101 protein-coding genes, 3 tRNA genes and 1 other RNA gene (2 of these 105 running past the window's edge) are annotated in these 115343 nt (G+C 65.1%); 50 read left to right on the top strand and 55 right to left on the bottom strand.

Translation table 11 applies throughout. The annotated features are described in order from the left end of the window. The 6 genes from ASC68_RS11060 to ASC68_RS11035 form a co-directional block, all read left to right on the top strand. Positions 1 to 607, top strand: partial view of a sugar ABC transporter permease gene (locus ASC68_RS11060; RefSeq protein ID WP_082528073.1) — the 3' portion only. 350 nt of this gene lie to the left of the window's left edge; 607 of the gene's 957 nt are visible here — the last part of the coding sequence; the start codon falls outside the window, past its left edge; the stop codon is at positions 605 to 607. Then, positions 607 to 1527 carry a carbohydrate ABC transporter permease gene (locus ASC68_RS11055; protein ID WP_055878726.1) on the top strand — a complete coding sequence of 307 codons (921 nt, stop codon included), beginning with the start codon at positions 607 to 609 and terminating at the stop codon, positions 1525 to 1527. The genes ASC68_RS11060 and ASC68_RS11055 overlap by 1 nt, the downstream gene beginning before the upstream one ends. A gap of 6 nt (positions 1528 to 1533) precedes the next feature. Further along, a complete protein-coding gene (locus ASC68_RS11050) occupies positions 1534 to 2610 on the top strand; it encodes an ABC transporter ATP-binding protein (RefSeq protein ID WP_055878724.1) in 1077 nt (358 codons plus the stop codon). A 232-nt stretch (positions 2611 to 2842) separates the two neighbouring features. Continuing rightward, positions 2843 to 3595 carry a sugar phosphate isomerase/epimerase gene (locus ASC68_RS11045; protein ID WP_055878721.1) on the top strand — a complete coding sequence of 251 codons (753 nt, stop codon included), beginning with the start codon at positions 2843 to 2845 and terminating at the stop codon, positions 3593 to 3595. Positions 3596 to 3605: 10 nt separating this feature from the next. Next, positions 3606 to 4352: a sugar phosphate isomerase/epimerase gene (locus tag ASC68_RS11040; protein ID WP_055878718.1), complete on the top strand. Its 747-nt coding sequence runs from the start codon at positions 3606 to 3608 to the stop codon at positions 4350 to 4352. Between the two features lie 4 nt (positions 4353 to 4356). Then, positions 4357 to 5499 (top strand): Gfo/Idh/MocA family oxidoreductase, encoded by a 1143-nt coding sequence (locus ASC68_RS11035; protein WP_055878715.1) that lies wholly within the window; start codon positions 4357 to 4359, stop codon positions 5497 to 5499. Between the two features lie 235 nt (positions 5500 to 5734). On the opposite strand, the gene ASC68_RS11030 is transcribed toward ASC68_RS11035, so the two are convergent. From ASC68_RS11030 to ASC68_RS28635, 3 genes are read right to left on the bottom strand one after another with little or no spacing between them, the layout of a single operon-like run. Beyond that, positions 5735 to 6004 (bottom strand): hypothetical protein, encoded by a 270-nt coding sequence (locus ASC68_RS11030; protein WP_055878713.1) that lies wholly within the window; start codon positions 6002 to 6004, stop codon positions 5735 to 5737. Positions 6005 to 6015: 11 nt separating this feature from the next. After that, complete coding sequence (locus tag ASC68_RS11025) at positions 6016 to 6582, bottom strand: DUF924 family protein (RefSeq protein WP_244488402.1); 567 nt, start codon at positions 6580 to 6582, stop codon at positions 6016 to 6018. Then, on the bottom strand, positions 6579 to 6719 hold the full coding sequence (locus tag ASC68_RS28635; RefSeq protein ID WP_156384515.1) for a hypothetical protein: 141 nt from the start codon (positions 6717 to 6719) through the stop codon (positions 6579 to 6581). Before ASC68_RS28635 ends, ASC68_RS11025 begins: the two co-directional genes overlap by 4 nt. Positions 6720 to 6803: 84 nt before the next feature. Here ASC68_RS28635 and ASC68_RS11020 point away from each other — a divergent pair, with 84 nt between their 5' ends. The 3 genes from ASC68_RS11020 to ASC68_RS11010 all read left to right on the top strand — a co-directional run bounded on the left by ASC68_RS11020 (position 6804) and on the right by ASC68_RS11010 (position 10333). Then, entirely contained in the window at positions 6804 to 7754 is a 951-nt protein-coding gene (locus tag ASC68_RS11020) for a LysR family transcriptional regulator (RefSeq protein ID WP_055878710.1), read from the top strand. A 200-nt stretch (positions 7755 to 7954) separates the two neighbouring features. Then, positions 7955 to 9010, top strand: coding sequence for a sugar phosphate isomerase/epimerase (locus tag ASC68_RS11015; protein ID WP_055878707.1), 1056 nt, complete (start codon positions 7955 to 7957; stop codon positions 9008 to 9010). Positions 9011 to 9181: 171 nt separating this feature from the next. Then, positions 9182 to 10333 (top strand): Gfo/Idh/MocA family oxidoreductase, encoded by a 1152-nt coding sequence (locus tag ASC68_RS11010; protein ID WP_055878706.1) that lies wholly within the window; start codon positions 9182 to 9184, stop codon positions 10331 to 10333. A gap of 175 nt (positions 10334 to 10508) precedes the next feature. On the opposite strand, the gene ASC68_RS11005 is transcribed toward ASC68_RS11010, so the two are convergent. Genes ASC68_RS11005 through hutI form a run of 8 tightly spaced genes read right to left on the bottom strand, consistent with a single transcriptional unit; the run spans position 10509 to position 18410 of the window. After that, positions 10509 to 11252, bottom strand: a complete 744-nt coding sequence (locus tag ASC68_RS11005; RefSeq protein ID WP_055878703.1) for a sulfite exporter TauE/SafE family protein — start codon at positions 11250 to 11252, stop codon at positions 10509 to 10511. 4 nt (positions 11253 to 11256) lie between these two features. Further along, positions 11257 to 12195, bottom strand: a complete 939-nt coding sequence (locus ASC68_RS11000) for a TraB/GumN family protein (protein WP_055878701.1) — start codon at positions 12193 to 12195, stop codon at positions 11257 to 11259. A 12-nt stretch (positions 12196 to 12207) separates the two neighbouring features. Next, positions 12208 to 12513 carry an ETC complex I subunit gene (locus tag ASC68_RS10995; protein ID WP_055878698.1) on the bottom strand — a complete coding sequence of 102 codons (306 nt, stop codon included), beginning with the start codon at positions 12511 to 12513 and terminating at the stop codon, positions 12208 to 12210. A 31-nt stretch (positions 12514 to 12544) separates the two neighbouring features. Then, positions 12545 to 13165 carry a HutD family protein gene (locus tag ASC68_RS10990; RefSeq protein WP_055878696.1) on the bottom strand — a complete coding sequence of 207 codons (621 nt, stop codon included), beginning with the start codon at positions 13163 to 13165 and terminating at the stop codon, positions 12545 to 12547. A 7-nt stretch (positions 13166 to 13172) separates the two neighbouring features. Continuing rightward, on the bottom strand, positions 13173 to 14843 hold the full coding sequence (gene hutU / locus ASC68_RS10985; protein WP_055878693.1) for a urocanate hydratase: 1671 nt from the start codon (positions 14841 to 14843) through the stop codon (positions 13173 to 13175). Beyond that, positions 14840 to 15649 carry an N-formylglutamate deformylase gene (gene hutG, locus ASC68_RS10980; protein WP_055878690.1) on the bottom strand — a complete coding sequence of 270 codons (810 nt, stop codon included), beginning with the start codon at positions 15647 to 15649 and terminating at the stop codon, positions 14840 to 14842. The genes hutU and hutG overlap by 4 nt, the downstream gene beginning before the upstream one ends. Beyond that, positions 15649 to 17184: a histidine ammonia-lyase gene (hutH, locus tag ASC68_RS10975; RefSeq protein WP_055878687.1), complete on the bottom strand. Its 1536-nt coding sequence runs from the start codon at positions 17182 to 17184 to the stop codon at positions 15649 to 15651. The genes hutG and hutH overlap by 1 nt, the downstream gene beginning before the upstream one ends. Further along, a complete protein-coding gene (gene hutI, locus ASC68_RS10970; protein ID WP_055878684.1) occupies positions 17181 to 18410 on the bottom strand; it encodes an imidazolonepropionase in 1230 nt (409 codons plus the stop codon). Before hutI ends, hutH begins: the two co-directional genes overlap by 4 nt. Positions 18411 to 18503: 93 nt before the next feature. Between hutI and ASC68_RS10965 the strand changes: the two genes are divergently transcribed. The 10 genes from ASC68_RS10965 to ASC68_RS10920 all read left to right on the top strand — a co-directional run bounded on the left by ASC68_RS10965 (position 18504) and on the right by ASC68_RS10920 (position 29394). Then, positions 18504 to 19850: a formimidoylglutamate deiminase gene (locus tag ASC68_RS10965; protein WP_055878681.1), complete on the top strand. Its 1347-nt coding sequence runs from the start codon at positions 18504 to 18506 to the stop codon at positions 19848 to 19850. Between the two features lie 54 nt (positions 19851 to 19904). Continuing rightward, positions 19905 to 20645 carry a histidine utilization repressor gene (gene hutC, locus ASC68_RS10960; RefSeq protein WP_248310524.1) on the top strand — a complete coding sequence of 247 codons (741 nt, stop codon included), beginning with the start codon at positions 19905 to 19907 and terminating at the stop codon, positions 20643 to 20645. 95 nt (positions 20646 to 20740) lie between these two features. After that, positions 20741 to 21511, top strand: a complete 771-nt coding sequence (locus ASC68_RS10955) for a glucose 1-dehydrogenase (protein ID WP_055878674.1) — start codon at positions 20741 to 20743, stop codon at positions 21509 to 21511. 123 nt (positions 21512 to 21634) lie between these two features. Beyond that, positions 21635 to 22768 carry an ABC transporter ATP-binding protein gene (locus tag ASC68_RS10950; RefSeq protein WP_055878671.1) on the top strand — a complete coding sequence of 378 codons (1134 nt, stop codon included), beginning with the start codon at positions 21635 to 21637 and terminating at the stop codon, positions 22766 to 22768. Positions 22769 to 22801: 33 nt separating this feature from the next. Beyond that, positions 22802 to 23908, top strand: a complete 1107-nt coding sequence (locus tag ASC68_RS10945) for a PotD/PotF family extracellular solute-binding protein (RefSeq protein ID WP_055878668.1) — start codon at positions 22802 to 22804, stop codon at positions 23906 to 23908. Between the two features lie 59 nt (positions 23909 to 23967). Further along, positions 23968 to 24912, top strand: coding sequence for an ABC transporter permease (locus tag ASC68_RS10940; protein WP_055878665.1), 945 nt, complete (start codon positions 23968 to 23970; stop codon positions 24910 to 24912). Further along, positions 24909 to 25712 carry an ABC transporter permease gene (locus tag ASC68_RS10935; RefSeq protein WP_055878662.1) on the top strand — a complete coding sequence of 268 codons (804 nt, stop codon included), beginning with the start codon at positions 24909 to 24911 and terminating at the stop codon, positions 25710 to 25712. The genes ASC68_RS10940 and ASC68_RS10935 overlap by 4 nt, the downstream gene beginning before the upstream one ends. A 34-nt stretch (positions 25713 to 25746) precedes the next feature. Then, positions 25747 to 27072, top strand: coding sequence for a histidinol dehydrogenase (hisD, locus tag ASC68_RS10930; protein WP_055878660.1), 1326 nt, complete (start codon positions 25747 to 25749; stop codon positions 27070 to 27072). 8 nt (positions 27073 to 27080) lie between these two features. Further along, positions 27081 to 28091, top strand: a complete 1011-nt coding sequence (locus ASC68_RS10925) for an alcohol dehydrogenase catalytic domain-containing protein (RefSeq protein WP_055878658.1) — start codon at positions 27081 to 27083, stop codon at positions 28089 to 28091. A 16-nt stretch (positions 28092 to 28107) separates the two neighbouring features. Then, positions 28108 to 29394: a hypothetical protein gene (locus ASC68_RS10920; protein WP_055878655.1), complete on the top strand. Its 1287-nt coding sequence runs from the start codon at positions 28108 to 28110 to the stop codon at positions 29392 to 29394. 166 nt (positions 29395 to 29560) lie between these two features. Here ASC68_RS10920 and ASC68_RS10915 read toward each other — a convergent pair whose 3' ends face one another. From ASC68_RS10915 to ASC68_RS10890, 6 genes are all read right to left on the bottom strand, one after another. Then, positions 29561 to 31702, bottom strand: a complete 2142-nt coding sequence (locus ASC68_RS10915; RefSeq protein ID WP_055878653.1) for a beta-galactosidase — start codon at positions 31700 to 31702, stop codon at positions 29561 to 29563. 24 nt (positions 31703 to 31726) lie between these two features. Beyond that, the gene (locus ASC68_RS10910) at positions 31727 to 32629 is read right to left on the bottom strand and encodes a carbohydrate ABC transporter permease (RefSeq protein WP_055878650.1); all 903 of its coding nucleotides are present in this window, start codon (positions 32627 to 32629) and stop codon (positions 31727 to 31729) included. Beyond that, a complete protein-coding gene (locus tag ASC68_RS10905; protein WP_055878647.1) occupies positions 32629 to 33549 on the bottom strand; it encodes a sugar ABC transporter permease in 921 nt (306 codons plus the stop codon). The genes ASC68_RS10910 and ASC68_RS10905 overlap by 1 nt, the downstream gene beginning before the upstream one ends. A 77-nt stretch (positions 33550 to 33626) precedes the next feature. Further along, positions 33627 to 34934 carry a substrate-binding domain-containing protein gene (locus ASC68_RS10900; protein ID WP_055878644.1) on the bottom strand — a complete coding sequence of 436 codons (1308 nt, stop codon included), beginning with the start codon at positions 34932 to 34934 and terminating at the stop codon, positions 33627 to 33629. A gap of 110 nt (positions 34935 to 35044) precedes the next feature. Beyond that, the gene (locus ASC68_RS10895) at positions 35045 to 36229 is read right to left on the bottom strand and encodes an ROK family transcriptional regulator (protein WP_082528070.1); all 1185 of its coding nucleotides are present in this window, start codon (positions 36227 to 36229) and stop codon (positions 35045 to 35047) included. A 195-nt stretch (positions 36230 to 36424) separates the two neighbouring features. Next, entirely contained in the window at positions 36425 to 37144 is a 720-nt protein-coding gene (locus tag ASC68_RS10890) for an SDR family NAD(P)-dependent oxidoreductase (protein ID WP_055878639.1), read from the bottom strand. A 155-nt stretch (positions 37145 to 37299) separates the two neighbouring features. Between ASC68_RS10890 and ASC68_RS10885 the strand changes: the two genes are divergently transcribed. Further along, positions 37300 to 37638, top strand: coding sequence for a helix-turn-helix domain-containing protein (locus tag ASC68_RS10885; RefSeq protein WP_349236239.1), 339 nt, complete (start codon positions 37300 to 37302; stop codon positions 37636 to 37638). A gap of 205 nt (positions 37639 to 37843) precedes the next feature. On the opposite strand, the gene ASC68_RS10880 is transcribed toward ASC68_RS10885, so the two are convergent. Further along, positions 37844 to 37920 (bottom strand) — tRNA-Pro (locus tag ASC68_RS10880). Positions 37921 to 38023: 103 nt separating this feature from the next. Between ASC68_RS10880 and ASC68_RS10875 the strand changes: the two genes are divergently transcribed. Continuing rightward, positions 38024 to 38755, top strand: coding sequence for a phosphatase PAP2 family protein (locus ASC68_RS10875; RefSeq protein WP_055878635.1), 732 nt, complete (start codon positions 38024 to 38026; stop codon positions 38753 to 38755). Here ASC68_RS10875 and metC read toward each other — a convergent pair. Beyond that, a complete protein-coding gene (metC, locus tag ASC68_RS10870; RefSeq protein ID WP_055878632.1) occupies positions 38745 to 39932 on the bottom strand; it encodes a cystathionine beta-lyase in 1188 nt (395 codons plus the stop codon). The genes ASC68_RS10875 and metC overlap by 11 nt on opposite strands. Before the next feature lie 214 nt (positions 39933 to 40146). Between metC and ASC68_RS10865 the strand changes: the two genes are divergently transcribed. The 5 genes from ASC68_RS10865 to ASC68_RS10845 all read left to right on the top strand — a co-directional run bounded on the left by ASC68_RS10865 (position 40147) and on the right by ASC68_RS10845 (position 45701). Continuing rightward, positions 40147 to 41178: an amino acid ABC transporter substrate-binding protein gene (locus ASC68_RS10865; RefSeq protein WP_055878630.1), complete on the top strand. Its 1032-nt coding sequence runs from the start codon at positions 40147 to 40149 to the stop codon at positions 41176 to 41178. A gap of 116 nt (positions 41179 to 41294) precedes the next feature. Next, the gene (locus ASC68_RS10860; protein ID WP_055878627.1) at positions 41295 to 42482 is read left to right on the top strand and encodes an amino acid ABC transporter permease; all 1188 of its coding nucleotides are present in this window, start codon (positions 41295 to 41297) and stop codon (positions 42480 to 42482) included. A gap of 9 nt (positions 42483 to 42491) precedes the next feature. After that, on the top strand, positions 42492 to 43616 hold the full coding sequence (locus ASC68_RS10855) for an amino acid ABC transporter permease (RefSeq protein WP_055878624.1): 1125 nt from the start codon (positions 42492 to 42494) through the stop codon (positions 43614 to 43616). Positions 43617 to 43619: 3 nt separating this feature from the next. Further along, on the top strand, positions 43620 to 44420 hold the full coding sequence (locus ASC68_RS10850; RefSeq protein WP_055878623.1) for an amino acid ABC transporter ATP-binding protein: 801 nt from the start codon (positions 43620 to 43622) through the stop codon (positions 44418 to 44420). 225 nt (positions 44421 to 44645) lie between these two features. Beyond that, positions 44646 to 45701 carry an amino acid ABC transporter substrate-binding protein gene (locus ASC68_RS10845; RefSeq protein WP_055878620.1) on the top strand — a complete coding sequence of 352 codons (1056 nt, stop codon included), beginning with the start codon at positions 44646 to 44648 and terminating at the stop codon, positions 45699 to 45701. 52 nt (positions 45702 to 45753) lie between these two features. Here ASC68_RS10845 and ASC68_RS10840 read toward each other — a convergent pair whose 3' ends face one another. The 3 genes from ASC68_RS10840 to ASC68_RS10830 form a co-directional block, all read right to left on the bottom strand. Beyond that, complete coding sequence (locus ASC68_RS10840; protein WP_055878619.1) at positions 45754 to 46464, bottom strand: alanyl-tRNA editing protein; 711 nt, start codon at positions 46462 to 46464, stop codon at positions 45754 to 45756. Continuing rightward, entirely contained in the window at positions 46461 to 47513 is a 1053-nt protein-coding gene (locus ASC68_RS10835; protein WP_055878616.1) for a cysteine synthase A, read from the bottom strand. Before ASC68_RS10835 ends, ASC68_RS10840 begins: the two co-directional genes overlap by 4 nt. Positions 47514 to 47735: 222 nt before the next feature. Further along, positions 47736 to 49115: a deoxyribodipyrimidine photo-lyase gene (locus ASC68_RS10830; RefSeq protein ID WP_055878612.1), complete on the bottom strand. Its 1380-nt coding sequence runs from the start codon at positions 49113 to 49115 to the stop codon at positions 47736 to 47738. A gap of 197 nt (positions 49116 to 49312) precedes the next feature. On the opposite strand from ASC68_RS10830, the gene cysD reads away from it, so the two are divergent. From cysD to ASC68_RS10815, 3 genes are all read left to right on the top strand, one after another. After that, on the top strand, positions 49313 to 50230 hold the full coding sequence (cysD, locus tag ASC68_RS10825; protein WP_055878611.1) for a sulfate adenylyltransferase subunit CysD: 918 nt from the start codon (positions 49313 to 49315) through the stop codon (positions 50228 to 50230). After that, the gene (gene cysN / locus ASC68_RS10820; RefSeq protein WP_055878608.1) at positions 50230 to 52146 is read left to right on the top strand and encodes a sulfate adenylyltransferase subunit CysN; all 1917 of its coding nucleotides are present in this window, start codon (positions 50230 to 50232) and stop codon (positions 52144 to 52146) included. Before cysD ends, cysN begins: the two co-directional genes overlap by 1 nt. Positions 52147 to 52452: 306 nt before the next feature. Continuing rightward, the gene (locus ASC68_RS10815; protein WP_055878606.1) at positions 52453 to 53982 is read left to right on the top strand and encodes a peptidoglycan-binding protein; all 1530 of its coding nucleotides are present in this window, start codon (positions 52453 to 52455) and stop codon (positions 53980 to 53982) included. A 70-nt stretch (positions 53983 to 54052) separates the two neighbouring features. On the opposite strand, the gene ASC68_RS29345 is transcribed toward ASC68_RS10815, so the two are convergent. Both ASC68_RS29345 and ASC68_RS29340 read right to left on the bottom strand, forming a co-directional pair. Continuing rightward, the gene (locus ASC68_RS29345) at positions 54053 to 54526 is read right to left on the bottom strand and encodes an MFS transporter (protein WP_197421202.1); all 474 of its coding nucleotides are present in this window, start codon (positions 54524 to 54526) and stop codon (positions 54053 to 54055) included. A gap of 16 nt (positions 54527 to 54542) precedes the next feature. Beyond that, a complete protein-coding gene (locus ASC68_RS29340; protein ID WP_197421164.1) occupies positions 54543 to 55472 on the bottom strand; it encodes an MFS transporter in 930 nt (309 codons plus the stop codon). Between the two features lie 81 nt (positions 55473 to 55553). Here ASC68_RS29340 and ASC68_RS10805 point away from each other — a divergent pair, with 81 nt between their 5' ends. Further along, positions 55554 to 56138, top strand: coding sequence for a TetR/AcrR family transcriptional regulator (locus ASC68_RS10805; protein ID WP_055878604.1), 585 nt, complete (start codon positions 55554 to 55556; stop codon positions 56136 to 56138). A 117-nt stretch (positions 56139 to 56255) separates the two neighbouring features. Here ASC68_RS10805 and ASC68_RS10800 read toward each other — a convergent pair whose 3' ends face one another. Then, positions 56256 to 56738, bottom strand: coding sequence for an invasion associated locus B family protein (locus tag ASC68_RS10800; RefSeq protein ID WP_197421162.1), 483 nt, complete (start codon positions 56736 to 56738; stop codon positions 56256 to 56258). A 261-nt stretch (positions 56739 to 56999) separates the two neighbouring features. Then, complete coding sequence (locus tag ASC68_RS10795) at positions 57000 to 57524, bottom strand: invasion associated locus B family protein (protein ID WP_055878600.1); 525 nt, start codon at positions 57522 to 57524, stop codon at positions 57000 to 57002. Positions 57525 to 57698: 174 nt separating this feature from the next. Here ASC68_RS10795 and ASC68_RS10790 point away from each other — a divergent pair, with 174 nt between their 5' ends. Further along, a complete protein-coding gene (locus ASC68_RS10790) occupies positions 57699 to 58727 on the top strand; it encodes a hypothetical protein (RefSeq protein ID WP_156387309.1) in 1029 nt (342 codons plus the stop codon). 209 nt (positions 58728 to 58936) lie between these two features. Here ASC68_RS10790 and ASC68_RS10785 read toward each other — a convergent pair whose 3' ends face one another. Continuing rightward, positions 58937 to 62716 carry an autotransporter outer membrane beta-barrel domain-containing protein gene (locus ASC68_RS10785; protein WP_055878594.1) on the bottom strand — a complete coding sequence of 1260 codons (3780 nt, stop codon included), beginning with the start codon at positions 62714 to 62716 and terminating at the stop codon, positions 58937 to 58939. Between the two features lie 175 nt (positions 62717 to 62891). Between ASC68_RS10785 and ASC68_RS10780 the strand changes: the two genes are divergently transcribed. Together ASC68_RS10780 and ASC68_RS10775 are read left to right on the top strand one after the other, a co-directional pair. Continuing rightward, a complete protein-coding gene (locus ASC68_RS10780; protein WP_156387308.1) occupies positions 62892 to 63167 on the top strand; it encodes a hypothetical protein in 276 nt (91 codons plus the stop codon). A 260-nt stretch (positions 63168 to 63427) separates the two neighbouring features. After that, positions 63428 to 64168, top strand: coding sequence for an alpha/beta fold hydrolase (locus tag ASC68_RS10775; protein WP_197421160.1), 741 nt, complete (start codon positions 63428 to 63430; stop codon positions 64166 to 64168). A 73-nt stretch (positions 64169 to 64241) separates the two neighbouring features. On the opposite strand, the gene ASC68_RS29430 is transcribed toward ASC68_RS10775, so the two are convergent. The 14 genes from ASC68_RS29430 to ASC68_RS10705 all read right to left on the bottom strand — a co-directional run bounded on the left by ASC68_RS29430 (position 64242) and on the right by ASC68_RS10705 (position 82010). Next, on the bottom strand, positions 64242 to 64832 hold the full coding sequence (locus ASC68_RS29430) for an outer membrane protein (protein WP_055878587.1): 591 nt from the start codon (positions 64830 to 64832) through the stop codon (positions 64242 to 64244). A 554-nt stretch (positions 64833 to 65386) separates the two neighbouring features. Continuing rightward, positions 65387 to 65695: a hypothetical protein gene (locus ASC68_RS10765; RefSeq protein WP_156387307.1), complete on the bottom strand. Its 309-nt coding sequence runs from the start codon at positions 65693 to 65695 to the stop codon at positions 65387 to 65389. Between the two features lie 160 nt (positions 65696 to 65855). Beyond that, entirely contained in the window at positions 65856 to 66905 is a 1050-nt protein-coding gene (locus ASC68_RS10760; RefSeq protein ID WP_055878582.1) for an alginate lyase family protein, read from the bottom strand. Between the two features lies 1 nt (position 66906). After that, positions 66907 to 69636 (bottom strand): SEL1-like repeat protein, encoded by a 2730-nt coding sequence (locus ASC68_RS10755; protein WP_055878579.1) that lies wholly within the window; start codon positions 69634 to 69636, stop codon positions 66907 to 66909. Positions 69637 to 69781: 145 nt separating this feature from the next. Then, on the bottom strand, positions 69782 to 70423 hold the full coding sequence (locus ASC68_RS10750) for an alginate O-acetyltransferase AlgF (protein ID WP_055878576.1): 642 nt from the start codon (positions 70421 to 70423) through the stop codon (positions 69782 to 69784). A gap of 11 nt (positions 70424 to 70434) precedes the next feature. After that, a complete protein-coding gene (locus ASC68_RS10745; protein WP_055878574.1) occupies positions 70435 to 71760 on the bottom strand; it encodes a hypothetical protein in 1326 nt (441 codons plus the stop codon). Continuing rightward, positions 71757 to 72557 carry a hypothetical protein gene (locus ASC68_RS10740; RefSeq protein ID WP_156387306.1) on the bottom strand — a complete coding sequence of 267 codons (801 nt, stop codon included), beginning with the start codon at positions 72555 to 72557 and terminating at the stop codon, positions 71757 to 71759. The genes ASC68_RS10745 and ASC68_RS10740 overlap by 4 nt, the downstream gene beginning before the upstream one ends. Then, on the bottom strand, positions 72554 to 73672 hold the full coding sequence (locus tag ASC68_RS10735) for a hypothetical protein (RefSeq protein WP_055878569.1): 1119 nt from the start codon (positions 73670 to 73672) through the stop codon (positions 72554 to 72556). Before ASC68_RS10735 ends, ASC68_RS10740 begins: the two co-directional genes overlap by 4 nt. Before the next feature lie 8 nt (positions 73673 to 73680). Beyond that, positions 73681 to 75111 carry an MBOAT family protein gene (locus tag ASC68_RS10730; RefSeq protein WP_055878566.1) on the bottom strand — a complete coding sequence of 477 codons (1431 nt, stop codon included), beginning with the start codon at positions 75109 to 75111 and terminating at the stop codon, positions 73681 to 73683. Beyond that, a complete protein-coding gene (locus ASC68_RS10725) occupies positions 75111 to 76631 on the bottom strand; it encodes a right-handed parallel beta-helix repeat-containing protein (protein WP_082528064.1) in 1521 nt (506 codons plus the stop codon). The genes ASC68_RS10730 and ASC68_RS10725 overlap by 1 nt, the downstream gene beginning before the upstream one ends. After that, positions 76624 to 78060 carry a mannose-1-phosphate guanylyltransferase/mannose-6-phosphate isomerase gene (locus tag ASC68_RS10720; RefSeq protein WP_082528063.1) on the bottom strand — a complete coding sequence of 479 codons (1437 nt, stop codon included), beginning with the start codon at positions 78058 to 78060 and terminating at the stop codon, positions 76624 to 76626. The genes ASC68_RS10725 and ASC68_RS10720 overlap by 8 nt, the downstream gene beginning before the upstream one ends. A gap of 1 nt (position 78061) precedes the next feature. Then, positions 78062 to 79186: a hypothetical protein gene (locus tag ASC68_RS10715; RefSeq protein WP_055878560.1), complete on the bottom strand. Its 1125-nt coding sequence runs from the start codon at positions 79184 to 79186 to the stop codon at positions 78062 to 78064. 13 nt (positions 79187 to 79199) lie between these two features. After that, entirely contained in the window at positions 79200 to 80687 is a 1488-nt protein-coding gene (locus tag ASC68_RS10710) for a glycosyltransferase (protein ID WP_055878557.1), read from the bottom strand. Between the two features lie 3 nt (positions 80688 to 80690). Next, on the bottom strand, positions 80691 to 82010 hold the full coding sequence (locus ASC68_RS10705; RefSeq protein WP_055878554.1) for a nucleotide sugar dehydrogenase: 1320 nt from the start codon (positions 82008 to 82010) through the stop codon (positions 80691 to 80693). Between the two features lie 831 nt (positions 82011 to 82841). Between ASC68_RS10705 and ASC68_RS10700 the strand changes: the two genes are divergently transcribed. From ASC68_RS10700 to ASC68_RS10690, 3 genes are all read left to right on the top strand, one after another. Beyond that, positions 82842 to 83264, top strand: a complete 423-nt coding sequence (locus ASC68_RS10700) for a response regulator (protein ID WP_274532684.1) — start codon at positions 82842 to 82844, stop codon at positions 83262 to 83264. Between the two features lie 120 nt (positions 83265 to 83384). Next, positions 83385 to 84380, top strand: coding sequence for an amino acid ABC transporter substrate-binding protein (locus tag ASC68_RS10695; protein WP_055878549.1), 996 nt, complete (start codon positions 83385 to 83387; stop codon positions 84378 to 84380). Beyond that, a complete protein-coding gene (locus ASC68_RS10690; protein WP_055878546.1) occupies positions 84361 to 86007 on the top strand; it encodes a L,D-transpeptidase family protein in 1647 nt (548 codons plus the stop codon). The genes ASC68_RS10695 and ASC68_RS10690 overlap by 20 nt, the downstream gene beginning before the upstream one ends. A 62-nt stretch (positions 86008 to 86069) precedes the next feature. Here ASC68_RS10690 and ASC68_RS10685 read toward each other — a convergent pair. Beyond that, a tRNA-Asn gene (locus ASC68_RS10685) sits at positions 86070 to 86145 on the bottom strand. Between the two features lie 79 nt (positions 86146 to 86224). Next, positions 86225 to 86866, bottom strand: coding sequence for an NTP transferase domain-containing protein (locus ASC68_RS10680; protein ID WP_055878544.1), 642 nt, complete (start codon positions 86864 to 86866; stop codon positions 86225 to 86227). A 91-nt stretch (positions 86867 to 86957) separates the two neighbouring features. On the opposite strand from ASC68_RS10680, the gene ASC68_RS10675 reads away from it, so the two are divergent. Then, a complete protein-coding gene (locus tag ASC68_RS10675) occupies positions 86958 to 87590 on the top strand; it encodes an outer membrane protein (RefSeq protein ID WP_055878541.1) in 633 nt (210 codons plus the stop codon). Between the two features lie 55 nt (positions 87591 to 87645). Here ASC68_RS10675 and ASC68_RS10670 read toward each other — a convergent pair whose 3' ends face one another. From ASC68_RS10670 to ASC68_RS10630, 9 genes are all read right to left on the bottom strand, one after another. After that, positions 87646 to 88728 (bottom strand): DUF917 domain-containing protein, encoded by a 1083-nt coding sequence (locus ASC68_RS10670; protein ID WP_055878538.1) that lies wholly within the window; start codon positions 88726 to 88728, stop codon positions 87646 to 87648. Between the two features lie 18 nt (positions 88729 to 88746). Further along, positions 88747 to 89850 (bottom strand): DUF917 domain-containing protein, encoded by a 1104-nt coding sequence (locus tag ASC68_RS10665; protein ID WP_055878536.1) that lies wholly within the window; start codon positions 89848 to 89850, stop codon positions 88747 to 88749. Continuing rightward, positions 89840 to 91387, bottom strand: coding sequence for a hydantoinase/oxoprolinase family protein (locus tag ASC68_RS10660; RefSeq protein ID WP_055878535.1), 1548 nt, complete (start codon positions 91385 to 91387; stop codon positions 89840 to 89842). Before ASC68_RS10660 ends, ASC68_RS10665 begins: the two co-directional genes overlap by 11 nt. Further along, the gene (locus ASC68_RS29140; protein ID WP_055878533.1) at positions 91384 to 92268 is read right to left on the bottom strand and encodes an ATP-binding cassette domain-containing protein; all 885 of its coding nucleotides are present in this window, start codon (positions 92266 to 92268) and stop codon (positions 91384 to 91386) included. Before ASC68_RS29140 ends, ASC68_RS10660 begins: the two co-directional genes overlap by 4 nt. Further along, entirely contained in the window at positions 92265 to 93110 is an 846-nt protein-coding gene (locus ASC68_RS29135) for an ABC transporter ATP-binding protein (RefSeq protein WP_055878530.1), read from the bottom strand. The genes ASC68_RS29140 and ASC68_RS29135 overlap by 4 nt, the downstream gene beginning before the upstream one ends. Beyond that, entirely contained in the window at positions 93110 to 94009 is a 900-nt protein-coding gene (locus tag ASC68_RS10645; protein ID WP_055878529.1) for an ABC transporter permease, read from the bottom strand. Before ASC68_RS10645 ends, ASC68_RS29135 begins: the two co-directional genes overlap by 1 nt. Beyond that, positions 94009 to 95031 (bottom strand): ABC transporter permease, encoded by a 1023-nt coding sequence (locus tag ASC68_RS10640; protein WP_055878527.1) that lies wholly within the window; start codon positions 95029 to 95031, stop codon positions 94009 to 94011. The genes ASC68_RS10645 and ASC68_RS10640 overlap by 1 nt, the downstream gene beginning before the upstream one ends. Positions 95032 to 95107: 76 nt before the next feature. Next, a complete protein-coding gene (locus ASC68_RS10635; RefSeq protein ID WP_055878526.1) occupies positions 95108 to 96658 on the bottom strand; it encodes an ABC transporter substrate-binding protein in 1551 nt (516 codons plus the stop codon). A gap of 201 nt (positions 96659 to 96859) precedes the next feature. Continuing rightward, positions 96860 to 99214 carry a LuxR C-terminal-related transcriptional regulator gene (locus ASC68_RS10630; protein ID WP_248310523.1) on the bottom strand — a complete coding sequence of 785 codons (2355 nt, stop codon included), beginning with the start codon at positions 99212 to 99214 and terminating at the stop codon, positions 96860 to 96862. 142 nt (positions 99215 to 99356) lie between these two features. Between ASC68_RS10630 and ASC68_RS10625 the strand changes: the two genes are divergently transcribed. From ASC68_RS10625 to ASC68_RS10590, 8 genes are all read left to right on the top strand, one after another. Further along, positions 99357 to 99430: transfer RNA gene (locus ASC68_RS10625), tRNA-Cys, on the top strand. A 166-nt stretch (positions 99431 to 99596) separates the two neighbouring features. Beyond that, positions 99597 to 100250, top strand: a complete 654-nt coding sequence (locus ASC68_RS10620) for a protein-L-isoaspartate O-methyltransferase (protein WP_055878522.1) — start codon at positions 99597 to 99599, stop codon at positions 100248 to 100250. A 156-nt stretch (positions 100251 to 100406) separates the two neighbouring features. Beyond that, the gene (locus ASC68_RS10615; protein ID WP_082528061.1) at positions 100407 to 101780 is read left to right on the top strand and encodes a TolC family outer membrane protein; all 1374 of its coding nucleotides are present in this window, start codon (positions 100407 to 100409) and stop codon (positions 101778 to 101780) included. 134 nt (positions 101781 to 101914) lie between these two features. Then, positions 101915 to 102289: a hypothetical protein gene (locus tag ASC68_RS10610; protein ID WP_055878519.1), complete on the top strand. Its 375-nt coding sequence runs from the start codon at positions 101915 to 101917 to the stop codon at positions 102287 to 102289. Between the two features lie 215 nt (positions 102290 to 102504). Continuing rightward, on the top strand, positions 102505 to 103167 hold the full coding sequence (locus ASC68_RS10605; protein ID WP_197421155.1) for a DUF2497 domain-containing protein: 663 nt from the start codon (positions 102505 to 102507) through the stop codon (positions 103165 to 103167). 287 nt (positions 103168 to 103454) lie between these two features. Next, a complete protein-coding gene (locus tag ASC68_RS10600; protein WP_055878515.1) occupies positions 103455 to 106301 on the top strand; it encodes a valine--tRNA ligase in 2847 nt (948 codons plus the stop codon). A 10-nt stretch (positions 106302 to 106311) separates the two neighbouring features. Further along, positions 106312 to 107313: a CorA family divalent cation transporter gene (locus ASC68_RS10595; protein ID WP_055878514.1), complete on the top strand. Its 1002-nt coding sequence runs from the start codon at positions 106312 to 106314 to the stop codon at positions 107311 to 107313. Between the two features lie 146 nt (positions 107314 to 107459). Beyond that, positions 107460 to 111083 (top strand): AsmA family protein, encoded by a 3624-nt coding sequence (locus tag ASC68_RS10590; protein WP_055878511.1) that lies wholly within the window; start codon positions 107460 to 107462, stop codon positions 111081 to 111083. Here the strand turns inward: ASC68_RS10590 and ASC68_RS10585 are convergent. From ASC68_RS10585 to ssrA, 3 genes are all read right to left on the bottom strand, one after another. Further along, positions 111080 to 111286, bottom strand: a complete 207-nt coding sequence (locus ASC68_RS10585; protein ID WP_055878509.1) for a ribbon-helix-helix domain-containing protein — start codon at positions 111284 to 111286, stop codon at positions 111080 to 111082. The two genes, ASC68_RS10590 and ASC68_RS10585, sit on opposite strands and share 4 nt — an antisense overlap. Positions 111287 to 111293: 7 nt before the next feature. Beyond that, complete coding sequence (locus tag ASC68_RS10580) at positions 111294 to 111785, bottom strand: SspB family protein (protein ID WP_055878507.1); 492 nt, start codon at positions 111783 to 111785, stop codon at positions 111294 to 111296. Positions 111786 to 111915: 130 nt separating this feature from the next. Further along, positions 111916 to 112269: a transfer-messenger RNA gene (gene ssrA, locus ASC68_RS28300) on the bottom strand. Between the two features lie 49 nt (positions 112270 to 112318). Here ssrA and ASC68_RS10575 point away from each other — a divergent pair. The 5 genes in view from ASC68_RS10575 to ASC68_RS10555 are tightly spaced (at most 14 nt apart) and all read left to right on the top strand, a layout consistent with a single transcriptional unit that may run on beyond the window. After that, positions 112319 to 113113, top strand: coding sequence for a thymidylate synthase (locus ASC68_RS10575; protein WP_055878506.1), 795 nt, complete (start codon positions 112319 to 112321; stop codon positions 113111 to 113113). Then, positions 113110 to 114138, top strand: coding sequence for a DUF4424 domain-containing protein (locus tag ASC68_RS10570; protein ID WP_055878504.1), 1029 nt, complete (start codon positions 113110 to 113112; stop codon positions 114136 to 114138). The genes ASC68_RS10575 and ASC68_RS10570 overlap by 4 nt, the downstream gene beginning before the upstream one ends. Continuing rightward, positions 114138 to 114464, top strand: a complete 327-nt coding sequence (locus ASC68_RS10565; RefSeq protein WP_055878502.1) for a MazG nucleotide pyrophosphohydrolase domain-containing protein — start codon at positions 114138 to 114140, stop codon at positions 114462 to 114464. Before ASC68_RS10570 ends, ASC68_RS10565 begins: the two co-directional genes overlap by 1 nt. Then, positions 114461 to 114940, top strand: coding sequence for a GNAT family N-acetyltransferase (locus ASC68_RS10560; protein ID WP_055878501.1), 480 nt, complete (start codon positions 114461 to 114463; stop codon positions 114938 to 114940). Before ASC68_RS10565 ends, ASC68_RS10560 begins: the two co-directional genes overlap by 4 nt. Positions 114941 to 114954: 14 nt before the next feature. Next, positions 114955 to 115343 carry the 5' portion of a dihydrofolate reductase gene (locus ASC68_RS10555; RefSeq protein WP_248310539.1) on the top strand. The gene runs 118 nt beyond the window's last position, so the window shows 389 of its 507 coding nt (coding positions 1-389); its start codon is at positions 114955 to 114957; the stop codon falls past the right edge of the window.

The following is a 115343-nucleotide window of genomic DNA, read 5'->3' as shown; positions in this document are numbered from 1 at the left end:
TCAGCGCATCAAGCAGGAAGATCTGTTCCGCTCGATTTTCCTCTATCCGTTCGCCATGTCGCTGGTCGTTACCGGCCTCGTCTGGCAGTGGATGTTCGACCCCAATCTCGGCATCCAGTCCGCCGTACGCCAGCTTGGCTGGACGAACTTCGAGTTCGCGCCGCTGGTAAAGCAGGAGACTGCGCTCTACGGCCTCGTGCTCGGCGGGTTGTGGAACGGCGTCGGGGTGACCATGGCCATTCTGCTGGCGGGCCTCCGCGGTGTCGACTCCGAGATCTGGAAGGCCGCCAAGGTTGATGGCATCCCGACCTGGAAGACCTACCTGTTCATCGTGTTGCCGATGATGAAAGGCGCCGTAGCGACCGCCTTCATCCTGCAGATGACCGGCATCGTGCGCGTCTTCGACATTGTCATCGCCATGACCCAGGGCGGACCGGGCGTTTCGACCCAGATGCCGGCCGTCTACGTCATCCAGCACATCACCGACCGCGTGAACGTCGGCCAGGGTATGGCCGCCGCGACGATGATGTTGTTGCCGGTCATGCTTCTCATCGCCGTGCAGTACCTGCTGCGCTGGAACGCAAATCGCAAGGCGGGCAGGGCATAATGACCACTGAAGCCATCTCACCGGGCCTTTCTGCCGGCACGCTCTCCGGACCGCGCGGCCCCAAGCCCAAGACCGTCACCATCGGACGGATCGGCGTCTACGCCTTCCTCATCATCTCGGCCGTCTTCTTCCTGATGCCGCTTTGGGTGATGATCGTGACGTCGCTGAAGACGATGCCGGAAATCCGCGAAGGGCACCTGTTCAACTGGCCGGCGCTCCTCACCTTCGACCCGTGGCTCAAAGCCTGGGACACCGCCTGTACCGGCCGCGACTGCAACGGCCTGAAGCCTGGCTTCTGGAACTCGGTGAAGATCACTGCGCTCTCGGTGCCGGTCTCTATCGTCATCGCCATGATCAACGGCTACGCCCTGAGCTTCTGGAAGTACAAGGGTTCCGAGCTGCTGTTCGGCATCCTGATCTTCGGCGCCTTCGTGCCGTTTCAGGTGGTGATCTATCCGCTGATCATCGGGCTCTCGAAGGTGGGGCTGTTCGCGACGCTCCCGGGCATCGTGGTCGTCCATACCATCTTCGGCATGCCGATCCTGACGCTGCTCTACCGCAACTTCTTCGCCTCGCTGCCGATCGAGCTGTTCAAGGCAGGCCGCGTTGACGGGGCAGGGTTCTGGGGCATCTTCTTCCGCATCATGCTGCCGATGTCGGTGCCGATCACCATCGTCGCCATCATCCTGCAGGTTACCGGCATCTGGAACGACTTCCTGTTCGGCACGGTCTTCGCCGGCCGCGAGAACATGCCGATGACGGTGCAGCTCAACAACATCGTCACCACCACGACCGGTACCCGCGAATACAACGTGAACATGGCTGCAACCATCCTCACGGCAGCGGTTCCGCTGGTGGTCTATTTCATCTCGGGTAAATGGTTCGTCCGCGGCATCGCCGCCGGTGCGGTGAAGGGGTAATCCTCAATGACGACTAGCGTTTCCATCAAGGATCTCAGCCTCAACTTCGGTAATGTGAAGGTCCTCGAGTCTCTCGATCTCGAGGTCGCACAGGGCGAGTTCATCGTGCTGCTCGGGCCTTCGGGCTGCGGCAAGTCCACGCTGCTGAACTGCATTGCTGGCCTGCTCGATGTTTCCGACGGGCAGATCTTCATTTCCGGCAAGAACGTCACCTGGGACGAGCCCAAGGACCGTGGCATCGGCATGGTGTTCCAGTCCTACGCGCTCTACCCGCAGATGACGGTCGAAAAGAACCTGTCGTTCGGCCTGCGCGTTGCCCGCATGCCGAAGGCCGAGGTCGATGCCCGCGTCAAGCGCGCCTCGGAAATCCTGCAGATCGAGCCGCTCTTGCAGCGCAAGCCCGTCGAACTCTCCGGCGGCCAGCGCCAGCGTGTCGCCATCGGCCGCGCCCTGGTGCGCGATGTCGATGTGTTCCTGTTCGACGAGCCGCTTTCCAACCTCGATGCCAAGCTCCGCAACGACCTGCGCATCGAGATCAAGCGGCTGCACGCCCGGCTCAAGAACACCATGATCTACGTCACGCACGACCAGATCGAGGCGATGACCCTGGCCGACCGCATCGCCATCATGAAGAATGGCGTGATCCAGCAGCTGGCCGACCCGCACACCATCTACAACAAGCCGGTCAACCTGTTCGTCGCCGGCTTCATCGGCTCSCCCTCGATGAATTTCATCAAGGGCGATCTCAGTGGCACTACGCTCAGCGTCGATGGCCAGGCCAACATCCCGCTTGGCAACTACCAGTTCGCCAACCAGACCAATGGCGCATCGATCCTCGGCATTCGGCCCGAGCACATCGCTGTCGGCGAGGAAGCGCGGAAAATGCCGGTGCAGATGGAATCGGAGATCGAGATCGTCGAGCCGATGGGTGCCGATACCGTCGCCTGGACCAAGATCGCCGGGCAGTCGCTCACCTTCCGCGCTGCCGCCGAAGTACATCTCGAGCCGGGCCAGAAGGTCCTGATCGGTTTCGATCCGGGTCGTGGTTCCGTCTTCAACGCAGCGAGCGGCAACCGCATCTGACCTTTCGGCTCATTGAGCTTACCGGACGCGTAGCGGCCCGCCGAACGGGCTGCTACGAACCGCGATAAATCAGCACTGCGCCGCCCCGGCAACGACCGGGGCGGTGGCTTTACGGAGCGCTTTCAGGAAGAGTTGCAGACTTTTCCGGGGTCGAAAGCGCGACAAACCGAGGATCGAGTGCATCTCACCGTTTCAGCGAAACGGAGAAGTGCACGAGTGGAGGAGACATCTGTTGGACTTTTCTTTTCAGCTCTACAGCGCGCGGAATTTCCCGCCGCTGGACAGCGTGCTCGGGCGTCTCGCCAAACTCGGCTACAAGCAGGTCGAGGGTTTTGGCGGGCTCTATGCCGAGCCCGATAGCCTCGCCGCATCGTTGAAGCAGCACGGCCTCACCATGCCGACCGGCCATTTCGGCCTCGCCCAGCTCAAGGATACCGAGGCCGCGCTGAAGATCGCAGAAACGCTCGGCATGAGGTTCCTCTATTGCCCGGCGGTCCCCAAGGAGGAGCGCGAGGCAGGGCAGGGCGACAGCAAGTGGATCGAGCTCGGCGAGACCCTCGCCAAGCTCGGCGAAGCCTTCCGCCGACGCGGTTTCGGTTTCGGCTGGCACAACCATGATTTCGAGTTCCGCCCCACCGCCACCGGCAAGCTGCCGATGGACCTCATCCTCGACACCGCGCCCAACAATGATTGGGAAATGGATGTCGCCTGGGTGGTGAAGGGCGGCCAGGATCCGATCGAGTGGATCAAGAAGCATGGCCGCCGCATCAACGCCGTGCACGTCAAGGACATCGCTCCCGCCGGGGAGAATGCCAACGAAGACGGCTGGGCCGATGTCGGCCATGGCACGCTCGACTGGCCGGCGCTCTCGGACGCCGTCAAAGCCCACACCAACGCCCGCTATTGGGTGATGGAACACGACAACCCCGCCGACGTCGACCGCTTCGCATCCCGTTCGATCGCCGCCGTCACCGCCTGGAAGTGAAAGAGGCCACATAATGGATATCGGTTTTCAGCTGTTCAGCGCCCGCAATTACCCGCTCGCGGACGTGCTCAAGAAGGTCGCCGCGCTCGGCTACACCCACGTTGAGGGTTACGGTTCGCTCTACACCGACCCGCAGGCGCTGAAGGCGCAGCTCGATGCCAACGGCCTCACCATGCCGACCGCGCATGTGAGCCTCGGCGACCTCGAGGATACTTCGAAGACCCTGAAGCTCGCTGAGACGCTCGGCATCAAGGTCGTCGTCTGCCCTTGGCTCGCCCCCACCGATCGGCCCACCTCGGCTGATGGCTGGAAGAAGTTCGGCGACCGGCTGCAGAAGATCGGCAAGCCCTTCCAGGATGCCGGCCTCACCTTCGGCTACCACAACCACGAGTTCGAGTTCATCTCGTATGACGGCAAATACGCCATGGACTGGCTGCTCGAGGCCGCCCCGGCCGTGAACGTCGAGGCCGACGTCGCCTGGATCGTCCGCGGCAAGGCCGACCCTGCGACCTGGCTGCCCAAGTTCGGCGATCGCATCGTCGCCGTACACGTCAAGGATATCGCGCCAGCCGGCCAGAACGCCGATGAAGATGGCTGGGCCGATGCCGGCCAGGGCGTCGTGCCGTGGAAGACGCTGTGGCCGATCATCCGCACTGAGACCAAGGCGCAGTACTTCGTCGCCGAGCACGATAACCCCAATGACATCGACCGCTTTGCTTCGCGCTCGATCACCTTCATCAAGACTCTCGGAGCCTAAGATCATGGCAAAGACCTATGGCGTCGGCATCATGGGTGCCGGCAACATCTCGTCCGCCTACCTGCGCCTCGCGCCGCTGTTCAGGAACCTCGAAGTCCGCGCCATCGCCGACATCATTCCCGAGGCCGCACAGAAGCGGGCAGGGGAGTACAATGTCGCGGCGCAGACCCCCGATGAGCTGCTGAAGAACTCCGAGATCGACGTGATCGTGAACCTCACGATCCCCTCGACCCACTTCTCGATTTCGAAGGACATCCTCTCGGCCGGCAAGCACGCCTATTCCGAGAAGCCGTTCGTCCTCAGCGTCGAAGAGGGCATTCAGCTCAAGGCACTGGCCGAGGAGCACAAGCTCAAGGTCGGCTCCGCGCCCGATACCTTCCTCGGCGGCGCGCATCAGCAGGCCCGCTCGATCATCGACTCGGGCAAGCTCGGCAAGATCGCCTCGGGCACCATGCACGTACTGAGCCGCGGCATGGAGCACTGGCATCCCAACCCGGATTTCTTCTTCCAGCCCGGCGGGGGGCCGATCCTCGATCTCGGCCCTTACTACATCACCGACCTGATCAGCCTCGTCGGTCCGATCAAGCGCGTCACCGCGTTCACCGGCTCGGCCCGGGCCGAGCGTGAGGTGACCACCGAGGGCTCGCCGTTCAAGGGCACGTTCATCAAGGTCGGCACCCCGACCACGATCCACGCCATCCTCGAATTCCACTCGGGCGCCATCATCACCCTGGGCGCCAGCTGGGACGTTTCCAGCCATGGCCACCATAATATCGAGCTCTACGGCACCGAAGGTTCGGTCTATGTGCCCGATCCGAACTTCTTCAACGGCGACGTGACCATCACCGATCGCGCCGGCACCAAGGAGAAGGTGACCCCTTGGGATCACCCGTTCGGCAAGGCCAACCAGGATCTCGACAAGCCCAACCCGCGCGCCAACTACCGCAATGCCGGCCTGAGCGACATGATGGACTCGATCGAGACCGGCAAGAAGGCGCGCTGCGATCTCGATGTGGCGCTGCATGCCGTCGACGTCATGACCTCGATCCTCCGTGCCGGCGAAACCGGCCAGGTGATCACGCTGCAGACCACCTGCGAGCGCCCTGCCGCCCTCGGCATCGAAGAAGCCCGCGCCCTGCTGCGCTGAGCCCTTGTCGCCATCCAGTGTTGAAGAGGCCCGGGTGTCACCCGGGCCTCTTTCGTTCGGCGATCACCAGTCACCACCGACCCCGGTCCCAACCACCAAGTCATTCCCGCGAAAGCGGGAACCTCCGTTTTCGCGCCCACGGCACGATCGCAGACGGAGATCCCTGGCCGTCGAGGCGGAGTAGGGCGGGGGAGGGCTCGGTGCGACCCGAACCGTCACCTCGCGGCTTGCCGCCTCAGCGCCGCACCAGCGTGTGCAACGACTCGAACCGTGCCTTGGGTTGGATACCCTTGGGCAGGTTGGGTGCGACGTGCTGGGCAAAGAAGCGCCCTGCATCTTCGCGGCTCTCCCACACCTCCACGATCCGCCAGCCGCCCTCGGTGGCGTGGGCCGAGTGCATCAGGAAGCCCTGGGCGTCCGCATAGTGCGGCTGCACGGTTTCGAGCACCCGCTCATAGCCTTCGACGCTCTGGCCTGCGACGTCCGAAATCATCATGATTGCCATGTTTGTCTCCTTCAGCCTGAGAACCCGCCATTGCGCAGGAATTCTTCCTCGGCGCCGGTGGCCTCGCGGCCAAGGATCGGGTTGCGGTGGGGGAAGCGCCCGAACTGCTCGATCACTGCCCGGTACTTTCTCGCGTGATCGGTATAGGGCGAGCCCATGTGTTCCAGCAGCTCGCCGCCGCGCACGTGGTCGGCCAGGCTCTCGGAATGGCCGAACGGGATGTACATGAACAACCTGAGCTCGAGATCGATCATCAGGTCTTGACCCCAACTGGTCGCCAGCATCGCGATGCGCCGCGCATGGGTGTCGGTGGCGTAAGCCTTGGGCGTGCCGCGGAAGGCATTGCGGGGGAACTGGTCGAGCAGGATGAGCAGTGCCAGTGAACCGCGCGCCGTACCGGTCCAATGGTCGAGTTGCCCCTTGGCGGCGAGCTCATAGAGCGCGATGTAGCTCTCGGTGAACAGCGCATCGAAGGCGGCGTCCTTGGCGAACCACAGCTCGCGCCCCGCCTTGCGCCAGAATGCGATCAGCTGCAGCGCCTCGTCGGGTGTCTCGTTGGAGAACTGAGCCAGCATCATTTCCCACTCTCCTCGCGCGCCGCCGACGGTGTGGTGGGTGCCGGCAAGCGAAGCGTCGTGGGCGGTGTGCGCTTCGGCTTCGAGATATTGTGGCGCGCGGCCCAGCGGTCGCCGATCATCATGAAGGTCAGGTACATCAGAGAAAGTCCTCAGGTTGCCCACCCGCGGCGTCGGGATGCCCGATTGCCGGGTCGTGAATCCAGTGATATGAATGCATCGATATGCTGCACCAGATTGATCTATCTCGTACCGACCTGAATCTGCTCGTGCTTTTCGAAGTCGTGCTGCAGGAGCTGCATGTCGGCAGGGCTGCGCAGCGTCTCAACCTATCGCCCTCGGCGGTCAGCCACGGCCTCGGCCGGCTACGCGCACAGCTCAATGATCCGTTGTTTCTCAAGACCCCGCGCGGCGTTGTGCCCACCGAGCGAGCCCTCGGTCTGGCCGAGCCGATCGCCGAAATTCTGGCGCGGGTCCGGCAGGTGGTTTCGTCGGCCGAACCTTTCGATCCGCGGACGTCGCGCCGCCGCTTCATGATCGGCTCGCCCGACGGAAGCGCCATTGCGCCGCTGCCGGCTCTGCTCGCTGAGCTCTCGGCAAAGGCGCCGGGCATCGATATCGGCACACGGCAGATCATGCCGGACGTCAGCCGCGCCCGACCATGGGAGGCCGTGTTCGAGGAACTGGACTCCCGCAGTGTCGATCTCGCCGCGGTAACCTTCGGCGAGGTGCCGTCCCGGTTCGTGTCGCGCCCGCTCTACCACGGCGACTTCGCCGTCGTTGCCCGCCAGGGCCACCCGTTCCTCGACGATCCCTCACTCGATGCCTATTGCGCAGCCAACCACGTCATGGTCTCGGCGCGGGGCGATGTCGGCAGCTACACCAGCGACGTACTAGCCGGGCTCGGCCGCAGCCGCCGGGTGCAACTCACCGTGACGCACTTCATCGTGGCGCTTGCCGCCATCGCTGAAACCGACCTCATCGGCACCATCCCGGTGCCTGTGGTCAGTGCCTATGCCCGCCGCTTCGGCCTCGGCACCGCGCCGGTGCCGTTCGACCAGGGCGATCCCAGCTTCGTCCATCTGGTCGCGCCGCGCGCCGGCCTGATGGATGCGGGTCTGGTCTGGTTGATGGATACCATCGAGCGTTTGGTGCTCGAGAGCCTCGGGCCCTGAGCAGAGGCCGCAAAACCCTGCTGGTTTCCGTTCGCCGTCACCTTGACAGTTCCGAGCCGAGCATGAAGGTAGCTGCCGACATGTCAGCGGCGGCCCGGCTCAACCCATCTCTCGAACCATTGGCGGGCAGGGCGTCCCACTGACTTGAGGTACGTGCACAAGCGACGGCGGAACCGCGCCGTTCCAAGGGAGGTATTCTGATGCGCACCATCAAAGGGCCGGCGATTTTCCTCGCCCAGTTCGCGGGCGACAAGGCCCCGTTCGACACGCTCGACCACATCTGTGCCTGGGCGGCCGACCTCGGCTACAAGGGCGTGCAGATCCCGACCTGGCTGACCCATTTCGTCGACGTCGAGAAGGCAGCGACCTCCAAGACCTATGCCGACGAGGTGAAGGGCACCGTTCAGAGCCACGGCCTCGAGATCGCCGAGCTCGCCAGCCACATCATCGGCCAGCTCGTCGCCGTGCACCCGGCCTATGACACGCTCTCCGACGGCTTCGCCATCCCGGAAGTGCGCGGCAATCCGAAGGCGCGGCAGGAATGGGCGGTAAAGCACCTCAAGGCTTGCGCCGCGGCATCGAAGAACCTCGGCCTCAAGGCGCACGCTACCTTCTCCGGTGCGCTGGCCTGGCCCTACCTCTATCCGTTCCCGCAGCGTCCGGCCGGTCTGGTCGAAGAGGCCTTCGATGAGCTGGCCCGGCGCTGGACCCCGATCCTCGACGAGTTCGACAGGCACGGCGTCGACGTCTGCTACGAGATCCACCCGAGCGAGGACCTGTTCGACGGCGCGACCTATGAGATGTTCCTCGAGCGGGTGAACAACCACCCGCGCGCCAACCTGCTCTATGATCCCAGCCACTTCGTGCTGCAGCAGCTCGACTACCTGCAGTACATCGATTTCTATCACGAGCGGATCCGGATGTTCCACGTCAAGGACGCCGAGTTCAACCCGACCGGCCGGCAGGGTGTCTATGGCGGCTTCCAGTCCTGGGTGAACCGGGCAGGGCGCTTCCGCTCGCTCGGCGATGGCCAGGTGGATTTCGCCGGTATTTTCTCGAAGCTCAGCGCCTACGGTTTCGACGGCTGGGCGGTGCTCGAGTGGGAATGCGCCATCAAGTCGGCGGAGCAGGGCGCGGCCGAGGGCGCGCCGTTCATCCAGAGCCACATCATCAATGTCACCGAGAAGGCGTTTGACGACTTCGCCGCGTCGGGCACCGACAAGGCGGCCAACCGCAAGATTCTCGGTCTGAGCTAAGCACTGGGGCAACCCCACACGCGGTGTCATCCCGGCGCAGACCGGGATCCATCCTGAGATATCTCTCACCCACACGGTGAGCTGAAGCAGCTCAGGATGGGCCCCAGCCTTCGCCGGGGTGACGCGGTGGGTGGGGTGACATCCCGTCAATGGAACTGAGGGAGTAAGAAAATGGCAGAGAACGGCGCTCCGCGCATTCGCCTGGGCATGGTCGGTGGCGGCACCGGTGCTTTCATCGGCTACGTCCACCGTGTCGCCGCTCGCATCGACGGCGATTATGAACTGGTCGCTGGCGCCCTGTCGTCCAACGCGGCAACGGCGCTCGAGAGCGGCAAGAACCTCGGCCTCGCCGAGGACCGCATCTACACTTCGTACGAGGAAATGGCCGCCAGGGAATCCGCCCGCAAGGACGGTATCCAGGCGGTCTCCATCGTTACGCCCAACCACGTGCATTTCGGCCCAGCCAAGGCCTTCCTCGAGGCCGGCATCCACGTCATCTGCGACAAGCCGCTGACCTCGACGCTGGACGATGCGCGAGCGCTGGCGGCAATCAAGCCCAAGAAGGGTGCAAAATTCCTCCTCACCCACAACTACACCGGCTATCCGCTGGTGCGGCAGGCGCGTGAGCTGGTGAAATCCGGGGCCCTGGGCAAGATCCGCGTCGTGCAGGTGGAATACCCGCAGGACTGGCTGACCAATGCCGCCGACCCCGGCAACAAGCAGGCGTCCTGGCGTACCGACCCCAAGCGCTCCGGCGCCGGCGGCGCCATCGGCGATATCGGCACCCACGCCTATAACCTCGCGCGCTTCGTCACCGGGCTGAAGACCGAGGCGGTCAGCGCCGAGCTCACCAGCTTCGTCAAGGGGCGTAAGCTCGATGACGACGTGCAGATCAAGCTCAGGTTCCAGGGCGGCGCCAAGGGCATGCTGTGGGCCAGCCAGGTCGCCGTGGGCTCGGAGAACGGCCTGCAGCTGCGCGTCTATGGCGAAAAGGCCGGCCTCGAGTGGCGGCAGGATAACCCGAACTACATGTGGTTCACCGAGTTCGGCAAACCCAAGCAGTTGCTGACCCGCGGCGGCGCCATCTCCGCTCCGCCCGCTGCCGCGATGAACGTCCGCATCCCGGGCGGGCACCCGGAGGGCTATCTCGAGGCTTTCGCCACGCTCTACAGCCAGTTCGCCCAGGTGATCCGCGGCGAAGGTAAGGATGTCGCCGGGCTGCTCCCCAGCCTTGCCGACGGCGTCGAAGGCATGGAGTTCATCATGGCCTCCGTCGCCTCGTCGAAGGCCGACGGCAAGTGGACCAAGCTCAGCGAGGTTTGAGCCGGGCGTTATCGAGATCGCGGCCCCACCCCACCCTTAATCCCTCCCCATCAAGGGGAGGGAAGGGCGATAGAACCGAAATGCCGGTAATGGCGTCTCCCTCCCCTCAGGGCGCTACCGCGTCCCCTTGTGGGGAGGGATCAAGGGTGGGGGGCCACAGCCGCGATGCTGGCCGTTACACCCAAGCCACCACCGCCCCCCAGATCAGCACCAGCCCTGACGCGGTCAGCCCGACCAGCACAACGCGTCGAAACCCCACTGTCGTCAGCCGCTTGAACACCAGCACGCCGAGGATGGCGAACGGCACCAGCACCACGCCGGTCAGTGCCAGGGCGCCGAGCATCTCGGCTTCGAGCGTCCCGGCGATCAGGTAGACGGTCAGCGTTGCCGTGTGCATGGCGATATTGAAGCCCTGCAGCACGCCGCGCTGCTCGTCCTTGCTCCAGCCGCGCAGTGTCGTCCACAGCGTCGGTACCGGACCCGAGATTGCCGCCATGCCGCCGAGCACTCCGCCGATCCAGCCGATTGCCGTGTCGGCCACCCCTCCGCCCCAACTGAACCGGAGGTCGGGCCGCAGCAGCAGCATCAGTGGGCAATAGGCGACAAGGAACAGCCCTAGTCCGAACTTGAACAGATTTGGGTCGGCCGCACCTACCAACTGCGCACCGATCGGCACGCCGATCAGTCCGCCGATGATGAACGGCAGCGCCGCCTTCGCGCTGAAGCCGCGCCACACGAAGGGCAGCGTCACCAGTTGCCCGACCAGCGAACCGAACACCGACAGCACCACCGCCAGCCGGGGATCGACGCCCCATGCCCACACCGACAGCGCCACCAGCGCGAAGGCAAAGCCGGAAACGCCCTGCGCAAACCCGGCCAAAGCCGCGCCGACGGCGATCAACACCAGCATCTGGTCCATCGTGCTACCGGCGCCTGTTCGGCCGGCCGGTCGCGCTGGCGGGCGCCACCGAACGATCCATCCGCTCGACCTTGAATCCTGCTTCGCCGAGCAGTGTTGGCACGCCGACCGGGCCGGCGAGGTGTCCCGCGCCGACCACGATCATGGCGTCCTCGTTGTTCGCCAGCATCTCAGCGATCTCGGTGGTCCAGCGGCGGTTACGATCGCCCAGCATGCGCCGATAGGTCGGCGAGTCGACCGGCCCGAGCGCCGCATTCATCGTGCGCGCCAGCGCTTCGACGTCGCCGGCGTGCCACAGGTCGGCCAAGGCGCCCAGGCCCTGGTCGGGGCTGTCGCTCGCCGCAATGGTGCGCATCAGCGAGGTGACCTGTTCGGCATCGGGCAGTCCTGCGAACAGCCGGAACTGCGTTTCCGCTGTTTCCAGCTCGCGCCGCCGGTCCTCGGCAATTTCGTCGAGCAGCACCAGCTCGACGCCGGCCTGCTGCGTCATCGCGCTTTCGCCACCACCGCCTGCCGAAAGGCTCATGCTCATCAGCGTCAGGTCCGCCATCCATGGCCGCATCGGCTCGATCAGGTCGCGCAGCAAGCCGTGCTCATCGAGGAAGGCCTGCAGCGTGTCCTGCTGTTCGCCGGTCAGGTAGTCGCTGAGCTGCCGCCCGTCCCGGTTCATGCCATAGAGCATCGATAGTCGGGTGAACGTGGCGTAGGCGTCCACGTCCAGCACCATCTCGAAATAGACGTGCTCGGCCTCGGCGAGCGCTGCGTCGAAGCGTGGCGTCCGCCAGTCCCGGTCCTTGTCGAGAATGTGGATGGAGCCGAACAGCCAGACGGAGCTGTCGGCATCGCTGACCCGCCACAGGGCAGGGGCCGCCGGCGTTGCGGCGGGAGCGAGCCCGGCCAGCAACGACAGCAGCAACAGGGTGCGGCGGAGGAATGCCCTCATCGCCGCGGGCCCTTAATGGGTCCAGGGCGTTTTGCGATCGGAGCGGAAATTGTCCGAGTAGGTGGTGCGCTTCACCGTCGGCTTGTGGTCGGGCAGCACCTGGTAGGCAATGCCGTTCTTGTGCGCATAGGCCTCAGCTTCTTCGAGGGTGTCGAAGGTGAGGCGAATCTGCGCCCGCGTATCGGTGCTCGAGGTGTAGCCCATCAGGGGCTCGATTTCGCGCGGGGCGGCCGGCTCATGCACCAGGATCCATTCCTTGGACTTGCCCCGGCCGGACTGCATGGCATTGGGCGCAGGCCGGTAGATTCGTGCCGTCATCGTTACTTCGAGTCCTGTTGTCCGAATTGGACTAACTCATAGGGGTTTCTGGGCGCTCTTTCGAGTCCTTCTGTTCCCCTCGAGATCGGAAGAACTCGATCAGGTAAGTCGGGGCTCCGGGCTCCGGGCGGACGGTGATGCGCTGTCCAGGCGCGATGCCCACGAGTGCGTCGAACGGGTCGGCTGCAAGCGGCCCGCCCAGCCCTTCGACAACCGTCCTGCCGCCAAACACCAGCACCGTTTCGGCGGCCACCCCTGCGATGGAGAAGGTCCCATCCTGATGCAACCGACGCATCCTATGCGTGAACCACCCGCGCCGTGTCATCGCATTGAGGTCGGTCGTTTCGCCTTCGAGGACACTAGCGTGCACGGGCACTTCGCCGGCGAAGGAGAACGGTTCGCTGTGGTCGGTTACAGAGACCGTACGATCGGGCAGTCGCAGCGCGATGCCGCGTCCGCTCAGGACGGCGATCGTCCGGTCGATCCCGACGAATGTCGAGAACGGGCCGTCGGCATTGACCGTGGCGATGCTGAGGCGCCACAGGAAGTCGGACCCGGCGCCGGCGTCGTGGCGCGCGGCAACCTCGCGGGTAACGCCACCGCCGTTTCGCCAGGGCGTGACGGGCAGGTCCTCGAACCGGGTGAGCCGCATGGCGTCCTCAGCCAAGGATACCGGGGAGGTCGAGCCCCTTCTTGCGTGCGACATCGAGGGCGATTTCGTAGCCGGCATCGGCGTGCCGCATCACGCCGGTCGCCGGATCGTTCCACAGTACGCGTTCCAGCCGGCGGGCCGCATCGTCGGTGCCGTCGGCACAGATCACCATGCCGGCATGCTGTGAAAAACCCATGCCGACGCCGCCGCCATGGTGGAGCGAGACCCAGGTTGCGCCCGACGCGGTGTTGAGCAGCGCGTTCAGCAGCGGCCAGTCCGAAACCGCGTCGGAGCCATCCTGCATCGCCTCGGTCTCGCGGTTCGGCGAGGCCACGGAACCCGAATCGAGGTGGTCGCGGCCGATGACCACGGGCGCCTTCAGTTCGCCGCTGCGGACCATCTCGTTGAAGGCGAGGCCCAGGCGGTGACGGTCGCCGAGGCCGACCCAGCAGATGCGCGCCGGCAGGCCCTGGAACGCGATGCGCTCCCGCGCCATGTCCAGCCAGTTGTGGAGGTGCGTATTGCCCGGCGTCAGCTCGCGCACCTTGGCGTCGGTCTTGTAGATGTCTTCGGGGTCGCCCGAGAGCGCCGCCCAGCGGAACGGGCCGATGCCGCGGCAGAACAGCGGGCGGATATAGGCCGGCACGAAGCCCGGGAAGGCAAAGGCGTTCTCAAGTCCTTCGTCCTTGGCGACCTGGCGGATATTGTTGCCGTAGTCGAGCGTCGGAATGCCCCGGTCCCAGAAGGCCAGCATCGCCTCGACATGTTCGCGCATCGAGGCGCGCGCTGCCTTCTCGACCACCTTGGGGGCGCTCTCGCGCTTCTCGCGCCATTCGGCCATGCTCCAGCCCTTGGGCAGGTAGCCGTTGATCGGGTCATGCGCCGACGTCTGGTCGGTGACGAGGTCGGGGCGAATGCCGCGGCGCACCATCTCCGGCAGGATTTCGGCGGCGTTCCCGAGCAGGCCCACCGATTTCGCCTCGCCGGCTTTGGTCCAGCGCGCGATCATCTCGAGCGCCTCGTCCAGCGTTGTCGCCTTCTCGTCCAGGTAGCGGGTGCGGAGGCGGAAATCGATCGAGTCCGGGTTGCACTCGACGGCGAGGCAGGAGGCGCCGGCCATGACGGCGGCGAGCGGCTGGGCTCCGCCCATCCCGCCAAGGCCCGCGGTGAGGATCCACTTGCCCCTGAGGTTGCCGTCATAGTGCTGGCGGCCGGCTTCGACGAACGTCTCGTAGGTGCCCTGCACGATGCCCTGGGTGCCGATATAGATCCACGAGCCGGCGGTCATCTGGCCGTACATGGCCAGGCCCTTCTTATCGAGCTCGTTGAAGTGATCCCAGGTCGCCCAGTGCGGCACGAGGTTAGAGTTGGCGATCAGCACGCGCGGCGCATCCGCGTGGGTGCGGAACACCCCAACGGGCTTCCCCGACTGGACCAGCAGGGTCTGGTCGGCCTCGAGCTTTTCGAGAGCTGCGACGATGCGATCGAAATCCTGCCAGGTGCGAGCCGCCCGGCCGATGCCGCCATAGACCACCAGTTCGTTGGGGTTCTCGGCGACATCGGGGTCGAGGTTGTTCATCAGCATGCGGAGCGGCGCCTCGGTGAGCCAGCTCCTGGCCCGCAACTGGGTGCCGCGAGGGGCACGGACTTCTCGAATGTTGTGGCGGGGATCGGTCATGGCTTTGCTTCCGCGAGAGAGGGGGCAAGCGCCTCAAGGCGCTGCAGCATTTCGCCCAGCTGGGCGCGCAGGCGTTCCGACTTGCTGGGGTCGAGTTCGAAGGGCGGCGCTTCTGCAACGAGGTGCGTGGCCTGCGCCAGTTCGAGTTGGATCGTCTGCACGCCGCCGGCCGGGTTGCTGTAGTGGCGTGTCGTCCAGCCGCCCTTGAAGCGGCCGTTGAGCACCGAGCTGTAGCCCTCGGCCGCCCGCGCGACGTCGTAGACGGCGGCTTCGACGGCGGGTGCACAGGACTTTCCGTCAGCCGTGCCGACGTTGAAATCCGGCAGCGTGCCCTGAAACAGGAACGGGATGTTGGAGCGGATCGAGTGGCAATCGAACAGGATGGCGACGCCGTGCGCCGCGCGGACCCGCTCGACTTCGGCCGTCAGCGCCGCGTGGTAAGGGGCGTGGAACACCGCCAGCCGCCGCTCAATCTCGGCAGCGTCGGCGAAGCCGCCTTCGGCCCAGATCGGTACCCCGTCGAAGTCGGTTTCGGGGACGAGGCCAGTGGTGTTCTGGCCCGGATAAAGGCTGACGCCGGTGGGATCGCGACCCACATCGATGACATAACGGTGGTGGGTGGCGCGGATGGTCGAGGCGCCCGGCAGCAGGCCGCGATAGAGTTGGTGGATGTGCCAATCCGTGTCCGCGAGGATTTTGCCGTTGTCGTTCAGCCGATCCTGGATCTCGGGCGGCACGCAGGTCCCGGTATGCGGGAATGCCAGGATGACGGGCGAGGTGCCCCGGTGGAGCTCGAAGATCTCCATCAGTGCGCCAGCCCCGGCAGGATGCCAGGTCCGATGGCGCTGGCGAGGCCACCATTGGCGACCAGCGTCACGGCGGCGGCGATGTCGGGCGCCATGTAGCGGTCTTCCTCGAGTTCGGGGACGACAGCGCGAAGCGCCGAGCGAGCCTTGATCAGTTCGGTGCCCGTCTGCAGCGGCGCCCGGCAATCGACACCCTGCGTCGCCGTCAGCGCCTCGATGCCGATAATGCCGAACAGGTTCTCGGTCATCTGCAGCAACCGGCGCGCCCCGTGGCAGGCCATCGAGACATGGTCTTCCTGGTTGGCCGAGGTGGGGGTGGAGTCGACCGAGGCCGGATGGGCCATCTGTTTGTTCTCGCTCATCAGCGCCGCCGAGGTGACCTCGGCAATCATCAGGCCGGAATTGAGCCCTGGCTTCTTGGCGAGGAACGCCGGCAGCCCGTAGGAGAGGGCCGGATCGACCAGCAAGGCGATGCGCCGCTGCGCAATGGCGCCGATCTCGCACACCGCGATGGCGATCTGATCGGCCGCGAAGGCCACCGGCTCGGCGTGGAAATTGCCGCCCGACACCACGCTGCCATCGGACAACACCAGGGGGTTGTCGGTGACGGCGTTGGCCTCGATCTCAAGAGTCTGCCCGGCGTTGCGAAGCAGGTCGAGGCAGGCGCCATCGACCTGCGGCTGGCAGCGAATGCAGTAGGGATCCTGGACCCGTTCGTCACCTTCGACATGGCTCTCGCGAATGGCTGAGCCGGCGAGCAGCGTGCGGAGCGCCGCTGCCGCATCGATCTGGCCCTGGTGCCCCCTGAGGGTATGGATATCGGGATGGAAGGGCGCGGAAGAGCCCATCGCGGCGTCGGTCGACATGGCGCCGGTGATCAACGCCGCCTGGGCGGCGCGATGCGCGCGGAACAACCCGGCAAGTGCCAGCGCCGTCGAGGTCTGCGTGCCGTTGATCAGCGCCAGGCCCTCCTTGGCGGCGAGCACCACCGGGGTAAGCCCGGCCCGCTCAAGCGCCTCGCGGCCACCAACGCGTTCGCCGCGATAGAACGCCTCGCCCTCGCCGATCATCACCGCCGTCATATGCGCCAGCGGCGCCAGGTCGCCAGAGGCGCCGACCGACCCCTTTTCCGGGATCAGCGGGATGACGCCGCGCGCCAGCATGGCTTCGATCAGCCGGATGAGCTCGATCCGCACGCCGGATGCACCGCGCCCCAGCGACACCAGCTTCAGCGACATGACCAGCCGCACGATGTTCTCCGCCAGCGGCGCACCGACGCCACAACAGTGCGACAGGATCAGGTTGCGTTGCAGCGTGGCGAGATCGGCTGCCTCGATCTTGATCGAGGCCAGTTTGCCGAAGCCGGTATTGACGCCATAAACCGGGGCGTTGCCGGCAGCGATCTGGGCAATGCGGGCCGCGGCGCGGTCGACCGCGGCGTCGAATCCCGGATCGAGCACCGCAGGAGTGCCGTTCCAGAAGATCTCGGACAGCGTCTCGAGCGAGACGCTCCCCGGTGTGAGCGTGATAGTCATGTTGCCTTGCCCTTGAAGATGCGGCGATGCAGCGGGTTGAAGCCGATGCGGTAGGTGAGTTCGGCCACCGAGGCGCAGTTCCAGACCGCGAAGTCTGCGGACTTGCCGGCCTCGAGCGTGCCGGTCTGCTCGAGCAGCCCCAGCGCCTGCGCCGCTATGCGCGTCGTTCCGGCCATGCATTCGGTGACCGTCAGCCCGAACAGGGTGGCGGCCATGTTCATGCCCAGCAGCAGCGAGGTGAGGGGCGAGGTGCCGGGATTGCAGTCGGTCGCGACAGCGGTGGCGACGCCATGCCGGCGCAGCGCGGCGATATCGGGCTTGTGCGTCTCCCGGATGGCGTAGAAGGCCCCCGGCAACAGCACGGCCACGGTGCCTGCGGCGGCCATTGCCGCGGCGTCCGTATCGTCGATGTATTCGAGATGATCGGCCGAGAGCGCACCGTAACGGATGGCGAGCAGCGTGCCGCCGAGATGGCTCAGCTGCTCAGCATGGAGCTTCACCGGCAGCCCGAGCTCCCGCGCCAGGTCGAAAACCCGGGCGATCTCCTCGGGCGAAAAGGCGATGCCCTCGCAAAAGCCGTCGACGGCGTCGACCAGCCCGTCGGCATGCGCCGCTTTGAGGCCGGGCAGCACCACCTCGTCGAGATAGGCTCCGTTGCGTCCCCGGTACTCCTCGGGCGTCGCGTGGGCGCCCAGATACGAGGTGACGACGCGCACCGCGCGCCGGTTGCCGAGCTCGCGGGCGGCGCGCAGCATGTTCAGCTCCGCCTCGATGCTGAGGCCGTAGCCCGACTTGATCTCGATGGTCGCGAGGCCTTCGGCCATCAGCGTGTCGAGGCGCGGCAGGGCCTGCTCGACAAGTTCCTCGACCGACAGCGCTCGGGTGGCCCGAACGGTCGAGACGATGCCGCCCCCCGCTTTGGCAATCTCGACATAGCTGGCGCCTTCGAGCCGCATTTCGAACTCACGGGCGCGGTTGCCGCCATGCACGATGTGGGTGTGGCAATCAATCAGCGCCGGGGTGACCAGCCGGCCGCCGAGGTCGATCTGCTGCGCGCCGTCGATATCAGGCGCCTCCGACGCGGCGCCGGCGAAAACGATGCGTTCGCCGGAGGTGACGACGACACCGTTTTCAATCGGCTCGACCGAGGGGGTGGCCATCGTCACGAGGCGGGCGTTCCGCCATAGTTTCACGTCGGCGTCGAGGCTGGGGATTGGTGTCGGCATTGCATGTCCGCTTTCAATCGTCCTAAAAGATGTATAGACATAATAGGGTCGATGACAAGAGAGTTTTTCCGTTTGTCCCGTCAGGATCGCTCGATGACCAAGCTGTTCGCCGCCGCCGCCTTGCTTCCCACCGGTCTCGCCCGCGATGTCAGCATCGGGATCGAGAACGGGCTGATCACCTCGGTGGCAGAGGGGAGTGCGCCGGCTGTCGCAGACGAGCGCCATGCGCTGCTGGCGCCGGCGGTCCCCAACCTCCACAGCCACGCTTTCCAGCGCGCCATGGCGGGGCTGACCGAGAGGCGTGGGCCTGGTGAGGACAGCTTCTGGAGCTGGCGGACCCAGATGTATCGCTTCGCCCTGACGATGACGCCCGACGACGTCGAGGCGGTGGCGGCCCAGCTCTATGTCGAAATGCTCGAGGCGGGCTTCTCGCGGGTCGGCGAGTTTCACTACCTGCATCACGACGTCGATGGCCGCCCCTATGGCAACATCGCGGAGATCGCGGAACGCATCGCGGCCGCCAGTGCCGAGGCGGGCATCGGCCTGACCCTACTACCGGTGTTCTACGCGCACTCAGGCTTCGGGCCGAAACCGCCGATCGAGGGGCAGCGGCGCTTCATCAACGACACGGCTCGCTTTGCCGAACTGGTGACCGCTTCGCGGCGCGCGGTCCGCGCGCTGGAGGGCGCGGTGGTGGGCATCGCCCCGCACAGCCTGAGGGCCGCGACCATCGACGAGATCCGGGAGATCCTGCCGCTCGCCGAAGGGCGGCCCGTGCACATCCACATCGCGGAGCAGCTGCTGGAGGTCGAAAACTGCGTTGCCGCCACCGGCGCCCGCCCCGTTGAGCTGCTGCTTGCCGGCGCGCCGGTCGATCAGCGCTGGTGCCTGATCCATGCCACCCATCTCACTGCCGATGAGGTAGCGGGCATCGCCGCGAAAAAGGCAGTGGCGGGTCTCTGCCCGATTACCGAAGCCAACCTTGGCGACGGCATATTTGCCGGCGCCGCATTCGTCGCGCAGGGCGGCCGCCTGGGCGTGGGCTCGGATTCCAACGTCCAGATCTCGCTCGCCGGTGAGCTGCGGCAGCTGGAATACAGCCAGCGCCTGGCGCAGCAGAGCCGCAACGTCATCGCGAGGGCCGGACAGTCGACCGCCGCTGAGCTCCTCAATCTGGCGGCAGAGGGTGGAGCGCAGGCGCTCGGGGTGCAGTCGGGGATTGCAGTCGGCAACCCCGCCGACCTGGTGTCATTCTCGGCCGCCGGTGCGCCTTACCTGCCGCCGGCTGATCAGCTCGACGCGTTTGTGTTCGCCTCCGGGGTCTCGGTGGCGGATGTCTGGGTCGGCGGCAAGAAGCAAGTGGTCGATGGCAAACATGTTAAGTCGGACGCCATTCGGCGGCGGTTCGAGTCGACCATGCGCCGCCTGCTTGGGGCTTGACCCCATCGGCGGAACATCGGTTAGCTTTGGTTTGAAGCACGGGATTGGATGAGCGTGAGCACACTAGTGACTGCCGAGCGTGACACCGAAGCCGGCACGCTCCACCAGCGCATCCTCAATGACATTGAAGGCAAGATCGTTTCGGGGGAATGGCCCATCGGCCACCGCATCCCGTTCGAGGTGGATCTCGCTCGCGAGTATGGCTGCTCGCGGATGACCGTGAACAAGGTCCTGACCCAGCTGGCGCGGGCCGGGCTGATCGAGCGGGTGAAAAAGAGCGGCAGCTTCGTCAGCCAGCCGCACACCCAATCCGCGGTGCTCGAGATCAGCGACATCCGCAAGGAAGTGGAATCGCTCAAGCTTCCCTATGCCTTCAATGTTCCGCGGGTGACGAAGCGGAAAGCCCAAGGCGCCGATCGGCTGCTGCTCGATGTGCCCATCGGTACGGCGATCCTCGATATCACCTGCGTCCACCTGGCAGGCGGTAAGCCGTTCTGCCTCGAACAGCGGCTGATCAATCTGAGCAGTGTCGAGGGCGCCGACCAGGCGGATTTCACCAAGGTCCCGCCGGGACAGTGGCTGCTGAGCCAGGTGCCGTGGAGCTCGGCAGAACACCGCATTCATGCGGCAGCAGCGGACGCCACGACCGCCGAGCAACTGGGGATCGAGCAGGGGACGGCATGCCTCGTGATCGAGCGGCGGACCTGGAGCGGCGGCGCTGCCGTCACTCAGGTGCGGCTGACCTATCCGGGGGATCGCCACGCCCTCGTCGCCACCTTCACCCCATCGTCGTGACCGCGCATCGGGTCGCGATCCTACCGACATTATGTATAGACATGAGTGACTGAAAGTGCTGATACTCGTCAACTGCATCTCTGGGAGGAGGCTGCATGTCTAGCAAATCTGCCTTCGACCTCACGGGAAGGCGCGCCCTGGTGACCGGCGGCAGTCGCGGCCTGGGGCAGGGGATTGCCATTGCCCTCGCGGCGGCCGGCGCCGAGGTCTGCGTCACGGCGCGTGCCCGTGCCAGCCTCGACGCGACGCTGAGCCAGGTGGCTGCAGCCGGTGAGCCTGGCCGGGCGCTCGAGCTCGACGTCACCGATGTCGCCGGCATTGCTGCGGCGATCGGTGAATTGGACGCGAGCTGGCCGATCGACATCCTCGTCAACAATGCCGGGTTCGAAAGCGTCGCGCCGTCGCTCGATGTCGATGAAGCCCTGTGGGACAGCATCGTCGACACCAACCTCAAGGGCAGCTTCTTCTGCGCCCAGGCGGCGGCGCGCGGTATGGCCTCCCGCGATCGCGGTGGCTCGATCATCAACCTCTGTTCGCTGACCTCCTATGTGGGGGTGCCCACCGCCGTCCCCTACGGCTCGTCGAAATCCGGGTTGCTCGGCATGACCCGCGCCCTGTCGGCGGAATGGGCTCGGCACGGCATCCGCGTCAACGCGGTCGCGCCGGGCTATTTCCGCACCGAGATGACGGAAGGTTTCTATGCCGATGAGGCCTGGGCCACCGGCATGCTGGGAAAGATCCCGCAGGGCCGCTTCGGGCTGGCCGAGGATGTCGGCGGCCCTGTCGTCTTCCTCGCCAGCACCGCATCGGCCTATGTGACGGGGCAGTGCCTGGCGATCGACGGAGGCTACCTTGCCTCCATCTGACGCGCCATTTGCACAATCTTTGTGCAGAAAGGAAAACTGCACAAGTCGTGTTGACACACAGGTCGATATGTATAGACATTATTGGCATGAGGTGGCTGCGACTGGCCTGTTCGAGGGGAAGTTATGACGATTGAAGCCGGCATTGAAGGTCGTGCCGCCCAGGCGACCCGCGTCGCGGTATCGGTGCGCAATGTCGACATGAGCTTTGCCGATTTCCATGCCGTCAAGGACGCCTCCTTCGATCTCGAGGACGGGCGCTTCCTGACCATTCTCGGGCCTTCGGGGTCCGGCAAGACCACGCTGTTGCGGATGATCGCCGGCTTTCAGAAGCCCAGCGCGGGCGAGATCTTCATCAACGGCAAGCCGGTCAGCGCCACGCCGCCGCACAAGCGGTCGATCGGCATGGTGTTCCAGAAGCTGGCGCTGTTTCCCCACATGACCGCGGCTGAGAACGTCGCGTTCCCGCTCAAGATGCGGCGCTTCGATGCGACCACCATCCCGGAGCGGGTGCAGCGCTATCTCGATCTCGTCCACCTCGGCGGCTATGCCGATCGGCGCATCCACCAGCTTTCGGGCGGGCAGCAGCAGCGCGTGGCCATTGCCCGCGCCCTGGTGTTCGAGCCCGACCTGCTGCTACTCGACGAACCGCTGGCGGCGCTCGATCGCAAGCTCCGCGAGGAGATGCAGCTCGAGTTCCGCCGCATCCAGCGCGAGCTCGGCGTCACTACCATCAATGTCACCCATGACCAGCGCGAGGCCCTCGTCGTTTCGGACGAGGTGATCGTGATGGACAAGGGCGTTATCCAGCAGAAGGCGCCACCGTCAGCGACCTACCGCACGCCGGCCAATGCCTTTGTCGCCGGCTTTATCGGCGTTACGAATTTCATCTCGGGCAAGGTCACGGCGACCTCAGGTGATGCCGTCAGCTTCGATGTCGGTGGCAGCGAGGTCACCGGCACCTGGGCGGCACAAGGCCCTGCACCCTCGGTTGGCGCTTCGGTCACCGGTGCGCTGCGCGCCGAACAGGTCCGGCTGGCATCGTCCGAAGCCGAGCTTTCCGGCTGCCAGACCACCAGCCGCGGTGTCGTCCGCGACGCCATCTTCGAGGGTGAACGCCTCGTCTACGAGATAGACCTAGCCCCGGGCACGCTACTGCGCGTGTTCGATCATGATCCAGCGGCTCACAAACAATTCGCCATCGGGGACAACGTGGCGATGGGCTGGAACGCACGCGATGTGCTGACCTTCCCCAACTGAGCCGGCTGGTAGAGACAATAGGAGAGAGAAACCATGACTGATCACAAATCCATCCTTGCCCTGTCCCGCCGCAAATTCCTCGGCGGCGCCGCCGCGCTGAGCGGCATCGCAGCCTCCGGCTTCGCGACACGGGTATTTGCCCAGGAACCGGCCAAGCCCGCCGAAATCATCGTGCGGGCCTGGGGTGGCTCGTGGGTCGATAGCCTCAAGGCGGGCGTTTCCGACCCCTTCACCGCTGCCACCGGCATCGCCGTCCGGCACGACCTGACCGAAGACAACGAGATCCAGCCCAAGGTGTGGGCGGCGGTGGCGCAGAACCGGGTGCCCCCGATCCACATCAACTGGGACACCACCACCAATGCCACCAAGTCTGCACTGCGTGGCGTGACCGAGGATCTGTCCGATCTTTCGAACCTCGCCGGCACCACGGACCTCGCCAAGCCTGTCGGGCTCGAGGGCTATCCGATCGTCAACACCTACGGCTATGTCTACGTGCTGGCCTACCGTCCCGAGGCCTTCCCGGATGGCGCCCCGACCTCGCTGCAGGTGCTGCTCGATCCCAAGTTCAAGGGCCGCATCGCGCTCTACAACGACGGTATCGGCTTCCACTTCCCGGCCCAGGTCGCCGGCGGCGGCAAGCTCGAGGATATCCCCGCCAACATGCAGCCGGCCTGGGATTTCATCGCCAAGGTCAAGCAGCAGGCGCCGCTGCTCGGCGAGGATCCGGATTTCACCACCTGGTTCCAGAACGGCGAGATCGACCTCGCGGTCACCATCTCGACCAATGCCCGCGAAGCCAAAAAGAACGGCGTCAACATCGCCTGGACGGTCCCCGAGGAGGGCGCCAAGTTCGACACGGATGGTCTCTGGATCCCCAAGGGCCTGCCCGAGAACGAGCTCTACTGGGCCAAGCAGTACATCAACTTCGCCATCACCAAGGACGCCCAGCAGGTGTGGCTCGATGGCCTCGGGCTGCCGGGCGTCGTCCCCGGTCTCACCCCGCCGGCCGATCTCGTCGGCGATCCGTCCTATCCGACCAAGCCGGAGGATTTCGAGCACCTGATCCGCATCTCCTCGCAGGTCCAGGTCGAGAACGAGAGCACCTGGTTCGGCGAATTCAAGAAGATCATGCAGGGCTGATCTCGCTTCGAACTCGGGACGGCGCTCTGTGCCGTCCCGCACTACCCCAAGGGAGCACTATGCGAACGTATCGAAAGGCCTATCCGCTACAGTGGCGGATCATGGACGGTATCGAGGCCGCCGTGGCCGCCGTCTGGCCGAGACGACTGGCTGGTGCGCTGCCCTACGTAATGGTGCTGCCGGCGGTGCTGCTGGTGCTGCTCCTGGTGATCGGCATGGTGCAGATCGCCGACCAGAGCGCTCGTGTCCTCGATACCAGTACCTTCATGCCTTCGGCCGACTACCGCTCGGCCAACTACGAGCAGATCTTTAATAGCGGCCTCTACTGGTCGATCCTGTGGCGGAGCCTGCTCGGCTCGGTGATCGTCACCGTGCTCTGCCTCGTCTTCGCGTTTCCCTACAGCTACCTGATGGTGCGCACGCCCTCGGCCTTGCTGCGCAAGTTCCTGCTGATCGCGCTGTTCCTGCCCTTTTTCATCGGCCAGGTGGTGCGCGCTTATGGCTGGCTCATCATCCTCGGCAACCAGGGGGTGGTGAACGAGGTGCTGGGGCTGGTCGGCGTTCCCCCCATGCGGCTGCTCTACAACTACCCAGCCGTCCTCTTCGGGCTGGTACAGTACATGATCCCGTTCGCCGTGCTGATGCTGGCGCCGGCCCTCACCGCCATCCCCGAGGAGATCGAGTCCGCTGCCAGCAGCCTCGGCGCCAACTGGTGGCGGAGCTTCGTCCACGTCGTGCTGCCGATGGCCAAGCCCGGCCTGATCGGCGCCGGCCTCGTGGTCCTGACGCTGTCGTTGACCGATTTCGCCATGCCGGCCATCCTTGGCGGCGGCTCGCAGGATTTCATCGCCAATGCCATCTACGACCAGTTCTTCCGCACCTCCGACCAGGGGATGGGCGCCGCGCTCACCATCATCCTCGTCGGCATCGGTTCGCTGGTCGTTGGCATCGTCTTTTCGATCTTCGGGGCCGGCACCCTCGCCATGGGGAGGGATCGCAAATGACCCAGCAACCCCTGGGCAAGTCCATCGTCATCTGGACGATGGTGGCCCTGGTCCTCATCGTCCTCTCGGCCCCGACGATCGTGGTCCTCGGCGCCTCCTTCACCTCGGGCAACATCATCCAGTTCCCGCCCCAGGGGTTCTCGCTGCAGTGGTACGCCAAGATCGCGCTGGCCGATGACCTGCGCAGCGCTTTCGTCCGGTCGCTGGCCGTGGCGCTGATCTGCACCCTGATTTCCATCCCGGTCGGCACCCTCGCGGGCATCGCGCTCAGCAAGTATGCGATCAAGTTCGAGCGGACGCTGCAGATCTACTTGCTGCTGCCCTTCACCATCCCGCTGATCGGTTCCGGCATCGGGCTGATGCTGCTGTTCGGCGAGATGCGGATTCTCGGGCAGATCTGGCCGGTTGGCCTCGCCTGCTGCGTCATCAACCTGCCGTTCATGATCTGGGCGGTGATGGCGAGCTCGGCGAGCCTCGACCCCGACCTCGAACTGGCGGCGGCCAATTGCGGGGCAGGGCCGATCTCCACCTTCTTCAATGTGACCATCCCGGGCGTCATGCCCGGCATCATCAGCGGCTCGCTGCTAATGTTCATCCTGGCGCTCAACGAGTTCCTGGTCAGCCTGCTCCTGACCGACGCCCGGACGGTGACGCTGCCGGTGCAGATCTACAATTCGATCCGCTCGATCATCACCCCGGACCTCGCGGCCATCTCGGTGGTCTTCATCGTCTGCGCGACCCTGGTGATCGCGCTGCTCGACCGCCTGGTCGGCCTCGACATCTTCCTCAAATCGAAATGACGGTCCGCCGTCCGTACGCAAAGTGAGACGAACTATGTCTGACGTGTCCTTCTACGACTACGCGAAGCTCTCGACCGAGCAGCGGGCAGCGCTGCTGAAGCGTTCCGAGGCCGATCTCTCCGGCGTCATCGAGAAGGTGAAGCCGATCATCGAGGCGGTGCGGACCGAAGGCGATGCCGCGCTTGCCCGGTTTGCGCGGGATCTCGACAAGGCTGAGAACGTCACCGAAGCGACGCTGCAGGTCACGCCGGCTGAGTTCGACGCCGCCTTCAAGGCGGTCGACAGCAAGGTTATCGACGCCATCCAGTTCGGCATCGAGAACATCCGCAGCTTCCACGAGGAGCAGAAGCCCGAGACCATGTGGATGAAGGAGATCCGGCCGGGCGCCTATGCCGGCGATCGCTTCACCCCCATTCAGTCGGTCGCCCTCTATGTGCCGCGCGGCAAGGGCTCGTTCCCGTCGGTGACCATGATGACCTCCGTGCCGGCCGTCGTCGCCGGTGTGCCCAATCTTGCCATCGTCACCCCGCCGGCGCCCGATGGCAGCGTCGACGCAGCAACCCTGGTGGCGGCGCGCCTCGCCGGCGTCGAGACGGTCTACAAGGCCGGCGGCGCCCAGGCGGTTGCCGCGATTGCTTATGGAACGAAGACGGTCAAGCCGGCCCTCAAGATCGTCGGTCCGGGCAGCCCCTGGGTGGTGGCCGCCAAGCGCCTGCTCTCCGGCGTCATCGATACGGGCCTCCCTGCCGGTCCCTCCGAGGCGGTGATCTTTGCCGACGACACCATCAATGGCGGCCTCGCTGCGCTCGACCTGCTCATCGAAGCCGAGCACGGCCCGGACTCGTCGGCCTACCTCGTCACCCACAGCCGGCGCGTCGCCGAGGAGGCCATGGCCGCGCTGCCGGGTATCTGGGCGAAAATGACCGAGCAGCGCGTCGCCTTCTCACGCACCGTGCTGACCGGCGGCAAGACCGGCGGCATCATCCTCACTTCGTCGGTGGAGGAGAGCTACGACTTCATCAACGCCTATGCTCCCGAGCACCTCGAGATCCTCTCGACCGAGCCCTACGATCACCTCGGCAAGATCACCGAGGCGTCGGAAATCCTGCTCGGCCAGCACACCCCCTGCAGCATCGGCAATTTCGGCCTCGGGCCCAATGCCGTGCTGCCGACCAGCCGCTGGGCCCGCACCTACGGTCCGCTCTCGGTTACCGATTTCGTCAAGCGCAGCTCGATCGGTTACGTCACGGCCGCAGGTTTCCCGCTGCTCGCCAGGCACGCCCACGAGCTCGCCATCTACGAGGGTTTTTCGTCACACGCGCTCGCCGTCTCCGAGCTTCGCCAGCAGTTTGTGCGGTAGCCGATCCTATGCATGCGGTGCGCCTCCATGACGTCAAGGACCTGAGGTTCGAACAGGTCGCTGCCCCCGGGGCGCCTGGCCCCGGTTCGGTGCTCATCGCCGTCGAGGCCGCCGGCATCTGCGGCTCGGACCTCCACAACTTCTCGACCGGGCAGTGGATCTCGCGCCGGCCAAGCGTCGCCGGTCACGAGTTCTGCGGCCGGGTCGTCGCGGTCGGGCAGGGGGTGGCCGGCCTGTCGGTTGGGCAAGCCGTGGTGGCCGATTCCCGCTTCTGGTGCGGCGAGTGCCCGCAGTGCCGCGACGGCCATCGCAACGCCTGTGAACGCCTCGGCTTCGTCGGCGAGGTCTGCGATGGCGGCTTCGCCGAACAGGTCATCCTGCCGGCGCGGCTGGTGCAGCCGCGACCAGAGACCATGGACCCACGCGTTGCGGCAATGAGCGAGCCACTCGCGGTGGCCCTGCACGCCATCAACAAGGTCGCACCGGCCGACGGTGCTGCCGTGCTGGTGGTCGGCTGCGGCACCATTGGCGGCCTCTGCGCGCTCGCCCTCTCGCATAGCCATAGCGGCCCGCTCTTCCTGGCGGATCGCAATGCCGATCGGGCCCGGATGGTCGCAAAGGTCACCGGCGGTCAGGTTGTCGATCTCACGCCGGACGCCATCGCCGCCGCCAACCAGGGCCGACCGCTGCGTTTTGCCATCGATGCCACTGGCAGCATCGCCGCCTTGCGGCAACTGCTCGATGTCATCGGGCCGAACTCCGTGCTTGGCCTTGTCGGCATCAGCCACGGCAAGCTCGATCTCGACCCCAATCACCTGGTCGAGCGCGAGATCCAGCTCGTCGGCTGTCACGCCTTCAAGGACGAACTGCCCGAGGCCATCGCCCTGGCTGACGTGCTGGGCGAGCAACTGCTCTCCCTGATCGACGAGGAGATCGGGCTCGACCAGGTGCCGGCCGCCTTCGAGCGTTTGCTGGCGGGCAATGCCAAAGGCCTCAAGACCATCATTTCCATCCGCTAGCCCGGCAGACCCGACCATGACCCAGTTTTCCAGCCGGACGGCGGATATCCGCGCCGCCGCCAAGCACCGTGATGGCCGGGCGGAACCGCTGCTCGCGGCGCTGCTCGCCGATCTGTTCAAGATCGAAGCGCAGAACGTCGCCATCAATCGCGACCAGTACAGCCTCAACTCGCTCAACGGTTTCTTCGACACCGCCGACGGCGCCTTCTTCTTCAAGTTCCACCAGGAAGAGGGCGAAGAGCAGATGAGTGGCGAGTACTATCGCGCCGATATCCTGGCGCGCGCCGGGCTACCAGTGGATCAGGCGGTCTACACCTCGACGCTCCCGGGCGAGCAGATCCTCGTCTATCGCCGGCGCACCGATCCGCGCTTCTCCGATGTCCTGCGGGCCCTCGACCTCGACGACCTTGCCGAGCATCGTGCCGCGGCGGTTGCAGCCGAAGCGACGCTGAGCGATCGCGTCACCGACATCTACCGGCAGACGCTGCACCCGATCACGCCGGCGCAGTCGCAAAGCGAACCGGTGCACCGTCTGTTCTTCGAGCGCCTCATCGATCCGGTCACCGGCGCCTATCCCGGCGGTCGCCTCAAGAGCTTCTATGTCGGCCAGAGCTTCGCATTTCCGGGCGCCACGCTGAGCTGGGCCGAATTTGCCGGCGCCAGGGTCATCGTCAACGGCGTTGCCTATCGCCACTCGATCGGCGAACTGTTCGAGCTGGCGCGCCACCGCCTGAACCCTCTTCGCCTGGCGGATGCCGGCGGCGTCGTGGCGCATGGCGACGCGCACAATGCCAATGTCTGGTACTCGGAGGGGCAGGGCGGGCCCAGCCTGTCATTCTTCGATCCGGCGTTTGCCGGCGAACACGTGCCGACCCTCCTCGCCGAGGTGAAGACGACCTTCCACAACATCATCGCCCATCCGCTCTGGCTCTATGACCCCGAGCAAGCCGCCGAACGGTACACGGCAACCGCGACCTATCGCGACGGCACCCTCACCATCGACACCGACTGGGCCCTGACCCCGGTCCGCGAGGACCTGCTCCAGGTCAAGGCCAAACGCGCCTGGCGCCCGCTATTGCAGGATTTGCGGGATCAGAACCTGCTGCCGGCAGACTGGCGTGAGGTTATCCGTCTGGGCCTGTTCCTCTGCCCCACACTGGTGATGAACCTCCGCGCCGGCAGCGGCCGCCACAACCCGGTCTCGTCGGCCATCGGCTTCGCTAACGCGGTGCGTGTCGGCAGCGAACCGAGTGCGGGCGCGGACTTCATCACCGCGTTCCTCGATTCGATCGAACCGCGTTAGGCGTTGCTGGTTGGGCAACGCAGCGCCGCTGACGGTGACACAACGTCTCGACGACTGCTTATGGCCCAAAGCGGCCGTCGAGAACTCAGCAACTCTGTCCCGTACGAGGCCACTCCGATCCAACACCGTCGTGTCGCCCTGCTTCGGTCAGTGTCGCCCAAGCATCCTAGTCGAGTTCGATGATGCTGCATCCATAGGCCGGTAGTGACAGCTTACCGCCGCGTACTTTGCCGTCGCCGAGCAAGTTCTTGCCCGCAGGCACATTGCCGATGCTTACCAGTTCACCCATCGTATTGAGGATGAAAAGCAGGCGGCGGTCCTTGCTCTCGCGGATGGTCGCTTCGACGCCGTCCGGCATGTCGGCGATGAGCGGCACGATACCGGCAGGCGCCAGCACTTGATCGGCCAGCACCTCGACCAGAGCATCGCTGAGGTACGTGCCTAGGTAGATCACTTGGCCCTTGCCGACCGTACGGGAGGTCATTGCGGCCACGCCCTCGATGAAGCGGTTCGCCCAGCGGCCGATTACCCTGGTGCCGGGGGCGACGTTAAGCAGCTCGTAAAGATGCGCCGCCGTCACCTGTGCATTCCCGATCTTGAGCTCATGTTGGCGGCTCGCCGAAGTCGCCGGCAGCTTCTCGCGGACCGAGTTGGCGCCGAAGCGACCGCCATGCGCGAAAAGGCCATCGCCGCCGACCGGCGTCAAACGTCCGAACTCTTCGACCGTGATACCGGCCAGCGATGAGAGCGTCTTGCCCGGCGAGGTCTCGCGGATGACGTGGTTGTTGACGTCGCGCGATCCGGTGCGAGCGCTGAGGATCACCGTTCCACCGGCCTTGGCGAAGGCCTCGATGCGCGCCGTCCACGCATCGGTCCATTTCAGCCAATGCGGCACATAGAGAGCCTTTAGCTTCGATAGGTCGTCCTCTGGATGGATGAAGCCGCAGGCGATGTTGTGCCGGTAGCAATAGCGATGCAGAAGCGTCGCATCGTCCTGCGGGCTCGGCAGGCCGATGGGGTAGGAGCGGTGCATCTCCTGATTGTCGAAATCTGATCCGGCGATGCCCAAATCCATGCGCACGTGGGTGCCAAGGATCTTGTCCTTGAGCGCCGCAACCTCACCCGCAAACTGCTTGGCCTCGTCATAGCGGCGGCGCGGGATGTCGTCGTGATCGATGATCCCCATCCAGTAGATCTCGGCGCCGAAATGTGCCGGCCGCCAGCGGAAGAACATCACGCCGTCGGCGCCGCGCGCCACCGAGGTGTAGGCCATGCGGCGCATCTCGCCGGGTTCGGGCGTCAACGTCGAAAAGTTCGGCTGTGCGCCGAAGCCAGACTGCTGCTCGGGCACAATGAAATTGCCGGTGAAGCCGCGGCAAATATCGAGTTGAAGCGCCTGCGCTTCCCCGACGCCGCCGACACGCTGCTTCTCGTCATCAAGATAAGGGTAGATGTCGAAGCCGAGGAAATCGAGATCGGTCGAGAACTCGCCACGGAAGTCGATGTCGTCGATGCGGCCCAGATTGTGGAAAACGAACCAGTCCGGATTAGTGGAGCGCAGGATCAGCACCTGATCGTGCTGGAACCGTGCCGTGACGAAGGCGAGGAAGCGGTGATAGTCGACCACATGGGTCGGCCCGACCGGCGCAGGTGCGTAGTCGAGGGGCAGCACCACCTGATCGAAATCGTCGTAGGCGGTAGCCCAGAAATGCCCGCCCCACGCATCGTTGAGCGCGGCGATGGTCTTGTACTTGTCCTTGAGGAAGGCCTGGAACTCGGCCAGCGTCACCGGACCGTAGGACAGCGATCCAGAGGTATTAAGTTCATTGTCCGTCTGCCAGCCGATGATCTGCGAATTGCCGCGATAATGCTCGGCCATCGCTTTCGTGATGCGCTTCGAATGCTCGCGGAACACTCCGCTCGCAAGATTGGCGTGCTGACGCGAGCCATGGCTCATGGCGCGGCCATTGACATCGACGCGCAACACTTCGGGATAACGCGCCGTCAGCCAGCGCGGAGGCGTCGCCGTCGGCGTGCACATGATGGTCTTGATGCCGGCCTTGCCTAGCACATCGATGGCCCGGTCGAACAAATCGAAGTCGAACGTCCCCTCATGCGGCTCTAGAATGTGCCAGGCGAATTCCGCAAGTCGCACCGCGTTGAAGCCCGCGGCTGCCATGCGGTCGGCGTCGCGCTGCCAATAGCTCTCATCGACGTGCTCCGGGTAATGTGGGGCACCGACGAGGAAAGTGTCGGTCGCGATCGGCCGCCAGACAGAGAGCGGCGCGGATTTCGAGGCAGTCGTCATAGTCGGAAAACTCCAGGCGATCGTCTATTTGATAGCGCCGGCCGTCAGGCCGCCCTGCCAGAACCGCTGCAGCAGCAGGAACACCACGATGACAGGGATGATGCTGACCAGCGCGCCGGTGATGACGATCGAGAACAGCACCTGTCCGCCACCACCGCCCTGCTGCGCGAGTTGATACCAGGTCGCAAGGCCCACCGTGATCGGCTGATACTCCTGCGAGCGCAGCACGATGAGCGGCAGGAAGTAGTTGTTCCACGTCCCGACGAATGACAGCAGCGCCACGGTCACCATGCCCGGCGCCACCAGCCGCAGCACAATGGCGCGGAAGATCAGGAACTCGCCGGCACCATCGACACGCGCTGCGTCGAGCAGCTCGTCGTCGACGCCCTGCTCAATATAGACTCGCATCAGGTAGACGCCGATCGGCGAGATCATCGAGGGCAGGATCACGCCCAGCGGATTGTTGCTGAGACCCGAAAGCGCCAGCAGCAGGAAGATCGGGACCACAAGGGCGGTCTGCGGAACAAACACCGCGCCCAGCACGAGCCCAAAGGTCAGATCTCGCCCCCGAAACTTGAACTTGGCGAACGCATAGCCTGCGGCGGCGGAAAGGATCGCGGCACCGAACCCGGCGGCGGTCGAATAGAGCAGGCTGTTAAACATCCAACGCATGAAGAGGCCGTTGTCGCGCGCCAGCAGATCGCTCAGATTTTGCCAGAGACTGAACTCGGTGCCGAACCCGAAGCCGAACGTGGAGAACAGGTCGCCATTCGTCTTTGTTGCCGATAGGACCAGATAGACCAGCGGCGCGAAGCTGTAGACGAGGAATAGTGACAACAGCAGTGTGAGGATGATCCGCGAGCGCCGCCGTTCGCCCGGCCGGCGCCTTGCAGCTTCGAAAGTGGCAATGTCGGTGATCGCAGTCATCATTGCTCCCGCCGACGGCGGTTGGTGATCAGGGTAAAAATGTAGGAGGCACCGGCGATCACAATGCCCAGCACGAACGAGACGGCTGCCGCGTAGCCATATTGCTGGTTCTGAGTCGCCAGCGAATAGGCATAGAGGTTCGGCGTGTAGCTCGAATTGATGGTGTCTCTGGCGAGTGCGCGCATCAAGAACGGCTCATTGAACAGCTGTAGCGTGCCGTTGATCGAAAAGATGATGGTGAGCAGGATCGCCGGCCACAGCAGCGGCAGCTGGATCAGCCGCGCAAATTGCCAGGGCGAGGCACCATCGATCCGGGAGGCCTCGGCGAGGTCCGATGGGATCGCCTTCAGCGCGGCGTAGTAGATCACCATATTGTAGCCGACATATTCCCACGTCACGATATTGGCCAATGAGAAGATCATCGCGCCCGGCGACAGGAAGTCCGGGGGCGGCAGGCTGAGCGCCTTGGCCAACTGCGTGAACGGTCCGAAGGAGGGACCGTAGAGATAACCCCAGATGATCGTCGCGATCACGCTAGGCACGGCATATGGGAGGAAGAAGCCTAGCCGGAAGATTCCTTTGGCATAGACTTGTCCGCGATCGAGCACGATGGCGAACAGCAGCGCCAGGCCCAGCATGATCGGCACTTGTACGATGCCGAACAGAACGAGGTTCCACACACCGCCCCAGAATTTGGCGTCGCCCGCGACCTTGATGTAGCTGGCTGCGCCCGAAAATTGCCGTCCGCCCACCAGCGTGTCGCGGAACAGGCTCATGTAGAACGCATAAACCAGCGGGGCGACGATGAAGGCGAGAAACAGCAGCACGAAGGGCGCCAGGAACAGATAGGGCGCGAGCTTTCGTGACGTTAAGCCGCCCGATCGCGCTGGGCGCGTCGTAGCGGCTGGCGTATTCGACATTGCCATGGTCCCCCGTCCGGCAAGATGAAGAGATCGGGCGCGCCGATTAGGCGCGCCCGGCCGTTGCCCGGGAGAACTTAGGCTACGGTAAAGCCTTGTTCCTTCGCATAGGCGACCACGGCGTCCTGGATGCGATCGAACGCATCGGCCAGCGTGCCATTACCGCTGATCGAGGCGCCGAACTCATCGGACATCGACTGGTACAAGAAGCTCTGGAACGGGCTCCACTCAAACGGTGTCACGGCAGCCGACGATTTGGCGAACACCTCGTTCACGGCCTGGCCGCCGTAGAAATCCATCTTGTTACCTGCCCATTCCGGGCTCGACAGCAGAGCTTTGGTGGTGGGGAAGAAGAACTGCTTGGTGGTGTAGAGCTTGGTGGCTTCGGGATCTCGGCACAGCCAGATCGCGACTTCGGCGGCCTCGGGCAGGTGCTGGGTCGCTTTCAGCACCGCCAGCGTTGAACCACCCCAGGCGCCGGTTGCGAACTTGCTCGCGTCCCACTGCGGCAGATCGGCGGCACGCCACTGGCCAGCGCTGGTCTTGGCGAACGAGGTCAGGAACACCGGACCCCAGCCCGCAGTGAGCCAAGTGGCATAGCGGCCCGAGTCGAGGCCGGTGTACCACTCGTTGTTAAAGCCCGGCTTGGTCTCGACGACACCGGCGGAAATAAGGTCCTGCCAATAGGCAGCGAAGTCCTTGGAAATCTTGTCGTTGATGTTGATCACGAGCTTGTCGCCATCGCGGCTGACCGGCTTCCAGCCCATAGGCCACAGCAGAGCATTGACCCAGTCGCCTGAGCTGAACAGCGCGTCCGTCAGGTAGACGTTGGGATCCGCCGCATGCAGCTTCTTGGCGGCGTCGGCGAACTCTGCCCAGTTGACGGGCGGCGTGATCCCATGCTTGTCGAAGATATCCTTGCGATAGAGCATCGCCATCGGACCAGTATCCTGCGGCATGGCGTTGATCGCACCGCCGTTGCCGAGCTGGCTCCAGGTGCCTTCCGGGAACTCGTCCTTATACGGGTTTGCCCACTGGCCAATGTCGGCGAACGCGTCCAGCTGACGGAAGCTCTCGAGGTGCTGGAATTCGATCTGCACGACATCGGGCAGGCCGCTGCCCCCCTGCAGGCCAGCACGCACCGCCTGGTACTCCGGGTCGCCCTGGCCGGCATTCACGAGTTCGACCTGAATGCCCGGATGCGCGGCGTTGAACAAGTCGACCTGAAGCTGGAGATCCGGCACCCAGGACCACAGCACGACCTTGACGGGCTCCTGCGCCCGCACTGCCGCCGGCAGGGCCGTAACCGCGAGCCCAGCACCCGCAACTTTCAAGAAGTCACGACGCTGCATCGTCCGCCCAAGCGGACTGAGTATCTTCGTCATTGAAGTCCTCCCACGAAAGATACGCTCCTGCACGACGCATGGCGTATTTTTTCTTTCAGTTAGAAACTTAATTCTCAGATTTGGTCGCTGTCAATCGCGATCGATTGATCTTAGTCGGCCATCACGAGGCCGTCGGCAGGGTTGAGCGTGGTCGCATCCAGCACCAGGCGCACAGCACCAAGCACGATGTCGCGGTGCCCCAGCGCGCCTATCACGAGGCGCGGCGGGTCGTACACGTTGCCCTTGAGGCGATGCCGCAGCACATCGAGCACCAGATCACCGCCGCCGACGACCCGGCCCGCCAGTACGATGATTTCGGGGTTCATGAAGGCAGAAACACTGCCCACCGCCATGGTCGCGTAGTCGAGCAGTTCGGTCACGACTGGCGCGATCTTGCCCGCCTGCCGGTCGATGACGGCAGCCAAGGTGAGCTTCCCCGCCGCATACTGCGTGTTGGCCTCTTCGAGCATCCTGGTCGCCTGTTCGGGGATGCCGAAAAAGCGCAGCGATTGCTTGTCGCCCAGATGTTCGAACGGCCGCCCAGTGAGCAGGGGATCATCGAGATACCAGCCGAGTTCGCCTGCCGCATGCGAGTGCCCGCCATAGAGCTTGCCGTCGATCACGACGCCCGCGCCGGCACCCGGCCCGATCGAGAGGCTCACTACGCTGTCAGCGCCACGCCCGGCCCCGAATCCCCATTCGCCCACGGCGGCGAGATTGCGCCCGTTCTCGACGACGATGGGCATCTGAAAATGCTCGCTGAGCCGCGCCCGCAAAGGCATGTCACGCCAGCCGAGCCCGAGCGTCAACACCACTTCCCCCTCCGGCTGCCTGACGATCGACGGCAGGCCAATGCCAATGCCGCGAATGGTCTGGCCGCGCGGGCGGGGGGCCGCCATCAGCCGGCGGATCAGGCCCACCAGTTTTTCGAAGTTGCGCTCGCCATCATCGTCGGCCGTCTCGTGCATTTCTGTCTGCACGACGCCTTCGAGATTGGCCACGGCGCCGTAAAACTCGCCCTTGCCGGCCTCGATGCCGATGATCGCATGCGCCGCACCGCGAAACTTGATGCGCGCACGCGGCCGGCCCCGCGCATTGGCCTCGTCAAACCCGTCATACGCCACCAAATCCTCGGCAATCAGATCGTCGATCACCCGCATCACCGTCGGGATACTGATGTTCAGTCGCTCGGCGAGGCTCGAAGGTGATGCCACTCCTTCGGTGCGGATCAAATCTACCACGGCCGAACGATTGAGTCGGCGTAACAGGCTCGACGTCGTGGGCTGGCGCTTCATCTATACGGACCGGTTTGCGAAGGCCGGCGGACCGGCAACGAGCGTCGGCATAGACCAGAACATCGCCAAAGTCCGCCTTTTTCTTAAGGCGTTTGACGCCGAGCGGCGAAGGCAGCCGCGGTGCCCCGCCAGCTCGCCACACGCTGGCGCAGGCCTCAACGAAAGGGGCCCGCGCGCCTCGGGAACGTGCCTGCACTATCTCGGCAGCTGTGGGAGGATTGCCTCGCTGCGATCTCGTTTGGTCGCCAAGTTCCAAACTTCGTCTGCAAGCACTTCAGGATCGACGACGGGAAAAGAATCCAGAACCATGCCAGCTGCCAAGGCGGCCGCCATCCCCGCAGAATTGTCGATCATGGCGCCCACGTGCAGCATCCCAGCAAGAACGCCATTGGGCCGAACTTCCTCATGCAACGTCATGATGTAATTTCGGGTAGCCGCCATGGCGGGGCCAGGTCCGCTCATTCCAGCCACTGGAAAAACGGCCGACAGCCCGTCGGCCACGATGAAAGCTCCATCGCCGCGCGAACGCATGCCGGGCATCAGCGCATGAGCCAACTCGATTGGTGCCCACGTCAGCAAGGGCGAGATTGACTGCAGATAGCTGGCCTTTAGATCGACCGCCGGAACGAAATAGGCAGTGCTCGAAATGGGCGAGAAGAGAGCAACCTCAATCGGGCCGAGTCGCGTTTCGATTGCGTGTACCAGAGACGGGATAGCGGCAAGATCGCTCAAGTCGGCGGGAAAGCTGTGGGCTTCAATCCCCTGCTCCGCCAGCTTTCCCTTGAGCAGATCGAGACCGGCTGCGCCGCGGGCAATCAGGGCAATCTTGTAGCCTTCCCGACCAAATCGGGCTGCAACCGACGCGCCCAATCCGGTGCCGGCTCCGAATATTGCGATAGTCTTTTGGTCAGTCATCAGGACGCTCCGGGGGTGGTATGTTTTCCTGACCACCTATGTGTGCTATCGTGGTTCGTACACAAGAACGCAGAAATTTATGGCCTAGTCAGATGCTTGTACCTACCCCCCCTCATCTGCCCGGCACCTTCCCCGCATGCCGGGAAGTGAACCAAATGCTCGGGCGTCTCGGCGACAAATGGACCATCATGACGATCACCATGCTGGTTCAGCAGCCTAGACGGTTCAACGAACTCAAGCGCATGATCGGCGGCATCTCTCAGCAGATGCTGACGCGCACGCTGAGAGCACTCGAGGGTGATGGATTGGTCTCGCGAAAGGTGCACCCGAGTACCCCGCCTCAGGTGGAATACAGCCTGACCCCGCTAGGACAATCGTTGGCGCAACCGCTGACTGCGCTGTCGACCTGGGTTCTGGACAACATGGGGGTTATTCAAGGCCACCGTGAACAGATCGCTGCGCCGCCGGTCAACCTCCAGCAAAGAGGCGGATGACTTGCCGGCTGCCAACGCCCTCTCGGCTGAGCCGAAGCTGTTCCATCGTTCAATCCAATGAAAGCTGCCGCTCTGCAATCGGCCCCAAATCGCCTTCACAACGGATAGCCAAGGTCCGCTGTTGGCGCATTGCAGACGCCTGGAGGTTGGACGAGCCTCGGCTCGGACAGAGGCCCGCAAGCTCCAGCGCCTGCAGCCTTAGCGATGGTCGGGGCAGAGTGATTCGAACACTCGACCCCCGGTTCCCAAAACCGGTGCTCTACCAGACTGAGCTATACCCCGAACTATCGCCCTTCCGTTATCGGGAGTTGCTGCAAAGCGCAAGCAGGGCAAGCCATTTGGCACCCGGTTGACGTGAACGGGCCTCTGCGCCGACAAGTGCGCCATGATCGAGCTGAGCAAACCCTGGCCATTTGGCCTCACCCGTCGTCGCGCGCCCTGGTTCGTCCTCGGCTTTTTCGTGCTGATCGCGGTGCTGCATCTGCTCGATCGGCCGCTGTCGGCCTGGGGGCAGGGACTGCCCAACAATGTGCGGGCGGTGTTCTTCTGGATCACCGAATGGGGGAAATCCGACTGGATCCTGATTCCCACCTGCATCGCCTGGCTCGTGGCGTGGCTGCTTTCGCTGCTGACGCGCGATAACCTCCGCCTCGCGCTGCGGGAAGTGGCCGCGCTCGCCGGCTTCATCTTCCTCGGCGTTGGCATGCCCGGTCTCGTCGCGACGCTGCTCAAGCGCGCCATCGGCCGCGGCCGCCCCGAGACCTGGACAACTGATGCGCCGCTGAGCTTCCAGAGTTTCAACTGGAGCGCCTACAACTACCAGAGCTTCCCCTCGGGTCACTCCACCACTGCCTTCGCCTTTGCCGCCGTCGTGACGTTCCTGTGGCCGCGGGCGTTCTGGCCGGCCATGCTGTTTGCTGCCGCCATTGCCGTGTCGCGGGTCGTCGTCGGCGAGCACTACCCCACCGACATCACCGCCGGCGCATTGCTCGGCCTGCTCGGTGCCTATGCGGTGCGCCAGCTGTTCGTATCGCGCGGCTGGCTGTTCGCCAGCACCGCCGAAGGCACGGAGCGTCGGCCGTTCGCCGCGCTCCGTACGCTGCTGGTCAGGCGATAGCCCGGTAGCGGGTCAGCGCCGCGGCCATATCCGCCATGAGGTCGTCGAGGCTCTCGAGCCCTACATGCACGCGGAACATCTGCCCCGGTGCGTCCCATTTCACCGCCGTGCGAATGTTCGAGGGATCGAACGGGATGCAAAGGCTCTCGTATCCGCCCCATGAATAGCCCATGCCGAACAGCGTAAAGCCGTTGACCATCGCCGCCAGCGCGTCGCGCGAGCGCTTCTTCAGCCGGAACGCGAACAAGCTTCCCGCGCCCGAAAAATCGCGCTTGAACAGCGCATGATCCGGATGGCTCGGGAGGGCAGGGTGGTAGACCTCCTCCACCTCAGGCTGCCCCTCGAGCCACGCGGCGAAGGCCAGCGCCGCCTCGTTGTGGTGCTTCATCCGCACCGCCAGCGTCCTGAGGCCGCGCAGCGTCAGGTACGAATCGTCGGGCGATACCGCCACCCCGAGGATGCGGTGGATGCGTTTCAGCCGACCCCATAGCTTCTCGTTGGCGGAAACCGTCCCCACCATGGCGTCCGAGTGCCCGACGAACATCTTGGTCGCGGCGTGCATCACCATGTCGGCGCCCATTTCGAGCGGCCGGTGGAACAGTGGCGTGCCCCATGAATTGTCGACGATCACGGTGATGCCACGGGCGTGCGCCGCGGCAGCAATCGCCGGCAGGTCCTGCATCTCGAAGGTCAGCGACCCGGGGCTCTCGACGAAGACTGCCTTGGTCTTATCGGTGAAGAGCCCGGCGATACCCCCGCCGATGCGCGGATCATAGTAGCGAGTCGTCACTCCGAACCGGCTCAGCCCTTCGCTGGCGAAGGTCCGCGTCGGCTCGTAGGCCGAGTCGGTCAGCAGCAGCTCGTCGCCCGCCGAAACGGCAGCGAGCAGCGCCGTCGAAACTGCCGACAGGCCCGATGGCGCAATGATGGTGCCGGCCGCCCCTTCGAGTTCGCTGATGAGATCGCACAGCGCCCGCGTCGTCGGGTTGTCGTTCCGCCCGTAGCGGTAGGGCGCCTTGTAATCTTCCAGTTCGTCCAGCGACTTGAACAGGATCGTCGAGCCACGGAACACCGGGATGTTGACGAAGCCGAGGTGCTCGTCCGATGCCCGCCCGCCATGCGTGAGAACGGTTGCGAGGGATGCGGGTATGCCGCTTTTCCCGTTGTTATCAGTCATTTCAAACTCTGCCCAAAACGCAGTCACCAGAGAAATATGGGCAAAAAACAGTCAGGTTTGCTGCCCCATTTCGGCCATAGCGCTTGACGCAACCGTCAATTGCCGCTTCGATGCTTACCAGCATCACATCCGCCCTCCAAGGCGGAGGTGCCGCCGGGCAACAGGCTGGGGCCAAGTTGCCCGACGAACAGGGTCAGGAAACAAGGTAATAACAATGATCAAATCGCTTCTTTCCGTCGCGCTTGCGGCAGGCCTCGGCCTTTCCGCATCCGCCGCGTTCGCGCAGACGACAACCTCGGCGACGCTCGACGCGGTCAAGGCCAAGGGCTATGTCCAATGCGGCGTGACCGGCGGCGTGCCGGGGTTCTCTGCCCCCGACGCGAACAACAACTGGTCTGGTCTCGAAGTCGATTACTGCCGCGCTCTGGCGGCGGCGATCTTCAACAATGCGGACTCCGTCCGCTACACGCCGCTCACCTCGCAGGAGCGCTTCACCGCGCTCTCCGCCGGTGAAATCGACGTGCTGTCGCGTACCACCACCTGGACCATGAGCCGCGATACCCAGCTGGGCATCAAGTTCATCGGCACCATGTTCTATGACGGCCAGGGCTTCATGGTCCGCAAGGCCGACAACATCGCTTCGGCGCTCGATCTCAGCGGCGCCGCCGTCTGCATCGAGTCGGGCACCACCACCGAGCTGAACGCGGCCGACTACTTCGCCGCCAACAACCTCGAGTTCAACACCGTGGTGTTCGTCGACCAGGACGAAGTGGTGAAGGCCTACGAAGACGGCCGCTGCGACGTCTACACCACTGACTCCTCCGCGCTCGCCGCCGAGCGTTCGAAGTTCGCCAACCCGGCTGACCACATCATTCTGCCGGAGATCATCTCCAAGGAGCCGCTCGGCCCCGTGGTGCGTCAGGGCGACGATGGCTGGTTCAACATTGCCCGCTGGACCTACTACGCGCTGCTCGAAGCCGAAGAGCTGGGCGTCAGCTCGGCCAACGTCGACGAAATGCTGGCTTCCGACAACCCGGCGATCAAGCGCCTGCTCGGCGTTGAAGGCGACTTCGGCACCCCGATCGGCCTGACCAAGGACTGGGCCTACCAGATCATCAAGCTGGTCGGTAACTACGGCGAGGTCTACGACAAGCATGTCGGCCCGAACACGCCGATCGGCCTTGCCCGCGGCCTGAACGCCCTGTGGAAAGACGGCGGCATCCAGTACTCGCCGCCGATCCGCTAAACCTTCTGCAGCCCGGCGCTGAGCTCCAGCGCCGGGCTGATCGTTTCCGGCGGGCGGCAGGCGGAACCCGCATGCGCCGGTATTTTTCTTCTCCTGGGCAGGGAGATGCATAGCTCATGGCATCCATCGACACGGCGCAATCACCGCCGCGGGGCTTCTCATTCAACGATCCCGTCGTGCGGGGCGTCATCTACCAGGTCGTCGTCGCGGTACTGGTGGTGGTGTTCCTCGTCTGGATCGTCAACAACACGGCGATCAACCTCAAGGCGCAGAACAAGACCTCGGGCTTCGACTTCCTGTGGAAGACGGCCGGGTTCGACATCAGCTTCACGCTGTTCCCGTTCGATCGCACTTCGCTCTACTGGCAGGCGTTCCTCGTCGGCCTCACCAACACCGTTCTCGTCGCCGTCATCGGCATCTTCTTTGCCACGCTCATCGGCTTCACTATCGGCATCGCACGGCTGAGTTCGAACTACCTGGTGTCCCGGCTGGCGACGGTCTACGTCGAGACCATCCGCAACATCCCGCTGCTGCTGCAGCTGTTCTTCTGGTATTTCGCGGTGCTGAAGACCATGCCGGCGGTGCGCGACTCGCTGGCGCTGCCGCTCGATACCTTCATCAATCAGCGCGGCCTGTTCGTGCCCAAGCCCATCCCCGACGAGCAGTTCGTCTGGGTCTGGGTCGGGCTCGCCGTTGCCCTGGTGCTGTGGCTGGTGCTGCGGCAATGGGCCAAGGCGCGCCTCGAGCGCACCGGCAAGCGCTTCCCGGTGTTCCTCGGTGGCCTCGCCCTCACGCTGGTTATCGTCGGCCTCGTCTGGGTGGTGAGCGGCGCTTCCGTCACCTTCGATCCGCCGGTGCTCAACCGCTTCAATTTCAAGGGCGGCCTGGAGTTGCCCCCCGAGCTCGTGGCGCTGGTCTTCGGCCTCTCGATCTACACCGCGGCGTTCATTGCCGAGTTGGTGCGCGGCGGCATCCAGTCGGTCAGCCACGGCCAGACCGAGGCGGCAGAGGCGCTGGGGCTACAGGATGGCGACCGGCTGCGGCTGGTCATCGTCCCGCAGGCGATGCGCGTCATCATCCCGCCGCTGACCAGCCAGTACCTGAACCTGACCAAGAACTCGTCGCTCGGCGCCGCCATCGGCTACCCCGAGCTGGTCAACGTGTTCACCGGCACGACGCTCAACCAGACTGGCCGCGCCATCGAGGTGATCGCGCTCACCATGCTGGTCTACCTCATCCTGTCGCTGGGCACCTCGGCGATCATGAACTGGTACAACGCCCGTGTGGCGCTGGTTGAACGCTAGGAGCGGCAGATGACCGATATCGCCTTCGTCCGCTCCGAGATCGAGAAAGCCCAGCCGGCGCCCCGCAGCCAGACTGGCCTCGTCGCCTGGCTGCGCAAGAACCTGTTTGCCAGCGTCTCGGACACCATCCTCACCGTCGTCGCGGTAGTGCTGCTGTTGTGGCTCGTCCCGCAGCTCTACGGCTTCCTGATCGGCCGCGCCGTCCCTCCGGGCGGCACGGTCGAGCAGTGCCGGGTCGAGAATGTCGGTGCCTGCTGGGCCTATATCGCCAGCGAGATCGAGTTCTTCATCTACGGCTTCTACCCGATGGCCGAGTACTGGCGCCCGAACATCGTGTTCGCCATGCTCGCGCTGATCGGCCTGCCGCTGCTCTGGCCGTCGGCCCCGTTCAAGATCGTCAACGCCATCCTGTTCTTCGTGGTGTTCCCGATCGCCTCGGTGGTCATGCTGTCGGGTGGCATGTTCGGCCTGCGCTACGTGCCGACCGAGCAGTGGGGTGGGCTGCTGGTCACGCTGATCATCTCGGTGGTCGGCATCAGCCTGTCGCTGCCGATGGGGATCCTCCTGGCGCTCGGCCGGCAATCCAAGCTCCCGATCATCAAGACCCTCTGCATCGCCTTCATCGAGCTGATCCGCGCCGTGCCGCTGATCACCATCCTGTTCATGGCCTCGATCATGCTGCCGCTGTTCATGCCGCAGGGAACGACCGTGGACAAACTGGTGCGCGCCCTGGTCGGTGTGACGCTGTTCGCCTCGGCCTACATGGCCGAAGTGGTGCGCGGCGGCATGCAGGCCATCGGCCGCGGCCAGTACGAGGCGGCCGCCGCCCTCGGGCTCGGCTATTGGCAGCGCATGGGCTTCATCATCCTGCCGCAGGCATTGAAGCACGTGATCCCCGGCATCGTCGGCAACTTCATCTCGCTGCTGAAGGATACCTCGCTGGTCTACATCGTCGGCATGAAGGATCTGCTCGAAGCGGTGAAGACCAAGAACGACGCCATCGAATGGGCATCGCCAACGCAGTCGGTCACCGGCTATATCTTTGCCGCAGCCGTGTTCTGGGTGCTCTGTTTCTCAATCTCCCGATACTCCCGATACTGGGAGCGCCGGCTCAATACCGGCCACAAGAGGTAGCTGATGTCAGACGTATCTCCAGTCGTCGTCGATCGCGATATCGACACCACCAACATGCAGGTTTCCAAGACCGAGGTGGCGGTCGAGATCATCGGCATGAACAAGTGGTTCGGTGATTTCCACGTGCTGCGCGACATCAACCTCAAGGTGATGAAGGGCGAGCGCATCGTCATTGCCGGGCCGTCGGGCTCCGGCAAGTCGACACTGATCCGCTGCATCAACCGCCTCGAGGAGCACCAGAAGGGCCAGGTCATCGTCAACGGCGTCGAGCTGACCTCCGACCTGAAGCGCGTCGATGAAGTGCGGCGCGAAGTCGGCATGGTGTTCCAGCACTTCAACCTGTTCCCGCACCTGACGATCCTGCAGAACCTGACGCTGGCGCCGATCTGGGTGCGCGGCGTGCCCAAGGCACAGGCCGAGGAAACGGCGATGATGTACCTCGAGCGGGTGCGCATCCCCGAGCAGGCGGCCAAGTACCCCGGCCAGCTCTCGGGCGGCCAGCAGCAACGCGTCGCCATCGCCCGCTCGCTCTGCATGAACCCCAGGATCATGCTGTTCGACGAGCCGACCTCGGCGCTCGATCCGGAAATGGTCAAGGAAGTGCTTGAGGTGATGATCAGTCTCGCCGAGGAAGGCATGACCATGCTCTGCGTCACCCATGAAATGGGTTTCGCCCGCCAGGTCGCCAACCGCGTCATCTTCATGGATCAGGGCCAGATCATCGAGCAGAACGAACCCGAAGCGTTCTTCTCCAACCCGCAGCACGAACGCACCAAGCTGTTCCTCAGCCAGATATTGCACTGAGTCAGTTGGGACCCGAGGCCCCGCAGTTTCCGCCTCCCTCCCCCTTTTGAGGGGAGGGATTGAGGGTGGGGTGGTGCGGTGATCACCGATGGACCCCCCCACCCCTCCCCTCAAGGGGGAGGGGAGCTCCCGCCCCGTTCGTCCCGCGTCGCACAGCCGCCTTGACCCGGTCACCCGCGATCGGGATATTGCGCGCCGAGGGCGAGTTGGAGCAGCGTTTAGACCATGACGGTTCAGGCCGTTTGGCGTGGCCTCGTCCGCGTCATCCTCGTTATCGCGATACTGACCCCGTCCTGGGCCTCGGCACAGCCGGCGGCGCCCGCCATGGCCGGCCCGACACTGCAGGCGATCCGTGACCGCGGCCATCTGATCTGCGCCACCGCCGACCCGTTGCCCGGCTTTGCTCAGCCCGGCGCCGATGGGCGCTGGACCGGCTTCGATGTCGATTTCTGCCGCGCTATCGCGGTCGCCGTGTTCAACGACGCCAGCAAGATGGAGTTCGTGCCGCTCTCGGGCGACAGCCGCTTCGCTCAACTGCAGACCGGCAGCATCGATCTCATCGCCCGCAACGCCCCCTGGACCATGCGACGGGATACCGGCTACGGCGCCAGCTATGTCGCCACCTCATTCTATGACGGGCAGGCGATCATGGTGCCGCAGTCGCTCGGCGTCGTCTCGGCCTATGAGCTCGACGATGTCCGTGTCTGCATCGTCGATGCGCCCGAGGGGCTTGCCAACCTGCGTGAGTTCTTCTTCGGCACCCAGGCGACCTATACCGAGGTGCTCTACGAAGACCGCGAGGACCTGACCGTCGCCTACCGCGAAGGCCGCTGCAATGCCGTCTCCGCTTCCGCCAGTTTCCTCAACGCCATGCGTCGCAGCCTGCCCGAGCCGGCCACCCATCGCATCCTGCCCGAGCGCATCTCCAAGGACGCCTTCGGCCCGGTGATCCGCTCCGGCGATGACCAGTGGTTCGATATCGTCGAGTGGACCCTGTTCGCGCTCATTGATGCCGAGGAAGCCGGCGTCACCTCGCTCAATATCGGCTCGCTCGCCGCCGCCAAGACCCACCGCATCCGCCGCCTGCTCGGCCTTGAAGGCACCTTCGGCCCGAGCATCGGGCTCGACTCGATGTTCATCGCCAATGTCATCAAGGCTGTCGGCAATTACGGCGAGATCTTCGAGCGAAACTTCGGCCCTGCCACCGGCGCCGCCGTGGTCCGCGGCCAGAACGCGCTGTGGATCAACGGTGGCCTGATCTGGGCCCCGCCGATCGAGTAGTTTCTGCACCCCTCAAGGGGCAGGGAGGCCCGCCGCCACCACGGGCCTCAAGCTACCCGAAAACCACCGACACCCGGCGGTTGATCGCGCCCTTCTTCTCGATCTTGCCGAGCCGCAGCGGGCCGATCTCGCTGGTGTTTTTGACATGCGTGCCGCCGCAGGGCTGCAGGTCGACATCACCGATCCGCACCAGCCGCACCCGGCCCTGGCCCATCGGCGGCTTGACGTTCATCGATTTGATCAGCCCGGGATTGGCCTCGAGCTCGGCGTCGGTGATCCACTCGGCCGAGACCGGCAGCGCCGCCTCGACCAGATCATTGAGCTTCCGTTCGACCTCGGCAGTGTCGGGGACATCGGGCAGGTTGAAATCCACCCGCCCCTTGTCCTCTCCCACCGCAGCACCGGTGATCGGGTAGGGCAGCACCACCGTCACGAGGTGCAGCGCCGTATGCATGCGCATCAGCTTGTGTCGGCGCTCCCAATCGAGGTGCGCGATCACCTCATCGCCCACCGCCAGCGGCGGCTGCCCCTCGACCGGCAGGTGCACGATCACCGTCTTGTCGCCATCGGGGTGGATGGTGCCGCCGAGGCTGACGAACGAGCCATCGGCCCGCTCCAGCCGGCCGGTGTCGCCAGGCTGGCCGCCCGATGTCGCATAAAAGATCGTCCGGTCCAGCACGATCCCGCCCTCGGGCGTGATCGCTGTGACCAGCGTCGGCAGCGAGCGGACATAGCTGTCCTCTCGAAAGATGAACTCAGTCACGCAACAGGCTCCGCCTCAACGACTGACTGCCAGTCTATGGGCGTCCTCTGCTCAAGCCAATGCGGCACCGGCAGGTTCTTCGAGCGCAGGAACTCGGGGTTGAACAGCTTGCTCTGATAGCGATTGCCGTAGTCGGCAAGGATGGTGACGATGGTTTTGCCCGGCCCGAGGTCGCGCGCCAGCCGCACCGCGCCGGCGATGTTGATGCCGGACGAACCGCCGAGGCAGAGCCCTTCGTGTTCGAGCAGGTCGAACACATAGGGCAGGGCCTCGCTGTCGGGGATCTGGTAGGCGCGATCGACCACGATATCTTTGAGGTTCGCGGTGATGCGGCCCTGGCCGATGCCCTCGGTGATCGAGTTGCCCGAGCTCTTGAGCTCGCCGGTGGTGTAGTAGCTGTAGAGCGCCGCGCCCTCGGGGTCGGCGAGGCCGATCTGGATGTTCGGGTTCCTGGCCTTCAGCGCCATCGAAATGCCGCCGAGCGTGCCGCCCGAGCCGACTGCCGAGACGAACCCATCGATCTTGCCGCCGGTCTGCTCCCAGATCTCCGGGCCGGTGGTCTCGATATGGGCCTGCCGGTTCGCGGTATTGTCGAACTGGTTGGCCCAGATCGCGCCGCCCGGCAGTTCCTTGGCCAGCTTCTCGGCCAGCCGGCCGCTCAGCTTCACGTAGTTGTTTGGGTTCTTGTAGGGTTTGGCGGGCACCTGGATCAGTTCGGCGCCGAGCAGCGTCAGCGCGTCCTTCTTTTCCTGGCTCTGCGTCTCGGGGATCACGATCACCGATTTGTAGCCCAGCGCATTGGCCACCATGGAAAGCCCGATGCCGGTATTTCCGGCAGTGCCCTCGACGATCGTCCCACCGGGCCGCAGCAGCCCGCGCTTCTCGGCGTCGCGGATGATGAACAGCGCGGCACGATCCTTCACCGATTGCCCCGGGTTCAGGAACTCCGCCTTGCCCCAGATCTCCGAGCCCGTCGCGTCGGACACGCGGTTGAGCCGGATCAGGGGCGTGTTGCCGATGGCGGAGATAACGTCGCGGTGGTTGGTCATGGGGCCGGAGGGTGGGCTGTGGAGGTTGGCCTGAACCTAGGCGGCAGCCCCTTCACTGCCAAGGCTTAAGCTGCGGAATGGTATGGGATTTTCCGGCCCGCACGAGAAAGGGCAGGATTTCGCGCGGTCATCGGGATTGTCGGAATTTCGGACCTTGCCACATCTGAGTTCAGTCTGCCTCTAGACCCTTTGTCCTCCAGGCAAAGGCGCGTCACAGCAGGCCTACAGCGCCTTGAACGCCTCCAGCGCCCGCTCGCGCGAAACTTTGAGGTCGACGATCGGCGCGGGGTAATCGAGCGCCACGGCATCCGGCGCCTCCCAGGGCTGGTGCACCAGCTTGTCCGGCAACCCTGCCACTTCCGGTACCCAGCGCCGCACGTAGTCGCCGGCCGGATCGAACCGCTCGCCCTGTGTCACCGGGTTGAAGATCCGGAACCAGGGCGAAGCGTCGAGCCCGCTGCCGGCCACCCATTGCCAGTTGCCGGGGTTGTTCGCCGGATCGGCGTCGACCAGCGTGTCCCAGAACCACTGCTCGCCCTTTCGCCAATCGATCAGCAGGTTCTTGGCGAGGAGCGACGCGGTGAGCATCCGCACCCGGTTATGCATCACCCCGGTCTCCCACAACTCGCGCATCCCTGCGTCGATGATTGGGATACCCGTCCGCCCATGCCGCCAGGCTTCGAGCGCCGCATCGGCATGCCGCCATTTGAGCCCTCTATGCTTCTCGACCATCGGCACGGTCGCGATGTCGTCGCGGTGGTAGAGCTGGTTGTAGTTGAAGTCCCGCCAGCCCAGCTCCGACAGGAATTTGTCGATTGCCGAGGCCTTGGCCGGTACGTGATGCGCCATCGCCAGCGCCGCGTGCCACACCTGTCGTGGACTGATCTCGCCGAACGCCAGGTGCGGCGACAGTCCGGAGGTTGCTGCCTTCCTGGGGATGTCGCGATCCCCGGGATAGTCGAGCACCAGTTCATCGAGAAACCGATCGAGCCGCTCGCGTGCTGCCGCCTCGCCGATCTGCCAGTGCCCGGCGAGCTTCCGGCCCCAGTCCGCTTCGCGGTAATCGGCATCGACCTGCCTGGGTCTGATCGCTTCGCCGTGCCTTGGCCTCGGCAGCGGCTTGTCGATCTCGCGCTTCTTCAGCGTGTTCCAGAACGGCGTGTACACCGAATAGGGCTTGCCGGCGCCGGTTGCCATTTCGAACGGCTCGACCAGCAGGTTGGCAGCAAAGCTCTCGGTCGCTATGCCCTCGCGCTTCAGCCGCGCCTTGATGCCGGCATCGATTTCGCGCTCCGCCGGTCCATAGCGCCGGTTCCAGTACACCGCGTCGGCACCATGCGCGGCGATCGCCTTGAACAGCTCAGCCTCGGCCTCACCCTCGACGGTCTCGAGCGGCACGCCAAGCTGCGCCAACTCCTCCGCCAGCCGGTTGAGGCTGTGATGCAGCCACCAGCGGCTCGCGGCGCCGCGCCGCCGCAGCCTGCCATCTGTCGCCTCGAAGTGGATGGCGTGCGCCTTGCCGTGCTTCAGCGCCGCAACCAAGGCAGGGTTGTCGGCGATCCGCAGGTCGTTCCGCAGCCAGACCAGGGCCGTTCCAGTCATGGAATAGATTTTCCTTTGCTCGGTATCCCCGACGCAGCCGTTCTTGTCATGACGATCATGCGACAAGCTCCACCTTTACAACGCCTGATACGCGCAAACAGGCGGAATAGTTGACTTTTTTGGTAGTCTAGTGGCGCTTGCCGCCCTTGTTTTGAGCGCGTATTTGACTGCCGTTGCAACATGGTTCCCCAGCGCCAATGAGTTCCGTCGGCCCGCGTGGCCTCAGCCACCTGAAGTCCCTCGAGTCCGAAAGCATCGAAATCTTCCGCGAAGTCGCGGCAAGCTTCGAGCGTCCGGTGATGATGTATTCCATCGGCAAGGACTCGTCGGTGCTGCTGCACCTGGCGCGCAAGGCCTTCTTCCCCAGCCGCATCCCGTTTCCGGTCCTCCACATCGATACCAGGTGGAAGTTCCGCGAGATGATCGAGTTCCGCGACCGCATGGCGCGTCAGCACGATCTCGATCTGATCGTGCACACCAATCCGGATGGGCTGGCAGCGGGCATCAACCCGTTCGATCACGGCTCGGCCGTGCATACCGACATCATGAAAACCCAGGCGCTGCGCCAGGCCCTCAATGCCGGCCAGTATGACGCGGCCATCGGCGGCGCCCGCCGCGACGAGGAGAAGTCGCGCGCCAAGGAGCGCATCTTCTCGCATCGCAACGCCCAGCACGCCTGGGATCCGAAGAACCAGCGGCCCGAGCTGTGGCGCATCTTCAACACGCGGCTGGCGCCCGGTGAGAGCATGCGGGTGTTCCCGATCTCGAACTGGACCGAACTCGATGTGTGGACCTACATCTACGCCGAGGGCATCGAGATCCCCGACCTCTACTTCGCCCGCCGCCGCCCGGTGGTGGAGCGCTCCGGCACCCTCATCATGGTCGATGACGACCGCTTCCGCTTCAATCCCGGCGAGACAGCGCGCGAAGAGATGATCCGCTTCCGTACTCTCGGCTGCTATCCGCTGAGCGGCGGCATCCGCTCCGACGCGGCCGACCTGCCGTCGATCATCATGGAAATGCAGGCCTCCCGCACCTCGGAGCGCGAAGGGCGCCTCATCGACTCCGACAGTGTCGGCTCGATGGAGAAGAAGAAGCAGGAAGGGTACTTCTGATGTCGAGCGTACCCATGACCGCCTCGTCTGCTGAAACCGCCCTCGAACTTTGGCTCGCCGAACAGACCGACAAGAGCCTGCTGCGCTTCCTCACCTGCGGCTCGGTCGACGACGGCAAGTCGACGCTGATTGGCCGGCTGCTCTACGACAGCCAGCTGATCCTCGACGATCAGCTGGCCAGCCTCCGCAAGGAAAGCCGCAACCGCACCACCGGCGATGAAGGCATCGATTTCTCGCTGCTGGTCGATGGGCTCACCGCCGAGCGCGAGCAGGGCATCACCATCGACGTCGCCTACCGGTTCTTTTCGACCGACAAGCGCAAGTTCATCGTCGCCGATACTCCCGGCCACGAGCAGTACACGCGCAACATGGCGACCGGTGCCTCGAACGCCGATCTGGGCATCGTCCTGATCGATGCCCGCAAGGGTGTGCTGACCCAGACCCGCCGCCACAGCTTCATCCTGAGCCTGATCGGCGTGAAGCACGTGGTGCTGGCGGTCAACAAGATCGACCTCGTCGGCTACGATGCCGACGTGTTCAACGCCATCGAGGCCGAGTACCGCGCCTTCGCCAAGGATCTTGGCTTCGAGACCCTCGTCGCCATCCCGCTCTCGGCGCTGAAGGGTGACAACATCCTTGACCCCAGCCCGCAGACGCCCTGGTACAATGGCCCGCAACTGGTGCCGTATCTCGAGAGCATCGAGGTCGCGACCGACCGCGTCGAGCAGCCGTTCCGCTTCCCGGTGCAGTGGGTGAACCGCCCGAACCTCGATTTCCGCGGCTTCTCCGGCACTCTGGCCTCGGGCGAAGTGAAAGTCGGCGACGACATCCTGGTCGCCGCCTCCCGCAAGCCCGCGAGGATCAGCCGCATCGTCACCATGGACGGCGACCAGCAGCACGCCATCGCCGGCGAGGCGGTGACCCTGGTGCTCGATCGCGAGGTCGATATCTCGCGCGGCGACGTGCTGGTGCACCCCGGCGAGACGCCGGACTACTCCAACCAGTTCCAGGCCCGCATGGTCTGGATGAGCGACGAGCAGGCCATCCCCGGCCGTTCCTATCTCTTGAAGCTCGGCGCCCAGCAGGTGCCGGCCTCGATCACCGCGCTGAAGTTCAGAACCAACGTCAACACGCTCGAGCAATCGGCTGCAACGACTCTGGAATTGAACGAAGTCGGCACTGTCACCATCGCCACCGACAAGCCGATCGCCTTCGATAGCTATAGCGATAACCCGCTCTCGGGCAGTTTCATCCTGATCGACCGCATCAGCAACGCCACGCTGGGCGCCGGGGTGATCGAGTACGGCCTGCAGCGCGCCAAGAACCTGAGCTACCAGTCGTTCGACGTGAACCGCCGGGTCCGCGCCGAGATGAAGGGCCAGACGCCGCAGATCGTCTGGTTCACCGGGCTGTCGGGCTCCGGCAAATCGACGGTCGCCAACCTGATCGAGAAGCGCCTCACCTCCGAAGGCCGCCACGCCTATATCCTTGACGGCGACAACGTCCGCCACGGCCTCAACAAGGATCTCGGCTTCACCGACGAGGCCCGCGTCGAGAACATCCGGCGTGTCGCCGAAGTGGCGCGGCTGATGGCTGATGCCGGGCTGATCGTCATCGTCTCGTTCATCTCGCCGTTCCGCAACGAGCGCCGGCTGGCGCGCGAAGTGGCGGGTGATGTGAAGTTCACCGAGGTGTTCGTCAACACCCCGCTCGAGGTGTGCGAAGCCCGCGATCCCAAGGGCCTCTACGCCAAGGCGCGCCGCGGCGAGATCAAGAACTTCACCGGCATTTCAAGCCCCTACGAGGCGCCGGAAAAGCCCGACATCGTGCTCCACGGTGCGCTGCAGGATCCGGTACAGATGGCCGACGACCTCTACGCCCGCGTCTTCGAGTGGGATACCGGCTACTCGATCTAACGCCGCACGCACGGGATCTCCCTCCCCCTCGGGGCGACCTCTTGTCGTCCCATGGGGGGGGAGCGAAGCAGGACTTGGCATTGCCAAGTCCGTTGCGCAGCTGGGTGGGGGTCTTCACACGCTCCGCGCGTCTTGCCACCCCCACCCTTGATCCCTCCCCACAAGGGGGACGACAAGAGGTCGCCCCGAGGGGGAGGGAGACGACTGAGACACGGCCACCACACTTCCTGTGAACACCTCGCCATCGGCTGGCGCCGCCCTCCGATCGATGCGACAATGCCGGTCAGGTTGATTGGCTAGTATCTCATGCGCAACGCGTTCCGGCTCCTGTTGTGGCTGCTGCTCCTGTGGGCATCGACCGCTGCCGCGCACGCTTCTTTCGATGATTCGAAGCTCTGGTTCGAACGCCTGAGCGACGAGGAACGCTCCGCCACCCAGACCGACCTGATCCTGCTCGGGTACTACCAATACCTGGTCGATGGTCAGTTCGGCCGCGGCACCTTCGACGCCATCGCCGCGTTCCAGAAGAACCAGGGCAGGGCCACGACCGGCGTTCTCACCGATTTCGAACGCCGCGCGCTGCGCGATCAAGCCGGAAAGGTCGATAGCAGGCTCGGCATCGAACTGGTCAGCGACACTCCGGCGCATGTCGCCATGATGATCCCGCTGCGCCTGCTATCGATCCGCAACCCGACCGATGCCGGCACCTCGTATGTCAGCGAGGATGGCGAGTTTTCGCTCGAAACCATGCATGTTTCGCTCGCCGACCAGTCGTTCGAGGCGCTGTTCGACGTGATGACCAGCCCCGATCCGGAGCGCACCGTCACCTATCGCAGCTTCGGGGCAGGGCGCTTCGTCGTCTCCGGGCAGATCGGCGACTATTCGTTCTACACCATGTTCGTCAGCGCCGCCGGCGAAGCAGTCGGCTACTCGCTCGCCTGGGGCAAGGACTACGCTCACGAGGGCGCGGTCACCTCCGTCTACATCGCCTCGCACTTCACCCCGCTCGGCAACCTGCCGCCGCCCGACGAGCTGAAGAAGGCCGAAGGCACCGGCGGTGCGCCACCCCGCGGCGCCTTCGTCCTGCCCGTGGATCAGCCGGACCTGATCGTCCTCAACGCCGATATCACCGACCAGACGTCGGCCGAGTTCGACCGCGCCCTCGCCGCCCGCCCCAACGTTCGCATCGTGGCGCTCAACAGCCCCGGCGGCTCGGTCGATTCAGCGCTGAAGATGGCCCATGAGATCCGCAAGCGCGGGCTGACCACATTCGTGCCGCGCGACATGGGCTGCTACTCGGCCTGTGCCTATATCTTCTTTGCCGGCATCGACCGGCAGGCCGAGGGTGAACTCGGCGTGCACCAGATCTCGGCCGAGGTTGCCGACCTGGTGCTGGCGCAGACGACGCTCGGCGATGTGCTCGATGCGCTCGAGGAATTCGGCGTCCACCAGCAGGTCATCTCGCACATGCTGCGCACGCCACCCGACGATATGTACGTGTTCAGCACGGCCGAACTGACCGAGTTCGGTATCCTGAGCGGCGATCCGCTGAGCATCACGGTGGCCCTTGAACAGCCACAGGAGGCGCCGGGCAGCAGTGGCGCGGCGATCGTGCATCTGTCGAGCCAGTCGGACGCAGCCGAGGCCGAGCGGTCGCGCGCCTATGTCGAGGGCCGCTGGAGCACGCTGTTCGGCGAAGCCAAACCCGAGGTCGAGACCGCCGGCAACGTCTACCGCGTCCAGGTACCGACCCCTTCGCTCGAACGCGCCAACGCCATCTGCGCCGCCATCAAGGCCGACGGCGGCGGTTGCTACGTGACGGCAGCGGGAAGCTGATCACCGACGGTGAGGGCTTGAACAACCCCCTCGGCCGCAGGGCCGAGGGGCAACTGTAGCGACTGACAGCCTAGTGAACGAAACGCGGGGCGTCGGCGGCCGGCTTGCCGCCGGGCACCACGATGATCGCCAGCACGGCCGTCGCGCCGGCGACAATGGCCGAGAGCGTCAGCGCGTCGATGAAGCCGTTGGCAATCGACGGCGCGGCAAGGCTTGCCGCCGCGATCGCCGCGAGGATGGCCGCGCCCATTGCTCCCCCCAGCTCGTGGAACGTGTTGACGAGACCGGAGACGACGCCGGTTTCATGTGGCCCGGCATGCGCCATCGCTGTCGTTGTCGCGCTGACGAATACGGTGCCTAGTCCGAGTGCAGTCGTCGCCACCGAGGCGATCAACAGCATGGGCGAGCCAAGCGCGGTCGTCGCGAATGCCAGCGACGCGGCGGCGATGACGAGCCCGGCAACAGCGACGACCCGGGCGCCGAGGTGGCCAACAGCACGACCGGCAAGGTGGGCGCCGACGATGGTTGCCACGGCGACAGGCAGGAAGCCGAGGCCGGTATCAAGGGCGGTCCAGCCGAAGCGGCTTTTGCAACGCGAAGGAAAGCAGGAAGAAGGCGCCGACGAGGAGGCCGGTCGCCACCAGCATCAGCAGTGCTCCGGCCTGGATCGGCGGGCGGGTCAATAGCCGGAGATCGACCAGGGGCTTGGCTGCGAAGCTCTCGACCGCTGCGAAGACCCCGAGGATGACGATCGCCGCGCCGATAAACAGCATCCCATTGCCGAGCGAGCCGATTTGGGTGATGCCGATGACCAGGCTGGCGGTGCCGAGCGTCGCCAGGATCGCGCCGATCACGTCGAACTTGCCGTCACCAAGTCCGCGGCCGGCCGGCACGACCAGCGGTACCGCCATGGCAACGAGGATGCCGATTGGCACGTTGACGAAAAAGATCCAGCGCCAGCCCGGACCGGCGGTGAGCAGGCCGCCGAGCAGCACGCCAACCGCAGCGCCGGAGCCGCCGATGGCGCCCCAGATCGCCAGGGCGCGATGGCGCGAGCGGCCGGTGAACAGGCGGGTCACAGTCGAGAGTGCGGAGGGGGACAGGAAAGCGGCGCCGACACCCTGCGCCGCGCGGGCGGCGAGCAGCATGGTCGCGTCGGTGGCGAAGCCCGCGGCGAACGAGGCAACGGTGAAAACGATCAGGCCAGCCATAAAGACACGTCGCGAGCCGAGGAGGTCCGCGGATCGACCGCCCAACAGCATCAGGCCGGCGAACGGGATGGCATAAGCGGCGATGGTCCAGGCAGCGGAAGTTGGAGGAAAGCCGATGTCGCGGCTGAGATCGGGCAGTGCGACATTGATGACGGTGACATCGAGAATCAGCATGAACTGGGCGAGGCAGAGCAAAGCCAGGGCAAACCAGCGACCTGACGCGGGGGCGTCTTCTGGTGCGCTGGGATGGTGGGCTTCGGTGGCTAGGTGATGGTTCATGGACGTTCCTAACATGAACATATATGTTTGAGTTAACGACGGAACGTATACACCAGTGTTTGATTTAGTAAAGGGCTGACGATGCCGACTACCGACGGTGAACGTGCGAGGCGCTCTGACGCGCTGCGCAACCGAGACGCGATCATGGATGCGACGTTGGCCTGTCTCGCGCTCAACCCGTCCGCCAGCATGGCCGAGATCGCTCAGGCGGCCGGAGTCGGCCGGGTGACGCTCTACGGACATTTTTCCTCGCGGGAGGAACTGATCGACGCGGTGTTCGAGCGCACCATGGCCAAGGCCGAGGCAGAGTTGTCGGCCGTCGATCTCAGCGGCGACGCGCGGCGGGCGATGGAGCGGCTCGTCCGCAGCTCGTGGCGGATCGTAGCGGAATCGCACGCGTTGCTGGGAGCAGCGGAGGTGGCGCTGTCATCCGAGCGCATCCGCAGCCATCATCATCAGCCGATGGCGCGCGTCGCGGCGTTGATCGCCAGGGGCCAGGCAGAGGGAAGTTTTCGCGTCGATCAGCCGAGCGAGTGGCTGACCGCTTGCTTCCACACGATCCTGCACGCCGGGGCGGCCGAGGTTCGGGCCGGTCGCCTGACCGAGGCCACCGCGGCCGAGATCATTCCCGACACGGTGACGGCGCTGCTCAGTCCGCCAGGCTGATGGTGGTAAGGACCCGGACGCGAGGCGAGCAGGCCTTGCCGAATGCGGTTTCCTCAACCACCACGGGCCGCCATCAAGGCCGGCGGCTGAGCCAAGGCGCAGGTGGTCCTGGGCCGACTACCTGGTCGCACCAAGCCGCGCCAGCGCTTCTGTGAAGCCATTGGAACTCAACACAAACCTCACCGGCTTGCCGGTTGCTGTGGGGACGACGACGGCGAAGATTTCCGCCGCAGTAGCGAGCTTGCTCAGGTAGTCCGGCGCGAGGATCGCTTGAACGACGCACTTGCCGGCGTCGCATCGGGCGAATGGCACGGTCCGAAGCTTGCCGTCCCCGATGTCGAGGGTCAGGCCGCGATTGGTTGCGACATCGGCGGGCGTGCGCCACGCGGCGTGGACGACCCCTCCTGCATCCCGCCACACGGTCCACGCGAACACGATGCCCTTGGCCTCCCTGGCGGAATGCTGCTGCTCCATGTAGCAGGCTGTGGCGGCGTCCGCCGGGCAGATCACGAACCAGTCCTCGATCCGCTCGACCTTTGGGTTTGCGGCGACGGGTGCGGTCGGCGCTGGGTCAGGCGCCGCAGCCGAAACGGCGTCCACTGCCGTAGCGATTGGGAGCGATTGCCTCCAGAGCAGGTAGCCAACACCCGCCCCGCCGACCAGCACCAAGGAAAACACGACTGAGAGGAGCCATGCGAGCCATGGATGTCTGCGCCGCGGCCGGCGTTCACGGCTCGAACGCTGGCGGGGAACCGCCTCGCCGTCTGGATCGTCCTCGAACTGTGGTTCGACTCTCGGTACCCGCGGCATCGGCAACCGGTCCCTCGCCTTCAAGTCACGCGCTTGCGTCGGCGGAGCGCATCACTTCAGCTTCTGATAGATCGCCGTGAACCCGACCAGCGACAGTTCCAGGGTCACCGCCTGCTTGCTTGTGGTCTGGAACACGATGTTCAGCTGCTGCCCGTTTTGCATCGCGGCGAGCGTCTCCGGCGAAACGGGGCCGGTGGCGTAGCAGGCGTTGCGGTCGCAGGTCTGCAGTTCGAGCTGCTGCGTCGCGGCTCCATCAACATTGAAGCCGATCCCCGCCTCAAGATACACCACGCCCAGCGGCAAGGAGACATGCAGACTTGGCGCGGCTCCATCGGCCGGCAAGCGTAGCGTAGCCGTGCCGATCACCCGTTGGGTGTTCCGCACCACGGCTCGTATGGTCATCGTGCACTCGGCGCTCGATTGACGGGCTTCGGACACACAGCGACCGCCCCACACTTCGGTCGGCGCGGCGGCCTCGGCCTCAGCCTCACCGCCGAGAACCGGTTCCTGCGCCGCGGCCGGAGCAGAAAAACTCATTGCGACGACGAAGATATACAGAAAATTGCGCAATCCCATCTGCTGCTCCTCGTTGCCAACCGTGCAATAGGCAGGATGTACAGAAAGACGGTGAAAAACACAAGTCAGCGACGACCGAATGATCGGCTAAGTCCTTGAGATATACTGCAATCGTCGACTTTATTCGTTGCGAATTTTGGCCTATCGTGCGGCGACAACTGGTGGCGCGCGAAAATGGCACGATCGAAGAACAAACCAGTGGCCCCTGCCGCGGCATCGGCCGTCGAGGCAGCGAGATCGTTGCAGCCGGCGCTGCAGCGCCATCTGGTGATCGTGCACCAGCCAGGCTGGCAGGCTCTCGATGACTGGTACGAGATTGCGCAAATGGTGCGCCGCATCGATCCGACGACGGGAGTCGTCATCGTCGCGGCCGACCGTCCCGATCCCGAGCTGCTGAAACTGGCGGCGTCGCTACCCAGCCTGGTGTTCTCTGCCGGGCCACTTGGCAAGTTCGCTCCCGCGCGGGGCAAGGTCTACCACGGGCGCCCGATTCACAAGTTTGAGCAACTGAGGAGACTTGCGGCCGGCAGGGTTCGTGTGCCGATGAGCACCGTGCTGGGGCCGGACACCAAGCTCGATCCAGCGATGTGGGGGGAGTTCGTGGTGCTGAAGCCGACCGACATCGCCACCTCGTCGCAGGGAAGAGGTATCCAGCTGATGCGGACTGTCCGGGTGCGTTATATCAAGCCGGAGAACTATCCCGAGGATCACCCCGGACGGCGTGCGCCGATGGTGGTTCAGCAGTTCATCAACTCCGGTCCACGCATGCCGCACTACCGGGTGCTCACCCTGTTCGGGGAACCGCTTTATTGTCAGATGTCGGAGGCGGGCGACAACCGGGTCGACCTTTCGAGCGATGACGAGACGATCGAAGCGGCGCCCGTTGCGCTGAACGTGCTGCAGGGCAAAACCAAGACCTTCCTCTATCGCGCCGACGTTGCGGCATTGGCGCGGGCTGCGTATCGGGCAATCCCTGAGGCGCCGCTGCAAGGTTGCGACATCATCCGCGATGCCGCCACCGACCGGCTCTACGTGCTGGAACTCAATCCTGGCGGCAATACGTGGCACTTCTCTTCGGATTTTCAGGCGCCGTTACGCGCTATTGACGGGCCCGAGCACGAGGCGCGGCGGCGATGGCACCTCGACGCCTTCGGCACGGCGGCGCATGTCCTGGCCGATGTAACCCGCCGGGAAGCCGTGTAGGGTCGCAACGTCGGTGCTGGCGGGCACGCTCTCTCCTCCGGCCCGATCGACAGGTTACCCCGGGAACGCGACAGGATCCGCGGTTCCCGCTCCACCAACTCGAACGACAGCGCTCAGCGTTGCGGCTTGTCCTGAGCCTGCCTACCCGGTCGAAAAAGCAGGCGGCCGGTCCTTTCGAACCGGCCGCCTGCTTTGTCTGAGCTGTTGGCTTAGAAGCCCTTACGCAGTCCGGCCTTGGCATCCACCGAGGTGAAGTCTTCGTTGAACTTCACACCTGCCGAACCGAAGGCCGAGAAGCTCCGGTCGGCGCTGTACACGGTTGCAGTACCAGTGAGCTCGCCGAACACGCCGCTGATGCCGTCGCTGAACGTCGTACTGTTGCCGATCCCGTCCGTGATGGTGATCTGGTTCGCATCCTCGAATTCGTTCCAGATCTTGCCCAGCACTGCCAGTTCCGTGGTGGTGTCGCCCGGGGTGCCAAGCGTCACGCCGACACGGGCACCAATACCACCCTGCAGGCTCGTGCCGTCGCTGAACTCGACCGAGGCGCCACCGGCGTCAAAACCGTCGAGCTGGGTCGAGACGAACGCCACAGACGCGATCGGCTCGAAGAAGGCGCTGTCAGCTAGCTCCATGCGATAGCCCGTGTTGGCGAGGATACCGATGCTGGTCGAGGCTCCCGAGACTTCGAAGCCCGGGCTGATCGGCGCCGTGTAGGTCACGTTGAGCAGGTCGGCCTTGACCTCGGCGTCGGCATAGAAGCCGCCACTGGTGAAGGCTGCGTAGGCGCCAATCACGCCACCGGTGTATTCGGCGGCCGCCCCATAGCTGTCGAAGTCGAGGTTCGAGCCGACATAGCCGCCGAACACGCCGGCGCGCAGGCCGTCCTCACCCCCGCCCATGGGCTGGAAGTCGACGCCGCCGAGGATGGAGAAGGTGTTCTGCACGAAGCTGGTATCGATGGTGACCGGACCACCGGGCGGGATGATCTCCGTGACTTCGGTGTTCTGGTCTGTCCAGTTTCCTGTAGCCTTGGCCCAAACCGCCGCGCCTGGAGTAGCATCCGGCGCGATCGGCAGTTCGCCGACCGGAAGATCCGCGCCCGCGCCGCCACTGCCCGCCAGCGGGAAGTGGTTGCCGTAGATGTGGTCGGCGACCACGCCCGCCGTATCGTGCCAGATATTCTGGGCGGCGGTGATCAGGGTCGGCAACTGTGCCGCTTGCGGCGCCCAGCCGCTTTCCAGCACGAAGTCCGGATCGGGAGCAAAGCCTTCTTCGTGCAGGTACCAAGCGTAGAACCCATCCTGGATGGCGCCGACGCCGTCGACATTGATGTACCCCTCCGACGCGGCGTCGATGTACATCGTGTCGCCTTCGACGCAGGCCACTTCGTAGCACTGCATGCTCTCGTCATTGGCGTCGACCGGTGCGTAGGCAACGTAGATCTTGTCGCCGAGCAGGTCGGTCGGTGCGGTCCCGACCTTGTTGATGATCAGGCCGGTCGAGCCCTGGATCTCGTCTTCGATTTCGAGATAGTCGGCGCGCCAGGTCGACGGATCGTCGTTGATCGGGCCCATCTGCGGCCCGAAGTTCACATCGAGACCAACGAAGCTGGTGAGGCTGCCGTCCTCGCCGCCGCGGAAATTGTGATCGATCCAGGTGAAGTCACCCGTGCCGTCGTCGATCATGCTGAGCAGCCCGACCTCGGCCTGGAAGCCGTCGTCGTAGTAGCCGCCATTGGTGAAGGTGTTCACGCCACCGAAGTTGGCCGTCTCGTAGGTGTCCCAACCGAACGCCGTCTGGATCAGGCCAGCGTTGTGAATCTCATCGTTGGAGCTGCCGTGCATTTCGGTGCCCCACTCGCCGTTATCCGTGACCAGCCAGGTACCGAAGTTCTTGACGGTGTTGCCCCGCACGTCAGGCCAATCGTCGCCATTGTGCCCGTCCATATTGACGCGGCCGACCATGACGCCGTGGTTCTCGACATAGGTGGCTCCACCGCGGGTCCACATCAGCATGTCTGACGCGGCGTCGGCGTAGCTGTCGAGATTGTCGACCAGACCGACCTGTCCGCCGCTCCAGACGAAGCTGCCAATATCGTCATAGTCCTGCAGCAGGCTCGCAACTGCGTCCGTATCGAGCGGCAAAGCCGGCACGTCGATCGCATCGGGCGCGGTCCAGTCGCGCTCGAAGTAGGGAATGTTGTCGCTGGTCATCAAGCCGAGGTTGATGATATCCGCGCCGCCGTCGTCTTCGTTGGACGTGGCCAGGTTGATGACCGGCTCCTGCCAGTAACCGTCGCCGACGATTATGCCGCCAACGCCGTTGCCGATCCACACCTGGTCGGCATCGGTGATGTCGATGCCCCGATCGGCACCCCAGATCAGACCGCCATCCATACCCCAGTTTGAATTGTAGCCGTCCTCGCTCAAAGGGTCCGGGTTCCCGTCGAAATCACCGTTGGCGATCCCCACATGGCCGCCATAGCCATCGAACGAGTCGACTTCCTCCATCTTGATGCCGTCGCCGTAGAAGCCCTGGATCCGGCCGCCGGCATTGCTCACAAACACGTTGCCGCGCCAGGTATCGTCGACTTGCAGACCGTCCTCGATACCGAAGATCGTGCCGCCATCGTTATTGGCATTCACGTTGCCGTCGGCGTTGCGGATGTAGGCGCCGTCGTCGCCACCCCACATCAGCCCGTCACGATTGTGGAGATTGACGGCCTGGTACCAGCTGTCGCTGCCTTCCTCCTCGAATACGCCTTCAACGCCACTGATGTGGACGGCATCGTCGTTGACACCGACAATCAGGCCTCCGTCCTCGATCAGATGACCGAGGTCATCGGTGTAGCTGCCGTTATTGATGTTCACGGTCCTGCCGACGTCGTAGACGTTGACGCCACGCTGTTGACCCCAGATGCCCATGCCCGCTGCGACATCACCGAACAGGTAGCCGGTGTCCAGCAGGCCATCCTCGTTGTTGGAAACCTGAGGATCGAGGACGCTGAGGTCGAACGTATCGCCCAGCGTGCCGGCGTTGTTGACGTGCAACTCGCCGCCGATGTCCGAGACGTGTACACCGTCCTCGTTGACGCCGACGATCAGTCCACCAGGCCGATATTCATCGTCCGTCGGATCCTCGTCGGTCCCCATCCAATCGAAGTGCGCATCATTGTTGATCTGGACGTTGGCGTTACCCTCGTCGACCGACGCCACGTCGTTGACGTAGATACCATTGCCGTAGCCAGCGATGACGCCCTCACTGTTGTTGTTGACCTGCACCGCGTTGCGGCCGGTGTCGTTGTCCACGTTGTTGATGTGGACGCCGTCTCTGCTCAACCCGGCGATCAGGCCGTTGCCGTTGCTGATCTCGGTCCAGATGATGTCGTCATGAACGTACACGCCATCAACAGCGCCGATCGAGGACTCATAGCTGTGGTTCTGCAACTCGAAGATCAGGCCGTCCTCGGTGCCGCCAGTGGCCTCGATGGCCGCCCCGTCGGTGCCTTCGACATGCCCATTGTTCTGGATGACGATATGGCCGGGGCCGAAGCCACCGTCGTTCTCGACAAAGATACCGGTCGTGCCGGTGATGCTGGCCGCGTCAAAATCATCGTTGCCCCAGTCGTCATCAATCTGGAACACCACCGGGTCGCCCGGCGAGCCGGGGTTCAGAATGGCAACGCCGGTGCCCCCGGCATTGTTGATGAAGGAATTGGGATAGAGGCGTATACCGTTGTTCTCGGTTGAGTAGCCGTCGGCCTCGATGGTGAGGGCCGGCGCCGCATGATTCGAAGTCAGCTCGAACGGATTGCCGTCAACGTTCGGCCCCAGGTCCACCTGGAACGTACCGTTCGGCTCCAGCACCAGCGGCGTGACCAGCGGTAGGTTGGTGTCATCCGGCCCGGCACAGGTGTAGTAGTTCGCCGGGTTGATATTGCAGGCAGCCCCCAGCTCCTCCGCGAATGCCGGGGTTGCCCCGATCATTCCGGCGCTCATCGCTCCCGCAAACAGCGCGGTACTTGCCAACAGCCAAGACGGCTGCGTGCGCGGACCGCGAGTTACTATTGGATTCGAACGCTTTGCGTCGCGGCTTGCCTGTACCGCTTTGCGATGAGCCCGATTCGACATGCAGTCCCCCGTCCTTCTGATGTCGTCGGCCATGAACGTCTTCAAGACGCCGGTGGCCGACTACCATGCGATGATCGAATGCTTATGTGGACTCAAGAACTACAGCAAGAAGAGTCTATCGACTCCTACCAAGAGTCTACGTGGAGTCTTCATCGTGTTGCCGCGCTGCAACAACTGCGCTGATGGCAAGACGATGGCGACCATGGTCAAGACAATGGCGACTAAAGTAATGTATATCATGGTCGTTAATGTGGATTTGGCCCGTTCCGTGGCGGGAACGACTCCAGGTTTGGAGTCGACGTCTTAACGAGGACTCCCGCCGACATGAAAATGCCGCGAAGGGGCCGCGTCATCGTCTGGGTGGTGACAGGCGAGGGGCGAATGCCAAGCATCTATCGGGGGATAGTCGTGATCCTCACAATCGCGGTCTCTGGCCTGCTTCTGTCAGCTGCAGCGCCGGCAGCTGCCCAGGCCGCGGGAGAGCCTCGCGCCGGTCCAGCCGGGCCCGAGGGAGGACCGCAGCGCGAGCAACTCTGGCTGGTGCCATCCCCCCTCAAGGACGTGCTTATGCACGCCTACCTCTACAGGCCCCCGGGCGACGGCCCGTTTCCGCTGGCGGTGATCAACCATGGGTCAGACGAAGACCGGGCGCGCCGGGCCAGGGTGGCGATGCCGTCATTCCCGGCGCTCGCGGCTTGGCTGGTGGCGCGTGGCTATGCTGTGCTGCTGCCGCAGCGGCCCGGGCACGGCATTACTGGCGGGCGCTACCTCGAGGGGCAGGGGGCTTGCGGTCATCCGGACTTCCAGCGCGCCGGACTTGCTGCCGCCAGTAGTATAGAGAGTGCGGTAGACTTCATGCAGGCGCAGAAGTTCATCGAGCCCGGTGGTATTGTGATCGTCGGAAACTCGGCCGGCGGCTGGGCTGCGCTGGCGCTGGCGAGCCGCAATCCAGCCGGGGTTGCTGCGGTGGTAGACTTTTCCGGGGGGCGCGGCGGCCGCGACCGCAACAAAGCGTACAACAATTGCGCGCCGGACAAGCTGGTGGCCGCAGCCGCTGCCTACGGCCGGACGGCCCGGATCCCGACGCTCTGGCTCTACGCGGAGAACGACACCTACTTCGCGCCCGAACTGTCGCGCCGCATGGTTGATGCCTTTGTCGCAGCAGGTGGGGATGCGGAGTATCGCCTGCTGCCGGCCGTGCGCGGCGACGGCCATGCGCTGGCGCTTACCGCAGGCCGTGAAGCGAGCTGGAAAGCGCCCCTCAAGGCCTTTCTCGACTCGCTTGTGCGTAAGCAGCGGCAGGACTGAGAGCGGCAGGACTGAGAGACGGGCGGCAAAGAGCCCCCTCGGCCGGATAACCGAGGGGCAGTTGGCCCGCGTCTCAGAATTGGAAATTGAGCCCAGCGCGAACGACGTGGAACGCCACATCGCTGTCGGCAGAAAAGTTGAAGCCGTCGCCGAAATCGGCATCGACGATCTGTTCGCTGCCGAGGTCGGTGTAGAGATACTCGGTCTTGAAGGTGATGTTGTCGGTCAGCGCATACTCGATGCCGGCGCCGATGGTCCAGCCGAAGCGGTCATTGGTGATCGACTCGTCGATGACCGTCTGCCCCACGATGGTGCCGTTGATCGACGATGTCGTCTGACCCCAGGCGAGGCCGCCGGTAGCATAGACCACGAAGCGATCGTTCACCCAGCCGATGCGAGGTCGGAGCGTCGCGAACCAGTCGAGGCGGGTGCCGAGGTCGAAGTCGGCGGATTCACCGGGCGGCAGGAACTCGCCGGTTTCGTCGGTGATGCTGAGCGAGACGCGGCCATCGATCGACGAGCCTTGAATGTCGCCCTCGATGCCGAGCAGGACGCTCTCGCTCCACTGCCAGTTGTAGCCGGCCTGCACGCCGGCGATGAAGCCGCCGGCCGTGACGTCGGCCGAGCCGGTGGCAAAGATGATCTCGCCGGGGCCGGGCGGCACAAGTGCCGGTGCCGGTTCCTCTTCAACGGGCTCGGGCCCGATGATCTGGAACGGATGCTTGAATACCCCGCCGCCATAACCTGCGTTGATACCGGCATAGAACCCATTCCAGTCGTAGAGCGGGGTGGAATAGATCGGTTCGATGATTGGGAGATCGGCCGCAACCGCGCCAGTGGCAAAAACGCAGGTCGCACCGAGAGTTAAAATCTCGTCCGCATAGTCAACCCTCCAATAATAGAGCGAAAAGACGCCCCATGCAGCGAAGAGTGTAGGTGGACTCGTCCCTGGAGTCCTTAACAAGCCGGCAAATGCAGAGTGTTGTTGCATTTTCGACAAACAACCGACAATTGTGCGAAACAGTGCGAAGTGTCGATATGTTGTTGTCAGATCAGCGGGAATCGAGCGCCAGGGATGGCGAATGTGCGGTTTCGAACAATGTGAACCTGCAATAACTTGCGTCCGGCAATGGGCGTTGCCAAATTAATGACGCATTTTGGGCCGTGCGGCGGCCCGCGGCACGGCTGCGCTGCGCGAAGTTATCGCGATGCAATGACTTAGCGCTCGTCGCCTGCCGTGACCGGCTTCTCCTCGAGCGCGACGGCGGAGGTCTCGACATTGTTGTCGATGCCCCAGTCCAGCGTTTCGAGTCTTAACGTCTCGAACAACACATCTGCGCTGACCTTACGGCCATCGAGTTTGGCGAGGACGGATGAAAAACGCGCACCCAGATCGGCGGGTGCATCAACACCAGTTGCAGAGACCACGGCCACACTTTCTGAAAGGGAGCGGCGAAGTCGGACGAGCCCCCGACTGTTCGGGCGCGGGCCTACTGCAGAATCTTTTAAGGAACGCTTCTTGGACAAAATACAATTTCGCTTTCATTCGGAAAGCGCGCTGTGGGCCAAGCAACAGAGCTCTAAGCGCAGTTTTCTACCGCGCTCTAACGGTACCTACCTGAACCCACGATGAAAAGCGCCGCCCGCCACATATTGGGCAGGCGGCGCCGTCATTCGGGCGGAAGGGTTAACTAGTTGATGCCGGCAAACGTGCAACCCAATCGCCTAGCCGGGTGAGGTTGCCGCCGAGCTTGGCATGCGCCAGCGGGCGCAGCGGCGCGACGAACGCGTCGGCCGCCGGATCTGGAGCGTGGCGGAGCAGCGGCTCCACCCAGGCCAGCATGAATGGCTCCAGCGCCTGCTTGCCAGTCTGGAACGTCTGCTCCTTGCCGTTGATCTTCTGAACGATCGACGGATCCTCGATCGCTTTGAGGCTGAACGCGGCAATGGTGCTGAGCTTGCCGTCGCACGCGGCATAGCCATCGTAGCCGGTTGCCTTCAGCAGGTCCGCCGTGACGATCAGCGGCGCGGTGGCGTGGAGCTGGTAGTTCAGCGCCTTGTCGGCCCGGTTCATCTCCAGCGGCAGGCTGCCATCCGGCGAGGCCTGGCAGGTCACGAGCTCGAAGCTGCCCTTGGCCCAATCGAGCATCGCCGTGTCGCCATTCAGCCGCCCGATCGCCGCAGCCGCGAGCCCGGCCCAGGCCCGCAGGTTCGCCCGCTTGGCATTCTTCGGGGCGTCATTGTCGAAGAACTGCTCCATCGCAGTGGCCACATCGGTGAGCCAGCCGACGACGCGTGTGCGCTTGGCCGGATCGAGGGGGCCCGCGGTCTCCGCCTGCAGCAGTGCTATCGCCAGCCCGGCATAGCGGGCCGGAATGGCGAGCTTGACGTTCAGCGTCTCGAGCTCAGTGAGCGCGCCTGCCGCCGCCCATTGGTCGAGCCAGTCGAGCACACATTCGCCGCGGGCGGTGTCACCGTCCATCAGTGCGGTGTTGGCCATCTTCATCAGCTCGCCGATGAACTTCTCCACCGGTTGCAGGGCGCGATCGACCTCGGCATTGGACACCTCATCGATATCCGAGCGGGTCTTGCTGTCGTCGGTGTAGCGGCTGCCGAAATTGAGCGCGACCACTGGGGCAGGGACCGCAGGGCAAGCGAACGGTTTGTCCTCCGCCCGGCCAGCCGAAGTCCCGAGCACCAGCGTCATCGCCGCGATCAGGGGGAGTGCAACCCGCATCTCAGTTCTCCACTGCCATCGACGCCAGCAACCGCTGCGCCTCGGGATTGCCGAGCCCGGCCGCATCCTTCAGCAACACGGTGGCCTCCTGGATCGAGGGTTCGATGCCGATGCCCATGGCGTAGGCCTTGGCGAGTTCGACCATGGCGATGGCGTCGCCGCCTTCTGCCGCACGTTTCAGCCACGAACTGGCATCCCTCGCCTCGGCCACTGTGGTGCCGGTCGAACGAAGATAGAGGGCCAGCTCGCGCATCGCCACCGCGTCGCCAGAGGCGGCGGCCGCCGCATAGCGGGCCGACCAGTCGACCTCCTCCATCACCGCGGTCTGGATCGCCGGCGGCGCTTTCAGCACCTTGTCGCGGATCTTGCCGAGATCGGCCACCTGGGCGCTATCAATCATCCGCTTGAACATCGCCACCGCTTTGGTCGGGGCATAGTCCTCGCTGTCAGGGTCGGCATAGATCTTCACCAGCCGGCTCACCGCCGTATCGTCGCCGAGCGCCACCGCCTGGTCGAACAGCTCGATAGCCGTCTTGGCCCGCTCCTCACCGCCCATCGCCATGTAGCGATCGGCAATCGCGGTGTGGCGCCAGCCATCCTCGCCGGCAAGCCGCAGGCTGACCTGCAGCCAGTGCTCGGTCTCGCTATCGTCTTCGGTGGCAACGAACGCGCCTGCCAGCTTGATGGTGTTCTCGAAGGTGCAGTCGACCACGCTGGCGGCGCGATAGAGATAATCGTGCCGCTGCGCCTCGTCCTTGGTGTTCGAGGCCGCAAAGATCAGCGCGTCGGCGTCGCCGCGCTGCTCGATCGCCTGTTGATACTGCGCCAGGAGTTCCGCATCCGAGAAGCCCTCGGCCTGCATGATCGGCAAGAGCCGCAGGATCGCCTCGCCCGAGCCCTGCTGGGCCGCTTCGGTCAGGTAGCCGATGGCTTCGCTCCGCTTTTCCGCGTCGTTCGGAAAGTAGTCGAGCAGCACCGAACCGAGGTCGACTGCCGCCCGCGGCAGGCCGTCGGCGCGCGCCTGCTTCAGCGCCGCGATGGACTCCTCGATCACTTCGGGCGTCGGCGATACGATCAGCCGCTGCCGTGCCAGCGCATCGATGGTCGCCGGCACCGGATCGATGCGCGACTGCCAGAACGCCAGCATTTCCGGGCTGGCGCCATTCCGGTTCAGGTAGTCGACGTAGTAGGCCACCGAGTTCGGTCGGCCGTAGAGCGCATGGGTCTGGAGCTTGGCCAGCGCCAGCGGGTCGGCCTCAGGGTCGAGTGCGTCGATATCGTCGGAATCCATGAACTCGGTCGAGTTGCCCGCGGCGTCCTCGGTGCGCTGCCAGAAGCCGGCAAGGCGCATGTCGGCGCCCTTCGGCGCGCGGCAAAGGTAGGCCTGCCGCAGGTCGGTCATCGGGTCGATCTTGCCGGCATTGGTCACCGCGAAGCTGAGCAACTCGGTCGCCCGTTCGAACACGCCCGGCTCGTCCCGGTGCCGCAACAGGATGAAGGCCAGTTCCTGCGCCGAATCGGCATCCTCCAGCGCTACGCCCTTTTCGAGCAGCGCCTTGGCCTCGGCCTCGCCGGCCCAGCGGCCCTTGTCCGTCAACACCAACTTCGCCAGCTTGGAAAATGCCCAGCCCGGCGGCTGCGACATCTCTACGAGTTGATTGAGCCGCGCCTGGTAAGCCTGCTTCTTGTCTGGGATCATCTGCTCGCTTTCGAGCAGGGTCGCCAGCCGGAACAGCGCGTTACGGCTCCCGATGTCCGAGGCTTCGGCATAGAGCGCCTCGGCCTTGTTCTTGTCCTCAGGCACCAGCGCGCCCGCTTCATAGAGCTTGCCCAGTTCCACCTGTGCCGCCGCCACACCGCGGTCGGAGGCGAGGTTGAGGTACTTCAGTAGGTTGTCATTGTTTTTGACGATCAGTTCGCTCTCGAGATGCAGCTGCGCCACCTTCCAGGCCGCGCCGGCATCGCCGAGGTCGGCCGCCAGTCGCAGCCACTGCTCGGCAATGTTGTGGTCCTGCTTGACCACCAGGCCCTTGGAATATTCGCGGGCGATGCGGCCGATACGGTCGCAGATCTCGGGGTCGAGCTTGCCTACCAGGGCGCCGAACGCCATCGTCACCGCCAGCTTGGGATCGAGTTCCCAGCCCGGCACCTGCTCGCCGCCGATATTCATCGAGGCGAGGCGGAGCAGGGCGTCGGCATTGCCGCCCATTGCGGCGCGGGTCAGGTAGCCGAGCCCCTTCTCCTTGTCCTTCTTCACCACCAGCCCGTCGAGATAGAGCGTCGACAGCAGGTTGAGCGCCTTGGGAGCGAGGCCGCCCGCATTGGCCTCGAGGCCGTCGATGACGCCGGTCTCGCGCAATTGCGGCACCTTGCCGGCCTTGAGATAGAGGTTGATCCGGTCGATCGCCGTGTCCGGCACCTTGGGCGCCGGCATCTTGCCGACGATCGCCAGCATCTTGTCGACCAGCTCGAAATTGCCGGTCGGGTTGAGATCCCTGAGGCGCCGCGCGTCGCGCAGCACCAGCTCGGGGTCGCCTTCAGGCACCGATGCCCCGTCCCACGCCTGCCAGCGCGCCACCACGTCGGGGTCGGCCTTCTTGGCAACACAGACCTCCTGTGCCGGAATTTCCGGCGGCAGGAAGGTGACCTCGACAGGCGCCGCCACAGCGGCGGATACGAGACCTGAGCCGAGCAGCAGGGCGGTGGCGAGGCGGGGGACGAATGAGGGCATCGGAGCCTCCGGTTGGAGCGCTTACAGGAAAACGCCTGTCCTCGCGAAGGCGGGGATTGCAGACTCTTCCGGTCGAAAGCGCGACGAAATCAAAGACTTGGAGCGGTTCACCGATTCAATTGAACGGTGAACCGCTCTCGGACAGTTACTGTGCGCGGAAGAAGGCGTTCTCGACAGCGGCGGCAGTATAGGCGCCGTTCGAGCCGCTGAAGATGATCGACACGCCGCCGCGACGCTTGAGGTCGAGCGCGGCCACCGTGGCCACCGGCTTGCCTTCGGCCTGCACCTCGAAATCGAGGGTCAGCGGGGCCTTCAGCGCCACCGACTTGCCGGTGTCGCCGGCAATGGCCTCGATCGCCTTGGTCTTGGCGGCAGGCACGAACAGGTCGACGCTGGCAAGGTCGGAGAGGTTGTAGAAATAGACGGTGGCCTTGCTGGGGTCCGAGGCCGGATCGTCCTGCAGCACCAGCGGCTCGCCTTCGACACTCCAGGCGTAGGTGTAGTAGGCGCCCGGCGAGGTGGTCACCGAGCCCGACACATCGCCGGCCGAGACCGGGATATTGCCCGGCTGCACGTTCACATAGGCCGAGAGCCCGTCGGTGATGTCGTCGATCGTGGTGCCGTTCACCACCGCCACGGCGGCGCCGGGCACCAGCACGCGCACGAAGGCGGAGTTCGGATCGACCGGCGCATCGTAGAGCCCGTCATCCTGAGCCAGCGCGAAAGGCGTGGCGCTGAGCAGCATCAGGGTGGTCAGGGCGATGAGTTTGGGGGTTGAGCGCAGCATGTTGGCTCTCCTTAGGTGTTGCAGAGGGAAATCGACGCCTTCTCCTCGGAGAGGCGATCGAACTGGATCGAGACCTTCGACAGCTCCAGGCTGTCGAGCGACTCGAGCGGGATGAAGAAGCGGCCGGTGCCGCGGAAGCGGTCGCCGCGATGCACTTCGCGCGTGAAGGTGCGCCCGTCGGTGCTCTCGAAATTGAGCACCACGTCGCGGCTGCCATTGTCGCCGGCATCGGCCAGCAGCACCTGGTTCGGGGCGATCGGCGTGCCGGTCAGGTCGGCCTGGTAGAGGCCCTTGGCCTTGTCGATGACCGGGGCATTGCCGACCGGCTGGCAGTCGTCGCGCGCCGCCGCGATCAGCTCGGTCAACGAGCCGGTGCCGAACTGCGCCAAGTTGTTGTAGATCGGGTTTTCCCACACGAGGAACTTCGGCCGGTCGGCCTGGAACTCGCGCGAGGTGAGATACGAGGTGATGGCGCCGAACTGGTTGCCGCCGGTGATCGCCATATTGGCCACCGGCAGGCTGGCATACTGAGCGAGAAAGCCGGAGAAATTAGGCACCAAAGCGTCCGAGAAGCTGGTGCCGACCAGCGCGATCTCGTCATTGGTGGCGCCTTCCGTCTCGCCGCCGCTATCGCCAAAGATATCGAGGCTGGCATCGGCGCTGGCGACTTCCACGGTCTCGTAGGATGTGCTGATCACCGGCGGCAGGCTGAGCACGCAATAGGCCTGCAGCGTGCGGCGCATGCCCGACACGGCAAGCTCGGCGCCCGTCGCCTTGGTCTCGTAGGTAACCGGCGTGACGTCGGCATAGGCCGGCAGCTGCTTGATCATCCCGCCGATTGTCTGCGCCGCGGTTTCGGCGCCGCGCGACGTCCAGTGGAAGTCAGAGCGGAAGAACGGCGGATCACCGCCATTGGTGGTGCGCAGCGCCGACAGCAGGTCGACCGCGATCACCCCCTTGGCGTTGAGCCGCGCCACCTGGTCCTCGTAGACGGCGACCGCCACATCTTCGTTGAAGCCAAACAGCTTGGCTTCGTCCGGCAGGAAGGTCGGTAGCGTCACGCTCTTGGTGGGGATCGGCACATAAAGCATGGTCGTGCCGCGCGCCTTCAGCGCCTCGGCGAGTTTGCCCATCTGCGCCACCGTATCCTCGGTGAACGGGTGCTGCATGCGCAGGTCCGCGAAGATGCGGAAGAAGAACCCGTCACGCCCTTCGACCGATGGCAGGGTTGGGTTGTCTTCCAGGTGTTTGCAGCCAAAGGCCGAGTTGGCGGCCAGCGCCGGACTGGCCGAAAGCGCGGCAGCGAGGGCCGCTCCGAGCAGCAGGGTCTTGTTCATTGCGACGTCTCCGTGGAGGCGGTGAGTTGTGGTTCGAGCGTGCGGAGCAGGTTCTCCGCCATCGTCCGGATGTTGAGCGTGTCGGAGGCGGCAGCGACCTTGAGATAGTCCTTGGCCTCCTCGATCCTGGCCGCGTCCGACGTGCCCGAGAGCAGGGCGAAGGCGAGGTCGAGCGCCGCCTTGGCGTCGCCCCCCTTGGCCGAGGCGACCAGCAGCTCGTCGGCACGCGCCGGATCGAGCCCGAACGGCTTGCCGGCGCGATACATGGCGATCAGCCCGTCCCGCGCCGCGGCGTCGCCGTCGGCGGCCAGCTTCTCGAGCAGCTCCTGCGACGAGGCGAGATTCTTGGGCTGGTCGAGGAAGACGTCGGCATTGAGCAGCCGGATCAGCGGGCGGACGGCTGAAGTGCGGCCGTTCTCGGCGGCTCGCCGGTAGTAGCGGGCCGCGGCGTCGAGCGTCGCCGGATCGTTGTCGGCCTCGATGCGCTTGGCGAGGTGCAACTGCGCCAGGTCGTCGCCGGAATCCGCCAAGGTCTGCATGTCCTTGTAGCTGACGTCCTTGCCGGCAATCATCCGGTTACGGATCTGCTTCAGCGGATCAACCGGCTTGGCGACGCGCTTGGTCCCCTGGCCGGGCTTGCAGGGCCCCGGCACCATCGGCCGGGCACGCTCCGAGCTGCTCGACAGCGACTCCGGCACCCGCACCATGCAGGTGGCGGCGCTGGCCGGGGCCGCGACGACGAAGCTCGCCGCCGCAAGGACCAGGCTTGCCGCTGCTAGCGTCAGCACGCGGATCATTCGGTTGCCGCCTTCGCCGGCTCGGCGTTCCATAGCTGGGTCTGGCCGAGGTAGCGGATCGGGAACTCCCAGATCACCACTTCGGGCGGCGTGTCGCGCAACGTTGCGCTGTCGAGGAAGGCGCGCATCGGCGCCACCGGACCCTTGCCCTCTTCGGCGAGGTTCAGCACGTCCGAGGCCAGCGAAACCTTGAGGCTTTCGCCAAAGCTCCACTGCGGATTGGCGCTGTAGCTGGTGCCGGTCAGGACGAAGGGAATAGAGGAGGGCCCGAAGATGTCGGTGCTCGAGGCTGCAGGGGGCGCAGACGCCTCGCGCGGCACGACAGTCTCCGGACCCAGACCGACGAGAGGTGCCAACCCGCCGGTAACGATGAATTTCGAGAGATCGCCTTCACGCTCCACCGGAGCGGTGTCGGCAATGCTGTAGGTGGTGTCGCGCTTGCCGAGCGCCGCCCCCACGGCGTCCGCCACCACCTCGGCGCCGAGCGGCGTCCAGTGGGTGTCGGTGGTGAGGAACAGCTGGCCTTTGGCCTTGGCCTCGAGCAATGGCGCGCGGGTTTCGATGTTCTTGATCCCGGCATTGTCGAGCACGGTGCGGAAGTCTTCGTAGAGCCGCTCGAGATCGGTGGGGATCGCCGGATAGCTGACGTGCTCGCGGTAGATATCGGCCTTGGCCGGCAGCGGCACGACGACGAGCTCGATGCCCTTGGCGGCCAACTGGTCGCGAACTTCCGTCACTCCGGCGGCCGCCTCGCGCAGATCCGGTGTGCGCTTCAGCGTCGCCTCGAACTCCTCCTTGGAGAACAGCCAGCCGTCTTCGCCGACCACCACGCCGGGACGTCCCTCGCGGAAGGCGAGGTAGCGGGCCGCGCCCATCGCATCGATCGAGGGCAGCCGGTGCGGCATGATCTTCTTGTAATAGGTATCGATCTGCGCGGCGGCCTCGCCGCTCAGGTAGGCCGAGGCGGTTTTGGGCATCTCGGCGATGTCGCGTCCGAGCCCGGTGACGAACTCGTAATTGGCGACCACCGCATAGCCGAGGAACAGCACCGGCAGCGCAAAGGCGGGAGCGGCCGAGGCGAAAGTCTTCACGGTGAAGTTGGATTCGACGGTCATTTCCGGCCTCAGAACTGGAAGTAGAGGAAGGGCGAGTAAGTCTGCTCGGCGAGGCGCATCAGGCAGAAGATGGCGAGCGCACTGAGGGCTCCGGCCTTGACCAGGCTGGTAGCGGCCGCAGTCGCCGTGCCGTCGGCATTGACGGTGATCTGCGGCTCCCACAGGTGCCGCATTTTCGGTTCGGCAATGGTGATGGCGATCGCGATGGCGAGCATGGTCATCGCCTCTCGGCTCACCATCCAGGCCACTTCCGGGCGGATGCCGATGCCGTTGAAGCCGAACATGCCGGCATACATCTGGAACGCCTGGCCGACATCGGGGGCGCGGAACATCACCCAGCCGAGCACCACGGCGACGAAGCAGAGCGGCAGGCTCCACCAGTAGTTCTGCGCCGTCTTGTCGTAGCCGGTGAGCCGCTCGACGACGAGAATGCCGCCGTGCCAGACGCCCCACAGGATGAAGGTGAAGGCAGCGCCGTGCCACAGCCCGCCCAAGAGCATCACCAGGAACAGGTTGATGTAGGTGCGGACCGTGCCCTTACGGTTGCCGCCCAGCGAGATGTAGAGGTAGGTGCGGAGCCAGGTGCTGAGCGAGATGTGCCAGCGCCGCCAGAACTCGGTGATCGAGCGGCTGATATAGGGCATGTTGAAGTTCTCGGCGAAACGGAAGCCGATCATCAGCGCCAGCCCGATCGCCATCGCCGAATAGCCGGCGAAATCGAAGTAGAGCTGCATCGAGTAGGCCAGCGCGCCCAGCCAGGATTCGACCACTGTCGGGTTTGGGGCGGAGAACATGGCGTCGGCGAGCGGCGCCACCGGGTCGGCGATCAGCACCTTCATCGAAAGGCCGATCAGGAAGCGCTGCCAGCCGGCGTTGAACAGCTCCCAGCTGTGTTCGCGGTGTTCGAACTGCGGCGCCAGATCCTTGTAGCGCAGGATCGGGCCGGCCACGAGCTGCGGGAACAGCGCGAGGAAGGCCGCAAAGTCGATGATATTGCGCGAAACCTTGGCATCGCCGCGATAGACGTCGACCAGGTAGCTGATCGAGTGAAAGACGTAGAACGAGATGCCGATCGGCAGGAGCAGCTGCCAGTGGATACCGAGCGCATCGGGCGTCGTCCCCCAGAGCGAGGCGAAGCTGTCGACGAAGAAGTTGAGGTACTTGAACACCCCGAGGACGAGCAGGTGCCCGGTGACGCCGATGGCGACGAACAGCTTGGCCTTCGGCGTCCCCTGATACTTCTCGACGAGGATCGAGAACACATAGGCCCACAGCGTATTGGCGCAGAGCAGCATCAGGAAGTCGAAGCGCCACCAGCCGTAGAACAGGTAGGATTCGATCAGCAGCGTCAGGTTCCGCCACTTCGGCGGCGTCAGGTAGTACGCGGCGAGAAAGATCGGCAGGAACAGGAACAGGAACGTCTCGGACGAAAAGACCATCAGGCATCCCCCTCGAAGGTACAGCTAGTGGGGCGCAGGGCGCCGGTGGGTGTGAGCTTGGCGCCGGCCTTGAGCTGCAGGCCGTCGATGATCGTCGGCGTCGCGTCGGTGGCGCTGAGGTTGAAGAAGCGATCGGTGAACTGCACCAGTTCGCCGTCGAGCAGGCGCGGCGCCTGGCCGGTGAAATCGTTCATGGCGAACTGGAGCCGCGCCGTGGTCGAGCCCTTGATGCCGACCCGGTTGCCATCGAGCTCGTTCGAGGCGATCTCGATCACCCCGTAATCGGGTTGATGCGTCACGCTGATCCCGGCATTGCCGTTGTCGATCAGCCGGTTGGCGCTCACCTTGAGGCCGGCGCTGTCGCGCACCGCGAGGCCGGACTGGGCGTTCTGCAGCAACAGGTTGTCGGTGACGTCGATGCAATCGGCCGAGGCGACCGAGACGCCGGAGCGCTTGCTGCCCGCGATGAGGTTGCCGTCGATCCTGAGGTTCGCGGCGCCCGCGTCGGCAAAGATGCCGTTGAGCCCGGCGTCGATGACGATGTTGCCGGAGAGCTCGACCGCCTTGGCGCCGCCGGTGACCTTGATGCCGTGGGCGGCCGATCCGGCGAGCACGACGTTGCCGCGCGCCGCGATATCGGTACCGCCGCTCAGCAACAGGGCAGGGCCGGAGGACGCGCCGAACACATTGCCGTCGACCACCGCCGCATCGGCATCGACCAGCGCCAGCGAGCCGACATTGTCGAAACGGCTGTCGCGGATCAGCGAGGGCTTGGGCTTGGCGTAAAAGCCACCCTCGAGGATGGTGACGCCGGTGAGCGGCGGGAACAACCCATAGCCGAGATCGGCAAAGCTCATCCGCTCCAGCCTGGCGCTGCCCGACAGGGCAACCACGACGAACGGGTTGAAATCCTTGAGGCGGGGGTTGGCCTCGCCAATCCCGGCGATCGCGGCGGCATCGCCGAAGAGGTTTCCGGCCGCAAGCAGGAACGCGCCGGTAGAGCGGTCGAGCAGCAGCGTCTCGCCGGGCTGCAGTGACAGCGTCGCGCCGTTCCACACCGCGATCGGCAGATGTGCGACATAGCCCCTGTCGGTCTTGTCGAGCACTCCGGTGAGCTTTGCCGCGGTCACCGCGTCATAGAGCTGCGCGAGGCTGGTGACGCCGGTTTCGACCAGCAGCACTTCCGGCTTCGCCTGCGCCTGGCGCAGGGCCACGTGGTAGTTGGCTCCGGCCTGCAGCGCCAGCTGGCTCAGCACCAGGTCGATCGAGACGACACTGACCTGCGCTCCACCGAGCGCCAGCCCCTTCATCGGCTTCGGCTCCGCGGCGGTATAGCTGAAGCCGAGAGGCGCGGCCGCCGACTGGAGGTCGGTGGCCGGCCGGCCGGCCTCGACCATCGCCGCGAGGGCGGCGACGGTCTTTTCATAGGCGAGGGTCCGCGCGTAGTCGGCTCCCGTGGCGGCCCAAGGGAGAGAGCATGCCGCGGCGGCAAAACCTGCGCAGACCCACGCCTTACGCATGTTCGCGGCTCCCGTCGGCCACCGCTGCCAGTTCCAGCAGCGGGGTGAGGTGCGTCAGGGGACCGTCCACATGGCAGGCGACCTCGATGACCTGCATCGGGCCTGTACCGTCATTGATCACTTCGGCGGTCTGTTCCGGGCCGATCTCGAAGGTGGCGCCGGCGCGGATCTCGCGGCGGCGGCTGCCCATGTGCAGCATGCCGCCACCCGAGGCGACGACCATCAGCCGCCGGAACTCCGAGCCGCTTTCCACCGGCAGCGTCGCGCCGGGGTTCACCGTGAGGTGCCGCAGCATGTACCCGGCACCCGAGGCGAGCTTGCCCTGCTTGCCCCAGTCGGTGGCGCCGAACGAGTGATCCTCGGCCTCGCGGCGGCTCTGCGCCTTGAGTTGCTCGACCACTTTCTTGACGTCCTGCGACTGCTCGCGGGTGGTCACCAGCAGGGCGTCATGCGTATCGACGACGACGAGGTTGTCGACGCCGACCACGGCGACCAGGCGATCCGAACCGCGCACATAGCTGCCGCGCGAATTGACCATCATCACGTCGCCGCTGACGACGTTGTTGTCCTCGGATTTCTTGCCGATGGTATGGAACGCCGCCCAGGCGCCGACGTCGTCCCATTCGACATCGGCGGGCGCCAGTGCCACGGTCTTCGACTTCTCGAACACCGCCCGCTCGGTCGGCAGGCTCTCGGCCGAACCGAAGCTCGCTTCCTCGAGCACCAGGGCGCCGTCTTCGCTGACCGCGTTGGCAAGCGAGGCGCTGACTGCACCGAAGGTCACCGGGTCGAAGCGGCGATATTCCTCGATCACCGTGTCGGCCCGCATCAGCGAGATGCCGGAGGCCCAGTAGGCGAGCCCGGTCTCGATCAGCGACTGCGCCGTCTGGGCGTTCGGCTTCTCGATGAACTTCTCGGCGCGATGCACGCCGCGATAGTTGGAGAACTCGCCGCCATCAATGATGTAGCCGTAGCCGGTCTCGTTGTAGCGCGGCTTGATGCCGAAGGTGACGATCAGGCCATCCGCCGCCGCCTTGTGCGACTCCCGGATGCGGGCGTTGAGATCGCCTTCGATCACGTGGTCCGAGGGGCAGATCAGCATGACCGCATCGGGGTCGGTACGGGCGATCAGCAGCGCCGCCGACAGCACGGCCGGCCCGGTATTGCGCGCCACTGGCTCGGCGATGACCCGCGCGTTGCGCTGTACATCGCGAAGCTGGCGACGAACCGTGCCCAGGTGCCCGCCGGCAACCGACACCACGGGATCGTGGAACAGTTCGCCCCGGTGCCGCTGCACGGTGGTCTGGAAGAAGGTGATCGAGCCCTCATGGTCGATCGGCTGGAACTGTTTCGGCTGCTGGCTGCGGGACAACGGCCAAAGCCGCGTACCCACGCCTCCGCAAAGCACGACTGGATGGATGGCGTTCATCTTAGTGGCCCTCGTTCGCCGGTCCGTTGAAGGAGAAGAACCGCCCCACCGCCGCCAGCGGGTCGGATTTGATCAGCACGTCGACAGGCGAGCCCACCGTGCTCTGGTCGAGCTGGGCGGCCGGTACGAGCGTGACCGGAATAGCGGTGCCGTCCGTGGCGCTCCGCAGCAGTCCCGGCAGTTGCTTGGCATCGAGCGACGCGGTGGTCACGGCGCCGCTAGGCATATGCACTTCGGCATGGGCGCCCGAGGCGAGTGCCCTGAGCCCGTTGCCGTCGACCTTGGAGGAGATCACCACCGGCGCATCCTTGGGCGCGACGGTCATCACCGTGTCGCCGGCCAGCACCGTGGCGCCGCCTTCGGCTGCACCAGGAGCGACCACGCAGTCGCATGGCATGGAGACGGCGAGCACTTCGCCCGACGTGGTGCGGATGGCGAAGGCGATCTCGCCCTTGGTCGCCGCCGGATTGACGAAATCGAGCTGGCCCGGGCTGATCGCCCTCAAATCCATGCCATCCAGTGTGATGGTGGAGAGCCCGGTGACCGGCAGGACGAACAGCCGCTCGTAGAGCTTGACCCCGACGAAGCCGACGAGCAGCAGGCCGAGGCCGGCAAAGGCGCCCCAGCGGATGCCGGTCATGATGCCCTGCGTAGCGGAGCGCTGCGCCTTGGGCAGTTCTGACTTCACCTTCTCGGGCTTATCCGCGGTGCGGATCAGCCCGTCGACGCCGATCAGCTCGCCGCCGACCACCGAGTTGAGGATGTAGCGCAGCTGCGGCAGGTGTGGGCCGGTCGGCTCGAGGAAGCGGAGCGTCACCGTGCCCGCTTCCGGCGCGCCGGCGCCGATCGCTGCGTCCACCGGCAGGCTGATGGCGTAGCCGGGGAAGTTGAACACCAGCGTCACCAACTGCACGCGACCATGCAGTTGCGGGTCGATCAGCCCGGTAGCTTCCGCCCCGACGATGCTGAGCGCATGGCCCTGGAACGAACGGCCGTTGATGATGACGTTGAACGGCAGCCGGATGACCGGGTGTTCGCCGTGCACGGCGGGTTCCGCCGCGAACGGGGCAGGCGAGGCGCTTCTGCTGGCTTTTGGTTTGTCGAGTTCTGCATGCGCTTCGGTCATTGCTACTGAGCCCTCAGTTGGCATGGATCGGGAAGGGGCTGAGGAGCCCCGTGACGAAGATCACTCCGGCGACGAGCAGGCCCAGGGCGAGCACGTGCATGTAGCTGGAGCTGATGGAGCGGACCCGCCCTTCGGAGCCGCCGCTGTTGCTGACGCTGGTCGCCGACTGGCGGGTCCAGCGCTGGCGGTCGAGGCGGAACATGACCGAGGTCTTGATCGCGGCGCCGAACAGCTGGCCGAAATAGAGCAGGAACGGATAGGTGATCGGGAACGGTCCGCCGAAGCTGGCGAGCAGCCAGCAATAGGCGTAGCGGGTCGCCATCACCCAGGCGATGTAGGCGACCGCAATCAACGGATCGACGAACACCGAGAACAGCACGATGCCCACCGGCGCCGTCAGCGTCGTCCACATCGAGACGCGCTGGTCGAGGATCGACCACCAGGCAAACGGGCCGATCTTGGCCGGCGACAGCGCCAGAGCGCGACCATTGGTGCGCAGCATATTGCCGAACCAGCGGCGCATCAGCGTGATGGCGCTCTCGACAAAGCCGGGCTTGGGCTGGGTCTCCATCGAGACGCAGGCGACATCCGGCAGGTAGGCCATCTCGTAGCCATTCTTGAGCAGCCAGAACCAGGTCGACTTGTCGTCCCCGGTAAGGAACTTCACCCGGCCCAGCCGCCAGTGGTCGATATAGTCCTGCTCGACCGAGGCGATGAATTCCGGGTTGGTGGCGAGGTCGGCGCGGAACACCGACATCCGGCCGGTCAGCGTCAGCACGCGCCCGCCAACCGCCACCGCCGACATCATCATCTGGCGCTGGGTGAAGCGCAGCTTGAACCAGTCGCGGAACAACGGCGCATCGTCGATCTCGGCGCGTTCATGCGTGGTCAGGGCGCCGACCTTGCCATTGGCGAAGAAGGGCGCGGCGCGCTCGACGATGTCCTCGGGGATCTGGGTGTCGCCGTCGATCAGCAGCACTACGTCGTCGGCACTGGGATAGCGGCGGGCGATAGAGCGGAGCGAGGTGGCGAGCGCATCACGCTTGCCGGTGCCATCGATGCGGTCGATCACGACCTCGACGGTGTTCGTGCCCTCAAGCACCTGGGCGGCGACGGCGCGGATCAACCGCTCATCGGCGAGATCGACCACCGAGGCGACCACCGTCGAACCGCCCGGCGAGCGGCGAGCGGCCTCGAAGATCGAGCGATAGACCCGCGAGGTGATCGCCGCTTCGATCTTGTAGCTGGTGGCGAGGAAGAAGGCGTGCGCCGGGCGGCGCGTGGCGTAGAGCGCCTCGGCGGCAGCGCGCCGCCGAGGGTAGAAGACGCGGATATAGAGGTGCGCACGCACGAAGTTGACCAGCGCCCAGCTGTAGCGCCAGAGCCCGATGACCCCCAGGGTGAGGAAGACCCCGGCGCCGCCCGAGAAGGCGGAGGCCGGCACGGTGCTGGCGATTGCCGCGACCGAGAGGATGTAGATGGCGTGCGCGAGAAGGTTCATGGCTTACCAGCAGATGCCTTCATAGGTGCCGTTGGAGCGCAGCGACGCGTTGATGCGCGTCAGGTCGACCAGCGAGCGGTATTCGCTCACCGAGTTGAGCGGCGCGATGGTCTCCTCGTAACGGTTGCCCACGAGGATCACGTCGGAACCGGCGATCAGGTCCTCGATCTTGCCGACCAGCCGCGACGGCAGGTCCGGCACCACGTCATTGCCGCGGCCCATGGCGCTGACGCCGCCGGCAACAGCCTGCGAGACGTACGGATCATAGACGCGCAGCTCGAGGCCCTTCGAAATCAGCCGGCTCGCGAGCTCTGCCAACGGGCTTTCGCGCAGGTCGTCGGTACCCGGCTTAAAGGCGATGCCGACGAGGCCGACAGTCTTGGCGCCGGAATTGGCCACCATCTTCTCGGCCCGGTCGATCTGCGCTGCGTTGGCGATAAGCACGGAGTCGAGCAGCGGGGAGGGGACGCCCGTCCTCGCCGCGAGGTGCTGCAGGGCGCGGACGTCCTTGGGCAGGCACGAGCCGCCAAAGGCGAAGCCGGGCTTCATGAAGTAGGGCGAGATGTTCACCTTGGTGTCGGCGCAGATGAGTTTCATCACCTGCTGGCCATCGACACCCGAGGCCTTGGCGATGTTGCCGATCTCGTTGGCGAAGGTCACCTTCACGGCGCGCCACGAGTTGGAGGCGTATTTCACCGCCTCGGCGGTCTTCAGCGTCACCACATGCGAGGGCACGGGCATCTGGGCGTTGATGTCCTTGAGGATCTGCGCGGTGCGGTCTTCAAGCGCGCCGAAGACGATGAGGCCCGGATCGTAGTAGTCGGCGATCGCCGTGCTCTCGCGCAGGAACTCGGGATAGTAGCCGACGCCGAAATCCTGGCCGGCGATCATGCCGCTGGCCTCTTCGAGCACCGGGATACAGGTCTCGTCCATGGTGCCCGGAACGATGGTCGACCGGATGATCACCGAGTGGAAGCTCTGCTTGTGCTTGATCGCCTGGCCGATGTCGGCGCAGACGCCCTTCACGTATTTGAGCCCGACCGCACCGGTGTCGTCGCTCGGGGTGCCGACGCAGACGAAGCTGGCGTCGTTATCGAGCACCGCCTGCTGGCCGTCGGTGGTGGCGCGCAGCCGACCCGAGGCCACGGCCCGGGCGATGATTTCATCGAGCCCGTTCTCGACGATCGGGGACAGGCCGGCATTGACGGCGCTCACCTTGGCGGGATCGAGATCGACCGCCACCACCTCGTGGCCATCATCCGCCAGACACGCGGCGGAGACGACTCCGACATACCCGATACCAAAGACGCTGATTTTGGCCACGACGGTCCTCTTTCAGAAGGTTGAGCAATATTGTTCTCGCCCGACGGGCAAGTTTGTTGAGTGGCGACTGAGTACAGAACGACGAGCTACAAGCTCGCTGGCCCCGTTACGCTAAGTGACATCACACGTACTCTCCACCGCTGGAGTGATCGTTGTTGGCGCTTAGTATTGGCATCCTTGCCGGTGGATGGCCGTTGTTCGCCATCCGATGGGTGAAAGCCTGTTCGCTGGCCCCCAAGCTGAGAAGCAACCCGGACTCATACGAGCCATGCGGTTGACGCATGACGTACGACCGTCATCATCCTGCAGTGTTTGGGAAACCAGCGCGCCAAACCGTACGCAGCCTGCGGAGTTGCGGCAGTTGGCCGCGCATTTCATCCGTGCTCGAAGCATGGTCGCATTGCGGCGAAACCGTGCCTCGCTCCGATGCTCACGGTCGCGTGACTACTTTTTGGGCAGTTTTTGCCCATTCCGTCCCGGATGACGACGGGATGACAACGATGCCGATTTGCGCGCCAGCCACCTTGGCCGCCTTGCGCCAGTACCCGAAAATCCAAGCAAATCGGGCCTGTCGCCGCTTTTGTTCGGAGCTTTATCTAATCGTCGCACGAATTCGGCGAGGATTCGTTAGGTCTTTATGCGCACCTCGCGCGTGGAACGGGAGTGCGCGCCACTGGTCGCGCTTTTGCCGTCGTTGAGCGAAAGGATTCGCGTGGGCCGAGTCGAAGAGGGCCCTCTTCGGCTCGGAGTCGAGGAGGTGCCTCTTCGGCTCGAATGCGTGGCGCCGGGAACGCCACGCGAAATGGGTGACAAAAATGCGGGTCTCTATAATTGACATCAACCGGAAGCAGCCGGCCACTGGTCCTCATCGTCGAGGACGAACCCATGATCATGCTTGGGGCAGTGCAATTGTTCGAGGCGGCGGGGTTTGAAGCCCTGGTCGCCTTCAGCTCCGACGAGGCGGTGGCGCATCTTGAGGGGCGTTCTGGCATCGTCGTGACATTCATAGAATACGACGTGCCCGGTACCATCGACGGCGCCCAACTGGCGGAAACGGTCCGCAACCGGTGGCCGACCATCGAGATCATCGTGGTGTCGCGTCCGCGCCCCGGGGAAACACCGGACCTGCCGCTGGGCGCGCGCTACTTCGAAAAGCCCTACACCCACGCCGAGATCGAGCGGGCGCTCGACCAGCTGGGCCTGACCGGGACGGTGCCGCGCGCCCGGACCAACCTGCCGCCGCGCGGCGCCTGAGCAGGCGGCCGCGAGGGGGAGGCAACGATCACGTAACGGCGGCAATGGCCTAGGGCTTGTGCGTCGCCGCCGTTGCGGACAAGACTTGTCAGGTTCGCATCCAGCCATGAGGGGTGGCCAATGCACCGAGGACAACTGGCAGCAGCACTGCTGGCTTTTCTTGCATCGAGCTCGGTCGGCTTTGCCGGCACGCTCGATGACGTCCGCGCCCGCGACAAGCTGATCTGTGGCGTCAGCGAGGGGCTCGGCGGCTTTTCCAAGCAGGACGCAACTGGTGCCTGGCAGGGCTTTGACGTCGATTTCTGCCGCGCCGTTGCGGCGGCGGTGCTCGGCGATGCCGGGAAAGTCGAATACCTGCCGCTCTCGGCCGAGGCGCGCTTTGCCGCGCTCAGCGACGGCAAGATCGACCTGTTGTCGCGCAACAGCACCTGGACCATGTCGCGCGACCTGGACCTCGGGCTCGATTTCCCCGGCACCAGCTATTTCGATGGGCAGGGCTTCATGATCCCCGCCATCTTCGGCGCGATCAGTCCGCTGGAGCTCGACGGCGCCAGCATCTGCGTGGTCAGCGGCACCACCACTGAGGCCAACGCGGCGGCCTATTTCGAAAAGGCTGGTCTCAAGGTCTCATTCCTGAGCTTTGAGGCGCGTGATGCGGCGCGCGCCGCCTATGCCGAGGCCAGGTGCGATGCCTATACCGCCGATCGCTCGGCGCTGGCTGCCGAGCGCGCCGCACTGCCGACCCCCGACGAGCACGTCATTTTGAAGGACGTCATCTCCAAGGAGCCGCTCGGCCCGGTGGTGCGGGACAGCGATCCGCAATGGACCAGCCTTATCCGCTGGACCCTGTTCGCGCTGATCGATGCCGAGGAGCAGGAGTTGGATGCGGCATCGATGGGGGGCGCCGGGGCCGACACTGCAAAAGCCATGGGGGCTCCGGCAGTGAAGGCGCTGGGCCTTGCCGACGACTGGCTGGTCAAGGTGCTGGCGGGCGTCGGCAACTACGGCGAGGTCTTCGAGCGCAACCTCGGCGAGGAAACGCCGATGCAGCTCAGTCGTGGCGTCAATGCCCTCTGGACCCAAGGCGGGATTCTCTATGCGCCGCCCATGCCCTGACCTGATCCGCAACCTTGTCGTCGCGCTGCTGGCGCTGCTCTTTGTCATGCCGGCGGTAGCGCAGGATCGCGTCGACCTGTCGCCGCGCGACCTGGCGGTGGTCCGCATCAACATCATCGACCTGCTGGCCAACGAGCCCCGCCTGCCGCTGCCGATCAAGCAGCGGCGCGACGTGTTGCGTACCTATTACGAAGAGCAGAGCGGCGACCTGCTTTGGCTCAACAGCGCCCGGGCCGGCGTCATGGTCTCGCGGTTGACCAACGCTACCGATGACGGGCTCAACCCGGACGACTACCCAGGCCAGCAGCTCGCGAGCCTCCTGGTCGCCGCCGGCGAGACCGATAAGCGCAGCCTCGCCATCATCGAGCTCTACTTCTCGGCCGCCTTCCTCGAATATGCCTCGGACCTCAAGGTCGGCCGCTTCCTGCCCAACAAGATCGACCCCAACTTCTTCCTCACCCCACGCACCATCGACGAAGCCGCTGCACTGGCGGGCGTCGCCAAGGTGGCCGATGTCGAAACGGTGCTGCACGCCTGGGAGCCGCAGAACGCCGAGTATCAAGCCTTGCGCAAGGCGCTCGACGACTACCACGCGCTGGCCGTACTCGGCGGCTGGGGCACCGTGCCACTTGGCGATACCCTGAAGCCGGGGATGACCGATCCGCGCATCCCGGCGCTGCGCGCCCGTCTCGCCGTCACCGACGGCGCTGCCGCCACCGCGCCGGGCGAGCCCGAGTTCTATGACGAAGTGCTGGTCGAAGCAGTGAAGCACTTCCAGGCGCGCCACGGCCTTGATGTCGATGGCGTCGTCGGCCCGGCCTCACTGGTCGCCATGAATGTGCCGATCGAGGATCGCATCGAATCGATCGATTTCGCCATGGAGCGCTGGCGCTGGATGCCGGACGATCTCGGCCGGCAATACATCATCGTCAACATCGCCGGCTTCGAGTTGCGCCGCATCGCCGATGGCGAGATCAAGGAGAACATGGCGGTGGTGGTGGGCAAGCCCTACAGCCGCACGCCAGTGTTCAGCGACGCCATCCGCTACCTCGAGTTCAACCCGTACTGGAACGTGCCGGCCGGCCTCGCCGCCAAGGAGGAACTGCCCAAGCTCAAGAGCAACCCGGCGGCCGTCGCCGCCGCCGGTTTCGAGGCGGTGCGCGGCAAGGATATCTACGACGTCCGGCAGGTCGATTGGGCGCAGGTGACGCCGAGCCGCTTCCCGTTCCAGCTGCGCCAGAAGCCGGGCACCAACAACGCCCTGGGCCGAGTGAAGTTCATGTTCCCCAATGCCCATGACGTGTACCTGCACGATACCCCGTCACGCAGCCTGTTCGGCCGCGCCGAGCGCGCCTTCAGCCACGGCTGCATCCGCCTGTCGCGGCCGCTCGAGCTGGCCGATCAGGTGCTGGCGGCGGGTGGTGTCGACGGCTGGTCCAACCAGCGCATCGATTCCGTCGTCGCATCGCTCAAGAACACCGTGGTGAACCTCAAGACGCCGCTGCCGGTGCACATTACCTACCTGACCGCCTGGGTCGAAGCCGATGGCGTCCACTTCAGCTCGGATATCTACGGCCACGACGAAAAGCTGCTGGCCGCGCTGGACGGCAAGTCGCTGGCCTGGTGAGCAACGCCAGAAGCGCCGGCTTGGGGCCTGCGCTGATCATCTCAGATCTGAGGGGAAAAGATTGGCTCCGCGGCTTGGACTCGAACCAAGGACCATTCGATTAACAGTCGAATGCTCTACCAACTGAGCTACCGCGGAACACGTGCCTCGTGTGAAGCAGCGCCCGTGTAGCGGTTTTGATTTCCTTTGCCAAGCCCGAATTTCCGATCTCGGAAACTCAATCGCGAAGCGACCCGGCCGTGGCCACTCGCAGCTGCAGATTGGCCAGATCTTCCGGGGTGTTGACGTTGGCGAAGGGATCGCCAGCAGCGCTTTTCGGCCACTCGATAGTGAGCCCCTGAGCCGCGGAACACAGCGATCTTAGACTGCGTGGTGCGGTTCCGGCCCGTACCCGCTCCGGCAGGTCGCGGAATCGCGCCACGCGCCAGATCGCGTTGGTGGGGTAGGGCTGTCCATCATAGGCCGCGACAGCGGCGGGTGCCTCGCCGAGCCCCTCGAGAAGGCGCGTGACGAAGTCGGCCGGCAGGAACGGCGTGTCCACCGCGACGCTGACCAGCAGCTCCGGCGGCGTGGCCAGGGCATTGAGGTAGGCGATAGCGCCGGCGAGGCCTGCCAGGGGCCCGGCATAATCGCCATCGAGGTCGGGCACCGCGATCATCCCGGACGGCAGGTGCAGCGCTATTGGATCGATTCGCCCATGCCCCGTCAGCAGCGGCGAGCAGGCCTTAAGCCGCTCCGCCACACGCTCGAGCAGGCGCACGCCGCCAAGCACCAGTTCGGACTTGATCACTCCACCGAGGCGCTCGCCGCGGCCCCCAGCCAAGATCAGGCCGGCGATCGAGTGTTGATTCTTTGCCATAGCAGAGCGCTCTACCGCCTTGGTGGTCTTGACAAATTCCCCTCCGCCATAGAGGAGCGGCGGTGGGGGGCTTCAGTTTACTGGAGTCTATATGACTACGCGTATCTTCGCCGCCCTGGCATTTGCCGGGCTGCTCACCGGCACCGCCAGCGCTGCCGATCTCTACGTTCCCTCGCCGGACCAAGCCATCGTCAGCGCCAGCCGCGACTGGACTGGCTTCTACATCGGCGCCCATGCTGGCTACGCTGATTTCGATGCCGCGCATGACGGCAACGACAGCGACCTTGCCACCCTCAACGGTTGGCTGGGTGGCGTCCAGGCCGGCTACAACGTGCAGTTCGATTCCGTCGTGCTCGGCGTTGAGGCCGATTTATCGGCTGCCGGCATCCTCGAAGGCAGCGATACCGACCACTGGGACGCGGACGACGGGATCAACGGGCTCGCCACCCTCCGTGGCCGCCTCGGTTTCGCCGTCGGTGATCTGCTGCTCTATGGCACGGCCGGTCTCGCTGTGGCCAACCTCGATGTTGACGATCAGGCTCAGAGCATCGGTGGCTGGGTCGCCGGCGTGGGCGCCGAATACATGGTGACCGACACTGTCTCGCTGAAGGCCGAGTACCTCTACACCAACTTCGGCACCGTCGAGGTCGAGGGCTACAACAACGGAGATGAGTTCGACATCGACGGCTCGGCCGTCCGCGTCGGCGTCAACTTCCACTTCTGATCGCGCTGGTGATTGGCCGGGCCCCGCACGCGGGGCCCGGTTTTAGGCTCCCCCGTCAGCGCCCAAAATACTCGCGGTAGTCGGTGTCGTAGCCGAAGTAGCGCGGACCGACGAGTTCGATGCCGGCCGGTGTCAGCCATTGCGGGTTGGATGGCATGGCCAGCGCCTTGAGCCGCAGGCCGTAGCGCAGCGCATCGGCAGTGACCGGCAGCCCCGATTCGGCATCGAGCACGGTGATCAGGTCGGGCGTCGTAACGATGATCTCGCCATCCCGCTCGGCCATCAGGAACTCGTTCTGGAAATCCAGCCGGAAGCTGTGGCCCTTCCACTCCTCGACCCCTTCGAAGCGGGCGGTGCCGCGGGCGAAGCCACCGACGGTACGGCGCTCGATGTCCTTGATGCGACCATGGAAGATCACATCGGCCTCGAGCTTGTCGACGATGGCGTTGACCGGATCGACGTGGCCGGCCTTGGCCTCACGCAGCGTGCGGCCGAGCTCGGAGCAGAGCGTCAGCGTGCCGCGCACGATCGCCTTCTTCGCCACGGCGCCCGACATCGAGTAGAAGGCCAGCAGCGCCGAGCCGCCCATCTCCACCGTGGCGGCGCGGGCGAGCCGCTCGGTCCAGGCGTTGCTGACCGTCTCCAGCACCAGCGAGTTACCCTTGTCGTCGCAGAGCACCATGGGCGTGGCGGAAACGCCGTGCATGGTGAAGGTCACCATCTGCAACTCGGGATAGGCGCGGCCCATGCCGTCGCCATCGACCAGCGGCAAGCCGGCCATCGCCGCCACGACGAACGGAGTGGTGGAATTGACGCCACCGGCCTCGCCGCAAAGCACGGCGTCGATCTTCCGGCCGAGCAACTGCTCGAGCGCGCGGAAGGCGTTGATCAGCTCCTCACCCTGCGGCAGCTTTTCGGTCATCACCGTGGGGGCGCCCATCATGCAGACCGGCACCACCAGCGCGTCGTCGGGCAGCTCGTCGATGTCGACGAGATTGACCGGGCCATACTGCTTGATCGCCTGCTGGGCCATCAGTTTGCCGACATAGGGGTCGCCGCCGCCGCCGGTCCCGAGAATGGCGCCGCCGGTGGCGATGTCTTCCATGTCCTCGGCATGGATGGTGCGAAGAAACTTCATGCTGCGGTTCCTTTCGCCTCAGGCCAGAACGGGCTGGGGCTGGAGCGGGTTGAAGGTGAGTTCGGGGTAACCAAAAGCCTTGGGGCCGACGATTTCCAGCGCTTTGGGTGTCTTCATCAGGTCATGCACCGGCAGCCCGATCACCGCGATGCGCTGACCGTAGCGCAGCACTTCGGTGGTGATGGGTTCGCCCGTATCGAGCTCGAGGTTGATGATCAGGTCGGGCACCATGATCACCGGTACGTCATCGACCCAGAGCACGAGGTTCTCGTTCTGGATGGCGATGCGCGCCTCCGAGCCCGCCCAATCGCCGACGCCGCTGATATGCGCATGGCCGCGGGCGAAGCCGCCTACCAGTTCACGCCGTACATCGGTGACCTTGCCGGTGAAGAACAGCTTGCCGCCAGTCGAGGCGACGACGCGTTCGACGACATTCTGCCGCTTCTGGCGAGCCTCGAGCACGGTATGGCCGATCTGGAGCGCCTGGGTCACGGTGCCGGGTACGGCGGTGCGGCGGACGAACTCCATGGACATCGGAGCGATGGCGAGGCCGGCGGCCGCCCCCATGTTGACCGAGACGCCGCGGGCGAAGGTCTCGAGCCAGAACATGTCGATCACCTCCTTGAAGACGACGACATTGCCCTTCTCGTCGGCGATGGCAGCCGGAGCGGCCTTGGCGCCATAGATGAAGAAGGTGGTCATCTGCACTTCGGGGAAGGCCCGCCCCATGCCGTCGCCGTCGATCACCGGCAGGCCCGCATAGGCCGCCGCGATCACCGGTTCGAGCGCGTTGGAACCGCCAATCTCGGCCGAGATGGTGGCTGAGAGCTTCACGCCGGCCGTCTCTTCCACGGCGCGCATGGCGCGATAGCACTCGCCGCCTTCCTCGATCTTTTCGACCCCCACTACGGGCGCGCCGATACCGCCGACTTCGCCGACCCAGGCGTCGTCAGGCAGCGCATCGAGCGGCAGCACGCGGATTTCGGCGCCCTTGCGGATCAGCTCGCGTGCCCTGAGCATCCCGACATAGGGGTTGCCGCCGCCGCCGGTGCCGAGCAGCGCCGCGCCGATCGACAGCGGCAGCAGGTCGCTCTCCTTGAGCAGATAACCCTTATCCGACATGCAGTTCACCGACGGCCTTGACCCGGACGCGGGTGGCGTTGCCGGGCAGGTAAGCCAGCGGCACGTCCTCGACATCGACGATCTCGATCGATGAGCGCAGCGCCCCGGCGGCGACTGCGGCTTCGGTGGCGCGCTCCTTGGCGTCGGCCAGCGCCTGGTCGCGGCCGATCTCGGCCAGCGCATAGACGCGGTCGACCTCGCCCGAAACCTGGGCGATGGCGGCGCCAACGGCATTGGCCACGGCAAAGTGGTTGGGCTTCACCACCTCGAGGCCACCGATCGGGCCATCGACGAGGATCGAGCCGCCCCCTACCACGATCACCGGCAGCGGCTCGGGCGAGAGGCGCGAGCGCTCGACGCAATCCTCCAGCATCGACATGATCCTGGCCTGGGTGCGCGCGACGAACTCGGGCGTCAGGTGCGCGACCTTGGCTCTGTCGCCGAGCTCGGCGCGGCCGGAGGCAACGATGACGTCGGAGGTGGTCAGCGTCGAGCCGCCGAAGATCAGCGCTTCGGTGACGATCCGGTAGCCGACGGAGGTTGGGCCGACCTTGATGGCGCCGCCGGTCTCGACAACGTGCGAACCACCCCCGAGGCCGATCGAGAACACGTCCGGCATCCGGAAGTTGGTTCGCACGCCGCCGACTTCCACGGCCACGGTGGCTTGGCGCGGGAAACCCTTGTGCAGCGAGCCGACATCGGAGGTGGTGCCGCCGATATCGACGACGATGGCGTCCGCGACCCCGGAGAGGAAGGCCGCGCCGCGCATCGAGTTGGTCGGGCCCGAGGCGAAGGTCAGCACCGGGAATTTCTCGGCGAACGCCGCATCCATCAGCGTGCCGTCGTTCTGCGTCAGGTAGAAGCGGCCTCTGATCCCGGTCTCGGTGATCGCCTTGCGGAAGGCTTCGATCACGTGCTTGGACAGATCGCGCAGGCAGGCGTTCATGATCGCCGCATTCTCGCGCTCGAGCAGGCCGATCCGGCCGATATCGCTCGACAGCGTGATGTGGACGCCCGGCAATGCCTTGGCGAAGATCTCGCCGGCCTGCTTCTCGAACTCGCCGGTCACCGGCGAGAACACCGAGGTGATGGCGATGGTGTTGATGCCCTTGGCCTTGATGTTCTCGGCAATGCCGAGCAGTTCCTGCTCGTCGAGCGGCGAGATCACCCGGCCATCGAACTCGTTGCCGCCATGGGCGAGGTAGCCGGTGCCGCCGATCGCCAGCTTCAGGTCCTCGGGCCAATCGACCATCGGGGGCAGGGAGGCAGTAGCGGGGAGACCGAGGCGCACCGCGGCGGTCTTTGCCAGGTCGCGCCGCTGCACCACCGCGTTGGTGAAGTGGGTGGTGCCGATCATCACCACGTCGATGGCCGAGGCGTCCAGCTTCGAGGCTGCGAGCACCGCCTTCAGTGCGTTGACTACGCCGGTCATCACGTCGGCGGTGGTGGCGGCCTTGACCCCGGCAATGACGGTCGGGCCATCCATGACCACGGCGTCGGTATTGGTGCCGCCCACGTCGATGCCAATTCTGATCATTTTTCTATCCTTTGGGAGACTGCTGCGCGGAGCGCGATAAGTTGTTCCGCCGTCGGGATTTCCCCGTCGATCAGTGGAATTTTGGGCCGCATCGCCTCCTCCTCGGCCGAGATCACCGGCACGGAGGCAAGGAGCAGGCGGGTGTAAGCGTGCTGCGGCGCTTCGAACACCGACGCAGTGGCGCCGGTCTCGACGATCTTGCCGAGATAGAGCACCCCGACCGTGTCGGCAAAATTCCGCATCAGGCTGAGGTCGTGCGAGATGAACAGGTAAGTGAGCCCGAGGTGCCGGCCGAGATCGACCAGCAGGTCCATGACCCGCGCCTGCACCGAGACATCGAGCGCCGAGGTTGGCTCGTCGAGGATCAGCAGTTGCGGCGCCACCGCCAGTGCTCGGGCGATGGCGACGCGCTGCTTCTGGCCGCCCGACAGCTCATGCGGATAGCGCAGCGCGAAATCCGCCGGCAGCTGCACCATCTCGAGCAACTCGGCGATCCGCCGCTTGTGCTCCTGGCCAGGCGTGCCGTGTGCGGCGAGCGGCACAGCGATCGACTGGCCCACGGTGCGGCGCGGGTTGAGCGACGAGCCAGGGTTCTGGAATACCATCTGCACCTTGCGGCCATAGGCTCGGGTGCCGGTCTCGCCGATAATGCTGTGGCCATCGAGCCGGATGTCACCGCCGGTCGGCTTGGCCAGTCCCATGATCATCCGCGCAATGGTCGATTTGCCTGAGCCGCTCTCGCCGGCAAGGCCATAAACCTTGCCCTTTTCGATCGAGAACGACACCTCGTCCACGGCGCGCACGTCACCCGTCTTTCGTCCGAAGCCGTTGCGGACTGGGAACAGCTTGGTCAGCCCGACGATTTCCAGCATGGCGCTCATGCGGCCGCTCCCGCATTGCCGAAGCTGGTGCCGCCGGTCAGCCGCGGTACGGCTGAGATCAGCGCCTTGGTGTAATCGTCGCGCGGCGCTTCAAAGAGCTCGGCGGTCGGCCGGTGCTCGACCACCACGCCCTTGTTCATCACGTAGACGTAGTTCGAGGTCTCGCGCACCACGCCCAGATTATGGGTGATCATCAGCAGGGCGAGGCCGCGCTCTTCGACGAGATCCTTGAGCAGCTTCAGGATCTGCGCCTGGGTGGTGACGTCGAGGGCAGTGCCGGGCTCGTCGGCGATCAGCAGCTTGGGCTCGCTGAGCAGCGCCATGGCGATCAGCACGCGCTGCCGCATGCCGCCCGACAGCATGATCGGGTAGGAGCGCGCCACCCGCTCAGGGTCGCGCATCCGCACCTGGCCCAGCACTTCATGCACCCGCGCCATGCGCTCCCGGCCGCTGCGGCTGCGGCCGAGGCGGCGATCGGCGTATTTGAGGATGGTGCCCATCTGGTCGGCGATGGTGAAGACCGGGTTGAGCGAACTCATCGGGTCCTGGAACACCATCGACATGGCGGTGCCGCGCAGCTTCAACCGCTCGCGGTCCGGCATCGTCAGCAGGTCACGGCCATCGTAGAAAATCTCGCCGCTGGTAACCTTGGCCGGCGGGCTGCGCAACAGCCCCATGATGGCCCGCATCGTCACGGTCTTGCCCGAACCGCTCTCGCCGACGAGGGCAATCTGCGAGCGGGCCGGCACGTCGAGCGATACCCCCTTCAGCACCGGGTTGGTCTGGCCATAGGTGGTGAACTGCACGCTGAGGTTGCGGACGGAGAGCAGGGCGTCGGCCATCAGCGCACCTCCTGCACGTCGAACAGGTCGCGGAGGCCATCGCCGAGCAGGTTGAAGCCGAGCGCGACGATCAGGATGGCGAAGCCCGGCAGCACCGATTCCCACCAATAATCGGGCAGGAACGCCGAACCCGAGGCGACCATGGTGCCGAGGTCCGGGGTAGGGGGCTGGATCCCGAGGCCGAGAAAGCTCAGCGAGGCGCCTACGAGGATCACGAAGCCAGCGTCGAGCGAGGTTTTTACCGCCAGCGCCGAAACGCAGTTGGGCAGGATCTCGCGGAACAGGATGTGGAACTTGCTGGCGCCCAGCGTCTCTGCCGCCTCGACGAACTCCTGGGTGCGCAACTGTCGGGTGATCGAGTAGATCAGCCGCGTATGCCAGGTCCACCATAGCGCGGCGATCGCCAGCATCGAGTTGATCAGGTCGGGCGACAGCACCGCGGCCACGGCCAGCGCCATCACCAGCGGCGGGATGGCGAGGGCGATGTCGGTCAGGCGCATGATGACCACTTCGACCCAGCCGCCGAAATAACCGGCGAGCAGGCCAAGCGTCGTGCCTACCGGGATGGCGATGCCGAGCACCACCAGCGCCAAGAGCAGCGAGATCCTGAGCCCGAAGATCACCCGGGTGAAGATGTCGCGCCCGACATTGTCGGTGCCGAACCAGTACTCCGCCGAGGGCGGCAGGTGACGGGCCCTGAAATTCACCACCGCCCCGACATGCTCGGGATAGGGGGTGATCCACGGCGCGAGGAGCGCCGCGAGAATGGCGAGGATGACGATCGCCGCGCCGATCACCGCGGTCGGGTTGCGCGAGAAGCGATACCAGTTCTGGTAGGCGTTGGAGAGCCGGCGGGGCGGAGCGGTGGGAACGGTTTCAGGGTGCGATTCCTGGGCCATCAGCGGCTCCCACGAATGCGGACGCGGGGGTCGACGAACCCGACCAGCACATCGATCAGCAGATTGACCAGGACGAAGAACACCCCCGAGACCATCACCACGCCCATCACCGCGTTGAGATCCTTCTGCAGGATCGTGCGGATGCCATAGGCAGCCATGCCGGGCCAGGCGAAGACCAGCTCGACGACAAAGGCGTTGCCGATCAGCGAGGCGAACTCGAGCCCCAGGATGGTCAGCGGCGGCACGAAGCTCGGGCGCAGCATGTATTTGAACACCCGGATCGGCTCGGGCACGCCGAAGGCGCGGCTCGCCTCGATATAGTCCTGGCTCGCCACATCGATCATCGACGAGCGGGTGATGCGGGCGATCTGCCCCATGGTGGCAAGCGCCAGCGCCGTGGCCGGCAGCAGCAGGTGGCGCAGCGCCTCACCGAACACATCAAGGCGACCGGCCAGCAGCGAGTCGACGGTCAGGAGCCCGGTGATTCCGGCGACGAATTCCATATTGTGTGGCAGCCGCCCGGTGGTCGGCAGGATGTGCAGCACGTAGCCGGCAAGGATCTGCAGCAGCAGCGCCGCAAAGAAGCTCGGGGTAACGGCCGAAAAGATCGCCAGCACCCGAACCAGCGTATCAGGCCATTTGTCCTTCCAGCGCGCCGCCGCCACCCCCAGCGGCACGCCCAGCACGAAGGCGAGGGTGATCGTCGCCAGCACCAGCTCGAAGGTCGCCGCAAACGTATCGCGGATATCGTCGTTGACCGGGCGCTCGGTCAGCAGCGAGCGGCCGAGGTCACCGCGGCTGAGCCCGGCGATGAACATGCCGTACTGTTCGACGATCGGCTTGTTGAGCCCGAGCTTTTCCTGCAGGTCCGCCACCTGCTGCGCCGTGGCGGTGGGGCCGAGCGCCATGCGCGCCGGATCACCCGGGACCACGCGGGCAATGGCGAAGATGACGATCGACAGGCCCACGAGGACGAGGATCGACCACAAAATGCGCCGGAACAGGAAAAGCAGGAATTCCAAGAGGCAGCCGCCCTGGTAAGCCGAGAAGGGGTGGTGCGGGAGGGGCGTCCCCGGCCGAAGCCGGGGACGGCTACGATCAGCAGGTCCAGCTGTAGCGGGTGAAGTCGTAGTCGAATGACATCATCGGCACGGCCTTGAAGCCGGTGAGGCACTTGTCCATGGCATGCTGCACCGTCTGGGTGTTGAGGAACACGTCGGACTGCAGGTCGACCAGCTTGTGCTGCACGGCCTTGTAGATCTCGGCCTGCTTGGCGGTATCGCCGGTGCCGCGGGCCTCGTCGATCATCGCGTCGATCTCGGGATTCTGCACCCACTCCATCGAGGCCCAGGTGCCGGCCGCTTCTGAGTGGTACTGGGTGAAGAACATCGAGTCCGGCGACGGATAGGTCGGGCCGAAGAAGATCTGGTTGACGTTCGGCGTGGTCTCGACCTTGCCGGCGATTTCGGTGATGCGGTTCCAGGGGTCCGCCTGCTGCGTCACCACGAACCCGAGCTGCTCGAGGTTCGACTGCATCAGCAGGCTGATCTCTTCCTCGAACTTGGTGCCCGCCACATAGGCGAGGGTGATCGGGATCGGCGCGCCGGCATACTTTGACTGCGCGACTTCCGCCTTGGCCGCCTCGAGATCGTAAACCGGCTCGGGGATATCGTCGGCATGGAAGGCGGCGAAGGCCTTGGGCAGCGGCGTCGACAGCACGCCGCCGGGCGAGATCACTTCGCGGATGGTGGCATAGTCGGTGGCGAGCGCGATGGCCTTGCGGATGTGCACGTCATCGGTCGGCGCGGCCTTGCTGTTGAGCTTGAGGTAGAAGGCCGTCGAGGTCTCTTCCTTGGCGATGACGAACCGGCCCATCGCCTCGAGCGCGGTGTAGGTGTCGGGCGACTGGAACTGGCTCGACATGGTCAGCTCGCCAGAAGCCGCGAGCGAGCGCACGGTGGCCTCGTCATTGGTGATGATCCAATGCACCTCGTCGATCGGACCCGCGCCGAAACCCTTGTAGTAGTCGGCATTGCGGGTGATCGTCATCTGGCTGCCGCGATCCCAGCTCTTGAGGCTGTAGGCGCCGGCGCCTGCGACATTGGTCGCGAGATAGGTCTGGCCGTCGTCCGACCCCTCGTTCGCCTTCACCACCTCCTCGTTGAGGATGAAGATGGCCGGCACGGTGGTGAGGAACGGCGCGAAGGTCTTGGACAGAGTGAACTTCACCGTCTTGGCGTCGACGGCGGTCACCGAGCCGGGCGCCAGCACGCCGGCGAACAGGTTGGCCGGGCCCTGGTTGATGCGCAGCAGGCGCTCGACCGTATAGACCACATCGCTGGCTTCGACCGGCGAGCCATCGGCGAACTTGGCGTCGTCGCGCAGCTTGTAGGTGACTTCCTTGGCATCGTCCGACACCGTCCAGCTTTCGGCGAGCTCGGGGATGATGTTGCCGGCGGCGTCGACCGTGACCAGCCCGTCATACAGGTTCACGGCCGCCATGTAGTCGGTGTAGTCGGAGATTTTCGCCGGATCGATGGTGCCGAAGATCTGCACGGTGTTCATCGTCACGGTGACCGCCATGGCGGGCGCTGCGCCCAGCATGAGGGTCGAAAGTGCAGTTGCTGCAAGAAGCCTGTGATTGGTCATGACTGTGCTGTTCCCTGTCCCGTTTTTTGTCCACCCGGCGCTTGAGCCCCACGCACCGGAGACGGCCCGGCCGCGCCGGCGCCCCTCGGGGCTCGCTGTCACCTCGCGGTCGCACGAGCCCGATAGGGGAAGCTTCGCAACATGCGGGCACCCCGCTCAAGGCGCAAAGAAGGCTAGGTTTTTGACTAAATCGGCTAGGTTCTAGCCGACCAGTCCAAGCGCACGCGCCGCGCTGATCGCCTCGCGGCGACGCTTGCAGCCGAGCTTACGGTAGGCGTTGGACAGGTGAAATTTGACGGTCGCCTCGCTGAGCCCGAGCGCGTTGGCGATGAACTTGTTGGATGATCCCTCGGAGATCATCATCAGCACCTTGGTCTCGCGCCGGCTGAGCCCGTTCTGTGCCCCCAGCGCCGAGTTGGGCAGGCCGCCATCGCGCAGCCGCCGCAGCACCTGGCGGACCGGAGCGGAGATTTCGAGATATTCCCCGATACGCTGCTGCTCCACCAGTTCGCTGAGGAACACCCGCTCCTCGGCCAACGGGGCAATGGCGCCGAGCCGCGCCGCCTCCTCGAACACCTTCTGCAGCAGCGCCCGCGCCCGCGACAGGTTGCGCCGTCGCTTGTGGACGAAGGCCAGCCAGACTTCGGCACAAAGCCGCTGGCGTCCGGTGAGGTTCAGGTTGCCGATAATGTAACCGAGCTGCCGCTCGAGATGCGGGCGGGTCGGCTGCTCATAGACGATGTGCCGGAGCCAGATCATCGCCTGGACGATCTCGTCGCGGTCCTTGAGGCGCTCGAGTTCCTCGCCGGCGGCCGCAACCCATGATCGCGTGATGCGGGTGGCGAGGGCCGCGATCTTCTCCGCCGCCTCCTGCCAGCGGTTGGCATTCTGCAGGATCGCCGCCTCGCGCAGCTCGATCATCAGGCCGAACTGCCGGTTGGAGATCTGGTAGACCCGCCAGCGATCAAGGAAATTCCGTGCCGCGAGAGTGGAAAAGTGCTCGCTCAGCGCCTGACTGCCATAGTGCAGCGCGAACTCGATGAGGCTGGGCCAGATCTCGCCGTGGACGAAATCGTCGAGTTCCGTGCTGAGGAAGCGGGCCAGCGGCTCGGGCTTACCGCCTTCGTAGGCGATGCAGGCGTTGAGCAGCGCCAGGAGGCGCTCGTCGCCCGGACTGTCGAACGCGATAGCGTGCAGGTAGCGCGCCGCTTGCTCGGCGTGCCGGCGGGCATTGTTGGCATCGCCCATCAACAGGCGCACCAGCGCCTGGTGCAGGCTGATGTAAAAGGCGAGCATGGGCACCTTGGCCTGCTCGTAGTGGTAGAGGGCGCGCTGCGCGACATCCTCGGCAGCCGCGAGGCGCCGGCCGCGGATGTAGAATTCCAACACTGAGTTGTAGAAGCTGCCGCGCACGATGTGATCGTCGAGCGGCAGGTCGCCCAAGGTGTCGAAGACCTGCTCAAACAGCTCGTCGGTCAGCTGGTAATCCTCGTAGATCAGCATGACGACGCGGAAGGCGAGCAGGTCGGTGCTGTACTTCTCGCGGTGCGTGAAGACGCTGTGGAAGTCGTTGATGCCGCTGCCGAAGCGATCGGCCAGCAGCCGGCGGGCACGAGCCACCTCGCCATGCTTGAGCGCCTGCATCGCGAGGCTCATGACCAGCGTGTCGTTGCCGAGCGCATAGTCGGACGGAAAGCCGGCGAGCACGCGATCAAACGCCGCGGCCCCGTGCCGGTAGAGGTAGAACCGGCCACCGCCGGCAGCGTGGACGGCGGAGGCCTCGTCGAAGCGGCCGATCGCTTGCCACGTCGTGATGGCATCCGTCATCCAGCCCTGTCCGGCATAGGCCGCCGCAAGTTCGGCCGCCCGTTCGGGATGCTCGCGCCGCGAGGCGAGTTCCGCGGCAAGCGCATGTCGCAGCGCCGGGCGAACCGGATCGAGCAGCGCCAGCAACGCCGAGCTCACCATCGGGGTGGGGCTGCCGTCGAGCCAGGCCGCGAGAGCCGCAAGCTCGACCGCACTCATCGGCGCCAGCAGCTCGCTGGCGAGGAAGCGCGCCAGCTCCTCTTCCCCCGGGCTCGACCGGCCAAGCAGGATCGGCCAGCCGCGCGACTGCTGGAAGGCGCGCTCGGCAAGCCGCGCCGGCATCGCCTGCCGCAGCTCGTCTCGGCCGATCAGCAGTTCCGGTACACCAAGGCGCCGGACGTGGCCGTAGACAGCGGCGCGATCGAGCGACGGCAGCACCGTTTCCGGCCGCTTGGCGATGATGATCCGCCGGTCGCCGGAGACGAAGGCCTCGGGCAGGGGATCGGGCGAACTGCCAGGCGGGATGTCCCACACGGTAACCGGGAGGCTGGCTTCAACTGGTGCGGCGGCTGAGCGGTGCACGCTGGTCCCCAACTCCTCCGCCAGTTGCGCTAAGAGGATGGATTTGCCCATGCCGGCCGGCGCCTCGAGCAGCACCACCGTTTCGGTGACGGCGAGCAGCTCCCGGCGCTTCTGCGCGCGGTCGATGTGCGGTCTCGTCGGGGCACTGGGCATGGGTGTCGAGGGCAAGGCGCGGTCCTGTTACTGAGAACAAGGCCGGAAAACCAAGGCGGACACAAGCGATGCGGGCGCTTCCTTCAGAAATGCCGTCATCATTGATCCCGTTCAGCTTGCATCAAGAATTGCTCTGCCATATGAACCGCCTCGGTGAGGCCACATGGCGGAGTGGTTACGCAGCGGATTGCAAATCCGTGTATTCCGGTTCGATTCCGGATGTGGCCTCCAACCTTCTCTCAGACATCCCCATTCCAGCGCCAACGCGCGTCTGCTCGCCTGGGCGTTTGCCACATTCCCCGGCAGAGCACCTTGTGCGCTGCCGATCGGCATCCTTGAAGCATTCATCTGCGGGGCGTATGCACCTGCCTGACGCCTCCAGCCCGAGGGAGCCGATATGGCCGATTTTACGAATGCCCGCCTCAAGATGGTCGATAACCAGCTGCGCACCAGCGGCGTGATGGACCATCGGATCCTCACTGCCATGGGTACGGTCCGGCGTGAGGCCTTCCTGCCGGCCGATCGTGAGGCGCTGGCCTATGCCGATGTGTCGCATGCCCTGGGCGGCGGCCGTTATCTTGGGGCGCCTGCGCCTTTCGCCAAGCTGCTGCAACTCGCCGAGATCGCCGCAACCGATCGGGTGCTCGATGTCGGAGCCGGCACCGGCTACTCGACGGCCGTATTGGCGCTGCTGGGCGCCTCGGTCACCGGGCTCGAGATGGATGCGGCGCTCGCCGGCAAGGCCACGGTCAACCTCGAGGCCGCCAATGTGGCCAATGCCGAGATTGCCGTCGGCAGTTTCGATGGAGCAGGGCTGCCGCGTGATCATTTCGACGTCATCGTCGTCGAGGGGGCGGTCGCCGCAGAGCCGACGCCGCTGTTCCACCTCTTGCGCGAGGGCGGGCGTCTGGTGGCGCTGATCGCCAATGGCGGCCCGGCAGTCGCGCATATCTTCGTCAAATCCGGCGGCGAGGTTGCCGGCCGGAGCGAGTTCAATACCTCGCTGCCGCCGCTGGCTGAAGTGCCGCGGGTAGAGGCCTTCGTGTTCTGAACCGGTCGTTTTCTAACTGACCCGCGGTTCGGCAGTGTTGCCGGCTAATCACGGGACCAAACATTTCCAAGGTTAAAACCTCGCAACACTTGAGTTGCGAGGTTGTGCGTCCCATGTGCCCGACGTAACGTCGGAAGGCTGTCGGAGGTTTTGACTATGCGTTTCCTGGGGGCAATGCGGGCGGGCGCCCTTGCCGTTTCACTGAGCATGCTGCCGGCGACGGTGCATGCGGAGAGTCTGAGGGCGGCGCTCGAGAGCGCGTATCAGAACAATCCCAACATCATGTCGGCGCTGCTGAACGTGAAGGCGACTGCCGAGAACATCGCGCTGGCGAAATCCGGCAAGCTGCCTTCGCTCGGCCTGTCCAGCAGCATCGGCGGCTCCTGGGAGCAGCCGCAGGGTGGGGAGTTCAACACCGCGGCCAGTTTCTCCACCGGCCTCAATTACAGCCAGACGCTGTTTGACAACTACAAGACCGACGCCGAGATCGAGCAGGCCCGCGCCGGCACCGAGGTGGCGAAGTACGCGCTGCGCAACGCCGAGCAGAACGTGCTGCTGGCGGTGGTGCAGGCCTATTACGCGGTGATCCGCGATACCCAGCTGGTGCAGCTGCGGTCCGACAACATGGCGTTCTTCGATGCCCAGGTGAGCTCCTCGGAAGATCGCCTGCGCCTCGGTGAAGGCACCAAGATCGACGTGTCGCAGGCCAAGACCCGCCAGGTTGCCGCGGTGGCGCTCTACCGCTCGGCCATCGCCTCGCTGCAGACCAGCCAGGCGAGCTACGAGCGCTGGGTCGGCCACAAGCCGAAGAACCTCAGCTCCGACTTCAACTTCGGCAAGTCGCTGCCCACTTCGATCGACGGTGCCATCGCCTCGGCGCAGGAGCGTCATCCGGCGCTGCTGTCGGCCCGCGCGGCGATCCGCGTGGCGCAGGCCGGATCGGATGCGGCCAGTGCCTCGTTCGGCCCGACCCTCAGCCTGATCGGCGCGATCGATGCGACCACCAGCTATTCCAGCAAGCTCGGCGGGACCAGCAGCGCGCTGGGCGGTTCCGCCAAGCTGTCGCTGTCGATCCCGATCTATTCGGGCGGCGCGCTGTCGGCGAGCCTGCGCAAGGCCAATATCCAGCAGATCCAGAGCGAGGTCGACGCGCTGTCGGCCCGCGACGAGATCAAGGAGTCGGTGATCTCCGCCTGGTCGACGTTGCAGAACTCCACCTCGCAGATCGACTCGGCGCAGGCCGCGGTCGGCTCCAGCCAGCTGGTCGTCGATGGCACCATCCAGGAGCGCGATGTCGGCCAGAAGACCACGCTCGACGTGCTCAACGCCCAGGCCGAACTGACCACCGCCCGTGAATCGCTGATCACCGCGCGCTCGACCAAGATGATCGCTGCCTTCTCGCTGCTCGCCGCCTCCGGCAAGCTGTCGCCGGAAGTGCTGGGCCTCAAGGTCGCGATGCACTCGGCCGACGGCTATATCGCCAATGTCGAGGATGTCTGGGCCGAGCTCCGCGCCCTCAGCGACGACTGATAGTCGCGGCCGCCCTTGGTCCGCATGGACCGGGATGTGGCCGAGGCATACCCTCAGAATCAGGCCGCGATGCGCAGTCCGCATCGCGGCCTTTTTGATGCGACCGCGAGGGGCGGTCGCAATTTGGGGGAACTATGAAAGCACTACCGTTCTGGTTCATCGCCGTCGGCGCCGTTCTGGCGCTGTTGGGGATGGCGTGGGGCATCCAGATGGCCATCACGCAGGATCACACGCTGTCGCCGGGCCATGCCCACAACAACCTCATCGGCTTCGTCACTATGGTGATCTATGGCGTCTACTACAAACTGGTGCCGGCTGCCGCGCAGACACGGCTGGCGCTGGTCCATTTCTGGGTGGCGTTGCTCGGCGCCCTGACCATCGGCATCGGCGTCGCCATGGCGACCTCGGGGCAGGGCGAATGGCTGGCCCAGGTAGCGTCGATTGCCACGATCATCGGCATGGGTATCTTCGTCTATACCATCGTCCGCAATCGGGCGGCGCTCGCCTGACGCTCCGGGTCAAGCGCTACGCGACTGTCTTCCCCCGGAAATCCCTGGGGGAAGACGCTACGGCTGGTGTGCCGCCGATTCACAAAGCGCCATTGCTTGCACTAAATTGGATGCTGTTGATTCGGTCATGTCGCCGAATCCGCCCAAAGTGCGGCCGCGTATCTGGCGGGTAATGTGAGGCAGTTATGAACAAGCCGGCGCCCAAAGAGCCCTCGATGGACGAAATCCTGTCCTCGATCCGGCAGATCATCGCCGATGACGATGCCGGGGCGGCGCCCAAGAAGCCGGTAATGCCGGCGCCTGCGCCGGCCCGCAGCTTCGTACCGCAGCCGGCCCCGCGTCCCGTCGAGCCCGAACCCGAGCCGTTGGCGCTTTCATCCGAGCAGATTCTGCGCGACACCGCAGCCGAGGACGGCGCCAAGCCGGGTCTCAGCTTCTCCGAACTGTTGGGCGGCAGCGCCCCGGCGCCGGAACTGGACGCGACGCTGATCGACCCCGACGACATCTCCTTCGAGCAGGAAGAAGAGCCCGCTCCGGCTCCGGTGTTCGCCCCGCCGCCACGCGCCGCCGCTGCCGTCTACGAGCGCCCGGCGCCACGGCCGGCCGCCTCGGTTGCCGCCGCCGCGCCGATGCCGGATCCGTCGCTTTCTGCTGATCTCGCCGAGGAGTTGCTCGAGCCGACCACCCAATCGGCGGTAAAGAGCACCTTTGCCCGCCTCTCCGGGTTGTCGACCGTTACCAGCGGCGTCACCATCGAAGACATGATGCGCGAGATGCTGCGCCCGATGCTGAAGGAATGGCTGGACGAGAACCTGCCTTCGGTGGTCGAGCGGATGGTCGAAAAGGAAATCGCCCGGGTTTCGCGCGGCGGCAAATAGACGGCACCTGAAGCAGACGGCCCCTCCCATCCTCCCCCTTGAAGGGGGGCGTGCTCCGCCGGTGAGCGGGGCTCGATCAAGCCACAACCCCGACTCTTCAACTCCCCCTTCAGGGGGGAGGCCGGGAGGGGCCGTCTCTCTCAGTCGTCCCTTGCATGGCAGAACAGCGTCACCACATGCGTTTGTGTTGACTTCCCCCTCACGCCTTTGCTTTAGACCTAGCCACTGAGTTCTGGGGCCCGCCGGCGCTTTGGTGCGCGCGGGCCGTTTGCCGTTGGAAACCACCGATGCTTGAGAAGACTTACGACCCCGCCGCCGTCGAGACCCGCATCTACGAGCAGTGGGACAAGGCCGGCACCTTCAAGGCTGGGGCAGGGGCCAAGCCTGGCGCCGAGAGCTTCTCGATCGTCATTCCGCCACCCAATGTCACCGGCTCGCTGCATATCGGGCACGCGCTCAACAACACCATCCAGGATATCCTGATCCGCTTCGAGCGCATGCGCGGCAAGGACGTGCTGTGGCAGCCGGGCACCGACCACGCCGGTATCGCCACCCAGATGATCGTCGAGCGTCAGCTGGCCGAACGCCAGCAGCCCGGTCGTCGCGAGATGGGCCGCGAGAAGTTCCTCGAGCGCGTCTGGGAGTGGAAGGCCGAGTCCGGCGGCACCATCCTCAACCAGCTGCGCCGCCTCGGCGCCTCCGCTGACTGGTCGCGCGAGCGCTTCACCATGGACGAGGGGCTTTCCGAGGCCGTTCGCAAGGTGTTCGTCACGCTCTACGAGAAGGGCCTGATCTATCGCGCCAAGCGCCTGGTGAACTGGCATCCCGGCCTCGAAACCGCCATCTCCGATCTCGAAGTCGAGAACATCGAGACCAACGGCAAGATGTGGCACCTGCGCTACCCGATCGAGGGGAGCGAGGAGACCATCACTGTCGCCACGACCCGTCCCGAGACCATGCTCGGCGACGTGGCGGTCGCCGTGCATCCCGAGGACGAGCGCTACAAGCACCTGATCGGCAAGCACGTCATCCTGCCGCTCGTCGGCCGCCGCATCCCGATCATCGGCGACGAGTATGCCGACCCCGAGCTCGGCTCGGGCGCGGTGAAGATCACCCCGGCGCATGATTTCAACGACTTCGAAGTCGGCCAGCGCCACGGCCTGAAGCCGATCAACATCTTCACCACCACGGCCACGCTGAACAACACCGTGCCGGCGGCATATCGCGGGCTTGACCGGTTCGACGCGCGCGCCAAGATCATTGCCGAGCTCGAGGCTTCGGGCGTGCTCGTCTGGGTCGACGACAAGAAGATCATGGTCCCCTACGACGAAAAGTCGAAGCTGATCGTCATCGAGCCGTTCCTCACCGACCAGTGGTTCGTCAAGGCCGACATCCTGGCCGAGCCGGCGCTTGCTTCGGTCAAGGAGGGGCGGACCAAGTTCGTCCCCAAGGCCTACGAAAACACCTATTACGCCTGGATGGAGAACATCAAACCCTGGTGCATTTCGCGCCAGCTCTGGTGGGGCCATCAGATCCCGGCCTGGTATGGCCCGCGGCTCAGCACCGATCCGGATTTCAACAACCGCGATGCCGGCCTCAAGTGCTTTGTCGCCGACAACGAGGCCGAGGCGGTCAAGCTCGCCCAGGCCTACTACGGCGCGCGCAAGATCGAGGTCTATCAGGGCGGCGCCACCGCGCCTGACTATGCCAAGGCCGTCACCGGCTTCGACACCACACAGCGCGACCGGCTGAACGCCGACACCTGGAACATGCGCAAGCACCGCGATCCGTTCGCCGAGCTCTCGGACAGCAAGGTGCCGCTGCATCGCGACGAAGATGTGCTCGATACCTGGTTCTCGTCGGCGCTGTGGCCGTTCTCGACCATGGGCTGGCCGAACCAGACGCCTGAGCTCAAGAAGTACTACCCGACCAGCGTGCTGGTCACCGGTTTCGACATCATCTTCTTCTGGGTCGCCCGCATGATGATGATGGGGCTGGAGTTCACCGGCACCGAGCCGTTCCACACCGTTTACATGCATGCGCTGGTCCGCGACGAGAAGGGCCAGAAGATGAGCAAGACCAAGGGGAACGTCATCGACCCCCTGAGCCTCGTCGACGAATACGGCGCCGACGCCACCCGCTTTACGCTGGCCGCCATGGCAGCGCAGGGCCGCGACATGCGCCTCGCCATTTCCCGCGTCGAGGGTTACCGCAACTTCGTCACCAAGCTCTGGAACGCCGCGCGCTTCCTCGAGATGAACGGCTGCGTCCGGGTCGAAGGGTTCGATCCGAAAAAGAACGCCCTCGCCATCAACCGCTGGATTGTCGGTTCGACTGCCCGCGCCGTGGCCAGCGTCACCGCCGCGCTCGACGACTACCGCTTCAACGAAGCCGCCAATGCGGCCTATGATTTCGTCTGGGGCACCTTCTGCGATTGGTACATCGAGCTGGCCAAGCCGGTGTTCACCGGCGAGGACGAGGCTGCCAAGGCCGAGACCCAGGCGACGGCGGCCTTCGCGCTCGACCAGATCCTGAAGCTCCTGCACCCATTCATGCCCTTCGTCACCGAGGAGCTGTGGGCCGAGACCGGCAAGAGCGGCCCGGCGCGCGAAAAGCTGCTGATCATTTCGGAATGGCCGGAACTGGCCGGCCTCGAGGATCCCGAGGCGCAGGCCGAGCTCGATTGGCTGGTGTCGCTGATCTCCGGCATCCGCTCGGTCCGCCAGGAAATGAACGTCCCGGCCGGCGCCAAGGTGAAGCTGCTGGTGGTTGGGGCCGGGGAGACGACCGGCATCCGCGTCGAGGCCAATCTCTCGGCACTGACCCGGCTCGCCCGGCTCGAGAGCGTCGACTACACCTCGGATGTGCCGCGCGATTCCGCCCAGTTGGTCCTCGGCGAAGCCACTTTCGTGCTGCCGCTCGCCGGTGTCATCGATCTGGATGCTGAGCGCGGTAGGCTGAAGAAGGACATCGCCAAGGAGACGGTCGAGATCGACAAGATCGACAAGAAACTGGGCAATGAGCAGTTCCTTGCCAAGGCCGCCGAAGAGGTGATCGAAGAACAGCGCAGCCGCCGCGCCGAGGCGGAGGATCGCCGTGCCCGCCTCACCGAGGCTCTGTCACGCCTGAGCTAACGGAGCCTCCATGGGCGAAACAATGCCGGCCAGCAACCAGCGCCAGCCGATCAAGGACTGGATGACTATCGTCCAGTTTGATGGCCGCGGCGGGGTGCGCAAGCTCGAAGAGGCCGAGGAGGCGACGTTCGCCACCCCGGCTAAGGGCTTTGCGCTGATCTCGGGCAACTCGCGGGCGCCGGAGTTCAAGGTCTGGCTGAAGCGCGAGCTCGGCGATTTCAACGCCGACCTCATCACCGTGCCGTCGACCCGCAGCCGCTGCACCGTGCTCGATGATCGGGCGCTGGTGGTGTTGCGCGTTGCCCGGCCCGGCGCCGATCCTGAGGATGTCGGCCGGCAGCTGCTGACGCTGTGGATCGAGAAGGGGCGGGTCATCATCGCCTCCGAGCTCAACATCGTCGAGTTCCTCGGCATCACCCAATGGCAGCAGACGCACCACGCGCCGGTGTCGCCTGCCGACCTCGTCGCCCGTCTGGCGCTCCGCGCCGCCGACCGGATCGAGCCGCTGATCGAGCGGATGGGCGACAGCCTCGACAGCATCGAGGAGATGCTGATGATGAACCGTGCCGGCGACACCCGCTCGCGGCTGGCGCATCTGCGCCGCACGCTGATCAACATGCGCCGCCTGATCTGGCCGCAGCGCGACGTGCTGACGACGCTCGAAATCGAAGACCTCAGCTTCTTCACTGCCCGCGACCGGGTCCGCCTGCGCGAGGCGGCGGCCCGCACGGCCCGGCTCGGCGACGAAATGCAGACGCTTTCCGAGCGCGCCGTGCTGGTGCACGAGCAGTTGCTCGATACCCGCGCCGAGCAGATGAACCAGACCATGCTGCTGTTGGCAGCGGCGACGGTGGTGCTGATGCCGCTTACCGTGATCAGCGGCATCCTCGGCATGAACGTCGAAGGCATCCCGTTCCACGACAGCCCCTATGCGTTCTGGATCGTGACCGGCTTCCTCTGCGTGCTCGGGGTCGCCATCTACCTATTCATGCGCAAGAAGAAATGGATGTAGACCCCTAAGGGGACTCACCTTTCGCCCGGGCCTGACCGGATGCCTTCAGCGCAGCGATAATGACAGAGACCTGCTGTTCGGCGCGTGACGCGGCAGCAGCCATTGCCTAAACTCTGCTGCACTTTTGCAAGGATTCACCGGCCCCCGTGCTCAATCGGCTTTACATCGTCGTCGGCGTCATTGCGATCCTGCTGCTCGCCGCAGCCTTTGTCGTGCCCAGCTTCATTCCCTGGGGGCAGTATCGCGACCGTCTCGCCGCCATCGCCGGGGAGGTGCTGGGGACGCCCGTGCGCATCGAAGGCGATGTGTCGTTTTCGCTGCTGCCGCAGCCGAAGCTGACCTTCTCCAATGTCAGCGCCGGGCCGCCTGAGGCGCCGAACCTGACGGTCGAGCGGGTCGAGGCGGATTTCTCGCTGATTGATTTCCTGCGCGATCGCTACAACGTCACTGAGCTGCAGCTCGATGGGCCAACCGTGTCGATCGACGTTGCGGCCGATGGCTCGGTGGATGCGGGCATCGCGCTCGCCAAGGCAGTGAGCAGCAATATTTCCGTCGCCAACGCCGTGGTCAGCGGCGGTACCGTCAAGCTGCACGACGCGCGGGCCGGCGAGACCTACATCGCCTCGAACGTCGCCGGCGACCTGAAGCTCGAGGCGCTGCGCGGCCCGTTCTCGTTCCAGGGCACCGGCAATGTCGATGGCGCCGTCTATGCGCTGCGCGTCACCACCGGTCAGCTCGACGCCGAGGGCGGCGGGTCGCTCGCCATGACCCTGAGGCCGGCGGACGAGCGCTTCACTCTTGCTGCCGAGGGCTTCCTGACCCCGGGGCTGACGCCGGGCTTCACCGGCACCATGACCTACCGGCAGCCGCCGCCGAGGCCGGCCAAGGCGGGGGCCGAGGATGCAGGGCAGGGCGACCTGGTAATGACCAGCAAGATCGAAGCCAGCCCCAGCAAGGTGCTGCTCTCCGACTATGTGGTGATCCCCGACGAGAACCGCGCCGCGACGCGCCTGCTTGGCGCCGCCGACGTGACGCTGGGGCGCGGCATGGCCTTCAACGCGGTGATTTCGGGTGGCCTGCTGGCGCTGCCGCCGCGCGACGCGACGGCGGAGCAGGCGGTCGAGCCCTATGAGCTGGTCCGGCTGCTGCGCGAACTGCCGCTCCCCGCTGCCCCCGGCATCCCGGGCACCATCGGCCTCGATGTGTCCGAAGTGAACCTCCGGGCGTTCTCTCTCCGCAACGTCCGGCTGGATGCGACCGCCCATGCGGGCGGCTGGACGGTCCGCGGGCTGACGGGAATCCTGCCGGGCGACACGCGCGTATCGCTGAGTGGCGACGTCACCACCGAGACCGGCCGCCCGGAGTTCTCCGGCACGTTGTCGCTGCAGTCGCAGCGGCTCGACGCGCTGACTACGCTGTGGCGGAAGCCGGCTGACGGCAACCCGCTGTTCGGCATGCCGGGATCGATCGAAGCCAGGGTCGACCTGGTCGGCGAGACGCTGTCGGTCAGTGACGGGCGGGTCGAACTCGACGGCGAGGCGCGGTCCTTTTCGGCGCAGCTCGGGCTGGGCGCCACGCCGGACCTCCACATCACCGCCGATATGGGGCAGCTCGACGCGGCGCGCAGTGCCGCGCTGCTCGCCTTGCTGCCCGATCTCAGTGCCGATGCGGCATTCCCGGCGAGCTTCCCAAAGGGCGAGTTCGAGCTGGTCGCCGACAGCATGACGCTGGGCGGACTCAACGGCCGGGCGCTCTCGGCTCGCGGTTCGTGGGACGGTGGCGTGCTGGTGGTGGACGACATTTCCGCCGGCGATCTCGGGGGCGCCAGGTTCAAGGCCTCGCTCACCGCCTTCGGCTCGATCACCAAACCGGAACTCTCCGGCTCAGGCACGCTCACGGTGACCTCCGCCGATGCCCCGGCGCTGGCGAGCTTCTACAAGGCGATCGGCGCATCGCCGGCCATCGAGAGTTTTCTCACCCCGTCGCTACCCGCCGACCTGGCACTGCGCCTCGATGCGCCAAGCGGTGACGGAGCACAAAGCCTTGCGATCTCCGGCCGCCTGGGCACTGCCGAAGTCGCCGCCGACGCCGAATTGCAGGCCGGTTTCCTGCGTGCGCTATCAGGACCGGTCAAGCTTCGGCTCGATATGAAGTCAGCCGACTCGACCGCCATGACCGCGCAACTGGGTCTCGGAGAGGTCAGCCTGTTCGGCGTGGGCGAGCCGGTGCACCTGGTGGGTGTTATCGATGGCAACATCGCCAACAGCCTTGAAACCACCGTGCTGGTCGAAGGCGGCGGCGACTCGCTTGGCTTTTCCGGCAATCTCGTGGTCACCGATCCGGCGGCCTATAGCGGCAAAGGCACTATCAAGGCGACGCTTGGTGATCCCACCGCCTTTGCCGACTGGCTGGGGGCGGGCGGCGTCTCGCTGCCGGCGATAGCGGCTTCCGCGCGGGTCGATTTCACCGGCTTCTCCGACGTTCAGCTTTCCGACATCACCGGCACCTCCGGCGCGGAGAGCTTCACCGGCAACCTGAAGCTGGCGAGCCGTGGCGCCACCCGGGCGGTCAGCGGCAGTATTGCCGCGGGACGGCTGGACATCGGCGGGCTGCTGCAAACCCTCACCGGGCCGGCCTCGCAGCTCTCCGGCAACGGCCTCTGGCCGGATGGGCCGCTTGCCACGGGCGACGGCGCGCGCGCCACCACCGGGCGCGTTTCCATCACCGCTCCGGCGCTGGCGATAGCCGGCAAGCCGCTGGTCACGGACCTCGCGTTCGATCTCGATTGGGATGCCACTACCACGCGGTTTCGCGGGCTCACCGGCAAGCTCGGCACCGGCTCGGTCGGCCTCGAGCTCGCGGTCTGCTGCTCGGGGCCGCTGACCGACAAACAGGTCACCGGACGGATCTCGCTGATCGGGGTCTCGCTCGACGACATCGCGCCGCCGCTGGTCGCCGACGCCCTCGGCGGCACACTCGATGCCTCTGGCCGGTTCGACGGCACTGGCGGCTCCGTCGCCGGCGTCATCGGCGCGCTGACCGGTGAGGGGACCTACACGGTGAGCGGGCTGAAGATCGAGCGGCTCGATCCGCAGGCGCTGAGCCAGGTGGCCAACGCTGAAAAGGTGCTCGAGATGCAGCCGGAAGAACTGAGCGCGCTGATCGGGGATCGCCTCGATGATGGACCATTCCTCGCCCCGCAGGTGACTGGCAGCTTCAATATCGCGGGCGGCGTGCTGCGCAGCCCTAACCTGTCGATCGAAGGGGAGGGTGGCCAGGTGTTCGGCAGCGGCTCGCTCCACCTCAGCGATCTCGGGCTCGGCGGGGATTACACCATCGCGCCGACGACAGTGACGCCGGCAGCGCTGGTTGCCACCGGCTCGGCCCGAGTCGCCGCGAGGCTCGGCGGCACGTTGCTGGCGCCCGAGCGGACCTTCGACGTCTCGGGCCTGGTCGACGCCATCATGGTCAAGGCTTACGAGGCCGAAGTGGCGCGGCTCGAAAAGCTGCGCGAAGAGGACGAGGCGCGCCGCCAGGCCGAAGAAGCCGAGAAGGCTCGGCTCGCCGCCGAAGCTGCCGCTATCCGGGCTGCCGACGAGGCCGCCACGAGGAAGGCCGCCGAAGCGGCTGCGGCCCAACAAGCGGCAGAGGAGGCTGCCGCCAAAAAGGCTGCCGACGAGGAAGCGGCCAAAAAGGCAAAGGACGAGGAAGACCTGCGCAAGGCGCTCGAAGAGTTCAACCGACCGATGGATATCGGGCTGGGGAACTAACCGCGGTCGCGGTACCAGGCGAGCACCGCGAGCCGCACCGCCGACGAGAGGTTTGGCGCTTCGCGCTCCTGATCGATCTCGGCGATCACTGCGGCAATTGATTTGCCGCCCGCCAGCGCCATCGCTTCGAGCCCGGCCCAGAATTCTCTTTCGACGGCGATGCTGGTGCGGTGCCCGGCAATGGTCAGCGAGCGCTTCTCCACCGCGCCGTTACTTCTTGCGGAAGCTGTCGAGGCTCACGACCTTTTCGCCCTGCGCTTCGGGAGCAGCGGCAGGTTTCGCCGGTGCCGCCGCATGCGGTTCGTCGGCCGTCTCGGGCTCGATTTCGGCGTCCTCACCGGCCACCCGCTCGACATCGAACTGCAGGCCGAACTGTACCGAAGGATCGAAGAAACCCTTGATGGCGGAGAACGGGATCGCCAGCAGTTCCGGCCGCCCGTCGAACGAGAGTTCGACCTCGAAGCCGGTCTCGCTGACCCTGAGCGCACCGAACTGGTTCTGCAGCACGATGGTCATTTCCTTGTCGTACTGCTCGAGCAGCCGCTGGCTCATCCGAACTCCGGGCGCCTTGGTGACGAAGGAGATGAAAAAGTGATGGTCGCCGGGCAGGCCAGTCCGCGCCACTTCGGACAGCACCTTGCGCACAACGCCGCGCAGCGCTTCCTGGGCCAGAATATCGTAGCGGATCAGGTCTTCAGCCATATCGTCCTTGCGTGCGGGGGAATCCCCGTAAGGGTCCATATCACCGCTGCGAGGCGCACAATTCAAGGCAAAACCGAAACGGCGGTCCGCGACGTCGGGACGCTCATGTGGATGTCGGAGGAGTGAGGGAAGTGCAGGCTTCTGTTGCCAGGTGCCTGCGAACCCCGCCTGTCGGACTGCTAGGCCCGGAGGACTTCTAGTTCAGGTGCCGGCGCCGCATTAAGCAGCGATAGCAACCTTAGCATAGTTGTCGTTGGCAACTATTAGGATGGCCCGATATCGGTGGTACCATGCCGAGCAAAAGTCTAACCTTTACGCCCTTGTCGATCCTGTTTCGTCCCCATGAGCCCGCCACGACGGGGAGTTCTGGTGGAGACGCCGGGCACTGCCCCCGGGTCCAATAGGTTTATTACGCTAGCCGTTTATCGCCATAGCCGTTGCCGGCAAGCCCTATATAGGCGCGACGGGCGCGTGATGCAAACGGCCCTGTGGAAGCCGGTCGGAGCGCCTCCGAATCGCAGTAAGCTGAACGGATGCGCCAATACCTAGACCTTCTCCGCGACGTCCTCGACAACGGCACCGATCGGCCCGATCGCACCGGCACCGGCACTCGCTCGGTGTTCGGCCGGCAGACGCGCTTCGACCTCGGCAAGGGTTTTCCGCTGCTGACCACCAAGAAGCTGCACATCAAGTCGATTGTCTACGAACTGCTCTGGTTCCTACGCGGCGAGACCAATGTGCGCTGGCTGCAGGAGCGCGGCGTCAAAATCTGGGACGAATGGGCCGATGCGAACGGCGATCTCGGGCCGGTCTATGGCTCGCAGTGGCGCAGCTGGCCGGATGGCGACGGCGGCACCATCGATCAAATCGCCAATGTCGTGAAGTCGATCACCACCAAACCCGACTCGCGCCGCCATATCGTCACCGCCTGGAACCCGGCTGAGGTCGACGACATGGCGCTGCCGCCGTGCCACTGCCTGTTCCAGTTCTACGTCGCCGACGGCAAGCTCAGTTGCCAACTCTATCAGCGCTCTGCCGACCTTTTTCTGGGCGTGCCGTTCAACATCGCGTCCTACGCATTGCTGACTGAAATGATGGCGCAGGTGACCGGGCTGAAGCCCGGCGAGTTCGTCCATTCGTTCGGCGATCTCCACCTCTACCACAACCATTTCGACCAGGCCCGGCTGCAGCTCAGCCGCGATCCGCGGCCGCTGCCGCGGCTGACCATCAACCCCGACAAGCGCGATATCTTCGATTTCGAGTTCGAGGATTTCATGATCACCGGCTATGATGCACACCCCTCCATCAAGGCCGAGATCGCCGTATGAGGATCCTGTCGATCGCCTGCATGCTCGCCGCCCTTGCCGCGGCGCCGACGCTTGCCAACGACACCATGTCGACGCTGGGCGCCGGCGGATTAGTGTTCGTCCAGACCGACGATGTGAAGATGCTGAGCGAGGACCTCTACGTCTCGCCCGAGCAGGTCCGGGTGAAGTACGAGTTCCGCAACGAGGGGGCTGAGGATACCGACGCGCTGGTGGCCTTCCCGATGCCCGACATCACCGGCGACGGGGATTTCATGGTGGCGATCCCCACCGAGGACCCCGAGAACATCTTCGGCTTCGAGACGCTGGTGAACGGCGAGCCGGTTTCGGCCGAGCTGCACCAGTATGTGTTCGCCACTAATATCGACTACACGCAGTACCTCACCGACCTCGGCCTGCCGCTGACGCCCTATGGCGATGCGACGGTGAAGGCGATCAATGCCCTCGACGAGGCGACCAAGCAAGAGTTGCTGCACCGCGCCCTGGTGATCCCGATGGAGTTCGACCAGGGGCAGGGCATGCATACCGAATACTGGCCGGTATGGACGCTGCGCTCGACCTATAGCTGGGAAGCGCATTTCCCGGCCGGCGAGACCGTGACGGTCGAGCACCAGTATAAGCCGAGCGTCGGCGGCACCGTGGCCGTGACCTTCCTGTCGCCGCCTTACGAGGGCTATGATCCAGCGGTCGAGTACAAGCGCAAGTACTGCACCGACGACAGCTTCATCAACACCGTCAAAAAGACCCTGCCGAACCCCGACGAACCCTATGGCGCGCCGTTCACCGAGAGCTGGGTCAGCTACATCTGGTCGACCGGCGCCAACTGGGCGGGTCCGGTCGGCAAGTTCCACCTGACCATCGACAAGGTGCTGCCGCAGAACCTCGTGTCGTTCTGCTGGGATGGCGAGGTCAAGAAGACCGGCCCGACGACCTTCGAGATGGAGGCCAAGGACTGGTGGCCGCCTTACAACCGGGAGCTCGAGGTGTTGATCCTCAACCGGCAGAACCCCGAACCCAACGTCGGCTGATGGCGACGATCACCGAACTGACCGAGCGGGTGGAGCAGGTTTCCGCCGTCTATGCCGAGCGCTGCGACATCCGCCGCGATGCCGATTGGTATGCGCTGAAGCTGCAGGAAGAGGCCGGGGAACTGGTCGCCGAGCATCTGCGCAGTACCGGCCGTGGCCGTGTCGGCGAGCGCTCGGCAGCCGCCATCCGAACGGCGCTGGAGGACGAGGCGGCCGATCTCCTGGCCCAGGTGCTGCTGTTCTGCCGGCATAACCAGATCGACGTCGAGGCCGCTCTCGAGCGCAAGTGGTTCGCCCATCTCAAGCGTCTGGACACCGCCCGATGAGCCTCGTGATCCGCAGCGCGGCGCCCGATGATGCCGCGCTGATCATCCGCTTCATCGCGGCGCTGGCCGAATACGAAAAGCTGTCGCATGAGGCCAGGGCCACCGAGGCCGACATCCTGCGCGACCTGTTCGGCGCCGACCCCAAGGTGTTCTGCGAGATCGCCGAGTGGGCGGGCAAACCCGTCGGCTTCACGCTCTGGTTCTACACCTACTCGACCTTCCAGGGACGCCACGGCATCTGGCTGGAGGATCTGTTCGTCGACCCCGAGGCGCGCGGGCTGGGCGTCGGCAAGGCCTTGCTGGTCAATCTGGCGCAGCGCTGCGTGCGCGAGGGGCTCGGCCGGTTCGAGTGGTGGGTGCTCGACTGGAACGAGCCATCGATCCAGTTCTACAAATCGCAGGGTGGCGTCATGCAGGACGAGTGGACCAAGGTTCGCGTCGATGGTGATGCGCTGGCGCGGCTCGGTGCGCCATGAGCGTCCCGGTGGCGATGATCGCAGCGATCGGCGAGAACGGCATCATCGGCTCGGATGGCGCGATCCCCTGGCGTTTGCCGACCGATTTCGCCCATTTCAAGCGCACCACGATGGGCAAGCCCTTGATCATGGGCCGCAAGACCTTCGAGAGCATCGGCAAACCGCTGCCCGGCCGCACCAACATCGTGGTGACGCGACAACAGGGCTACCTGCCGGACGGTGTACTGGTGTTCCACAGTCTTGCCGAGGCCCTCGACCACGCACGGCAGATCGCTGCTGCCAACGGCGTTGACGAAGTCATGATCGGTGGCGGTGGCGAAATCTATCGTGAGGCCATGCCGTTGGCGGAGCGACTTTACGTCACACATGTGGTGGCCTCACCCTCTGGCGATGCTCGCTTTCC

The organism is Devosia sp. Root105 (assembly GCF_001424865.1).
In the GTDB taxonomy this organism is placed as follows: domain Bacteria; phylum Pseudomonadota; class Alphaproteobacteria; order Rhizobiales; family Devosiaceae; genus Devosia_A.
The sequence above is the reverse complement of the archived record's forward strand: the minus strand, read 5'-3'. Positions and strand labels throughout refer to the sequence as shown.

Coding starts and splice junctions, on each gene's coding strand:
- ASC68_RS11055 (WP_055878726.1), top strand. CDS start 607: ATGACCACTGAAGCCATCTCACCGGGCCTTTCTGCCGGCACGCTCTCC.
- ASC68_RS11035 (WP_055878715.1), top strand. CDS start 4,357: ATGGCAAAGACCTATGGCGTCGGCATCATGGGTGCCGGCAACATCTCG.
- ASC68_RS11030 (WP_055878713.1), bottom strand. CDS start 6,004: ATGGCAATCATGATGATTTCGGACGTCGCAGGCCAGAGCGTCGAAGGC.
- ASC68_RS11025 (WP_244488402.1), bottom strand. CDS start 6,582: ATGATGCTGGCTCAGTTCTCCAACGAGACACCCGACGAGGCGCTGCAG.
- ASC68_RS28635 (WP_156384515.1), bottom strand. CDS start 6,719: ATGTACCTGACCTTCATGATGATCGGCGACCGCTGGGCCGCGCGCCAC.
- ASC68_RS11020 (WP_055878710.1), top strand. CDS start 6,804: ATGCTGCACCAGATTGATCTATCTCGTACCGACCTGAATCTGCTCGTG.
- ASC68_RS11015 (WP_055878707.1), top strand. CDS start 7,955: ATGCGCACCATCAAAGGGCCGGCGATTTTCCTCGCCCAGTTCGCGGGC.
- ASC68_RS11010 (WP_055878706.1), top strand. CDS start 9,182: ATGGCAGAGAACGGCGCTCCGCGCATTCGCCTGGGCATGGTCGGTGGC.
- ASC68_RS11005 (WP_055878703.1), bottom strand. CDS start 11,252: ATGGACCAGATGCTGGTGTTGATCGCCGTCGGCGCGGCTTTGGCCGGG.
- ASC68_RS11000 (WP_055878701.1), bottom strand. CDS start 12,195: ATGAGGGCATTCCTCCGCCGCACCCTGTTGCTGCTGTCGTTGCTGGCC.
- ASC68_RS10995 (WP_055878698.1), bottom strand. CDS start 12,513: ATGACGGCACGAATCTACCGGCCTGCGCCCAATGCCATGCAGTCCGGC.
- ASC68_RS10990 (WP_055878696.1), bottom strand. CDS start 13,165: ATGCGGCTCACCCGGTTCGAGGACCTGCCCGTCACGCCCTGGCGAAAC.
- hutU (WP_055878693.1), bottom strand. CDS start 14,843: ATGACCGATCCCCGCCACAACATTCGAGAAGTCCGTGCCCCTCGCGGC.
- hutG (WP_055878690.1), bottom strand. CDS start 15,649: ATGGAGATCTTCGAGCTCCACCGGGGCACCTCGCCCGTCATCCTGGCA.
- hutH (WP_055878687.1), bottom strand. CDS start 17,184: ATGACTATCACGCTCACACCGGGGAGCGTCTCGCTCGAGACGCTGTCC.
- hutI (WP_055878684.1), bottom strand. CDS start 18,410: ATGCCGACACCAATCCCCAGCCTCGACGCCGACGTGAAACTATGGCGG.
- ASC68_RS10965 (WP_055878681.1), top strand. CDS start 18,504: ATGACCAAGCTGTTCGCCGCCGCCGCCTTGCTTCCCACCGGTCTCGCC.
- ASC68_RS10955 (WP_055878674.1), top strand. CDS start 20,741: ATGTCTAGCAAATCTGCCTTCGACCTCACGGGAAGGCGCGCCCTGGTG.
- ASC68_RS10950 (WP_055878671.1), top strand. CDS start 21,635: ATGACGATTGAAGCCGGCATTGAAGGTCGTGCCGCCCAGGCGACCCGC.
- ASC68_RS10945 (WP_055878668.1), top strand. CDS start 22,802: ATGACTGATCACAAATCCATCCTTGCCCTGTCCCGCCGCAAATTCCTC.
- ASC68_RS10940 (WP_055878665.1), top strand. CDS start 23,968: ATGCGAACGTATCGAAAGGCCTATCCGCTACAGTGGCGGATCATGGAC.
- ASC68_RS10935 (WP_055878662.1), top strand. CDS start 24,909: ATGACCCAGCAACCCCTGGGCAAGTCCATCGTCATCTGGACGATGGTG.
- hisD (WP_055878660.1), top strand. CDS start 25,747: ATGTCTGACGTGTCCTTCTACGACTACGCGAAGCTCTCGACCGAGCAG.
- ASC68_RS10925 (WP_055878658.1), top strand. CDS start 27,081: ATGCATGCGGTGCGCCTCCATGACGTCAAGGACCTGAGGTTCGAACAG.
- ASC68_RS10920 (WP_055878655.1), top strand. CDS start 28,108: ATGACCCAGTTTTCCAGCCGGACGGCGGATATCCGCGCCGCCGCCAAG.
- ASC68_RS10915 (WP_055878653.1), bottom strand. CDS start 31,702: ATGACGACTGCCTCGAAATCCGCGCCGCTCTCTGTCTGGCGGCCGATC.
- ASC68_RS10910 (WP_055878650.1), bottom strand. CDS start 32,629: ATGACTGCGATCACCGACATTGCCACTTTCGAAGCTGCAAGGCGCCGG.
- ASC68_RS10905 (WP_055878647.1), bottom strand. CDS start 33,549: ATGTCGAATACGCCAGCCGCTACGACGCGCCCAGCGCGATCGGGCGGC.
- ASC68_RS10900 (WP_055878644.1), bottom strand. CDS start 34,934: ATGACGAAGATACTCAGTCCGCTTGGGCGGACGATGCAGCGTCGTGAC.
- ASC68_RS10895 (WP_082528070.1), bottom strand. CDS start 36,229: ATGAAGCGCCAGCCCACGACGTCGAGCCTGTTACGCCGACTCAATCGT.
- ASC68_RS10890 (WP_055878639.1), bottom strand. CDS start 37,144: ATGACTGACCAAAAGACTATCGCAATATTCGGAGCCGGCACCGGATTG.
- ASC68_RS10885 (WP_349236239.1), top strand. CDS start 37,300: ATGCTCGGGCGTCTCGGCGACAAATGGACCATCATGACGATCACCATG.
- ASC68_RS10875 (WP_055878635.1), top strand. CDS start 38,024: ATGATCGAGCTGAGCAAACCCTGGCCATTTGGCCTCACCCGTCGTCGC.
- metC (WP_055878632.1), bottom strand. CDS start 39,932: ATGACTGATAACAACGGGAAAAGCGGCATACCCGCATCCCTCGCAACC.
- ASC68_RS10865 (WP_055878630.1), top strand. CDS start 40,147: ATGATCAAATCGCTTCTTTCCGTCGCGCTTGCGGCAGGCCTCGGCCTT.
- ASC68_RS10860 (WP_055878627.1), top strand. CDS start 41,295: ATGGCATCCATCGACACGGCGCAATCACCGCCGCGGGGCTTCTCATTC.
- ASC68_RS10855 (WP_055878624.1), top strand. CDS start 42,492: ATGACCGATATCGCCTTCGTCCGCTCCGAGATCGAGAAAGCCCAGCCG.
- ASC68_RS10850 (WP_055878623.1), top strand. CDS start 43,620: ATGTCAGACGTATCTCCAGTCGTCGTCGATCGCGATATCGACACCACC.
- ASC68_RS10845 (WP_055878620.1), top strand. CDS start 44,646: ATGACGGTTCAGGCCGTTTGGCGTGGCCTCGTCCGCGTCATCCTCGTT.
- ASC68_RS10835 (WP_055878616.1), bottom strand. CDS start 47,513: ATGACCAACCACCGCGACGTTATCTCCGCCATCGGCAACACGCCCCTG.
- ASC68_RS10830 (WP_055878612.1), bottom strand. CDS start 49,115: ATGACTGGAACGGCCCTGGTCTGGCTGCGGAACGACCTGCGGATCGCC.
- cysD (WP_055878611.1), top strand. CDS start 49,313: ATGAGTTCCGTCGGCCCGCGTGGCCTCAGCCACCTGAAGTCCCTCGAG.
- cysN (WP_055878608.1), top strand. CDS start 50,230: ATGTCGAGCGTACCCATGACCGCCTCGTCTGCTGAAACCGCCCTCGAA.
- ASC68_RS10815 (WP_055878606.1), top strand. CDS start 52,453: ATGCGCAACGCGTTCCGGCTCCTGTTGTGGCTGCTGCTCCTGTGGGCA.
- ASC68_RS29340 (WP_197421164.1), bottom strand. CDS start 55,472: ATGAACCATCACCTAGCCACCGAAGCCCACCATCCCAGCGCACCAGAA.
- ASC68_RS10805 (WP_055878604.1), top strand. CDS start 55,554: ATGCCGACTACCGACGGTGAACGTGCGAGGCGCTCTGACGCGCTGCGC.
- ASC68_RS10795 (WP_055878600.1), bottom strand. CDS start 57,524: ATGGGATTGCGCAATTTTCTGTATATCTTCGTCGTCGCAATGAGTTTT.
- ASC68_RS10790 (WP_156387309.1), top strand. CDS start 57,699: ATGGCACGATCGAAGAACAAACCAGTGGCCCCTGCCGCGGCATCGGCC.
- ASC68_RS10785 (WP_055878594.1), bottom strand. CDS start 62,716: ATGATCGGGGCAACCCCGGCATTCGCGGAGGAGCTGGGGGCTGCCTGC.
- ASC68_RS10780 (WP_156387308.1), top strand. CDS start 62,892: ATGAACGTCTTCAAGACGCCGGTGGCCGACTACCATGCGATGATCGAA.
- ASC68_RS10775 (WP_197421160.1), top strand. CDS start 63,428: ATGCACGCCTACCTCTACAGGCCCCCGGGCGACGGCCCGTTTCCGCTG.
- ASC68_RS10760 (WP_055878582.1), bottom strand. CDS start 66,905: ATGCGGGTTGCACTCCCCCTGATCGCGGCGATGACGCTGGTGCTCGGG.
- ASC68_RS10755 (WP_055878579.1), bottom strand. CDS start 69,636: ATGCCCTCATTCGTCCCCCGCCTCGCCACCGCCCTGCTGCTCGGCTCA.
- ASC68_RS10750 (WP_055878576.1), bottom strand. CDS start 70,423: ATGCTGCGCTCAACCCCCAAACTCATCGCCCTGACCACCCTGATGCTG.
- ASC68_RS10745 (WP_055878574.1), bottom strand. CDS start 71,760: ATGAACAAGACCCTGCTGCTCGGAGCGGCCCTCGCTGCCGCGCTTTCG.
- ASC68_RS10740 (WP_156387306.1), bottom strand. CDS start 72,557: ATGATCCGCGTGCTGACGCTAGCAGCGGCAAGCCTGGTCCTTGCGGCG.
- ASC68_RS10735 (WP_055878569.1), bottom strand. CDS start 73,672: ATGACCGTCGAATCCAACTTCACCGTGAAGACTTTCGCCTCGGCCGCT.
- ASC68_RS10730 (WP_055878566.1), bottom strand. CDS start 75,111: ATGGTCTTTTCGTCCGAGACGTTCCTGTTCCTGTTCCTGCCGATCTTT.
- ASC68_RS10725 (WP_082528064.1), bottom strand. CDS start 76,631: ATGCGTAAGGCGTGGGTCTGCGCAGGTTTTGCCGCCGCGGCATGCTCT.
- ASC68_RS10720 (WP_082528063.1), bottom strand. CDS start 78,060: ATGAACGCCATCCATCCAGTCGTGCTTTGCGGAGGCGTGGGTACGCGG.
- ASC68_RS10715 (WP_055878560.1), bottom strand. CDS start 79,186: ATGACCGAAGCGCATGCAGAACTCGACAAACCAAAAGCCAGCAGAAGC.
- ASC68_RS10710 (WP_055878557.1), bottom strand. CDS start 80,687: ATGAACCTTCTCGCGCACGCCATCTACATCCTCTCGGTCGCGGCAATC.
- ASC68_RS10695 (WP_055878549.1), top strand. CDS start 83,385: ATGCACCGAGGACAACTGGCAGCAGCACTGCTGGCTTTTCTTGCATCG.
- ASC68_RS10690 (WP_055878546.1), top strand. CDS start 84,361: ATGCGCCGCCCATGCCCTGACCTGATCCGCAACCTTGTCGTCGCGCTG.
- ASC68_RS10680 (WP_055878544.1), bottom strand. CDS start 86,866: ATGGCAAAGAATCAACACTCGATCGCCGGCCTGATCTTGGCTGGGGGC.
- ASC68_RS10675 (WP_055878541.1), top strand. CDS start 86,958: ATGACTACGCGTATCTTCGCCGCCCTGGCATTTGCCGGGCTGCTCACC.
- ASC68_RS10670 (WP_055878538.1), bottom strand. CDS start 88,728: ATGAAGTTTCTTCGCACCATCCATGCCGAGGACATGGAAGACATCGCC.
- ASC68_RS10665 (WP_055878536.1), bottom strand. CDS start 89,850: ATGTCGGATAAGGGTTATCTGCTCAAGGAGAGCGACCTGCTGCCGCTG.
- ASC68_RS10660 (WP_055878535.1), bottom strand. CDS start 91,387: ATGATCAGAATTGGCATCGACGTGGGCGGCACCAATACCGACGCCGTG.
- ASC68_RS29140 (WP_055878533.1), bottom strand. CDS start 92,268: ATGAGCGCCATGCTGGAAATCGTCGGGCTGACCAAGCTGTTCCCAGTC.
- ASC68_RS29135 (WP_055878530.1), bottom strand. CDS start 93,110: ATGGCCGACGCCCTGCTCTCCGTCCGCAACCTCAGCGTGCAGTTCACC.
- ASC68_RS10645 (WP_055878529.1), bottom strand. CDS start 94,009: ATGGCCCAGGAATCGCACCCTGAAACCGTTCCCACCGCTCCGCCCCGC.
- ASC68_RS10635 (WP_055878526.1), bottom strand. CDS start 96,658: ATGACCAATCACAGGCTTCTTGCAGCAACTGCACTTTCGACCCTCATG.
- ASC68_RS10620 (WP_055878522.1), top strand. CDS start 99,597: ATGGCCGATTTTACGAATGCCCGCCTCAAGATGGTCGATAACCAGCTG.
- ASC68_RS10615 (WP_082528061.1), top strand. CDS start 100,407: ATGCGTTTCCTGGGGGCAATGCGGGCGGGCGCCCTTGCCGTTTCACTG.
- ASC68_RS10610 (WP_055878519.1), top strand. CDS start 101,915: ATGAAAGCACTACCGTTCTGGTTCATCGCCGTCGGCGCCGTTCTGGCG.
- ASC68_RS10605 (WP_197421155.1), top strand. CDS start 102,505: ATGGACGAAATCCTGTCCTCGATCCGGCAGATCATCGCCGATGACGAT.
- ASC68_RS10600 (WP_055878515.1), top strand. CDS start 103,455: ATGCTTGAGAAGACTTACGACCCCGCCGCCGTCGAGACCCGCATCTAC.
- ASC68_RS10595 (WP_055878514.1), top strand. CDS start 106,312: ATGGGCGAAACAATGCCGGCCAGCAACCAGCGCCAGCCGATCAAGGAC.
- ASC68_RS10580 (WP_055878507.1), bottom strand. CDS start 111,785: ATGGCTGAAGACCTGATCCGCTACGATATTCTGGCCCAGGAAGCGCTG.
- ASC68_RS10575 (WP_055878506.1), top strand. CDS start 112,319: ATGCGCCAATACCTAGACCTTCTCCGCGACGTCCTCGACAACGGCACC.
- ASC68_RS10570 (WP_055878504.1), top strand. CDS start 113,110: ATGAGGATCCTGTCGATCGCCTGCATGCTCGCCGCCCTTGCCGCGGCG.
- ASC68_RS10565 (WP_055878502.1), top strand. CDS start 114,138: ATGGCGACGATCACCGAACTGACCGAGCGGGTGGAGCAGGTTTCCGCC.
- ASC68_RS10560 (WP_055878501.1), top strand. CDS start 114,461: ATGAGCCTCGTGATCCGCAGCGCGGCGCCCGATGATGCCGCGCTGATC.